The sequence below is a fragment of the Flavobacterium flavipigmentatum genome, from assembly GCF_020911905.1.
Taxonomy (GTDB): Bacteria; Bacteroidota; Bacteroidia; order Flavobacteriales; family Flavobacteriaceae; genus Flavobacterium; species Flavobacterium flavipigmentatum.
Genome location: NZ_CP087133.1, coordinates 346029 through 461371, shown reverse-complemented (window position 1 = coordinate 461371; position 115343 = coordinate 346029). Strand labels below are relative to the sequence as shown.

The 115343-nt window shown below is 32.7% G+C and carries 122 protein-coding genes (2 of these 122 cut by a window edge); 106 read left to right on the top strand and 16 right to left on the bottom strand.

The features are described from left to right. From rlmB to LNP22_RS02285, 4 genes are all read right to left on the bottom strand, one after another. Positions 1-358, bottom strand: the beginning of a protein-coding gene (gene rlmB, locus LNP22_RS02300; RefSeq protein ID WP_229975105.1) for a 23S rRNA (guanosine(2251)-2'-O)-methyltransferase RlmB. Its footprint begins 377 nt before the window's first position; the window shows 358 of its 735 coding nt (coding positions 1-358); its start codon is at positions 356-358; its stop codon lies off the left edge, out of view. Between the two features lie 85 nt (positions 359-443). After that, the gene (locus LNP22_RS02295; protein WP_229975104.1) at positions 444-1871 is read right to left on the bottom strand and encodes a SusD/RagB family nutrient-binding outer membrane lipoprotein; all 1428 of its coding nucleotides are present in this window, start codon (positions 1869-1871) and stop codon (positions 444-446) included. Positions 1872-1917: 46 nt separating this feature from the next. Continuing rightward, positions 1918-5163: a SusC/RagA family TonB-linked outer membrane protein gene (locus LNP22_RS02290; RefSeq protein ID WP_229975103.1), complete on the bottom strand. Its 3246-nt coding sequence runs from the start codon at positions 5161-5163 to the stop codon at positions 1918-1920. Positions 5164-5248: 85 nt separating this feature from the next. Beyond that, positions 5249-6799, bottom strand: a complete 1551-nt coding sequence (locus LNP22_RS02285) for an outer membrane protein assembly factor (RefSeq protein ID WP_229975102.1) — start codon at positions 6797-6799, stop codon at positions 5249-5251. A gap of 333 nt (positions 6800-7132) precedes the next feature. Here LNP22_RS02285 and rpsL point away from each other — a divergent pair, with 333 nt between their 5' ends. From rpsL to ctlX, 38 genes are all read left to right on the top strand, one after another. Beyond that, entirely contained in the window at positions 7133-7516 is a 384-nt protein-coding gene (gene rpsL, locus LNP22_RS02280; protein ID WP_007136570.1) for a 30S ribosomal protein S12, read from the top strand. Positions 7517-7538: 22 nt separating this feature from the next. Continuing rightward, a complete protein-coding gene (gene rpsG / locus LNP22_RS02275; RefSeq protein WP_007803600.1) occupies positions 7539-8015 on the top strand; it encodes a 30S ribosomal protein S7 in 477 nt (158 codons plus the stop codon). A gap of 10 nt (positions 8016-8025) precedes the next feature. Next, on the top strand, positions 8026-10182 hold the full coding sequence (gene fusA / locus LNP22_RS02270) for an elongation factor G (RefSeq protein WP_210665761.1): 2157 nt from the start codon (positions 8026-8028) through the stop codon (positions 10180-10182). Between the two features lie 11 nt (positions 10183-10193). Then, positions 10194-10499 (top strand): 30S ribosomal protein S10, encoded by a 306-nt coding sequence (gene rpsJ, locus LNP22_RS02265; protein WP_007803605.1) that lies wholly within the window; start codon positions 10194-10196, stop codon positions 10497-10499. Positions 10500-10902: 403 nt separating this feature from the next. Further along, positions 10903-11520 (top strand): 50S ribosomal protein L3, encoded by a 618-nt coding sequence (rplC, locus tag LNP22_RS02260; RefSeq protein ID WP_007803612.1) that lies wholly within the window; start codon positions 10903-10905, stop codon positions 11518-11520. Then, positions 11520-12149 (top strand): 50S ribosomal protein L4, encoded by a 630-nt coding sequence (gene rplD, locus LNP22_RS02255; RefSeq protein WP_229975101.1) that lies wholly within the window; start codon positions 11520-11522, stop codon positions 12147-12149. The genes rplC and rplD overlap by 1 nt, the downstream gene beginning before the upstream one ends. A gap of 7 nt (positions 12150-12156) precedes the next feature. After that, positions 12157-12447 (top strand): 50S ribosomal protein L23, encoded by a 291-nt coding sequence (gene rplW / locus LNP22_RS02250; protein ID WP_007803621.1) that lies wholly within the window; start codon positions 12157-12159, stop codon positions 12445-12447. Between the two features lie 9 nt (positions 12448-12456). Continuing rightward, entirely contained in the window at positions 12457-13281 is an 825-nt protein-coding gene (gene rplB, locus LNP22_RS02245) for a 50S ribosomal protein L2 (protein ID WP_229975100.1), read from the top strand. Positions 13282-13287: 6 nt separating this feature from the next. Further along, a complete protein-coding gene (rpsS, locus tag LNP22_RS02240; protein ID WP_012022488.1) occupies positions 13288-13566 on the top strand; it encodes a 30S ribosomal protein S19 in 279 nt (92 codons plus the stop codon). 6 nt (positions 13567-13572) lie between these two features. Continuing rightward, positions 13573-13986, top strand: a complete 414-nt coding sequence (rplV, locus tag LNP22_RS02235) for a 50S ribosomal protein L22 (RefSeq protein ID WP_007803631.1) — start codon at positions 13573-13575, stop codon at positions 13984-13986. A gap of 5 nt (positions 13987-13991) precedes the next feature. After that, positions 13992-14753 carry a 30S ribosomal protein S3 gene (gene rpsC, locus LNP22_RS02230; protein WP_056195277.1) on the top strand — a complete coding sequence of 254 codons (762 nt, stop codon included), beginning with the start codon at positions 13992-13994 and terminating at the stop codon, positions 14751-14753. Positions 14754-14772: 19 nt separating this feature from the next. Further along, positions 14773-15198, top strand: a complete 426-nt coding sequence (gene rplP / locus LNP22_RS02225) for a 50S ribosomal protein L16 (RefSeq protein WP_007803637.1) — start codon at positions 14773-14775, stop codon at positions 15196-15198. Positions 15199-15211: 13 nt separating this feature from the next. After that, positions 15212-15403 (top strand): 50S ribosomal protein L29, encoded by a 192-nt coding sequence (gene rpmC, locus LNP22_RS02220; RefSeq protein WP_007803639.1) that lies wholly within the window; start codon positions 15212-15214, stop codon positions 15401-15403. Positions 15404-15420: 17 nt separating this feature from the next. Next, entirely contained in the window at positions 15421-15681 is a 261-nt protein-coding gene (gene rpsQ, locus LNP22_RS02215; RefSeq protein WP_007803646.1) for a 30S ribosomal protein S17, read from the top strand. Positions 15682-15683: 2 nt separating this feature from the next. Beyond that, positions 15684-16052 carry a 50S ribosomal protein L14 gene (rplN, locus tag LNP22_RS02210; protein WP_007803649.1) on the top strand — a complete coding sequence of 123 codons (369 nt, stop codon included), beginning with the start codon at positions 15684-15686 and terminating at the stop codon, positions 16050-16052. 11 nt (positions 16053-16063) lie between these two features. Further along, a complete protein-coding gene (gene rplX / locus LNP22_RS02205) occupies positions 16064-16378 on the top strand; it encodes a 50S ribosomal protein L24 (RefSeq protein WP_007803650.1) in 315 nt (104 codons plus the stop codon). Positions 16379-16380: 2 nt separating this feature from the next. Next, positions 16381-16932, top strand: coding sequence for a 50S ribosomal protein L5 (gene rplE / locus LNP22_RS02200; RefSeq protein ID WP_017495015.1), 552 nt, complete (start codon positions 16381-16383; stop codon positions 16930-16932). 3 nt (positions 16933-16935) lie between these two features. After that, positions 16936-17205 (top strand): 30S ribosomal protein S14, encoded by a 270-nt coding sequence (gene rpsN / locus LNP22_RS02195; protein WP_007803655.1) that lies wholly within the window; start codon positions 16936-16938, stop codon positions 17203-17205. A gap of 104 nt (positions 17206-17309) precedes the next feature. Then, positions 17310-17708, top strand: coding sequence for a 30S ribosomal protein S8 (gene rpsH, locus LNP22_RS02190; protein WP_210665763.1), 399 nt, complete (start codon positions 17310-17312; stop codon positions 17706-17708). Between the two features lie 18 nt (positions 17709-17726). Continuing rightward, the gene (rplF, locus tag LNP22_RS02185) at positions 17727-18269 is read left to right on the top strand and encodes a 50S ribosomal protein L6 (protein WP_210665764.1); all 543 of its coding nucleotides are present in this window, start codon (positions 17727-17729) and stop codon (positions 18267-18269) included. A gap of 11 nt (positions 18270-18280) precedes the next feature. Then, positions 18281-18631 (top strand): 50S ribosomal protein L18, encoded by a 351-nt coding sequence (rplR, locus tag LNP22_RS02180; protein ID WP_072960630.1) that lies wholly within the window; start codon positions 18281-18283, stop codon positions 18629-18631. Between the two features lie 3 nt (positions 18632-18634). Continuing rightward, positions 18635-19159: a 30S ribosomal protein S5 gene (gene rpsE, locus LNP22_RS02175; RefSeq protein WP_085950271.1), complete on the top strand. Its 525-nt coding sequence runs from the start codon at positions 18635-18637 to the stop codon at positions 19157-19159. Between the two features lie 12 nt (positions 19160-19171). Continuing rightward, positions 19172-19354, top strand: a complete 183-nt coding sequence (gene rpmD, locus LNP22_RS02170; RefSeq protein WP_017495010.1) for a 50S ribosomal protein L30 — start codon at positions 19172-19174, stop codon at positions 19352-19354. 11 nt (positions 19355-19365) lie between these two features. Next, on the top strand, positions 19366-19818 hold the full coding sequence (rplO, locus tag LNP22_RS02165) for a 50S ribosomal protein L15 (protein WP_007803667.1): 453 nt from the start codon (positions 19366-19368) through the stop codon (positions 19816-19818). A 12-nt stretch (positions 19819-19830) separates the two neighbouring features. Next, the gene (gene secY / locus LNP22_RS02160) at positions 19831-21177 is read left to right on the top strand and encodes a preprotein translocase subunit SecY (protein ID WP_229975099.1); all 1347 of its coding nucleotides are present in this window, start codon (positions 19831-19833) and stop codon (positions 21175-21177) included. Between the two features lie 7 nt (positions 21178-21184). After that, complete coding sequence (gene infA / locus LNP22_RS02155; RefSeq protein WP_007136545.1) at positions 21185-21400, top strand: translation initiation factor IF-1; 216 nt, start codon at positions 21185-21187, stop codon at positions 21398-21400. A gap of 12 nt (positions 21401-21412) precedes the next feature. Then, positions 21413-21529, top strand: coding sequence for a type B 50S ribosomal protein L36 (gene ykgO / locus LNP22_RS02150; RefSeq protein WP_072945378.1), 117 nt, complete (start codon positions 21413-21415; stop codon positions 21527-21529). 2 nt (positions 21530-21531) lie between these two features. Next, complete coding sequence (gene rpsM, locus LNP22_RS02145; RefSeq protein WP_210665766.1) at positions 21532-21906, top strand: 30S ribosomal protein S13; 375 nt, start codon at positions 21532-21534, stop codon at positions 21904-21906. An 8-nt stretch (positions 21907-21914) separates the two neighbouring features. After that, on the top strand, positions 21915-22298 hold the full coding sequence (gene rpsK, locus LNP22_RS02140; protein WP_007803677.1) for a 30S ribosomal protein S11: 384 nt from the start codon (positions 21915-21917) through the stop codon (positions 22296-22298). A gap of 92 nt (positions 22299-22390) precedes the next feature. Next, the gene (rpsD, locus tag LNP22_RS02135; protein ID WP_229975098.1) at positions 22391-22996 is read left to right on the top strand and encodes a 30S ribosomal protein S4; all 606 of its coding nucleotides are present in this window, start codon (positions 22391-22393) and stop codon (positions 22994-22996) included. Positions 22997-23017: 21 nt separating this feature from the next. Beyond that, positions 23018-24010: a DNA-directed RNA polymerase subunit alpha gene (locus tag LNP22_RS02130; RefSeq protein ID WP_026109818.1), complete on the top strand. Its 993-nt coding sequence runs from the start codon at positions 23018-23020 to the stop codon at positions 24008-24010. Between the two features lie 36 nt (positions 24011-24046). Next, the gene (rplQ, locus tag LNP22_RS02125; RefSeq protein ID WP_029272056.1) at positions 24047-24538 is read left to right on the top strand and encodes a 50S ribosomal protein L17; all 492 of its coding nucleotides are present in this window, start codon (positions 24047-24049) and stop codon (positions 24536-24538) included. A gap of 252 nt (positions 24539-24790) precedes the next feature. Beyond that, complete coding sequence (gene carA / locus LNP22_RS02120) at positions 24791-25909, top strand: glutamine-hydrolyzing carbamoyl-phosphate synthase small subunit (RefSeq protein ID WP_229975097.1); 1119 nt, start codon at positions 24791-24793, stop codon at positions 25907-25909. 101 nt (positions 25910-26010) lie between these two features. After that, positions 26011-27303, top strand: coding sequence for a phosphopyruvate hydratase (gene eno / locus LNP22_RS02115; protein WP_229975096.1), 1293 nt, complete (start codon positions 26011-26013; stop codon positions 27301-27303). A 156-nt stretch (positions 27304-27459) separates the two neighbouring features. Continuing rightward, positions 27460-28737 carry a citrate synthase gene (locus LNP22_RS02110; RefSeq protein WP_229975095.1) on the top strand — a complete coding sequence of 426 codons (1278 nt, stop codon included), beginning with the start codon at positions 27460-27462 and terminating at the stop codon, positions 28735-28737. A 64-nt stretch (positions 28738-28801) separates the two neighbouring features. Further along, a complete protein-coding gene (locus tag LNP22_RS02105) occupies positions 28802-29716 on the top strand; it encodes a dimethylarginine dimethylaminohydrolase family protein (RefSeq protein ID WP_210665771.1) in 915 nt (304 codons plus the stop codon). Between the two features lie 61 nt (positions 29717-29777). Then, positions 29778-30146, top strand: a complete 369-nt coding sequence (locus tag LNP22_RS02100) for a four helix bundle protein (protein ID WP_229975094.1) — start codon at positions 29778-29780, stop codon at positions 30144-30146. Between the two features lie 66 nt (positions 30147-30212). Then, positions 30213-31148 carry a citrulline utilization hydrolase CtlX gene (gene ctlX / locus LNP22_RS02095; RefSeq protein ID WP_229975093.1) on the top strand — a complete coding sequence of 312 codons (936 nt, stop codon included), beginning with the start codon at positions 30213-30215 and terminating at the stop codon, positions 31146-31148. A 77-nt stretch (positions 31149-31225) separates the two neighbouring features. Here the strand turns inward: ctlX and LNP22_RS02090 are convergent, their stop codons facing one another. Then, complete coding sequence (locus LNP22_RS02090) at positions 31226-31855, bottom strand: MarC family NAAT transporter (protein WP_210665774.1); 630 nt, start codon at positions 31853-31855, stop codon at positions 31226-31228. 155 nt (positions 31856-32010) lie between these two features. On the opposite strand from LNP22_RS02090, the gene LNP22_RS02085 reads away from it, so the two are divergent. From LNP22_RS02085 to LNP22_RS01775, 63 genes are all read left to right on the top strand, one after another. Beyond that, entirely contained in the window at positions 32011-32376 is a 366-nt protein-coding gene (locus tag LNP22_RS02085) for a CoA-binding protein (RefSeq protein ID WP_229975092.1), read from the top strand. A gap of 182 nt (positions 32377-32558) precedes the next feature. After that, entirely contained in the window at positions 32559-33179 is a 621-nt protein-coding gene (gene recR, locus LNP22_RS02080) for a recombination mediator RecR (RefSeq protein WP_229975091.1), read from the top strand. 71 nt (positions 33180-33250) lie between these two features. Next, positions 33251-34045 carry a polysaccharide biosynthesis/export family protein gene (locus LNP22_RS02075; RefSeq protein WP_229976347.1) on the top strand — a complete coding sequence of 265 codons (795 nt, stop codon included), beginning with the start codon at positions 33251-33253 and terminating at the stop codon, positions 34043-34045. 15 nt (positions 34046-34060) lie between these two features. Then, positions 34061-36502 (top strand): polysaccharide biosynthesis tyrosine autokinase, encoded by a 2442-nt coding sequence (locus tag LNP22_RS02070; protein WP_229975090.1) that lies wholly within the window; start codon positions 34061-34063, stop codon positions 36500-36502. A 10-nt stretch (positions 36503-36512) separates the two neighbouring features. Beyond that, on the top strand, positions 36513-37496 hold the full coding sequence (locus LNP22_RS02065) for an SDR family oxidoreductase (RefSeq protein WP_229975089.1): 984 nt from the start codon (positions 36513-36515) through the stop codon (positions 37494-37496). A gap of 25 nt (positions 37497-37521) precedes the next feature. Continuing rightward, positions 37522-38913, top strand: coding sequence for a UDP-glucose 6-dehydrogenase (locus LNP22_RS02060; protein ID WP_229975088.1), 1392 nt, complete (start codon positions 37522-37524; stop codon positions 38911-38913). Positions 38914-38989: 76 nt separating this feature from the next. After that, on the top strand, positions 38990-39454 hold the full coding sequence (locus LNP22_RS02055; RefSeq protein ID WP_229975087.1) for a UpxY family transcription antiterminator: 465 nt from the start codon (positions 38990-38992) through the stop codon (positions 39452-39454). Between the two features lie 276 nt (positions 39455-39730). After that, a complete protein-coding gene (locus LNP22_RS02050) occupies positions 39731-41044 on the top strand; it encodes a nucleotide sugar dehydrogenase (protein ID WP_229975086.1) in 1314 nt (437 codons plus the stop codon). A gap of 16 nt (positions 41045-41060) precedes the next feature. Next, the gene (locus tag LNP22_RS02045; RefSeq protein ID WP_229975085.1) at positions 41061-42062 is read left to right on the top strand and encodes a mannose-1-phosphate guanylyltransferase; all 1002 of its coding nucleotides are present in this window, start codon (positions 41061-41063) and stop codon (positions 42060-42062) included. Positions 42063-42074: 12 nt separating this feature from the next. Further along, complete coding sequence (rfbB, locus tag LNP22_RS02040) at positions 42075-43121, top strand: dTDP-glucose 4,6-dehydratase (protein WP_229975084.1); 1047 nt, start codon at positions 42075-42077, stop codon at positions 43119-43121. A 49-nt stretch (positions 43122-43170) separates the two neighbouring features. After that, on the top strand, positions 43171-45672 hold the full coding sequence (locus LNP22_RS02035) for an SLBB domain-containing protein (RefSeq protein WP_229975083.1): 2502 nt from the start codon (positions 43171-43173) through the stop codon (positions 45670-45672). Between the two features lie 12 nt (positions 45673-45684). Further along, positions 45685-46764: a Wzz/FepE/Etk N-terminal domain-containing protein gene (locus tag LNP22_RS02030; protein WP_229975082.1), complete on the top strand. Its 1080-nt coding sequence runs from the start codon at positions 45685-45687 to the stop codon at positions 46762-46764. Positions 46765-47035: 271 nt separating this feature from the next. After that, the gene (locus tag LNP22_RS02025) at positions 47036-48331 is read left to right on the top strand and encodes a nucleotide sugar dehydrogenase (protein WP_229975081.1); all 1296 of its coding nucleotides are present in this window, start codon (positions 47036-47038) and stop codon (positions 48329-48331) included. 62 nt (positions 48332-48393) lie between these two features. Beyond that, positions 48394-49692 (top strand): oligosaccharide flippase family protein, encoded by a 1299-nt coding sequence (locus tag LNP22_RS02020; RefSeq protein ID WP_319616423.1) that lies wholly within the window; start codon positions 48394-48396, stop codon positions 49690-49692. Next, positions 49655-50296, top strand: coding sequence for a CatB-related O-acetyltransferase (locus LNP22_RS02015; RefSeq protein ID WP_229975079.1), 642 nt, complete (start codon positions 49655-49657; stop codon positions 50294-50296). The genes LNP22_RS02020 and LNP22_RS02015 overlap by 38 nt, the downstream gene beginning before the upstream one ends. A 46-nt stretch (positions 50297-50342) precedes the next feature. After that, entirely contained in the window at positions 50343-51473 is a 1131-nt protein-coding gene (locus LNP22_RS02010) for an EpsG family protein (RefSeq protein WP_229975078.1), read from the top strand. Between the two features lie 15 nt (positions 51474-51488). Then, on the top strand, positions 51489-52274 hold the full coding sequence (locus LNP22_RS02005) for a hypothetical protein (RefSeq protein WP_229975077.1): 786 nt from the start codon (positions 51489-51491) through the stop codon (positions 52272-52274). Between the two features lie 17 nt (positions 52275-52291). After that, on the top strand, positions 52292-53257 hold the full coding sequence (locus LNP22_RS02000; RefSeq protein ID WP_229975076.1) for a glycosyltransferase family 2 protein: 966 nt from the start codon (positions 52292-52294) through the stop codon (positions 53255-53257). 25 nt (positions 53258-53282) lie between these two features. Continuing rightward, a complete protein-coding gene (locus tag LNP22_RS01995) occupies positions 53283-54428 on the top strand; it encodes a glycosyltransferase (RefSeq protein WP_229975075.1) in 1146 nt (381 codons plus the stop codon). Further along, positions 54428-55666 (top strand): glycosyltransferase, encoded by a 1239-nt coding sequence (locus LNP22_RS01990; protein ID WP_229975074.1) that lies wholly within the window; start codon positions 54428-54430, stop codon positions 55664-55666. The genes LNP22_RS01995 and LNP22_RS01990 overlap by 1 nt, the downstream gene beginning before the upstream one ends. Next, positions 55653-56798: an N-acetyl sugar amidotransferase gene (locus tag LNP22_RS01985; RefSeq protein WP_229975073.1), complete on the top strand. Its 1146-nt coding sequence runs from the start codon at positions 55653-55655 to the stop codon at positions 56796-56798. The genes LNP22_RS01990 and LNP22_RS01985 overlap by 14 nt, the downstream gene beginning before the upstream one ends. Next, positions 56795-57409 (top strand): imidazole glycerol phosphate synthase subunit HisH, encoded by a 615-nt coding sequence (gene hisH, locus LNP22_RS01980; protein WP_229975072.1) that lies wholly within the window; start codon positions 56795-56797, stop codon positions 57407-57409. Before LNP22_RS01985 ends, hisH begins: the two co-directional genes overlap by 4 nt. 2 nt (positions 57410-57411) lie before the next feature. Continuing rightward, a complete protein-coding gene (locus LNP22_RS01975; RefSeq protein ID WP_229975071.1) occupies positions 57412-58182 on the top strand; it encodes an AglZ/HisF2 family acetamidino modification protein in 771 nt (256 codons plus the stop codon). Further along, positions 58182-59216: a polysaccharide biosynthesis protein gene (locus LNP22_RS01970; RefSeq protein WP_229975070.1), complete on the top strand. Its 1035-nt coding sequence runs from the start codon at positions 58182-58184 to the stop codon at positions 59214-59216. Before LNP22_RS01975 ends, LNP22_RS01970 begins: the two co-directional genes overlap by 1 nt. A 7-nt stretch (positions 59217-59223) precedes the next feature. Then, the gene (locus LNP22_RS01965) at positions 59224-59457 is read left to right on the top strand and encodes a cupin domain-containing protein (RefSeq protein WP_229975069.1); all 234 of its coding nucleotides are present in this window, start codon (positions 59224-59226) and stop codon (positions 59455-59457) included. Continuing rightward, positions 59439-59639 carry a hypothetical protein gene (locus tag LNP22_RS01960; protein WP_229975068.1) on the top strand — a complete coding sequence of 67 codons (201 nt, stop codon included), beginning with the start codon at positions 59439-59441 and terminating at the stop codon, positions 59637-59639. Before LNP22_RS01965 ends, LNP22_RS01960 begins: the two co-directional genes overlap by 19 nt. 9 nt (positions 59640-59648) lie before the next feature. Then, complete coding sequence (locus LNP22_RS01955; RefSeq protein ID WP_229975067.1) at positions 59649-60767, top strand: polysaccharide biosynthesis C-terminal domain-containing protein; 1119 nt, start codon at positions 59649-59651, stop codon at positions 60765-60767. Between the two features lie 29 nt (positions 60768-60796). Then, entirely contained in the window at positions 60797-61936 is a 1140-nt protein-coding gene (wecB, locus tag LNP22_RS01950; protein ID WP_229975066.1) for a non-hydrolyzing UDP-N-acetylglucosamine 2-epimerase, read from the top strand. Between the two features lies 1 nt (position 61937). Then, on the top strand, positions 61938-63143 hold the full coding sequence (locus LNP22_RS01945; RefSeq protein ID WP_229975065.1) for a glycosyltransferase family 4 protein: 1206 nt from the start codon (positions 61938-61940) through the stop codon (positions 63141-63143). Further along, positions 63143-64042, top strand: a complete 900-nt coding sequence (locus LNP22_RS01940; protein ID WP_229975064.1) for an NAD-dependent epimerase/dehydratase family protein — start codon at positions 63143-63145, stop codon at positions 64040-64042. Before LNP22_RS01945 ends, LNP22_RS01940 begins: the two co-directional genes overlap by 1 nt. Then, a complete protein-coding gene (locus LNP22_RS01935; RefSeq protein WP_229975063.1) occupies positions 64042-65007 on the top strand; it encodes an MraY family glycosyltransferase in 966 nt (321 codons plus the stop codon). The genes LNP22_RS01940 and LNP22_RS01935 overlap by 1 nt, the downstream gene beginning before the upstream one ends. Then, complete coding sequence (locus tag LNP22_RS01930) at positions 65004-65432, top strand: WxcM-like domain-containing protein (RefSeq protein ID WP_229975062.1); 429 nt, start codon at positions 65004-65006, stop codon at positions 65430-65432. Before LNP22_RS01935 ends, LNP22_RS01930 begins: the two co-directional genes overlap by 4 nt. Next, positions 65422-66561, top strand: coding sequence for a DegT/DnrJ/EryC1/StrS family aminotransferase (locus LNP22_RS01925; protein WP_229976346.1), 1140 nt, complete (start codon positions 65422-65424; stop codon positions 66559-66561). The genes LNP22_RS01930 and LNP22_RS01925 overlap by 11 nt, the downstream gene beginning before the upstream one ends. Positions 66562-66576: 15 nt before the next feature. Then, positions 66577-67125 carry a dTDP-4-dehydrorhamnose 3,5-epimerase gene (gene rfbC / locus LNP22_RS01920; RefSeq protein WP_229975061.1) on the top strand — a complete coding sequence of 183 codons (549 nt, stop codon included), beginning with the start codon at positions 66577-66579 and terminating at the stop codon, positions 67123-67125. Then, positions 67125-67970, top strand: a complete 846-nt coding sequence (gene rfbD / locus LNP22_RS01915) for a dTDP-4-dehydrorhamnose reductase (protein WP_229975060.1) — start codon at positions 67125-67127, stop codon at positions 67968-67970. The genes rfbC and rfbD overlap by 1 nt, the downstream gene beginning before the upstream one ends. 74 nt (positions 67971-68044) lie before the next feature. After that, complete coding sequence (gene rfbA / locus LNP22_RS01910; protein ID WP_229975059.1) at positions 68045-68929, top strand: glucose-1-phosphate thymidylyltransferase RfbA; 885 nt, start codon at positions 68045-68047, stop codon at positions 68927-68929. Between the two features lie 84 nt (positions 68930-69013). Beyond that, a complete protein-coding gene (locus tag LNP22_RS01905) occupies positions 69014-70981 on the top strand; it encodes a nucleoside-diphosphate sugar epimerase/dehydratase (protein WP_210665825.1) in 1968 nt (655 codons plus the stop codon). 239 nt (positions 70982-71220) lie between these two features. Next, positions 71221-72087, top strand: coding sequence for an ABC transporter permease (locus LNP22_RS01900; protein ID WP_229975058.1), 867 nt, complete (start codon positions 71221-71223; stop codon positions 72085-72087). Positions 72088-72108: 21 nt separating this feature from the next. Then, complete coding sequence (locus LNP22_RS01895; protein WP_229975057.1) at positions 72109-73380, top strand: ABC transporter ATP-binding protein; 1272 nt, start codon at positions 72109-72111, stop codon at positions 73378-73380. Then, complete coding sequence (locus tag LNP22_RS01890; RefSeq protein ID WP_210665828.1) at positions 73364-73888, top strand: methyltransferase domain-containing protein; 525 nt, start codon at positions 73364-73366, stop codon at positions 73886-73888. The genes LNP22_RS01895 and LNP22_RS01890 overlap by 17 nt, the downstream gene beginning before the upstream one ends. Before the next feature lie 5 nt (positions 73889-73893). After that, positions 73894-75375: a glycosyltransferase gene (locus tag LNP22_RS01885; RefSeq protein ID WP_229975056.1), complete on the top strand. Its 1482-nt coding sequence runs from the start codon at positions 73894-73896 to the stop codon at positions 75373-75375. 50 nt (positions 75376-75425) lie between these two features. Further along, positions 75426-76409 carry a glycosyltransferase family 2 protein gene (locus tag LNP22_RS01880; protein WP_229975055.1) on the top strand — a complete coding sequence of 328 codons (984 nt, stop codon included), beginning with the start codon at positions 75426-75428 and terminating at the stop codon, positions 76407-76409. Positions 76410-76428: 19 nt separating this feature from the next. Continuing rightward, on the top strand, positions 76429-77316 hold the full coding sequence (locus tag LNP22_RS01875) for a glycosyltransferase family 2 protein (RefSeq protein WP_319616424.1): 888 nt from the start codon (positions 76429-76431) through the stop codon (positions 77314-77316). 15 nt (positions 77317-77331) lie between these two features. Further along, on the top strand, positions 77332-78480 hold the full coding sequence (locus LNP22_RS01870) for a glycosyltransferase family 4 protein (protein ID WP_229975053.1): 1149 nt from the start codon (positions 77332-77334) through the stop codon (positions 78478-78480). Continuing rightward, positions 78477-79478, top strand: coding sequence for a glycosyltransferase family A protein (locus LNP22_RS01865; RefSeq protein WP_229975052.1), 1002 nt, complete (start codon positions 78477-78479; stop codon positions 79476-79478). The genes LNP22_RS01870 and LNP22_RS01865 overlap by 4 nt, the downstream gene beginning before the upstream one ends. Before the next feature lie 3 nt (positions 79479-79481). Then, on the top strand, positions 79482-80405 hold the full coding sequence (locus tag LNP22_RS01860; protein ID WP_229975051.1) for a glycosyltransferase family 2 protein: 924 nt from the start codon (positions 79482-79484) through the stop codon (positions 80403-80405). Between the two features lie 10 nt (positions 80406-80415). Further along, complete coding sequence (locus tag LNP22_RS01855; RefSeq protein ID WP_229975050.1) at positions 80416-81087, top strand: acylneuraminate cytidylyltransferase family protein; 672 nt, start codon at positions 80416-80418, stop codon at positions 81085-81087. A gap of 8 nt (positions 81088-81095) precedes the next feature. Next, on the top strand, positions 81096-82136 hold the full coding sequence (locus tag LNP22_RS01850) for an N-acetylneuraminate synthase family protein (RefSeq protein WP_229975049.1): 1041 nt from the start codon (positions 81096-81098) through the stop codon (positions 82134-82136). Between the two features lie 34 nt (positions 82137-82170). Next, positions 82171-83280 (top strand): acyltransferase family protein, encoded by a 1110-nt coding sequence (locus tag LNP22_RS01845; protein ID WP_229975048.1) that lies wholly within the window; start codon positions 82171-82173, stop codon positions 83278-83280. Positions 83281-83333: 53 nt separating this feature from the next. Next, the gene (gene neuC, locus LNP22_RS01840) at positions 83334-84455 is read left to right on the top strand and encodes a UDP-N-acetylglucosamine 2-epimerase (RefSeq protein WP_229975047.1); all 1122 of its coding nucleotides are present in this window, start codon (positions 83334-83336) and stop codon (positions 84453-84455) included. A gap of 20 nt (positions 84456-84475) precedes the next feature. After that, positions 84476-85381 carry an alpha-1,2-fucosyltransferase gene (locus LNP22_RS01835; protein WP_229975046.1) on the top strand — a complete coding sequence of 302 codons (906 nt, stop codon included), beginning with the start codon at positions 84476-84478 and terminating at the stop codon, positions 85379-85381. After that, positions 85378-86769, top strand: a complete 1392-nt coding sequence (locus LNP22_RS01830; RefSeq protein ID WP_229975045.1) for a CDP-glycerol glycerophosphotransferase family protein — start codon at positions 85378-85380, stop codon at positions 86767-86769. The genes LNP22_RS01835 and LNP22_RS01830 overlap by 4 nt, the downstream gene beginning before the upstream one ends. Beyond that, positions 86766-87845, top strand: a complete 1080-nt coding sequence (locus tag LNP22_RS01825) for an acyltransferase family protein (protein WP_229975044.1) — start codon at positions 86766-86768, stop codon at positions 87843-87845. The genes LNP22_RS01830 and LNP22_RS01825 overlap by 4 nt, the downstream gene beginning before the upstream one ends. Next, positions 87842-88909 (top strand): glycosyltransferase family 4 protein, encoded by a 1068-nt coding sequence (locus tag LNP22_RS01820; RefSeq protein ID WP_229975043.1) that lies wholly within the window; start codon positions 87842-87844, stop codon positions 88907-88909. Before LNP22_RS01825 ends, LNP22_RS01820 begins: the two co-directional genes overlap by 4 nt. Positions 88910-88977: 68 nt before the next feature. Continuing rightward, positions 88978-90411, top strand: a complete 1434-nt coding sequence (locus LNP22_RS01815) for an MBOAT family O-acyltransferase (RefSeq protein ID WP_229975042.1) — start codon at positions 88978-88980, stop codon at positions 90409-90411. After that, complete coding sequence (locus LNP22_RS01810; protein ID WP_229975041.1) at positions 90411-91292, top strand: hypothetical protein; 882 nt, start codon at positions 90411-90413, stop codon at positions 91290-91292. Before LNP22_RS01815 ends, LNP22_RS01810 begins: the two co-directional genes overlap by 1 nt. Next, positions 91293-92444 (top strand): glycosyltransferase family 4 protein, encoded by a 1152-nt coding sequence (locus tag LNP22_RS01805; protein WP_229975040.1) that lies wholly within the window; start codon positions 91293-91295, stop codon positions 92442-92444. Positions 92445-92449: 5 nt separating this feature from the next. Then, on the top strand, positions 92450-93991 hold the full coding sequence (locus LNP22_RS01800) for a glycosyltransferase family 2 protein (RefSeq protein WP_229975039.1): 1542 nt from the start codon (positions 92450-92452) through the stop codon (positions 93989-93991). A gap of 3 nt (positions 93992-93994) precedes the next feature. Beyond that, positions 93995-94987 carry a glycosyltransferase family 2 protein gene (locus tag LNP22_RS01795; RefSeq protein WP_229975038.1) on the top strand — a complete coding sequence of 331 codons (993 nt, stop codon included), beginning with the start codon at positions 93995-93997 and terminating at the stop codon, positions 94985-94987. A gap of 73 nt (positions 94988-95060) precedes the next feature. Further along, positions 95061-96137 (top strand): glycosyltransferase, encoded by a 1077-nt coding sequence (locus LNP22_RS01790; protein WP_319616425.1) that lies wholly within the window; start codon positions 95061-95063, stop codon positions 96135-96137. Further along, on the top strand, positions 96134-97219 hold the full coding sequence (locus LNP22_RS01785; RefSeq protein WP_229975037.1) for a glycosyltransferase family 4 protein: 1086 nt from the start codon (positions 96134-96136) through the stop codon (positions 97217-97219). Before LNP22_RS01790 ends, LNP22_RS01785 begins: the two co-directional genes overlap by 4 nt. A gap of 17 nt (positions 97220-97236) precedes the next feature. After that, positions 97237-98586, top strand: a complete 1350-nt coding sequence (locus LNP22_RS01780) for an O-antigen ligase family protein (protein WP_229975036.1) — start codon at positions 97237-97239, stop codon at positions 98584-98586. Between the two features lie 57 nt (positions 98587-98643). Continuing rightward, complete coding sequence (locus LNP22_RS01775) at positions 98644-100032, top strand: exopolysaccharide biosynthesis polyprenyl glycosylphosphotransferase (RefSeq protein WP_229975035.1); 1389 nt, start codon at positions 98644-98646, stop codon at positions 100030-100032. Between the two features lie 3 nt (positions 100033-100035). On the opposite strand, the gene LNP22_RS01770 is transcribed toward LNP22_RS01775, so the two are convergent. Together LNP22_RS01770 and LNP22_RS01765 are read right to left on the bottom strand one after the other, a co-directional pair. Further along, positions 100036-101175: a lipoprotein N-acyltransferase Lnb domain-containing protein gene (locus LNP22_RS01770; protein ID WP_229975034.1), complete on the bottom strand. Its 1140-nt coding sequence runs from the start codon at positions 101173-101175 to the stop codon at positions 100036-100038. 34 nt (positions 101176-101209) lie between these two features. Continuing rightward, positions 101210-102280 (bottom strand): putative type IX sorting system protein PorV2, encoded by a 1071-nt coding sequence (locus LNP22_RS01765; protein WP_229975033.1) that lies wholly within the window; start codon positions 102278-102280, stop codon positions 101210-101212. 189 nt (positions 102281-102469) lie between these two features. On the opposite strand from LNP22_RS01765, the gene LNP22_RS01760 reads away from it, so the two are divergent. Continuing rightward, positions 102470-103201 carry a CDP-alcohol phosphatidyltransferase family protein gene (locus LNP22_RS01760; RefSeq protein WP_229975032.1) on the top strand — a complete coding sequence of 244 codons (732 nt, stop codon included), beginning with the start codon at positions 102470-102472 and terminating at the stop codon, positions 103199-103201. A gap of 25 nt (positions 103202-103226) precedes the next feature. Next, positions 103227-104069: a glycoside hydrolase family 25 protein gene (locus tag LNP22_RS01755; RefSeq protein ID WP_229975031.1), complete on the top strand. Its 843-nt coding sequence runs from the start codon at positions 103227-103229 to the stop codon at positions 104067-104069. Positions 104070-104089: 20 nt separating this feature from the next. Here LNP22_RS01755 and LNP22_RS01750 read toward each other — a convergent pair whose 3' ends face one another. The 5 genes from LNP22_RS01750 to LNP22_RS01730 all read right to left on the bottom strand — a co-directional run bounded on the left by LNP22_RS01750 (position 104090) and on the right by LNP22_RS01730 (position 107316). After that, positions 104090-104311 (bottom strand): DUF5808 domain-containing protein, encoded by a 222-nt coding sequence (locus LNP22_RS01750; RefSeq protein ID WP_229975030.1) that lies wholly within the window; start codon positions 104309-104311, stop codon positions 104090-104092. A 50-nt stretch (positions 104312-104361) separates the two neighbouring features. Beyond that, entirely contained in the window at positions 104362-105102 is a 741-nt protein-coding gene (gene lptB, locus LNP22_RS01745; protein ID WP_007803831.1) for an LPS export ABC transporter ATP-binding protein, read from the bottom strand. An 87-nt stretch (positions 105103-105189) separates the two neighbouring features. Further along, complete coding sequence (locus LNP22_RS01740; RefSeq protein WP_210665854.1) at positions 105190-105543, bottom strand: carboxymuconolactone decarboxylase family protein; 354 nt, start codon at positions 105541-105543, stop codon at positions 105190-105192. Continuing rightward, positions 105536-106351 (bottom strand): twin-arginine translocase subunit TatC, encoded by an 816-nt coding sequence (tatC, locus tag LNP22_RS01735; RefSeq protein WP_229975029.1) that lies wholly within the window; start codon positions 106349-106351, stop codon positions 105536-105538. The genes LNP22_RS01740 and tatC overlap by 8 nt, the downstream gene beginning before the upstream one ends. Further along, positions 106351-107316: a KpsF/GutQ family sugar-phosphate isomerase gene (locus LNP22_RS01730; RefSeq protein WP_210665856.1), complete on the bottom strand. Its 966-nt coding sequence runs from the start codon at positions 107314-107316 to the stop codon at positions 106351-106353. The genes tatC and LNP22_RS01730 overlap by 1 nt, the downstream gene beginning before the upstream one ends. 86 nt (positions 107317-107402) lie before the next feature. Between LNP22_RS01730 and recQ the strand changes: the two genes are divergently transcribed. Next, positions 107403-109595: a DNA helicase RecQ gene (gene recQ, locus LNP22_RS01725; protein WP_229975028.1), complete on the top strand. Its 2193-nt coding sequence runs from the start codon at positions 107403-107405 to the stop codon at positions 109593-109595. Between the two features lie 61 nt (positions 109596-109656). Here the strand turns inward: recQ and LNP22_RS01720 are convergent, their stop codons facing one another. After that, the gene (locus tag LNP22_RS01720; RefSeq protein ID WP_229975027.1) at positions 109657-109902 is read right to left on the bottom strand and encodes a hypothetical protein; all 246 of its coding nucleotides are present in this window, start codon (positions 109900-109902) and stop codon (positions 109657-109659) included. 300 nt (positions 109903-110202) lie between these two features. Here LNP22_RS01720 and LNP22_RS01715 point away from each other — a divergent pair, with 300 nt between their 5' ends. Together LNP22_RS01715 and LNP22_RS01710 are read left to right on the top strand one after the other, a co-directional pair. Beyond that, positions 110203-111789 carry an NAD(P)/FAD-dependent oxidoreductase gene (locus tag LNP22_RS01715; protein ID WP_229975026.1) on the top strand — a complete coding sequence of 529 codons (1587 nt, stop codon included), beginning with the start codon at positions 110203-110205 and terminating at the stop codon, positions 111787-111789. Between the two features lie 9 nt (positions 111790-111798). Then, a complete protein-coding gene (locus LNP22_RS01710; RefSeq protein WP_229975025.1) occupies positions 111799-112881 on the top strand; it encodes a DUF6630 family protein in 1083 nt (360 codons plus the stop codon). A 58-nt stretch (positions 112882-112939) separates the two neighbouring features. Here the strand turns inward: LNP22_RS01710 and LNP22_RS01705 are convergent, their stop codons facing one another. The 3 genes from LNP22_RS01705 to msrB form a co-directional block, all read right to left on the bottom strand. Beyond that, the gene (locus LNP22_RS01705) at positions 112940-114358 is read right to left on the bottom strand and encodes an aminopeptidase P N-terminal domain-containing protein (protein ID WP_229975024.1); all 1419 of its coding nucleotides are present in this window, start codon (positions 114356-114358) and stop codon (positions 112940-112942) included. 132 nt (positions 114359-114490) lie between these two features. Then, the gene (gene msrA, locus LNP22_RS01700; RefSeq protein ID WP_229975023.1) at positions 114491-115108 is read right to left on the bottom strand and encodes a peptide-methionine (S)-S-oxide reductase MsrA; all 618 of its coding nucleotides are present in this window, start codon (positions 115106-115108) and stop codon (positions 114491-114493) included. A gap of 7 nt (positions 115109-115115) precedes the next feature. After that, a protein-coding gene (gene msrB, locus LNP22_RS01695) for a peptide-methionine (R)-S-oxide reductase MsrB (RefSeq protein WP_229975022.1) crosses the window boundary here: on the bottom strand, positions 115116-115343 show its final stretch. It continues 327 nt past the right edge of the window; only the last 228 of its 555 coding nucleotides appear in the window; its start codon lies beyond the right edge, outside the window; its stop codon occupies positions 115116-115118.

The following is a 115343-nucleotide window of genomic DNA, read 5'->3' as shown; positions in this document are numbered from 1 at the left end:
TACATTCTGCCGTTCTAATGATCGCGCCAAAGTTTCTAGCATCAGAAATTTGATCCAGTATTAAAAATAAAGGTTTCGATCCCGAAGCAATTGTCGATTCTACCAAATGTTCCAAGTCAATAAAACCAATAGGCGAGATTGTTGCCACAGCCCCTTGGTGATTGTTTGGTGTTAACCGATTTAGTTTTTCTAAAGGTACGTACGAAAAATTAATGTTGGCGCGTTTCATCACCTTCATCAAATCTTTCATTAATTCTCCAGAAATTTCTTTTTGTATAAATACTTTATCAACTTCTTTACCTGCTTGAATCGCTTCTATTATGGCTCTTATTCCAAATATTTGATGTTCTTTTTCCATGGTGCAAATATAGGGTAATGTTTTTATAAAAAAAAACCACCCTGAATTAACAGAGTGGCTTTGGTATGGTTGTATGAGAATAAAATTAGTTTTTATCCCAGAAGATACGTGTTTTTAATTTGTCTCCACCAATAGCAGCAGATCCAGCCGTATAGTTGTCACCATTAACTGTTTGCTCGTTAATTGGATAAGTTAATCTTTTTGGTACTTGACCTTCTGCTTCTGCATATGCGTTTGTAGGAGCAACTAAAACAGGGAAATTTAACCTACGGTATGATGTCCATGATTCAAATCCTCTATTATAAAAAGCAATCCATTCTTGATTAGCAATTTTTTCTTCAGCAGTTAGTCCTGATGCAGTAGCAAAATTAACACTTGGGTTTAATAAATAAGCCGCAGCTTGATCTTTTATACCCCAGTTTTCAAATGAAGATGTAATTGCTGCATTGTAATAAAATTCAGTATTGTTTCCAACTGAAAATCCATTTGCTGCTGCTTCTGCTAGATAGAAATTCACTTCAGTTGCTTCCATCAATAATGAAGGGAAGTCTGGAGCCGTAAGAATTGGATTCACATGGGAGAAATTTGTATATATATTAGTAAATCCATATTTTCCTCCTGCATAACTTCCATCCGCTAGTGGTGTAAAGTATTTAGCTCTTCTTGGGTCATTTAATGCGTTCATCGCATTAACGATTGTTGATGCAGCAACAAAATCATTTCTGTTTGATGCTACAAGATTCTCGTAAATCGGATTGTAATTTGGAGCTGATACAGCGTAATTAAATGAAGCGTTATTTTCATTTGTTAGTATTACTCCAGAATTATAAGCACTCTCTATTGTACTTTTTGCTAACGCTACATTCGAATCAATAAGATTAACTCCTAGTTTTACTTTTAATGAATTTGCTAAAAGTTTCCATTTTGTTGTATCACCGTTGTAAATTATGTCACCTGAGCTAAAAGATCCATTGCTGGTGTCTAATTTTGCTATAGCAGCATCTAAACGTACAATTAATTTTCCATAAATTGATGCTGCATCGTCATACCTAGGTAGTACTATTGTTTTCGGTTGTAGAGCATCTGTATACGGTACATCTCCAAATGAATCAACTATTATTTGGTATGTATAAACTTCAAATATTTCTATGATTGCAAGTTTATTTGCTTGCTCACTTTGAAATTGTGAAGCAGAAACTCCTGTAGGAGCAACTTCGGTAGGGATAATCTCTTTTGCAGATTCTAGACCACTAAGAACGGTAGCGTATAAGATTCTCCATTGACGATCAGCAATTGATCTGGAGCTTATCCTGTATCTCGATTCTGTAGTGTACTGAGTTGCTGCTAAGTATTGAGGAAAATATCTAAATATAGAACCTTCATTTACACTTGGGCTAGTCAATTGATCAGTTAATGCTTTTTGAGAGTTTGCAAATAAAGTAGCTGCAGGAACTTCATAAGCAGCGTCTTTATTTTCATTAAAAGATAGATCGTCACTTACGCAACTTGTCATCAATAATGACAAAATAGCTATTGAATATATTATTTTTTTCATTTTTTTAGAATTTTACTTTTACGTTAAAAGAATATACTTTAACTGTAGGCATAACTCCAGATTGAAATCCTTGAATGTTACCAGCAGATGTTCCAGCTTCTGGATCTGCATCTGGTAAATTTTTGTGGATAATCCAAACGTTATTTCCTATTAAACTAAAGGACATATCTTTAATAAAGGTTTGATCAAGATATTTTGAAGGAAGAGAATAAGTTAAAGCAACTTCTCTAAGTTTAACATAAGAAGCATCATAGACAAAATTACTGTTTGGATTTCCAGAAACTCCAAAACCTACTCCGCTTGCTTCACTAGAGTCTGATGCATCTACACGTGTTGTGTTTTGAACATAGTTACCATTGCCATCCAACACAACTCCCGGATTAATATACCCACCTCCGTTAGCTAAAGTATTTCTAACTGGATTGCCTAAGTCGTTGATATAGGCTGTTTGAACTCCAACTCCTGTGTCTTGTCCGTATGCTTGATCAAGAGAGAAAACACTTCCTCCTTTTTTAACATCAACTAAGAAATTGAAAGCAAGATTTTTATAGGTAATTCTATTGGATACACCACCGATCCAATCTGCTTGGATGTTACCAATTATCTGGTTTTCTACTGTAACATAATTTCCGTCGGCATCTACAATTTTATTTCCGTTAGGATCGCGTGCTATTCCTTGTCCTCTAATAGCGCCATATTGTTCTCCAACTGTTGCATTAAGAGTAACGTTTTGATTCCAGCTAGCCAATTGTAGATTTGTTCTTCCTTCGTTTAATGAAACTACTGTATTTTTGTTTTTTGACCAGTTTACCGCAACTTGCCATTGAAAGTCTTTAGTTTTAATTGGAGATCCTGATAAAACTACCTCGATACCTTTGTTTTCAAGTTCTCCAGCATTAATTTGTGAGAAGCTATATCCTGTTGAAGGAGATTGAGGTACGTTGAAAATTTGGTCTTCTGTATTGGTTTTGTAAACAGATAAATCTAAACTTAATCTATTATCGAAAAGTGTAGCTTCTAAACCGGCTTCCCAGCTTTTTTGTGTTTCAGGTTTTAAATTTTTGAAATCAACATATGTAGCGCTATTTTGGAATAATGGGTTTCCATTAAGTAAACCGTTATTAATTCTAGCACCCAATAACCCAGCAGCAGGATCATTTCCAACTTGGGCATAATTTAATCTTAGTTTTCCTAATGACAACCAGTCTGCTTTTACTATTTCTGAAAAGACAAAACTTGATCCTATTGAATAATAGCTGTAAGAGTTGTTATCAATATATAAACTTGTCGATTGATCTCTACGGTATGATCCTTCTAGATATACTGTTTTGTTGTAATCTAATGAAGCTTGAGCATATAGCCCTGATTTTTCAGAATTTATTTCACTTTCTACTGGTGCAACAAATGTGTTTGAATTTGCTAATGTGTAAAGTCCTGGTTTAACAAGGCCACCTGTAGTAGATCCATCAAATGAATCAGCATGCGATTTAATAAATGTCGCTCCACCTAATACTTTACCACTAATGATAGGGCTTAATTTAAAATCGTAAGTAGCTATGAAATCGTAAGTTTGTTGAAGAAAAGCTCTTGTGTATAATGAATATCCTGAAGATTCACTAATTTGGCTAACGCCAAATTCTTCTGCATGACTTCCTATTTGTTTTCTAAGTTCTTGTCTGTCATTAGAGTTGTCAATTGTTACTCTACCTAGTAAGTTTAAATTATCGGTAACATCATAGCTTACGTTAACGCCTGTTAAGATTCTGCGTCTAACATCACTTTCATAATTTTCGTATCTATCCCAGTATGGATTATTCCAATAGGCAGGGGTTAGGTTACCTGACAATGGATCATTCATATTCCATGTAATGTTTTCACGGTTTCTGAAATATTCTTGCTTTTGTTCTTTTATATCAACATTGGTTTGCCACCATTGTCTAAAACCTCCTATGAAATTGTCTCCATAACCTAAGCTGTTTCTACCGATAGTATTTTGATCTGTAAAGGTAAAGAAAGCTCTTGCAGTTAATTTGTCACTAAAGTCTTTTGAGAAACTACCACTAAGTATATTTCTTTTAAGGCTACTATTTGGTAAAACACCTTTGTCGGTATTGTTAGTGATGCTTAAGTTAAAAGTACTTGTTTCATCTCCTCCATTTAAGTTCAAATTGTTTACAGTGTTAAACGCTTTTTCAAAGAAAGTTGTAGGGTCATTTGCAGCAGCAACCCATGGAGTTGCTTTTCCGAAATTAGGATTTCCAGGAGCAAAAGCATTCCATTGATAAGCAGGTAAACCATCAAAAGCATTTCCATAAGAAATGTCGTAACCTGTAGGTACAACTCTGTCTTCGTTGCCATCTCCATCAACATCTGTGTAGGTGAAGTTATCACTACCGTCATAACCACCACCACCATATTGTTTTTGATATTTTACAAAGGTAGATTTGTCAATTGTTCCAACTGAGGCAGTTGAGCTAAAAGTAATTCCTAAACCAGCGTTTTTCTTTCCTTTTTTTGTAGTAATCATTATCGCTCCATTGGCAGCAGAACTACCATACAAAGCTGTGGCCGCTGCGCCTTTAAGTACGTTTACAGATTCAACATTATTTGGATCAATATCTGATGCTGAATTACCAAAGTCGAATCCATCTCTTCCGGTTTGAGCATCTGAACTATTTAAGTTAGCATTATTCAAAGGTACACCGTCTACAACAATTAATGCTTGATTATTTCCTGTAATACTTTTGGTTCCTCTTAAAACGATGTTTGTTGATCCACCGAAGTTTGAATTACTTCTTACTTCAAGACCAGCAACTTTTCCAGATAGGTTATTCAAGAAATTTGTTGTTGGTGCAGTGTTAATTGCAGCGGCTTCAAGTTTTTGAGATGAATATCCAAGAGATTTTTTTTCTCTTGAAACTCCTAAAGCGGTAACTACTACTCCTTCGAGTTCTTGAGCATCTCCTGATAACTTGATGTTAACATTTTCTGAACTTGCAGCTATCTCTTGGGTTTTCATTCCAATATAGCTAAATACCAAGATTTGGCTTGGTGATGCTTTGATAGTAAACTTACCATCAAAATCAGTTTGTGTTCCAGATTTAGTTCCTTTAACTAGTACACTCACACCTGGTAAAGGCATGCCTGTATTGTCGGAAACAGTTCCTGAAACCGCTCTTTCTTGCGCAAAAGTTAGTTGCGCTACTAGTACCAATAGCAGTACTAGGAATCCATTGAACTTTAGTTTCATTTTTAAATATTTTGAATTAGTATCGCAAAACTCATAATAATTTGTTAACAATCCTAATATTAATTTAATCTTTTTCGCTTTCTTATTAAAATTTAACATTATAACAGATGTTTATGATGGTATTATATAATTGTATGTTTTGTCTTTCAGGAACACTATTTGAAATATTTATTTTAATTATTCCATTCTGTGTTTGTAGTCCGAGACCCGCTCCAAGACCTATTAGTTTTTCTATTTTTTTCGGGTTGTTAGATCTTGTTAAGTCTTGATATATAGCATAGTCTGTAATGGAATGAAGATATAAATTTCTGGAAACGATATATCTATACTCGGTAATTAGTGCTGAAACATAATTAGCCTGAAGGCTGTTTTCGATAAATCCTCGAATTGAATTGCTTCCGCCAAAACGGAATAATTCGTTCGTAAGGTAGTTTTGGCTCTTCAAATAAAAATTCTGTAAATTTATGTTAATGTAATTTTTCTTGTTCAGTTCAAAATTATAACTAAATGTTAGGTTTGTGTAAACTTGCTTGCTGGATTCAAGAGTTTTTGGTTCTGCGTTCGTATTTCTTTTTCCGAATCCAATGCTTAAATTAGTACTTGTCTTTTTTGGAAACAGATCATTCAGGTTGTCCATTTTTACGTAATCAAAACTTGTAGTGAAAAATGAGTTTTTAAAATCACTTACAGAAATGCTATTGGCGTTCTGAATGTCGCTTGATTCTGTAGATTGATAGCCTAAATATATTTTTGAATTGTATTTTAGGTAATAACCTAAGTCGATTGCGTTTTTTGAATTTTGAAAGGTACTGTCTTGTTTGAAAATATTTAGTTGCGCTTTTATTCCTAATGAAGAATTAAAAATATAAGGAATTTCTAATTTGGTGTCAAAGGTGCGCTGCTGATTGCCATCGCTTTTCCAGTATAATGAAAATTGCTCGCCTGCGCGCAATATGTTTTGTAATGTTACATCTAGATAACCATTAATATTCAATTTTTTCTTTTCGTCATTGGTGAATCCGATGTAGCCGTCAAAATTATTTGCTTTTCTTTTTTCGATATAAAGGTAAATTTTTGTAGAGTCTGTAGTGAATAATATTTCAGGATATTTGCTTGGTAATACGAACGCATAATTGTTGATTTCAGAATTTAATTCTTTTACAATATCTTGGTTAAAAGTCTTGCTCATGTATTTTTTATTTAATTGCTTGAGATGGCTTTTCGGAAAATAATTTGTGCGATTGTCATCTGTGTAATTAACAATGATGGAATTTACTGTACGTTTTTTTTCGGAATTATAATTTAAATCAGCATACATTATCAAATTCTTCCTTTGGATATTTGTTAAGCTAAGTTTGTTTAAAGCGAAACCTTGCTTTTCTCTTTCAACAATTTTTTGATTAAGATGATTTTCGATTTCTTGATAAGGTATAATAATGGTGTCATTTTTTATTTCCGCAGCATCATAAAAGGGATTGTTTCTACCTATATATATATGTATCTTTTTTGTTCTTGCGCCTAAGTTAATTTTATGAATATAGGTTGTGTCGTTTAATTTGCTGTTTTCTATTAATTTAAGATCCAAATAGCCTTTTCGTATTAGCGCATCAGAAGTCTTTGCTTGTTCATCAGACAAAGATTTAAAATTTGAATGTATTTTTTTGTAATTTAAAGAGTCAATAATTTGGTTTTCAAAATCGTTTGAGCCTTCAATTTTTAATTGAATTTTTTGAGTATAACAACTAAATGTAATAAAGAAAAATAATATGTGTAGTAATTGTTTCAAGGGCAATTTGTTGTTTTATTAAAGATATTGCAAATATCTAGTGTTTGTTTCTAAAATCATAAGTTTAAATAATGTTATTGAAAATTAATGAATTAACGTTTGTATAGTGAAAAATATTTTATACATTTGCAACCCCGTAAAAAGCGGGAATTTAATATACATAATAAATTTTTAGTATTAATTATGCCAACAATTCAACAATTAGTAAGAACAGGAAGAACTCAGATCACTAAGAAGAGTAAATCGGTTGCTTTAGATTCTTGTCCTCAAAGAAGAGGGGTTTGTACGCGTGTTTACACTACTACACCAAAAAAACCAAACTCTGCAATGCGTAAAGTTGCGCGTGTACGTTTGACAAATGGTAATGAAGTGAATGCTTACATCCCTGGAGAAGGACACAATTTACAAGAGCACTCGATAGTATTAGTGCGAGGTGGAAGGGTAAAAGATTTACCAGGTGTTAGATATCATATCGTTCGTGGAGCGCTTGACACGTCAGGTGTTGCAGGAAGAACGCAAAGAAGATCTAAGTACGGTGCTAAACGCCCAAAAGAAGCAAAAAAGTAATTTAAACTTTTAAGAAAAAGACATGAGAAAAAGAGCGGCAAAGAAAAGACCACTTTTACCAGATCCGAGGTTTAACGACCAATTGGTAACGCGTTTTGTGAACAACTTAATGTGGGACGGTAAGAAATCTACAGCTTTCAAAGTATTTTATGATGCAATTGACATCATCGAATCTAAAAAGCAAGATTCAGAAAAATCTTCATTAGAAATTTGGAAAGATGCTTTAACAAACGTTATGCCTCACGTAGAAGTACGTAGTCGTAGAGTAGGTGGAGCTACATTTCAAATCCCAATGCAAATTAGACCAGATAGAAAAATTTCTATGGCGATGAAGTGGTTGATACTTTATTCTAGAAGAAGAAATGAAAAATCTATGGCACAACGTTTAGCGTCAGAATGTTTAGCTGCTGCTAAAGAAGAAGGTGCTGCAGTTAAGAAAAGAATGGATACTCACAAGATGGCAGAGGCTAACAAAGCTTTCTCTCACTTTAGATTTTAATTCGTAAGAAATGGCTAGAGATTTAAAATATACAAGAAATATTGGAATTGCTGCTCACATTGATGCTGGTAAAACAACAACAACAGAGCGTATCCTTTTTTATACTGGAAAATCACATAAAATTGGTGAAGTACACGATGGTGCTGCAACAATGGACTGGATGGCTCAGGAGCAAGAAAGAGGTATTACAATTACTTCGGCTGCAACTACTTGTGAGTGGAATTTTCCAACTGAGCAAGGTAAAATTTTGCCTGAATCATTGCCATACCACTTTAATATTATTGATACCCCGGGACACGTTGACTTTACTGTAGAGGTAAACCGTTCTTTACGTGTACTTGATGGTTTGGTTTTCTTGTTTAGTGCAGTTGATGGTGTTGAGCCACAGTCTGAAACTAACTGGAGACTTGCAGATCAATATAGAGTTCCTCGTATGGGATTCGTAAACAAAATGGACCGTCAAGGATCTAACTTTTTGGCAGTTTGTCAACAAGTTCGTGATATGTTAAAATCAAATGCTGTTGCGATCACTTTGCCAATTGGTGAAGAGAATGATTTTAAAGGTGTTGTAGATTTAGTAAAAAACCAAGCTATCATCTGGCATGATGCTACTCAAGGGGCAACTTTTGATATTGTGCCAATTCCTGAGGATATGATTGCAGAGGTTAAAGAATACAGATCTATTCTTATTGAAGCAGTTGCTGATTACGATGAAAATCTTTTAGAGAAATTCATGGAAGATGAAAACTCTATCACTGAGGAAGAAATCAACAACGCTTTAAGAGCTGCTACTATGGACATGGCTATCATTCCGATGATTGCTGGTTCTTCTTTCAAAAACAAAGGAGTTCAATTCATGTTAGATGCAGTTTGTAAATATTTGCCTTCTCCAATGGATAAAGAAGGTATCGAAGGAATTCATCCTGATGATGCTGAATTATTAGAAGAAGATCAAACAAAAATCTTGCGTAAGCCAGATGTAAAAGAGCCGTTCGCAGCTCTAGCATTTAAAATCGCTACTGACCCATTCGTAGGTCGTTTGGCTTTCTTCCGTGCTTACTCTGGACGTTTAGATGCTGGTTCTTATGTTTTGAACACTCGTTCAGGAAATAAAGAAAGAATTTCTCGTATCTACCAAATGCATGCTAACAAACAAAATCCAATCGATTATATCGAAGCTGGAGATATTGGAGCTGCTGTTGGATTTAAAGATATCAAAACTGGAGATACATTGTGTGATGAAAAACACCCAATTATTCTTGAGTCTATGAAATTCCCTGCGCCGGTAATTGGTATTGCAATTGAACCTAAAACTAAAGCTGACGTTGATAAAATGGGTATGGCTTTGGCTAAATTAGCTGAAGAGGATCCTACATTTACTGTTAGAACAGATGAGGCTTCAGGGCAAACGATTATTTCTGGTATGGGTGAGCTTCACTTAGATATCTTAGTAGATCGTATGAAACGTGAATTTAAAGTTGAAGTAAACCAAGGTGAGCCTCAAGTTGAATATAAAGAAGCGTTTACAAGAACTGCAACACACAGAGAGACTTACAAGAAACAATCAGGAGGTCGTGGTAAATTCGGTGATATCGTATTTACACTTGAGCCAGCTGACGAAGTTGATGGTAAAGTTCCTGTTGGATTACAGTTTATCAATGCAGTAAAAGGTGGTAACGTTCCTAAAGAATATATCCCATCTGTAGAAAAAGGTTTCCGTGAAGCTATGAAAACTGGTCCTTTGGCTGGTTATCAAGTGGATAGTTTGAAAGTAACTTTGACAGACGGATCTTTCCACCCTGTCGATTCTGATGCACTTTCTTTTGAGTTAGCAGCAAGAATGGGTTATAGAGAAGTGGCTAAAGCTGCTGGAGCAATTATTTTGGAGCCAATCATGAAAATGGAGGTTATTACTCCTGAAGAAAACATGGGAGATATCGTTGGTGATATCAACCGTCGTAGAGGTCAGGTGAATGACATGGGTGACAGAAATGGTGCTAAAACTATTAAAGCTGATGTGCCTTTATCAGAAATGTTTGGATATGTAACTACATTAAGAACATTGTCTTCTGGTAGAGCTACTTCAACAATGGAGTTTTCACATTATGCAGAAACACCTTCTAATATTTCAGAAGCTGTAATTAAAAAAGCAAAAGGTAACGCGTAATTCTTAAGAAAATGAGTCAAAAAATCAGAATAAAACTAAAATCTTACGATCACATGTTGGTAGACAAGTCTGCTGAAAAGATCGTAAAAACAGTAAAAACTACTGGAGCGGTTGTAACAGGTCCAATTCCGTTGCCAACTCACAAAAAACTTTTCACTGTTCTGCGTTCTCCGCACGTAAACAAAAAAGCGAGAGAACAATTTGAAGTAATGTCATACAAGAGATTGATTGATATTTATTCATCTTCATCTAAAACTATTGATGCTTTAATGAAACTTGAATTGCCAAGTGGAGTTGAAGTTGAAATAAAAGTATAATTTTTTTATTATATTTAATATAGAAAAAGCGAAACAGAAATGTTTCGCTTTTTTTTGTTTTTGGCGGTTTTGATTTTGATTTTAAAGGATTTGCTGTTTTAATTTAAAACAGTTCTTTTTATCGGAATGTCTTTTGTTTAGGCTCTTGCCGATGTTTTTCTATAGACTCTTTAAAGAATTGTTAAGCTTAATGTTGTGCTAGGTTAAAACTGGTAAATTCAATTTTTATAAGATGTAAAAATTTGTTTCGTGCAGATTTGATCCTTTAATTTTGATAATGAGCGATTTAATTTTTCTAACTGTTTGGTATATTCGATTTTAATATATACTTTTGCACTCCCTGTTTGGAAATTTCTGTTATTTTCAAATTGAAGGGAATTTTAGTAATTAATAATTAATATTTATGTCTGGGTTAATTGGTAAAAAAATCGGCATGACTAGCATTTTTGATGAAAACGGGAAAAACATTCCTTGTACAGTAATCGAAGCTGGGCCGTGTGTTGTTACCCAAGTCAGAACCAAAGGTGTTGACGGGTACGAAGCGTTGCAACTTGGTTTCGATGACAAAAACGAGAAACATTCCACTAAAGCGGCTCTAGGTCACTTTAAAAAAGCTGGAACTGTTGCTAAGAAAAAAGTCGTTGAATTTCAAGATTTTGCAACTGAACAAAAATTAGGAGATCTTATTGATGTTTCTATTTTTGCTGAAGGAGAATTTGTAGATGTACAAGGTGTATCTAAAGGTAAAGGTTTTCAAGGGGTTGTTAAACGTCACGGATTTGGTGGTGTTGGACAAGCAACTCACGGTCAACACAACCGTTTAAGAGCGCCAGGTTCTGTGGGAGCTTCTTCTTATCCATCTAGAGTATTCAAAGGAATGCGTATGGCTGGAAGAATGGGAGGAGACAATGTAAAAGTTCAAAACCTTAGAGTTTTAAAAGTAGTGGCAGAAAAGAACCTACTTGTTATTAAAGGATGTGTTCCTGGACATAAAAACTCTTATGTAATCATTCAGAAGTAATGGAAGTAAAAGTATTAGATTTCAACGGAAAAGATACTGGAAGAAAAGTTCAACTTTCTGATTCAGTATTCGCAATTGAACCAAACAATCACGCTGTATACCTTGATGTAAAGCAATATCTTGCTAATCAAAGACAAGGAACTCACAAAGCAAAAGAAAGAGCTGAAGTGACAGGAAGTACACGTAAGATTAAAAAACAAAAAGGAACTGGTACAGCTCGTGCGGGAAGTATCAAAAATCCATTGTTTAAAGGTGGTGGAACAGTTTTCGGACCAAGACCAAGAAGTTATTCATTCAAACTGAATAAAAGCTTGAAAAGATTGGCAAGAAAATCAGCTTTCTCAATCAAAGCAAAAGAGGCGAGTATTATCGTTCTTGAAGACTTTAATTTTGAAGCGCCAAACACTAAAAATTTCATTAACGTTTTGAAAGCTTTAGGGTTAGAAAATAAAAAATCTCTATTTGTGTTGGGAGAGTCAAATAAAAATGTATATTTGTCGTCACGCAATTTAAAGGCTTCTAATGTCGTAACTAGCTCAGAATTAAGCACTTACGCTATTTTAAACACTAATAATTTAGTGCTTTTAGAAGGTTCTTTGGAGTTAATCGAAGAAAATTTAAGCAAATAATAGGAATATGAGTATCATAATTAGACCTATAGTAACAGAAAAAGTAACCAAAGAAAGTGAAGTTTTAAACCGCTTCGGATTCGTTGTTGACAAAAAAGCAAACAAAGTTCAAATTAAGAAAGCTATTGAAGCTGCTTATGGAGTAACTATCGTTTCAGTTAACACGATGAACGTAAGACCGGATAGAACTACAAAATACACTAAAAGTGGTTTGATCAGTGGAAAGACAAATGCAATTAAAAAAGCGATTGTTCAAGTACAAGAAGGAGAAACAATTGATTTTTACAACAATATCTAAGATAGAAAAATGTCAGTAAGAAAATTAAAACCTATTACCCCAGGTCAGCGATTTAGAGTTGTGAATGGTTATGACGCCATTACAACTGATAAGCCGGAACGCTCTTTGATAGCGCCGATAAAAAACTCTGGAGGTAGAAATAGTCAAGGAAAGATGACCATGCGTTATACGGGTGGTGGTCACAAGCAGAGATATCGTATTATTGATTTTAAAAGAACTAAAGTCGGAATTCCAGCTACTGTGAAATCAATCGAATACGATCCAAATCGTACTGCATTTATCGCTTTGTTAGCTTATGCTGATGGAGAGAAAACTTATGTTATTGCTCAAAACGGATTGAAAGTTGGTCAGAAATTAGTTTCTGGTCCAGAATCTCAACCTGAAATTGGTAATACATTACCTTTAAGCAGAATTCCTTTAGGAACTGTAATCTCTTGTATTGAGTTACGTCCAGGTCAAGGAGCAGTAATTGCTCGTTCAGCTGGTACATTTGCTCAGTTAATGGCAAGAGACGGAAAATATGCTACAATCAAAATGCCTTCTGGTGAAACGAGATTGATCTTGTTAACTTGTTCGGCTACTATTGGAGCTGTTTCTAATTCAGACCACCAATTAGTTGTATCAGGAAAAGCTGGTAGAACAAGATGGTTAGGAAGAAGACCTAGAACAAGACCTGTTGCAATGAACCCTGTTGATCACCCGATGGGTGGTGGAGAAGGACGTTCTTCTGGTGGACATCCACGTTCAAGAAATGGAATACCAGCAAAAGGTTATAGAACTCGTTCTAAGAAAAACCCGAGTAACAAGTATATCGTAGAACGTAGAAAGAAATAATAAGATATGGCACGTTCATTAAAAAAAGGACCTTTCGTTCATTATAAGTTAGACAAGAAAGTTCAAGAAAACGTAGAAAGTGGTAAAAATAGTGTAGTGAAGACTTGGTCAAGAGCTTCTATGATTACTCCAGATTTCGTTGGGCAGACTATCGCAGTTCATAACGGTCGTCAATTTGTACCAGTTTACGTAACAGAAAACATGGTAGGTCACAAATTAGGAGAATTTTCACCAACTAGATCTTTTAGAGGTCATGCTGGAGCAAAAAATAAAGGTAAAAAATAAGAAGCAATGGGAGTTCGTAAAAGAGAAACAGCAGATGCGAGAAAAGAGGCTAATAAGTCTATTGCTTTCGCAAAATTGAATAACTGCCCTACTTCACCTAGAAAAATGCGCTTAGTAGCGGACTTGGTAAGAGGTCAGAAGGTAGAAAGAGCACTTAACATCTTAAGATTCAGTTCTAAAGAGGCTTCAAGAAAATTAGAGAAACTATTATTATCTGCAATCAACAACTGGGAGCAAAAAAATAGTGAAGGTAATTTGGAAGAAGCTGGATTATTTGTTAAAGAGATCAGAGTAGATGGTGGAATGATGTTGAAAAGACTTCGTCCAGCTCCACAAGGTCGTGCACACAGAATAAGAAAACGTTCTAACCACGTAACAATCGTGCTTGGAGCTATCAATAACACACAAAGCAATTCTTAAGCAGCATGGGACAAAAGACAAATCCAATTGGAAATAGACTTGGTATCATCAGAGGGTGGGACTCAAACTGGTATGGTGGAAATGATTACGGTGATAAACTTGCCGAAGATCACAAAATCAGAAAGTATATCCACGCTCGTTTATCAAAAGCTAGTGTATCTAAAGTAATTATCGAGAGAACTTTAAAACTTGTAACCGTTACTATCACTACTGCAAGACCTGGTATTATTATCGGAAAAGGCGGACAAGAGGTAGACAAGTTGAAAGAAGAACTTAAGAAAGTTACTGACAAAGAGGTTCAAATCAACATCTTTGAAATCAAAAGACCTGAATTAGATGCTTATCTTGTGGCGACAAGCATCGCTCGTCAAATCGAAAGCCGTATTTCTTACAGACGTGCAATCAAAATGGCTATTGCTGCTTCTATGCGTATGAACGCTGAAGGTATCAAAGTTTTGATTTCTGGTCGTTTGAATGGTGCTGAGATGGCGCGTTCAGAAGGTTTCAAAGAAGGTAGAATTCCTCTATCAACTTTCAGAGCTGATATTGATTATGCTTTGGCTGAAGCTCATACTACTTATGGTAGAATGGGTATCAAAGTATGGATCATGAAAGGTGAAGTTTATGGAAAGAGAGATCTTTCTCCGCTTGCAGGAATGGATAAAAAACAATCTGGAACTGGTGGTGGTAAAGGTGGAGATGCTCCAAGAGGAGACAGAAAACCTTTTAATAAAGGTGGTAAACCAGACGCTCGTAAACGAAAGTAAATTTTTAAACTAAAGAAAAATGTTACAGCCTAAAAGAACAAAATACCGTAAGGTACAAAAAGGTAAAATGAAAGGTAACTCTCAAAGAGGGCATGAACTTTCTAATGGAATGTTTGGTATTAAATCTGTACATGAAGATGGAATGTTCTTAACCTCTCGTCAAATCGAAGCTGCGCGTATTGCTGCAACTCGTTTCATGAAGAGAGAAGGACAATTATGGATCAAAATATTTCCAGACAAACCAATTACTAAGAAACCTCTTGAGGTACGTATGGGTAAAGGTAAAGGTGCCGTTGAATATTGGGCTGCCGTTGTTAAACCCGGAAGAATTATGTTTGAAGTTGGAGGAGTTCCTTTATCAGTTGCAAAAGAGGCGTTACGTCTTGCAGCTCAAAAGCTTCCAGTAAAAACTAAGTTCGTCGTTGCTAGAGATTTCGAAGCATAATTTATAATATATTATGAAACAATCAGAAATAAAAGATCTTTCTGCAGCGGAGTTGCAAGAAAAACTTAGTCAAACTAAGAAGATATATGCTGACCTAAAAATGGCCCACGCTATTTCTCCAATTGAGAATCCACTTCAAATTAGAAGTGTAAGAAGAACAGTTGCAAGATTGGCTACAGAGCTAACTAAAAGAGAGTTACAATAATTGTATTCTGCTGAAAGATGGAAGAAAAAAGAAATTTAAGAAAAGAAAGAATTGGTGTTGTTACTTCAAATAAAATGGATAAGTCTATTGTTATTGCTGAAGTAAGAAAAGTAAAACACCCATTATACGGTAAGTTCGTGTTGAAAACAAAAAAATACGTTGCACACGACGAAACAAACGACTGTAACATTGGAGATACTGTAAGAATTAGCGAAACGCGTCCTTTAAGTAAAACAAAATGTTGGAGATTAGTTGAAATCTTAGAAAGAGCTAAATAATTATGGTACAACAGGAATCAAGACTAAAAGTAGCAGATAACACGGGAGCAAAAGAAGTTTTAACTATCCGTGTTTTAGGAGGTACCAAAAGAAGGTATGCCTCTGTTGGTGACAAGATTGTAGTATCTATTAAAGATGCAACTCCTAACGGTAACGTTAAAAAAGGAGCTGTTTCAACTGCAGTTGTTGTACGTACCAAAAAAGAAGTGAGAAGAGCTGATGGTTCTTATATCCGTTTCGATGATAATGCATGTGTTCTTTTGAACGCTGCAGGGGAAATGAGAGGAACTCGTGTTTTTGGTCCGGTAGCAAGAGAACTTCGTGAAAAACAATTCATGAAAATTGTATCATTAGCACCAGAAGTGCTTTAATTCGTTTTAAGATGATAAAGCTAAAAATAAAATCAGGAGACATCGTAAGAGTAATTGCTGGAGACCATAAAGGTGCTGAAGGTAAAGTTTTACGTGTTTACCGTGAGAAAAATAAAGCGATAGTTGAAGGTGTAAACATGGTTTCGAAACATACAAAACCAAGTGCTAAAAACCCTCAAGGTGGTATCGTTAAGAAAGAAGCTTCTATACAAATATCTAACATTTCGCTAATTGATCCTAAAACTAAGGAAACAACTAGAGTTGGTATTAGAGTAGAAGGAGATAAGAAAGTAAGATTTTCAAAAAAATCTAATCAAGTACTATAGTAATGGCATATACACCTAGACTAAAAGAAGAATATAAGAGTAGAGTAATCTCTGCTCTTAAAGAGGAATTCGGATATACAAACGTAATGCAAGTTCCAAAATTGGAAAAAATCGTTTTGAGCCGTGGAGTTGGTGCAGCTGTATCTGATAAAAAACTTATTGACTATGCAGTTGATGAGTTAACAAAGATCACTGGACAAAAAGCAGTATCTACAATCTCTAAGAAAGACGTTGCGTCTTTCAAATTGAGAAAAGGGATGCCTATTGGAGCAAAAGTTACTTTACGTGGTGAAAGAATGTATGAGTTTTTAGATAGACTTATTACTTCTGCTTTACCGCGTGTTAGAGATTTTAGTGGTATCAAAGCTACTGGTTTCGACGGAAGAGGTAACTATAACCTTGGAGTTTTGGAGCAAATCATTTTCCCTGAAATTGATATTGATAAAGTAAACAAAATTTCAGGAATGGATATTACATTTGTTACTACTGCAAAAACAGACAAGGAAGCAAAGTCATTATTGGCTGAATTAGGATTACCTTTTAAAAAGAATTAAGACATGGCTAAAGAATCAATGAAAGCCCGCGAGGTTAAGAGAGAAAAAACGGTAGCGAAGTATGCTGAGAAAAGAAAAGCTTTGAAAGAAGCTGGAGATTTTGAAGGATTACAAAAATTACCTAAAAATGCTTCACCAGTTCGTTTACACAATCGTTGTAAATTAACAGGTAGACCTAGAGGGTATATCCGTCAATTCGGTATTTCACGTGTAACTTTCCGTGAGATGGCTAATAATGGATTAATTCCTGGTGTTAAAAAAGCATCTTGGTAATCTCGCAATAAGTTACTACTTTTGCAAACCAAAAAATAATTTTAATTGATTAAAGGTTCGGGAGGCGAGTGCCTCCCGAAAACCATAATCGCAATCAAATACATATGTATACAGATCCTATTGCAGATTATTTGACTAGAGTTCGTAACGCTGTGGCTGCAAACCACAAAGTTGTCGAAATTCCAGCATCTAATCTTAAAAAAGAAATAACTAAGATCTTATTTGATCAAGGTTATATCTTAAGTTACAAATTTGAAAGCAACACCGTTCAGGGTTCTATCAAAATCGCTTTGAAGTATGATAAAGATACTAAGGAGCCTGTAATTAAAGATATCCAAAGAATTAGTAAACCTGGTTTGCGTAAATATGCAGGTGCTGATAAATTACCTAGAATCCTTAACGGGTTAGGAATTGCTATTGTTTCTACATCTAAAGGTTTGATGACAGGAAAACAAGCTAAGCAATTACATGTAGGTGGTGAAGTAATTTGTTACGTATACTAATTATAAAGACTAGATAAGATGTCAAGAATAGGTAAAAATCCAATTGTAATTACTGCTGGCGTAACTGTTGAAGTTAAAGACGGTATAGTTACAGTAAAAGGAAAAAAAGGTCAACTAACTCAGGAGTTTTCGGACGTAACTGTAACTGTTGAAGGCGATCAAGTATTAGTAGAAAGATCGTCTGATCATAAAGACCAAAGAGCAAAACACGGATTATACAGATCATTAATCAATAACATGATTGTGGGTGTAAATGAAGGTTTTACTAAAGAACTTGAATTAGTTGGAGTTGGTTATAGAGCTTCAAACCAAGGACAAAAGCTAGATTTAGCTCTTGGATATTCTCACAATATTGTTTTAGAAGTTGCTCCAGAAGTAGTGGTAGAAACAATATCTGAAAAAGGTAAAAACCCTATCGTAAAATTAACATCATTTGACAAACAACTTTTAGGCCAAGTTGCTGCGAAAATCAGAGGTTTCCGTAAACCAGAGCCGTACAAAGGAAAAGGTGTTAAATTTGTGGGTGAAGTATTAAGAAGAAAAGCAGGTAAATCAGCTTAAAAAATAAGATTATGTCATTAACAAAATCTGATAGAAGACAGAGAATTAGATTCAGAATTAGAAAATCGATTAGTGGTACTGCTACTAATCCTAGACTATCTGTATTTAGAAGTAACAAAGAAATTTATGCGCAACTTATTGATGACGTAAACGGTGTTACTTTATTAGCTGCATCTTCAAGAGAAAAAGAAATAGGAAAAGGTACAAACGTTGAAGTAGCGGCTGCAGTTGGAAAACTAGTTGCTGAAAAAGCGTTAAAGGCTGGGATTGATACCATCACTTTTGATAGAGGTGGATATTTATATCACGGACGTATTAAATCATTAGCAGAAGGCGCAAGAGCGGCTGGACTTAAATTCTAATATATTATGTCTAAATACAAAAATGTAGAATTGGTAAAACCAAGTGGTCTTGAACTTAAAGATCGTCTGGTAAGTGTTAATCGTGTTACTAAGGTTACAAAAGGTGGTAGAGCTTTCGGTTTTTCTGCTATTGTAGTTGTAGGTGATGAAAACGGAGTAGTGGGTCACGGATTAGGAAAATCTAAAGACGTTTCTGAAGCAATTGCGAAAGCAGTAGAAGATGCTAAGAAAAATTTAGTAAAAATTCCTTTGAATGGACAATCTGTTCCTCACGAACAAAAAGGTAAATTTGGTGGTGCACGTGTATTCTTAATTCCGGCCTCTCATGGTACAGGAGTTATTGCTGGTGGAGCTGTTCGTTCAGTTCTTGAGTCAGTAGGTATACATGATGTATTATCTAAATCTCAAGGATCATCAAATCCTCATAACGTAGTGAAAGCAACTTTTGATGCTTTATTACAAATGAGAAGCGCTTACACTGTTGCAAAACAAAGAGGTGTTTCTTTAGAAAAAGTTTTTAAAGGTTAATTCAAGGAAATTATGGCTAAATTATTAGTAAAACAAGTACGAAGCAAAATCAACTGTCCTCTTTCTCAAAAGAGAGGTTTGGAAGCTTTGGGTCTACGTAAAATGGGACAAGTTGTAGAGCATGATTCAAACCCTGCTATCCTTGGGATGATAAACAAAGTTAAACACTTAGTTTCTGTTGAAGAAGCTAAATAACAAATACTGTTATGAATTTAAGTAACTTACAACCAGCTGAAGGGTCAACACACAATCAAAATAAAAGATTAGGTAGAGGAGAAGGTTCAGGAAAAGGTGGTACTTCTGCAAGAGGTCACAAAGGAGCAAAATCTCGTTCTGGTTATTCTAAAAAGATTGGTTTTGAAGGTGGACAAATGCCACTTCAAAGACGTGTGCCTAAGTTTGGTTTCACAAACATCAACCGTAAAGAATACGAAGGTGTTAATTTAGATACGCTTCAATTATTAGTAGACAATGGTGTAATTACTGACTCTGTTTCAATGACAGATTACGTAGCAAACCGTCTAGCTACCAAAAACGAAATCGTTAAGATTTTAGGTAGAGGAGAATTGAAAGCAAAATTAAAAGTAACTGCTCACAAATTTACTGCTACTGCAAAAGCCGCTATTGAAGCTGCTGGTGGAGAGGCTGTAACAATATAATTTTTCTATTGTATGAAGAAATTTATTGAATCAATAAGTAATGTTTGGAAAATCGAAGAACTGAAAAACAGAATCCTAATCACTTTAGGTTTATTGTTAGTATATCGTTTTGGAGCACACGTTACGCTTCCCGGAATTGACGCAACTCAATTGACTGGTTTAGCGGGACAAACAAAAAATGGTTTAGGATCTATTCTAGACATGTTCACCGGAGGTGCTTTTTCTAAAGCTTCAGTTTTTGCTTTAGGGATTATGCCTTACATTTCTGCGTCTATTGTTGTTCAGTTAATGGGAATTGCGATTCCATATTTGCAAAAGCTTCAAAATGATGGAGAGAGTGGTAGAAAAAAGATTAATCAAATTACACGTTGGTTAACTATTGCTATTACATTGGTTCAAGGTCCAACTTATATCTATAATTTATACAGAACATTACCTAGCAATGCATTTTTGCTAGGGTTTAACTCTCCGGAGTTCTTGTTTTCTTCTGTTATTATCTTAGTCTCAGGTACTATTTTTGCTATGTGGCTTGGAGAAAAAATTACAGATAAAGGAATTGGAAATGGAATTTCATTATTAATTATGGTTGGTATCTTAGCTCGTTTACCTCAGGCTTTTATACAAGAATTTACAACCAGAGTTACGAATAACAACGGTGGTCCGATGTTATTGGTTATTGAAATTATTGTATGGTTATTAGTGATCATTGCTTGTGTATTGCTTACAATGGCAGTACGTAGAATTCCTGTGCAATACGCTCGTCGTACAACAACAGGAGATTACGAGCAAGATTTGGCAGGTGGTAATAGACAATGGATACCATTAAAACTTAATGCTTCTGGAGTTATGCCTATCATTTTTGCGCAAGCAATTATGTTTATACCTGCAGCTGTAGCTGGGTTGTCTAAATCAGATGCATCACAATCTATTGTTGGTACATTTAGTAATATGTTTGGTTTTTGGTATAACTTTGTTTTTGCAACATTAATTATTGTATTTACATTCTTTTATACTGCAATCACAGTACCTACTAACAAAATGGCCGATGATTTAAAAAGAAGCGGTGGTTTTATTCCAGGTGTAAGACCGGGAGCTGAAACTTCAGACTTTCTTGATAAAGTGATGTCTTTAATAACTTTCCCAGGATCTTTATTCCTTGCTTTGATTGCTGTGTTCCCAGCCATTGTTGTAAGTGTTATGGATGTACAACAATCTTGGGCAATGTTTTTTGGAGGTACCTCTTTAATAATTATGGTTGGTGTTGCGATAGATACTATTCAACAGATCAATTCATACTTGTTAAATAAACATTATGATGGTTTAATGAAGACTGGTAAAAATAGAAAAGCAGTAGCTTAATATATTTATGGCAAAACAATCAGCAATAGAACAAGACGGTTCAATCATCGAAGCATTATCAAATGCGATGTTCCGTGTAGAGTTAGAAAATGGACATATTGTAATCGCTCATATTTCTGGAAAAATGCGTATGCATTACATCAAGTTATTACCTGGTGATAAAGTGAAATTAGAAATGAGCCCTTATGACTTGTCAAAAGCAAGAATTACTTATCGATATTAAAGGATATTCACTATGAAAGTTAGAGCATCAGTAAAAAAGAGAAGTCCCGAGTGCATCATTGTGCGTAGAAAAGGGAGATTGTACGTAATAAACAAAAAGAATCCTAGATTTAAACAAAGACAAGGATAATTATGGCAAGAATAGCAGGGGTAGATATCCCAAAAAATAAGAGAGGTGTTATAGCACTTACCTATATCTTCGGATTAGGAAGAAGTAGAGCAATTGAGATTTTAGAAAAAGCTCAAGTTAGCCAAGACAAAAAAGTTCAAGATTGGAATGATGACGAGATCGGAGCAATTCGTGAGGCTGTTGGAGTTTACAAAATTGAAGGAGAATTGCGTTCAGAAGTTTCTTTAAACATCAAACGTTTAATGGATATTGGATGTTACAGAGGTATCCGTCATAGATCTGGTCTTCCTTTAAGAGGACAAAGAACTAAAAACAACTCTAGAACAAGAAAAGGTAAAAGAAAAACTGTTGCTAACAAGAAAAAAGCAACTAAATAATAAGTAATATGGCTAAAGCAACTGCAAAAAAACGTAAAGTTATCGTTGAATCAACGGGTGAAGCTCATATTTCTGCCACTTTCAACAACATCATTATTTCTTTGACAAACAAGAAAGGTGAAGTTATTTCTTGGTCTTCAGCTGGTAAAATGGGTTTCAGAGGTTCTAAAAAGAACACTCCGTATGCAGCTCAAATGGCAGCAGAAGATTGTAGTAAAGTAGCTCTTGAGGCAGGACTTAAAAAAGTTAAAGTTTATGTAAAAGGACCAGGAAACGGGCGTGAGTCTGCTATCCGTTCTATACATAACGGTGGAATTGAAGTTACAGAGATTATCGATGTTACTCCAATGCCTCACAACGGATGTCGTCCTCCAAAGAGACGTAGAGTTTAATAAATTTATTTAAGTATAACAAGGTAGAATAAACGATTATCGAAGGATATGACCTGAATTCATAATCTCTACCTTAAATTTAATTTTTAGAAATGGCAAGATATACTGGTCCTAAAACTAGAATTGCTCGTAAATTTGGCGAAGCAATCTTCGGAGATGACAAATCTTTCGAAAAAAGAAATTACCCACCTGGACAACACGGGATGGCTAAAAAAAGAGGTAAAAAATCTGAGTACGCTGTTCAGTTAATGGAAAAGCAAAAAGCTAAATATTCTTATGGAATTTTAGAAAAACAATTCAGAGGCTTGTTCAAAAAAGCATCAGCTACTAAAGGTGTTACTGGTGAAGTTCTTTTACAATTATGTGAAGCAAGATTAGATAACGTTGTTTTTAGAATGGGTATCGCTCCTTCTAGAAGAGGTGCTAGACAATTAGTTTCTCACAGACACGTTACTGTAAATGGTGAAGTTGTAAATATTCCTTCTTACCACCTTAAGCCTGGTGATAAAGTTGCTGTTCGTGAAAAATCTAAATCTTTAGAAGCTATCGAACGTTCTTTGTCAAATTCAAGTCATGTTTATGAATGGATTACCTGGAACAATGATCTTAAAGAAGGAACTTTCGTTTCTGTACCTGCGAGACTTCAAATTCCAGAAAACATTAAAGAACAATTAATCGTAGAGTTGTACAACAAATAATAATTGACTTAGTCGAAATTTATGGCAATATTTAATTTTCAAAAGCCCGATAAAGTTATCATGATCGATTCAACCGATTTTGAAGGTAAATTCGAATTTAGACCTTTAGAACCTGGTTACGGATTGACAGTTGGTAATGCACTTAGAAGAGTTTTGCTTTCAGCATTAGAAGGTTATGCAATTACATCTGTTCGTATCGAAGGTGTAGATCATGAGTTTTCTACTATTTCAGGTGTTGTTGAAGATGTTACCGAAATTATCCTTAATCTAAAACAAGTACGTTTCAAACGTCAAATTGAAGATATCGATAACGAAGCAGTTACAATTTCTGTTTCAGGTAAAGATCAATTAACAGCAGGTGATTTTCAAAAATTTATCTCAGGTTTTCAAGTTCTGAATCCAGACTTAGTAATCTGTAACTTAGATTCAAAAATCAAATTGAACTTCGATTTAACAATCGAAAAAGGTAGAGGATATGTTCCTGCTGAGGAGAACAAAAAACAGAATGCGGCCATTGGTACTATTTTTACAGATTCTATTTTTACTCCGGTAAAAAACGTAAAATATGCAATAGAAAACTTCCGTGTAGAACAAAAAACAGATTACGAAAAATTAGTTTTTGAAATAAAAACTGATGGCTCTATTAATCCAAAAGATGCTCTTACTGAAGCTGCTAAAGTTTTAATTCACCACTTCATGTTGTTTTCTGACGAAAGAATTACACTCGAGGCTGACGAAATTGCACAAACAGAATCGTATGATGAAGAGTCATTGCATATGAGACAATTGCTTAAAACTAAGCTTGTTGATATGGATTTATCTGTGAGAGCATTAAATTGCTTGAAAGCGGCTGAAGTTGATACACTTGGTGATTTAGTATCGTTCAATAAAAATGACCTGATGAAATTCCGTAATTTTGGTAAAAAATCTTTAACTGAGCTTGACGAACTTGTTGCAGTTAAAAATTTAACCTTCGGAATGGATTTAGCTAAATACAAATTAGATAAAGAATAATTCAATCCCGCTTGCGGGATTAAATTTAAAATAGCAATGAGACACGGAAAAAAATTCAATCACTTAAGCAGACAGACTGGACATAGAAAAGCTATGTTGGCTAATATGGCTTGTTCTCTTATTGAGCACAAACGTATTAACACTACTGTTGCTAAGGCTAAAGCGCTTAAACAATTCGTTGAGCCTTTAATCACAAAATCAAAAGAAGATACGACTCACAATCGTCGTATTGTTTTTGCTTACTTACGTAGTAAATATGCGGTAACTGACTTGTTCAGAGACGTAGCTGCTAAAGTTGGAGACCGTCCAGGTGGATACACTCGTATCATTAAAGTTGGAAATCGTTTGGGAGATAATGCTGATATGGCAATGATCGAGCTTGTAGATTTTAACGAACTTTACAATGGAGGTAAAAAAGAAGTTAAAAAAGCAAAAAGCCGTCGTGGTGGTAAAGCTAAAAAAGCTGAGGAGACTACTCCGGAAGCTCCTGCCGCTGAATCAGAATCGACTACTGAAGCTTCTGAATAATTATGAAAGTAATGATTCTATAATAATCAAGGATAAACTAATTTTTAGTTTATCCTTTTTTTTTGATTTTTTTTAAAGGAAATCCCAGATTTAACTTATTTGTCATCTCACGTTTTATTTTTGTGAATGAAATTTTTAAAAAATCTTGGAAGCACTCTTTTAAAGAAGTAAATTTGCAAAATAGTTAAACTACAAATGAAATTGTCTCTTCAAGTTTCATAAGACGATAAAAAAAACAATACAAATTCAAGAATGAAATACACTACACGACAAAGCGCCATTTTATTACTAAGTGATGGAACAATTTTTCACGGAAAATCTATAGGTATCAGCGGTAAAACTTTTGGTGAGGTTTGTTTTAATACTGGGATGACAGGATATCAGGAGATTTTTACAGATCCTTCTTATTTTGGACAAATTATGGTAGCTACAAATCCTCACATTGGTAATTATGGTGTTAATGATTTAGAAATAGAATCAGATAGTATCAAAATTGCTGGTTTGGTTTGTAAAAACTTTAGTTTTAACTATTCCAGAGAAGATGCTTCCGGCAGTTTGGAAGATTATTTTATCAAACAAAACCTAATCTGTATTTCTGATGTTGACACTCGTGCTCTGGTAAGTTACATTCGCGACAACGGTGCAATGAATGCTGTTATCTGCACAGACGGAACTTCGATTGAAGATTTGAAAAAAGAATTGGCAAATGTGCCAAACATGGAAGGTTTAGAGTTGGCATCAAAAGTTTCAACTACTGAACCTTATTTTTTTGGTGACGAAAATGCAACTTACAAAATATCTGCATTAGACCTGGGAATTAAAAAGAATATCTTGAGAAACCTTGCTAAGAGAGATTGCTACATAAAAGTTTATCCCTACAATTCGACTTATAAGGATTTGACCGAATTTAATCCAGACGGGTATTTCCTGTCAAATGGGCCTGGTGATCCGGATCCGCTTTTTGGCGCTATTGAAGTGGCAAAAGAAATTTTGGAAAATGATAAGCCATTATTCGGAATTTGCCTCGGACACCAAGTAATTGCACTCGCAAATGGAGTACAAACTTACAAAATGTTTAATGGTCACAGAGGTATCAATCATCCCGTAAAAAACTTAATTACGGGTAAAGGAGAAATTACTTCTCAAAATCACGGTTTTGCGGTAAACAAAGAAGCTTTGGAGAGTCATCCTGATTTAGAGATTACACATTTGCATTTGAATGACGGAACCGTTGCCGGTATGCGTATGAAGAATAAGAACTGTTTTTCAGTACAATACCATCCGGAAGCAAGTCCTGGACCACATGATTCGTCTTATTTGTTTGATCAATTTGTAGAGAACATAAAAGAGACTTTATCTAAAACGATGTAGTTAATAAATAAAGGTATTTAATTGCTGAATAACGTATTTAGTATTAAATATTTTTATAATTTCGAAAAATAATTATAATTTATTAATAAAAAACAAATATAATGAGTATTATAATAAAAGTTCACGCGAGACAAATTTTTGATTCCAGAGGTAATCCTACTATAGAAGTTGATGTAGTTACAGAAAACGGAGTTTTAGGAAGAGCAGCTGTTCCATCTGGAGCTTCAACTGGAGAACATGAAGCTGTTGAATTACGTGATGGCGGAAAAGCATTCTTAGGAAAAGGAGTTTTGAATGCAGTGAATAATGTAAATACCGTTATTGCTGAAGAATTAGTTGGTACTTCGGTTTTCGAACAAAATACTATTGATCAATTGATGATTGATCTTGACGGTACTCCAAACAAATCAAAATTAGGTGCTAATGCTATCTTAGGTGTTTCTTTGGCTGCTGCAAAAGCTGCTGCTAACGAACTTGGATTGCCATTATACAGATATGTTGGCGGTGTTTCTGCTAACACGTTACCTGTGCCTATGATGAATATTATCAATGGTGGTTCGCACTCTGACGCTCCAATCGCTTTTCAAGAATTTATGATCTTCCCTGTAAAAGCGACTTCTTTTTCTCATTCTATGCAAATGGGTACTGAAATTTTTCATAGCTTAAAAAAAGTGTTACATGACAGAGGTTTAAGTACTGCTGTTGGTGATGAAGGTGGTTTTGCTCCAAATTTGGCTGGTGGAACTGAAGATGCTTTAGATACTATAAAATTAGCAGTTGAAAATGCAGGATATTCTTTCGGAGACGAAATTATGATTGCACTTGACTGTGCTTCGGCAGAATTTTATGTAAACGGTAAATACGATTACTCTAAATTTGAAGGGGAAACGGGTAAAGTAAGAACTTCTGCTGAGCAAGTTGAATATTTAGCTGAATTGGTTGCAAAATACCCAATTATTTCTATCGAAGATGGAATGGACGAAAATGACTGGGATGGTTGGAAATTGCTTACCGAAAAAATTGGTGATAAAGTACAATTAGTTGGGGATGATTTATTTGTTACTAATGTTGAGCGTTTGTCAACAGGAATTGAAAAAGGTATTGCCAATTCAATTTTAGTAAAAGTAAATCAAATTGGTACTTTGACAGAAACTATTGCAGCAGTAAATATGGCTAAAAATGCGGGTTATACTTCAGTAATGTCTCACCGATCTGGAGAAACAGAAGATAATACCATCGCAGATTTGGCTGTTGCTTTAAATTGTGGTCAAATAAAAACAGGTTCGGCTTCTCGTTCTGATCGTATGGCAAAATACAATCAGTTGTTGAGAATTGAGGAAGAGTTAGGAAGTACGGCTTATTTCCCTGGATTAAATGCTTTCAAAATCAAATAATTTGTAAGATTTATATTTATATTTAAAACCATTCGTTTTTACGGATGGTTTTTTTTTGGAGTTTTAACAAATTCATAGCAGTATTCTTTTTTTAATTAGTGTTAAATTCCTTAGATTTGATAAATTATTATTTTAAAGATTTATTTCCGATATATTATGTCAAAAATAGCTACATTAGAAGTAGATGGTCAAAAAATTGAACTTCCGGTTATCACAGGAAGCGAAAATGAATCAGCTATCGATATTAACAAATTACGTGATTTAACCGGTATCATTACAATTGATCCTGGCTATAAAAATTCTGGCTCTTGTAAAAGTGAAATCACTTTCTTGGATGGAGAATTAGGAATTTTACGTTACAGAGGGTATTCAATCGAAGATTTAGCTGAAAAAGCTAGTTTTCTAGAGGTTTCTTATCTTCTGGTTTTTGGTGAATTACCAACTGCTCAACAATTGGAGCAATTTGAAACTGATATTAAAAAACATACTTTGGTAAACGAAGAGATGAAAAATATCATTGATGGTTTTCCAAAAACAGCACATCCAATGGGTGTATTATCTGCATTAACAAGTGCTTTGACAGCATTTAATCCAAAAGCAGTAAATGTTGATAATGAAAAAGAAATGTACGAAGCCATTTGTAAAACAATGGGTAAATTTCTTGTAATTGCAACATGGACCTACAGAAAATCTATGGGTTATCCATTAAACTATTACGACAATACAAAAGGTTATGTAGAGAATTTTATGCACTTGATGTTTCAATTGCCTACAGGTCCTTACAAAGCCAATCCTATTATTGTCGATGCATTAGATAAATTATTTATTCTTCATGCAGATCATGAACAAAACTGCTCTACTTCTACGGTAAGAATGGTAGGTTCTTCTCATGCTGGCTTGTTTGCTTCAATCTCTGCTGGAGTTTCTGCTCTTTGGGGGCCACTTCACGGAGGAGCTAATCAAGCAGTTTTAGAAATGCTTGAAGAGATTAACAAAGATGGAGGCGATACAGAAAAGTTTTTAGCTAAAGCTAAAGATAAAAACGATCCTTTCCGTTTGATGGGTTTTGGTCACAGAGTCTACAAAAACTTTGATCCAAGAGCAAGAATCATCAAAAAAGCAGCTAAAGAAGTATTAGAAACTTTAGGTGTTGAAGATCCAATTTTAGAAATCGCTAAGAAATTAGAAGCTGCGGCTCTTGAGGATGAATATTTCAAATCAAGAAATTTATATCCTAATGTTGATTTCTACTCTGGAATCATTTACAGAGCACTAGGAATCCCAACCGATATGTTTACAGTAATGTTTGCTATCGGAAGATTGCCAGGTTGGATTGCACAATGGAAAGAAATGCGTGAAAACAAAGAGCCAATAGGTAGACCAAGACAAATTTACACTGGACATCCGCTCCGAGAATTTAAGTCAAACAAATAAAAAACTTTAAAGCTTCACTTAACTGTGAAGCTTTTTTTATATTTGTTCAAAATTTAATACTATTATGTTGCAATTAAATATAAAGAATGAAACGTCAAGATTGCGTGCTGTAGTTTTGGGTTCTGCCGTTCATAATGGGCCAACTCCATCTGTAGAGGAGGCTTATGATCCCAAATCTTTGGAACATATAAAAGCAGGGACGTATCCGATAGAACAAGATATGGTTGCTGAAATGGAAGCTTTTAATGCCGTTTTTAAAAAATATAATGTCACGGTTTATCGACCTGAAATGATTGAAAATTACAATCAGATTTTTGCTCGCGATATTGGTTTTGTAATTGATGATACGTTTGTAAAATCGAATATTTTACCAGATAGAGAACGCGAGTTAGACGCTATTCAATATATCATTGACCAAATGAATTCCGAAAAAGTAGTTCGACCACCAGAAGAAGTACATATTGAAGGCGGTGATGTCATGTTATGGAACGATCATATTTTTATAGGAACCTACAAAGGAAGCGATTACAAAGATTATATCACGGCAAGAACCAATATACAAGGTGTAAATTACATCAAACAATTGTTTCCCAATAAAATCGTCAAAGAATTTGACTTGGTAAAATCAAAAATTGAGGCTCGTGATAATGCCCTGCATTTAGACTGTTGCTTTCAGCCAGTAGGAAAAGACAAAGGCATTATTTACAAAAGAGGTTTTCGTGAAGAAGCAGATTATATGTACCTGGTCAATCTTTTCGGAAAAGAAAATTTATTTCATATCGAAAGAGAGGAAATGTACAATATGTGTTCAAACGTGTTTTCTATAGACGAAAATGTAGTAGTTTCTGAGAAAAATTTCACAAGATTAAACAATTGGCTGCGTGCCAATGGTTTTATCGTTGAGGAAATTCCTTATGCCGAAATCGCGAAACAAGAAGGATTGTTGAGATGCTCGACTTTACCGCTAATTAGAGATTAAGATCGGTTGTGAGTTTTGGGTTATGAGTTTTGAAATACTGATATAAAATGAAGTTGATTAGATGAAGAGTTATAAAGATTTAGATGTTTACAAAATTGGATTAGAATTATTTTACTTGGTTCATCCGTCATCATTAAAACTCCCAAAATATGAATTGTATGAACTTGGAAGTCAAATAAGAAGATCTTCTGATTCTGTTGTTTCTAATATAATTGAAGGCTACGGTAGAAGACGATATAAGGCTGATTTTTTAAAATTTTTAGTTTATTCACATTCTAGTTGTCTTGAAACAATTGGTCATTTAGAAAAAATAGGAAAACTTTATCCACATTGCTTCGATAGTATGGATGAGTTAATTAATAATTATGAAGGGTTAGGAGGTAAAATATTTAATTTTATTAAATACGTTGAAGAGCATTGGAAAAATTGATCTTGATTAATCGACTCTGTTATAAAACTCAAAACTCACAACTCAGACCCCAAAACAAAAAAGAAAATGAAACAAACTACAAACGCAATCGTCATGATTCGCCCGGTTGCTTTCAGAATGAATGAACAAACGGCTGTAAATAATTATTATCAGAAGGTATTAGACGGACTATTACCTAGTACGGTAAATGCCAAAGCACAACAAGAGTTTGATACTTTTGTAGAAAAACTGAGAGCAGTTGGAGTAGATGTTACCGTTATCGAGGACAGTTTAGAAACCGATACACCGGATAGTATTTTTCCAAACAATTGGGTTTCATTTCATGAAAATGGAGATGTTGCATTGTATCCTATGTTTGCCGAAAATCGCCGTCACGAGCGTCGCGAAGATATTTTAGACACGCTGGAAGACAAAGGTTTTCAAATTGCTAATATCATGGATTATACCTCGGCAGAAGAAGACGGTATTTTTCTGGAAGGGACTGGAAGCTTGCTTCTGGATCGAGCCAATGGAAAAGCCTACTGTGCTTTATCGCCTCGCGCTGATGAAGAATTGTTTATCGAATTCTGCGAAGATTTTGATTATGCACCAGTAATTTTTGAAGCTTATCAAACTGTTGATGGAGAACGTAAACTAATCTACCACACCAATGTAATGATGTGTTTAGGTGAAACTTTTGCTGTTATCTGTGCCGATTGTATCGACGATAAAAAAGAACGCAAAATGGTCCTGGAAAACCTAAAAGCAGATAAAAAAGAAGTTATTTTAATAACAGAAGCCCAAGTAAATAACTTTGCAGGAAATATGCTGGAAGTTCGTGGTACAAATGATAAAAAATACATTGTCATGAGTGCATCAGCGCATCAGAGTTTAACAGCAAAACAAATAGCACAATTAGAAAATCATGCAGAAATTTTAAGCTCAAGTCTAGATACAATAGAAGCTTGCGGTGGCGGAAGTGCCAGATGTATGATGGCCGAAGTGTTTTTGCCAAAAAGCTAAACTTGTTTATTCTAACCAAAAAAAGGGATAGAGCCAACGTGCTTTATCCCTTTTTTTGGTTATAAAAGAAAAACAATTTACATCAAATTTCCTTTTACAATATTAATGATAGAGCTTACGATGTATTGAATACCGATCGAGATTACAATAAAACCAACAATTCTAGAAATCGCTACAATTCCTGAAGCACCTAATATTCGGGCGAGATAATGAGCACTTTTTAAAATAGCAAAAATAGCAAAGGCAATTGCGGCAATAGCCAAGGTCGAAATGATAATTTCGTTCATTTCGTGATGTTCCTGATAAAAAGCAATTAGTAACGATATTGATCCTGGTCCCGCCAACATAGGTATGGCCAATGGCGTTAAAGCAATGTCATTACGCTGTTGTACTTCATTTTCAATTTTTTTATTGATTCCGCGTTTTTTATTAAATTTCCCCGAAAGCAATGAAAATCCCGAATTGACAATCACAATTCCGCCGGCAATCCTGAGAGCATCAATGCTAATTCCGAAAAAAGTCAATACATATTGACCAATAAAATACGAAACAATCAAAATAATAAAGACGTTTATAGCTGTCCATAAGGATATTCTGGAACGTTCTTTTTGCGAGTCATCGTGGGTGAGCCCAACAAATATTGGGATTGTTCCAATTGGATTCAATACAGAGAAAAGAGCGGCAAACAAATAAATAAATAAATCCATACAATCTTTTGGTTAATAAAGTAAAAATAGTCAAATTTTATCTTTTTGCTACAAATAGATGTTAGGATATTGTTTTTTATCGCGCACAATTCAAAATCAAATACCTGCAAACAACCTCATTCTTTTTGATTACTTTTGTAGCATATTTTAAAACAATGAAAAACAAAAAAACTTTAGTTCTGGGTGCCACAACAAAACCGGAACGTTATGCTTTTAGAGCAATAAATATGCTGGTAGAAAAAGGACATACTGTGCTGGCAATCGGTCAAAATACAGGCGAAGTTGCGGGTGTAAAAATTCATACAAAAGCCATTCCTGTAAAAAATATCGACACCGTAACCTTGTATCTCAATCCAGCGCGTCAGCGTGATTACTACAATTACATTGTCGAAGCACAGCCCAAAAGAGTTGTTTTTAATCCCGGAACCGAAAATCCCGAGCTGTATCAACTTTTAGAACTTAACAATATCAAAGCCGAGGTTGCTTGTACACTGGTTTTATTGGCTACCAATCAATATTAGTTTTTTCAGGAGCTATTTCCTGATGTACACTGTATCTTTTGTGCTGAACCCCAGCACAAAAGGATGCCGTTTCCATCAGGGCTAGAAAAGCTGGTTTACGAGGTTATTTAGAGCTTATCGGAAACAGTAATTTTACAGTTGTCTAAGTCAAGTAAACCATTAAAAGTGTTATTTTTGTCGTCATGGAATTTTCATCAAAATTAATAGAAAAAGCAGTCAACGAAATGTCGCAATTACCCGGAATTGGTAAACGCACCGCATTGCGATTGGTGCTGCATTTATTAAAACAACCCAAAGAACAAACGGGTTTTTTGTCTCAGGCACTTTTGAACATGCGTGAGGATATTAAATTTTGCGAAAATTGCCATAATATTTCAGACACAAAAATTTGCGAAATTTGTGCCAATCAAGTTAGAAACCACCAGACGATTTGTGTGGTCGAAGATATTCGCGATGTAATGGCCATCGAAAATACAGGTCAGTACAAAGGAATTTACCATGTTTTAGGCGGAAAAATTTCGCCAATAGAAGGCGTGGGGCCTAGTCAGTTGAATATTCCGACTTTGGTCGAAAAAGTAAAATCAGGAACTGTTGTCGAAATTATTTTTGCACTAAGCTCAACAATGGAAGGCGATACGACCAATTTTTATATTTATAAGCAAATTGCAGGATCAGAAATTGTAATTTCAACAATAGCGAGGGGAATCTCCGTAGGGGATGAACTGGAATATGCCGACGAAGTTACCCTTGGCAGAAGTATTTTGCACAGAGTACCATTCGAAAAAACATTTAAAAATAATTAATCCCAGATCAAATAATTATGCATTTTCAGATGTTTAATGTAAAAACGATATTTGTGAACAAATTTTTAGTAATGACCAGAAAAGCCTTTTATATAGTAGTATTCATAAGTTTGTTTTTTACTTCTTGTATCCCTGTAAAGGATTTGCATTATTTGCAGGATAAAAATTCTTCGGGCGAACAAAATAACATAACGGCTGTAGAATCTAAGCCTTACAGGTTGCAGGCAAACGATGTTTTGAGTATCGATATAAAAGCGATTGATCCCAAATTAGTGGCTATCTTTTCTACCAATGCTTCTGAGCAATCTGCCGCAGGAAAAAGCGAGTCGAGTTTGTATTTTAATGGTTTTACAGTAGACGATCATGGCAATATCAGAATGCCAATTTTAGGCGAAATTAATGTTATTGGTTATACTCTTGAAGAGGTTCGCCTTAATATTGAGAAAAAATTATTAGAAGAATATTTTAAAAGTGAAGCTAATATTTTTGTAACCGTAAAACTAGCAGGTTTTAGATATACTATAAACGGAGAAGTCGCCAGTACAGGAACCAAAACACTGTTTCAGGAACACGTAAATGTGATGGAGGCTATTGCAAATGCTGGAGATATTACTACCGTAGGAAATAGAAAAGCAGTTACGATAATTCGTCAGACACCAACAGGTGTACAGATGCATGATATCGATTTGACAGATGTGAATGTAATGAAATCTCCTTATTATTATTTGCAGCCTAATGATTATATTTATATAAAACCATTGAAGCAAAAAACTTGGGGAACGGGTCAGACAGGGATACAATCTATAGGTACAGTTATTACTTTATTATCGCTGGCAACCACTGTTTATTTGATCCTAAAAAATTAATACGAAGTTTAAAAGATGTTAGATATAAAAGATTTTTCGATTTTTGAGAATCAATCCAACTTTGATTTTAAAGGTTTTTTGTTCAAAATTGCCAGCTACTGGAAGTTGTTCTTGATAAGTTTGATAATTGCTTTTGCAGTTGCCTATCAGGTAAATATTCGTAAAGAAAAAATTTACTCGATGCAAACTTTAATTTCGATCAAAGAAGAGAGCAATCCATTTTTTACCTCCAATACAAGTTTGGTATTCAATTGGGGAGGTATTTCTGATCAGGTAAACGGAATTTCTACCATATTACAATCTCGATCTCATAACGAGTTGGTAGTAAGTAAGCTACAGTTTTATATTGATTATCTTGAAAAAGGGAAATACAATTTTATAGATTCTTACGGCGCTGTTCCTTTTTATGTAGATATCGATAAGTCAAAAGGGCAACTGGTTAATACGCTTATTAAAATTAAATTTTTAACTGAAAATCAATACGAAATTCAAATTCCTTTTGAGAATAATTCTGTTTCATTAATTAATTACGCTACAAATTCTTATAGCAATACTGCTGTTCAACCAGGCGAAATTACAAAGCGCTATAAAGTTGGAGAACAAGTTTCGTTGCCTTTTCTAAATTGGAAATTGCAGATTAATGAAGCTCCGGGAAATTACAAAGGCAACGAATATTTTGTAAAATTTAATGATTTTGATGGAACTGTTTCCCGTTACAAAGGTGTAAATGTAAACTCTGATGATAAGGGTGGGTCTATCCTTACTTTGAGTATGCAGGGAACCAACAAAGCCAGAATGGTAGCCTATTTGAATGCGACTGTAAAAATGCTGATCAAAATTCAGCTTGACGGGAAAAACCAGTTTGCAAACAATACCATCAGTTTTATTGACAGTACACTTGTGGCAATGGAATCTCAGCTGAAAGAAACTGGTAATGAGCTGAAATCTTTTAGACAAGGAAAAAACATTTATGATATAGAAGGTGGAGGGGTCAAATTTTCGGATAAAATAGGTGATTTTGATACCGAAAAAGATTTGATAAGCAGAAAAGTAGCGTATTACAATTCCTTAAAATCATATTTAAACAGTAGTGTTGATTACTCTAAATTACCGGCGCCATCTGTGGCGGGAATTGATGATCCTAATATTGTGGTTAATGTTGCAAAACTGATTAGCCTTTCGACACAACGATCAGAAATGGCGTATGCGGTAAAAAGTGATAAGATTTTTAAGGATTTTGATAATCAGATGATGGCTGTCAAGAATGTTTTATTAGAGAATATTTTATCAGCCAAATCCTCCCTGTTGTATGATTTGAACATGATTAATGCTAAAATAGGGCAGGCCGAAAACACGATTAGAAAACTTCCGGAAGAGCAACAGGAATTGCTAAAAATCAAAAGAAAATACGATTTAAATGATAATATTTACAGTGAATTTCTTCAGAAACGTAATGAAGCTGAAATTGTAAAAGCATCCAATTTATCAGATATTCATTTTATCGATCCTGCAAAAGATATTGGAGGAGGTTTAATTGGGCCTAAAACTTCTGTCAATTATGTGTTGGCGCTATTTTTGGGACTTTTGCTTCCGTTATTGTTTGTTTTGGGAATTTTCTTTGTAAATAATTCGATTCAGAATACAGATGATATTAGTAAATTGACTAAAATTCCTTTGTTGGGAGTTGTAGGTGTTAATAAAGGTTTTTTGAGTTTGGCAGTGTTTGATCAGCCAAAATCAGCGCTTTCAGAATCTTTTAGAACAATTCGCTCTTCGCTGCAATTTTTGTATAAAAAGCAGCAGCTCAGTGGCGCAAAAACTTTGATGATAACGTCCTCAATTAGTGGAGAAGGAAAAACTTTTTGTTCCATCAACATTGCTACTGTTTTTGCTTTAAGCGATAAAAAAACGGTTATTGTGGGTCTGGATTTGAGAAAACCAAGATTGGCGGACGAATTTAATCTTACGAACCATGTTGGTGTTGTAAATTATCTGATTAAGCAAAAAACATTAGAGGAAATCACGAGTAAAACTGAAGTCCCAAATCTTGATGTTATCCTTTCAGGGCCTATCCCGCCTAATCCTTCAGAGCTTATCTTGTCAGATGCTATGGGTGAATTGATAAATGAGCTGAAGCAGAAATACGATTATATCATTTTAGATACGCCTCCAGTAGGATTGGTTTCTGATGCTTTGGAGTTAGCTCAATATAGCGATGTAACACTTTATATTGTAAGACAGAATTATACCAAAAAAGACATGATCACGTTGTTGAATACACGTGTAAAGAGAGGAGAACTCAACAATATAAGTATTGTTTTGAATGGTTACGAGAATAAAGCAAAATATGGTGCTGCTTATGGCTACGGTTATGGGTATGGAGCCTACAGCTATCATGACGAACCCGAAAAAGAGAATTTTATAAAAGAATTTTTCTCAAAATTTAAAAGAAAATAAGCTGCGCCTAATGGAAAAAACTATTCAAAATACAGTTTTAATCACTGGCGGCGCTGGTTTTATTGGCTCAAATCTAACGGAATATTTTTTAGCATCTGGTTGGAAAGTGGTTGGTTTGGATAATTTTTCGACAGGGCATAAACATAACATTAACGACTTTTTAAGTAATCAAAATTATAAGTTGATTGAAGGAGATATTCGTAATATCGAAGATTGTAATTTGGCAGTACAAGGTGTCGATTATGTGTTACATCAAGCTGCTTTGGGATCTGTGCCAAGATCTATAAACGATCCAATCACCACAAATGATGTCAATGTTTCCGGGTTTTTGAATATGTTGGTGGCGGCTCGTGATGCCAGAATAAAACGTTTTGTGTATGCCGCTAGTTCATCAACTTACGGAGATTCTGAAGGATTGCCAAAAGTAGAAGAGGTTATAGGTAAACCTTTATCGCCTTACGCTATTACAAAATATGTAAACGAAATGTATGCTGAGATTTTCAGTAAAACGTATGGATTAGAAACGATTGGTTTGCGTTATTTTAATGTTTTTGGGAGGAAACAAGATCCAAAAGGAGCCTACGCTGCGGTAATTCCTAAGTTTGTTACTCAATTGATGCATTACGAAAGTCCCGTAATTAATGGAGACGGGAATTATTCACGCGATTTTACTTATATCGACAATGTTATTCAAATGAATTATTTGGCGCTTACAAGTCAAAATCCTGAAGCAATGAATACGGTTTATAATACAGCATTTGGAGATCGAAATACGCTAAATGATTTAGTGAAATATTTAAAACAATACTTATCAGAGCTGGATCCAAAAATTGCCGATGTCGAAGTTGTTTATGGAGCCAAAAGAGCTGGAGACATTCCGCATTCATTAGCAAGTATTCAAAAAGCAAAGACTTTGCTGGGGTATGATCCTAAATATTCATTACAAGAAGGTTTAAAAGAAGCGGTGACTTGGTATTGGAACAATTTGAAATAAACTACAAGAAGAAAATTTTAATTAAATGAAAATTACAAAAATTTGCTGCATTGGTGCAGGTTATGTTGGAGGTCCAACTATGGCTGTTATAGCTCAAAAATGCCCGCATATTCAGGTGACAGTTGTTGATTTGAATGTAGACAGAATCAATGCTTGGAATGATCCCAATACAGATAATATCCCGATATACGAGCCAGGCCTTTCTGAAATTGTCGCTGCGGCAAGAGGACGCAATCTTTTCTTTTCTACCAATGTCGAAAAAGCTATTGATGAAGCTCAAGTGATTTTTATCTCGGTAAATACACCAACAAAAACATACGGAAAAGGAAAGGGTATGGCCGCTGACTTAAAATATATTGAGTTATGTGCCAGACAAATTGCTAAAATTGCCAAAGAGAACAAAATTGTGGTCGAGAAATCGACTTTGCCGGTTCGTACAGCTGAAGCCATAAAAAGTATTTTAGACAATACAGGAAATGGTGTTCAGTTTCAGATTTTATCAAACCCGGAGTTTTTGGCAGAAGGTACCGCTGTAACAGATTTATTAGATCCGGATCGAATTTTAATAGGTGGCGATACCACACCGGAGGGAGAAAAAGCGATTAATGCTTTGGTAGAAGTATATTCAAGTTGGGTAGAGAAAGATAAAATCCTAACCACCAATGTTTGGTCATCAGAATTATCAAAGCTTACAGCAAATGCATTTTTGGCACAAAGAATTTCCTCTATAAATGCCATGTCTGAATTGTGTGAAAAAACTGGTGCAGATGTAAACGAAGTGGCCAGAGCTATCGGTATGGATAGTCGAATTGGTTCTAAATTCCTGAAATCATCTGTTGGATTTGGAGGTTCTTGTTTTCAAAAAGATATTTTAAATTTAGTGTATATCGCCAAATCCTATGGGCTGAGCGAAGTGGCAGATTATTGGGAACAAGTAATTATTATGAATGATCATCAAAAAAGAAGGTTTTCTAATAAAATTGTTCAGACATTGTACAATACTGTTGCCGATAAAAAAATTACTTTTTTAGGATGGGCTTTCAAAAAAGACACCAACGATACACGTGAGTCTGCGGCCATATATGTGGCAGATGATTTGATTAATGAACAGGCAAAAATTTCGGTGTATGATCCAAAGGTTTCCAGAAGCAAAATACTGTCTGATTTGGATTATTTAGCCACCCGATCTTCTACCGAAAACGAAAACTTGGTTCAGGCTTTTGATGATGCTTATGCTGCTTGCAATAATGCTCATGCGGTTGCCATACTTACAGAGTGGGACGAGTTTAAAACATACGACTGGAAAAAAATATATGATTCGATGCAAAAACCAGCTTTTGTTTTTGATGGAAGAAATATTTTAAATAAAAAAGAAATGGAAGCTATTGGTTTTGTATACCAAGGTATCGGTTCTTAAAATAGAAGTATATTGATTAAAATTTAATTGATAAGGAATAGGTATTAGTAGAAATTTTATTTCAATATTAAAGAATATGAGTTGGTATGTGGTTTATACAAAACCCAAATGGGAAAAAAAAGTTGCAGAAAAATTAAATCAAATAGGGATTGAGTGTTACTGCCCGATGATTACCCAGATAAAACAGTGGTCGGACAGAAAAAAGAAGGTCGAAGTTCCTCTTTTTAACTCCTATGTATTTGTAAAGTTAGAAGATGTTGATCGTAATGCTGTTTTTCAGATTGCGGGAGTAATTAGGTACTTGTTTTGGTTGGGTACGCCCGCTATTGTTCGTGATGATGAAATTGATATTATCAAAAAAAGTATCGCGGTTTCAGATGGCCATGATATTGTAGTTGAATCACATAAAGTGGGAGACAAAATCAAATTAGAATCAGGTGTTTTTAGTAATCAAGAAGCAACAATACAAGAGATTTCAAAAACACATTATATATTAGTTTTAGAGTCTTTGGGTTGTGTTTTAAAAATAAAACATAAATAAAGTTCTGTTTTTTTAAAGTCTTAGTAATTAGTTAAATAAAGTTTAAAATTCGCTAAATAGTGCGATTTTTAAACTTTATTCTTTTTTAAAGAAAAGCGCTACTGTCTGATTAGTAAAGACTTGGTGCTGTATAGGTATTTGCAATTTTATATCTTTTGAAGAAGTACGGAAAACCATATTGAATAAATTGAGTTAATATGTTATATTTGCCAAAAAGGAATTCGCGGTATCTGTGTCAAATAAATGTGACTCAGAGGGGCGAAGCCGTGAACTGTAATGAACAAAATAGATATAAAATCAAATAAAATAGACGAAAACATAAAGATAGCAGTCGTAGGACTTGGTTATGTTGGTTTGCCTTTGGCTCGACTATTTGCTACAAAATATAGTGTTATAGGATTTGATATTAATGAGTCAAGAGTTGCTTCTTTAAAATCGGGTACAGATACTACCTTAGAAGTAGATGATGAGACTTTACAAAAAGTTCTTGTTTTAGAGCCTTCTGAAAATATCGGATTGTATTGTTCTTCAAATATTCAAGATATTGCAGAGTGTAATTATTTTGTAATCACAGTTCCAACTCCAGTTGATAAAAATAATCGACCAGATTTGACTCCTTTGTATAAATCCAGCGAATCAGTAGGAAAAGTGCTGAAAAAAGGCGATATTGTCATCTATGAATCAACAGTTTATCCGGGTGTTACAGAAGAGGAGTGTGTTCCCGTTTTAGAAAGAGTTTCAGGATTAAAGTTTAACGAAGACTTTTTTGCAGGATATTCCCCAGAAAGAATAAATCCGGGCGACAAAGAGCATACTGTAGAGAAAATTTTAAAAGTTACATCGGGTTCAACTCCGGAGATCGGTCAAAAAGTAGATGCCCTTTATAAATCGGTTATCACAGCAGGGACGCATTTGGCACCAACTATTAAGGTGGCTGAGGCTGCAAAAGTCATTGAAAATTCTCAAAGAGATATCAATATTGCTTTTGTAAATGAATTGGCTAAAATATTTAATCTGATGGATATTGATACACATGATGTGTTGACAGCAGCTGCTACCAAATGGAACTTCTTACCCTTTAAGCCGGGTTTGGTTGGAGGACATTGTATAGGGGTTGATCCTTATTATTTGGCTCAAAGAGCACAAGAATTTGGGTATCATCCAGAAATAATACTCGCAGGAAGACGTTTGAATGATAGTATGGGCGAATATGTTGCTTCTCAAATTGTAAAATTGATGATCAAAAAAGGTATTTCTGTCAATGGTGCAAACCTTTTGATGTTGGGAATTACTTTTAAAGAAAATTGTCCAGATGTAAGAAATACTAAAATAGTAGATGTTGTAAAAGCATTATCTGAATATGGAATTTCGGTAACAGTTTACGATCCGCTCGCAAATGTTGATGAAGTTAAAAAAGAATACAAGTTGCAAACTATTCATGTATTAAGCGACACTAAATATGACGCCATTGTTTTAGGAGTTGCTCATAAGGAGTTTCTGGATTTGGATTTTTCAAGTTTGCAAAACGAAAAAAGCTTATTATATGATGTCAAAGGAGTTTTAGGCTCTCTGGCTGATAACAGATTATAATTAAAAAAAAATAAAAATGGATAACGCAATTATACATGTTATTTTAACAGGAGGTGTTGGTAGCAGATTATGGCCGCTTTCTAGAAAGAGTCAACCGAAGCAATATCTGGAAATATTTGAAGGGAAATCTTTATTTGAGATGACTGTAGATCGCAACAGAAGTCTTGCAGATAGGGTTATGGTTGTGGGTAATAATGATAACTGCCATTTAAGTGAAAGAGTATTCGATAAATCAAGTACTTCTTTTATCAATATTGTAGAATCAACGCCAAGAAATACAGCTGCTGCAATTGCTTTTGCTGCTTTTGCATCAAATCCTGATGATGTTTTAATTGTTACTCCATCTGATCATATTATTGAAAAAATGGATCAATATAATGAGGCAATCAGTGAAGCCATTTCTAAAGCAAATCAAGGTTTTATTGTAACTTTCGGAATTGTTCCAACCAAACCAGAAACAGGTTATGGCTACATAGAGGCAAAAGGTGATAATGTGGTTTCCTTTCGCGAAAAGCCAAATAAAGTGACTGCAAAAGAGTTTATTGCAAAAGGCAATTTTTTATGGAATAGTGGAATGTTTTGTTTTAAAGCTGGAGTACTTCTAGAAGAACTGAAGCAATTTCAGCTCGATGTATATGATAAATCTAAAAAAGCTTGGGAAAATAGTGCCAATGGTAAGTTAGATTTAGATTTATCTTTAGAAATTCCTTCTATCAGTATCGATTATGCTGTAATGGAGCGAAGTAAAAAAATTAAAGTAGTCCCAGCCTCATTTTCATGGTCAGATCTTGGGTCTTTCGAATCTGTTTATGATTATTTGGTTGCTAACGGTCATCCAGTAGATAAAAACGGAAATATGGTCATAGGATGTGATACACACACTTCTTTTTTAGGATTGAAAAACACAATTTTTGTTGCAACGGCCAATGCCAATTTAATTTTACAAAAAGAAAATTCGCAAGATGTAAAAGATTTATATTCGGAACTAGAACGTCAAAATTCTGAATTATTAAATTAATTTAAATTTAAAATGAAAAAAATTCTTATCACAGGTGGTGCAGGTTTTATAGGTTCTCACGTAGTAAGACGCTTTGTAAATCAGTATCCTGAGTGTCAAATATTCAATTTAGATGCCTTAACGTATGCAGGCAATCTGGAAAATATAAAAGATATCGAAAATCAACCTAATTATAATTTTATAAAAGGAGATATTGTAGATGAGCTTTTTATAAACGAATTGTTTGCAATTCATAACTTTGATGGTGTGTTGCATTTGGCAGCAGAATCTCATGTAGATCGTTCTATAGAAGACCCGTTAGCATTTGTAAAAACGAATGTTATTGGGACAATGAATTTATTGAATGCTGCAAAAAATCAATGGAAAGATAATTTTGAGGGTAAACGTTTTTATCACATTAGTACCGATGAAGTCTATGGTTCTTTGGGAGCAGAAGGTCTTTTTACAGAAACCACTTCTTACGATCCAAATTCTCCTTATTCTGCTTCAAAAGCAAGTTCAGATCATTTCGTAAGGGCGTACGGCGAGACCTACGGGTTGCCTTATGTATTGACAAACTGCTCCAACAATTACGGCTCTTATCATTTTCCTGAAAAATTAATTCCGCTTTTCATCAATAATATTATCAATAATAAACCTTTACCGGTTTATGGGGATGGTAATTACACTCGTGATTGGTTATTTGTTGAGGATCATGCTATTGCAATCGACTTGGTTTTTCATAAAGGAAAAAATCACGAAACGTACAATATTGGAGGTTTTAATGAATGGAAAAATATTGATTTGGTAAAATTATTATGCCAAATTATGGATCAAAAATTAGGCAGAGCCGAAGGAACTTCTCAAGAACTAATTACTTACGTGAAAGACAGACCGGGTCATGATTTACGTTACGCTATCGATGCCTCAAAAATTAATAAAGAACTGGGTTGGAAGCCTTCTGTAACTTTTGAAGAAGGCTTAGAGAAAACGATAAACTGGTATTTGACCAATGAAGAGTGGCTGAAAAACGTAACTTCTGGTTCTTACAAAGATTATTATCAAAAACAATATTCATAAATAAACAATTTTAATTCAACCAAAATTCCAGGTTTAAATTATAATTAACATGAAAAAATTATTTTACGTTCTTACGTTTCTTTTGTTACTGCTAGCATCTTCAAATGCTAATTCGCAAGATATTATTAAATCTAAAGATTTAAGTACTATTAAAGTAGATTATTTGTCAGATGATGAAATTTCTAAAGTAGTTGTTCAACTAAAAAGTAATAATGCTACAATTGATGATGTTGAATCTATGGCTTTATCGAAAGGCATGAGTCAGACAGAATTTGATAAATTAAGAACTCGAGTTAAAGAATATGAGAAAAAAAACTCAAAAGATATTGATAAGGATAAAAAAGATAAGGATAAAAAGAAAGACGATAAATCAAAAGATATAGATAAAGATTCTGAGTTTGGAAGAAGGCAAGAAAAAATTAAGAATGAAAAAGTAAAAGACTCCTTAAATGCTTTAATTTTTGGTTCTCAACTGTTTGATAACCCTACTTTAAATTTTGAGCCAGATTTAAAAATGGCAACTCCATTAAATTATGTTTTAGGGCCAGGTGATAAATTAGAGGTTAGTATTTATGGTATTCAGCAATTTGATGATACTGTAACAGTTAATTTTGAAGGTAAAATTGCCATTCAAAATGTTGGTCAAATCGCGGTTGCTGGAATGTCTATCGAAGCTGCCACACAAAAAATCAAAGCTGCTATTGCAAAAGTATACAGTACTGTGAGGTCGGGACAATCTCAGGTAAGCGTAAGTTTGAGTGAAATACGTACCATAAAAATAACGGTCGTTGGAGGAAAACAACCGGGCAATTATTCGATTTCATCTTTAGCGACTGTTTATAATGCTTTGCATTTAGCAGGTGGTCCAGGGAAAGACGGAAGTTATCGAAATATTGAATTGATAAGAAACAATCGTGTTTTCAAAAATATTGATGTTTACAGATTTTTAGTAAAAGGAGATCAGTCTGATAATGTTGGATTAAAAGACAATGATGTCATTAGAATTCCAGCTTATAATCAGCGAGTTACAGTTGAGGGTGAAGTGAAAAGACCTGGGATTTTTGAAATGAAAAAAGGTGAAACTTTTGCGGATTTACTAAATTTTGCTTCAGGATTTAATGAGTTCGCTTACACAGCGTCTGTAAACGTTTTACAAAAAACGGGTAAGGAGTTTAAAGTGCATGATATAAAAGAAAGTGAGTATGCTTCTTATTTGCCTCAATCCGGAGATGTTTTTAAAATCACAAAAATTTTGAATCGATTTGAGAATCGTATTAAAATTGAAGGAGCTGTCTTTAGGCCAGATTATTATTCTTTTACAGAAGGCATGCGAGTTTCTGAGTTAATCGCTAAAGCGGAAGGCCTCAAGGAAGATGCCTACAGTAAGAGAGCAAGAGTAATTCGTTTGCAATCTGATTTAACCACAGAAATTGTAAATGTAGATTTGAGTGCCGCTTTATCAGGAGATGTAACTGCAGATATTGAGTTGAAAAGAGAAGATATTGTTACCATCTATTCTATTTTAGATTTTAGAGAAGAATATAAAGTGACTATTGATGGAGAGGTCAAAAATCCTGGTGAATATGAATATTTTGAGAATTTGACATTGAATGACTTAGTAATTCAAGTGGGTGGATTAACTGGCTCTGCATCAAAAAGAGTTGAAGTAGCCAGAATGGTAAAGTCAGATCAAATCGATGATGCTGATCCTAAGCGCATTGAGTTGTTAGAACTTCAAATTACGTCAGATAATAACGAACAAATTAAAAATTTTGTATTACAGCCCTTTGATGTTATCAATATTCGTAAGATGGCGGTTTACGAAAAACCAGAAATGGTTAAAGTTAGCGGTGCCGTTACTTATCCGGGTAAGTACGCTATTGCTAATAAAAAAGAGACTGTTTACAATGTTGTAATGAGAGCCGGAGGTTTGACATCCATTGCTAACTTAGATGGTATGAAAATAAAAAGACCTATTAAAGAAGAGCAACTTAAGCAATTAGAAAGTATAGACCTTAATCTTGATAAAAAACAAATTGGAGAAGACGGAAAGGAATCTAACTTGAAGGATAAAGATTCACTTAACTCAAAATTGACTAAAAAACTTAGAGATGATCTAAAATTTGCTACAATTCCAGTTAACTGGGAAAAAATTGTTAAAGATAAAAATCATTATTCTAATGTTACGTTGTTTCCTGGTGATGAAATTGAAGTATCAGTGTATAACGAAGGAGTAAAAGTTACAGGAAATGTATTGTTGACCTCTGAAATCCCTTACAGAAGCGGAAAAGGATTTAAATATTACATCAATGCAGTTGGTGGTGTTGATAATAAAGGCTGGAAGAGAAAAGCCTATATTATTTACCCTAATGGGAAGGCCTCTGTTACAGGTTCATTTTTGTTTTTTAGGTCTTACCCAAAAGTTACACCTGATTCGCAGATTGTAGTTCCAGAAAAGCCCGAAGCGAAAAAGATGAGTGCCGGAGAATGGGTTAGTATTGGAAGTGTATTGGCAAGTCTGGCTTTATTAATAGTTACCGCTTTTAAATAAATTATTTTTTTGATGGAGAATAATAATATACCGATTGAAAACGATGAAATTTCGTTAAAAGAATTAATACTTAAGGCCAAAGAATGGTATCATTATTTGTTATCACAATGGAAAATTATTGTTTTAGCAGGAATAATAGGTGCTGTTTTAGGAGTAACATATTCGTTTTTTAAGAAGCCAGTTTACACAGCTACCTTATCTTTCGCAGTTGAAGATGAAAAAAGCGGAGGGGGAGGTTTAGGAAGTGCTTTGGGGTTGGCAAGTTCTTTCGGTCTGGATTTAGGAGTTAGTGGAGGCGGAATTTTTACTGGTGCTAACTTAACAGAATTGTTTAAATCTAGGTCTATGGTTGAGAAAACATTATTGTCCCCTGTTAACGTAAATGGTAAGGTTATTTCTTTAGCAGAGATGTATATTCAGAATAATGATTGGAGAAAAAAGTGGAAAGAAAATCCAAAATTTTCATCTATTCAATTTTTGCCAAATGCGAAGCGTGATGATTTTACTAGGATTCAAGATAGTATAATGGGTGTTATGTATGCTAATTTGTCTAAATCTGGTTTGGTAGTAGGTCAAAAGGATAAAAAAATAGCTATAATTAATATTGATGTTTCTTCTACAAATGAATTATTTGCAAAATACTTCTGTGAAGCATTAGCTAAAGAAGTTTCAGATTTTTATGTAGATACTAAAAGTAAAAAAGCAAGAATGAATATGGCTATTTTAGAACGTCAAGTTGATTCTATCAGAGGACAATTAAACGGTTCTATAACAAGAGTTGCTGTAGCGAATGATAATACTTTTAGTTTAAATCCGGCTCTTAATGTGCGTCGTACTCCAGCAGCTCGAAGTCAAGTCGATGTACAAGCAAATACTGCTATTTTAACAGAATTAGTTAAGCAGTCAGAGTTAGCAAAAGTAACATTAAGAAAGGAAACGCCTTTAATTCAGGTGATTGATCGTCCTATTTTACCATTGCCAAAAGAACGTTTTGGTAAAGCCAAAGGATTAGTTATGGGAGTGGTCATAGTAGTTTTTTTTACTATTTTGTTTTTGATCTTCAGGCGATTGTTGAAGGAGTTGATATGGTAAAATACTAGAAGTTTAGTCATTCTGTTTTCCTTTTAGAGTTTTCAATTAACCCTATGCGAAATTAGAATTAATTTTTTATGCGATCTAGCTTTAAATTTGAGTTAACACTAATACGAAATTATTAATAATAGATTGAACATAATATATAACCTAAAAATTTAATTGATTAAAAAAAAGCACAATCGAATAAAATAGAAACAGGAGTAACCTTTAGGGTTGAGTAGAGACGTAAAAAAGAAATGAATAAAAAATAAAATTTTATAAGATTAATATGTTAAAACTAATTGATTCATTTATAAATAAGGAAAAAATTATTTCCGTAACAGGTTTAGGGTATGTAGGATTACCGCTAGCATTAGAATTTGCGAAGTATTTCAAAGTGATAGGTTTTGATATAAATGTATCCCGTGTAGATTTAATGAAAAAAGGAATAGATCCTTCCAAAGAGTTAGGAGCTGATGCTTTTGATGGATGTGATATCATGTTTACTTCTGATGTAGAGGATTTGAAAAAAGCGCATTTTCATATAATAGGTGTGCCAACAGATATAGATGAGAATCAAGTGCCAAATTTAAATCCATTATTAAGTGCCTCCAGAAGTGTTGCTTCTTCACTTAAAAAAGGAGATTATGTAGTTTATGAATCTACAGTTTATCCAGGATGTACTGAAGAAGATTGTGTTCCCATATTGGAAGAAGTTTCAGGATTTAAAGGAGGGATAGATTTTAAATTTGGATATAGTCCAGAACGTATAGTTCCTGGTGATAAAGTGAAAACTTTAACTAATATATTAAAAATTGTTTCAGGGAATGATGATGAAGCTTTGAAAGTCATTTCAGAAGTATATGGTACTATCATTAAAGCTGGATTACATAAGGCAGAATCGATAAAAGTTGCGGAAGCTGCAAAAGTTATCGAAAATACACAACGAGATATCAATATTTCCTTGATGAATGAGTTGGCAATTATTTTTGATAAAATGGGAATTGACACCAAAGCTGTAATTGAAGCAGCAGGGACAAAATGGAATTTCCATAAATATCAACCAGGTTTGGTAGGAGGACATTGTATAAGTGTTGATCCATTTTATTTAATGCATAAAGCCAAACAATTAGGGATAGATCCACAAGTAATTGCAGCTGGTAGAAGAGTTAATGATTTTATACCAAGTTTTATAGCTAAAAGAATTGTTCAAGCTTTAATTGAACAAGATAAAAACCCCGGAAAATCTAAGGTTTTGGTAATGGGAATAACATTCAAAGAAGATGTAGCCGATATTCGGAATTCAAAAGTGGTAGATTTAGTGAAGGAATTGATGGATTATTCGATTCATGTTCATGTTATTGATCCACATGGAAGTGCAAATGAATTGGCTCATGAATACGCAATCACGTTGATCGAAGAGCCTGTGGGTTTATATGATATAATTGTATTGGCAGTAGGGCATAATGAATACATTAAAATGACCTCAGAAGACTTTCAAAAATTATCGAAAGATGAAATCTATATGTTCGATATAAAAGGAATAAAGAACCCAAAGGAATTTAAAAATTACTGGAGATTATAAGTAATCCTATTAAAATAAGAGAATATTTAAATTATTTTCTATATAAAACAAGAAGCATAAAAGTGATTTATCTTAAGACAAAACTTTTTTTTAATTCATTAAAGGTAAAGTTTCTTAATAATAAGAAAGTAATTGAGAATTATTTTTTTATGACAGTTTTGCAGATTCTAAATTCGTTGTTTTATCTTATTATTTACCCCTTTTTGATCCGAACCTTAGGTGCTGAGAGTTATGGACATTATGTTTTTGCATTTTCAATTTCCGTATATTTTGTAAGTTTAGTACAGTTTGGTTTTGATACACCAGCTTTAAAAAGTATATCTGAATTTCCAAATGATAAAAAAATACACTCAGAAGTTATTTCAGCTGTTTTTTTTTCTAAGCTAGTCCTTTTCTTTTTGTCACTGATTATTTTTTTGCCTTTGTTAGTTACAGTAAGTCTTTTTCGAGTAAACTATTTGCTGTTTATTGTTTGTTACCTCCAAGTTTTTTCAAATATTTTATTTCCTACTTGGTATTTTCAAGGTATTCAAAAAATGAAAGTCGTTACTTATATACAATTGTCATTAAAATTAATATCACTCCCAATATTGTTTGTATTTATAAGACATCCTAATGATATTGTTAAATTTGCTGCAATTACTATTTTAACAGCTCTAATAGGAGGGATTATAGCAATGGCGATTTTAAGATATAGTCATTCTATAAAGTTAATTTGGATTCCTGTACGAAAATTAAAGCAAGTTTTTAAAGATGCTGTGCCTTTCTTTTTGTCCTCAAGTATGAACACGATTAAACAGCAAACAGCAACTATTCTTATAGGGTCTTTTTTTTCAATGACAGATGTAGCTTTGTATGACTTGGCTATGAAAATTTATTCAGTTCCTACAACATTGATTTCGAGTATCAATAGTGCTTTATTTCCTAAAATGTTGAATTCAAAATGGGACACAATAAAGAAAGTAATAAATATTGAAAATCTTATTGGCGTATTTGTTATTTTGGCTTTAGTTATTTTTGGTAAATGGATTATATTGATTATGGGGGGTACGGAAATGATTGAGGCATATCCCATATTAATTATTTTAAGTTTTAGTGTTTTCACAGTTTTAACAGTGGGAGCTATTTTTAGTTTTGTTTTTATTCCAAAAGGATTGTATAAATACGTTGCGATGAATCAATTTTTGGCTTTATTTGGTTTTGTTTTGTTTTCATCAGTGGGACTTGTGTTTTTTTCTAATATGTTAATTCTTCCATTAGCATTCGCTTTTTCTGCTTTGGTTGAACTAGTATATAGTTATTTCTTATTAAACAAATTAAAGAATGATTTTAAAAAAAATAACTACAATTTTATTGTATAAGCTTAAATTAGCTTTTTTTAAAATAAATTGGAGGCATAATAACAAACACAATTTTACAACTGTAAATTGCTTGTTTTCAAAAGATTTAGTTAAAGTAGGTAATTATACTTATGGACCAATTCATGTCTATGATTATGGGGAACTTAATTCTGGGTTATTAATTGGAAATCTATGTTCAATAGCATTAGATGTTAAATTTATTTTAGGTGGTAATCATTTTACAAACAGATTATTTACTTATCCAATCACGCCTATGTTAACATCGTTTGGTAATGATGGCTCTTATTCTAAAGGTAAAATAATTATTGGCCACGATTGTTGGATTGGAATTGGGGTAACTATATTGTCTGGAGTAGAAATGGGTAACGGATGTGTTATTGCTGCTGGTTCAGTAGTAACAAAATCATTCCCTCCATATTCAATTTTGGGAGGTTCACCCGCAAAATTGATTCGTATGAGATTTTCGGATAAAGTAATTGATAAATTGCAAAATAGTAATTTTATTTATGATTTACCCAAAAGTAAATTTATTGAAAATATAATGATGATCGAAAAAGAGTTGATGGTTGAAGATGTTGAAACTATTTTATTAAAATTAAAGTAATATAAACTGAGAGTTTTTTAAACAAATCTTTCATTATAACCAATTAATGGACATACTTTTACTTTTATTTTTTTTTATAGGCTGTTTTTTGGTAACCTTTCTAGAGCGTAAAAGTTTAATCCCTTTTCTTAAATGGTTCTTTATTTTACCGTTTTGTTTTATACTTGCAAATAGGAGTTTAAAGGTTCCTGACACGGAGGCTTATTATGAGTATTTTTACGATTCTGATTATACTAGTATTGATGATTTTTCACATTCTTCATTTGAAATAGGATTTCAATTTTTTAGTAAAGTTATAAAGGTCATTGTGGGAGATAATTTTGTTTTTTATCTTGCTATAATTACATTATTGAATTTATTAATTATAGATTTTGCTACAAAACGGATAAGTTATTTATTTGAAATTGAACAGAAAAATAGCGGTTTACAAGATTGCTTTTATGGCAAGAATAGATTTTTAAGTAATTCCTATTTTTCAATTATTCCATTAACACTTTACGTGGCTTATTTTGGAATATATACAAACGCAATTGTATTAAGAGTAGGAATTGCAATATCATTACTTGTCTTAATAGTTTCCTATGCATTAAAAGAAAGAAAATCTGTTTTGGATATTTTTAAAATAGTTGGATTATTTGTTTTAGGCTATTTTTTTCATGCTACAATGTTACTTGGTATTTTTGTTGTTTTGATAATGTTTATAAATAAAAGTTTTCCCCAAAAAAGATATTTATGGATTTGTTTTATAATTGGCTTTGTTTATTTTTCAAATTTATCCACCTTACTTAGTATCTCTGTATTTTCTTTTATTACATCATTAAATGAGCTAACAGTGTTAGCGTCAAAGATGTCATCTTATGAAGGAAATGTTGTTCAGGAAGTAGGTGGTATTTCAAATAAATTTGTCTTTTATTGGGTTATGGCATTTGTCTTAATATTCTATAGCTCTTCAAGTAAAATTTATTTTAAATTATTAAATGTTTATTTAGTTGGATTGGCAATATTTGCTTTATTTCGATCTGTAATTTTGATTGAAAGGGTTACAGATTATTTTTTAACTTTCTCATTTATAATTTTTTATATTTTTTTAATTACGCAAAAGCCACACAAATTCTGGCTGTTTTTTATTCCAATTGTCATTGTGCAATTGGTCTTTGTTTTGCGAATAACAAATTAAATTTTACTCTCATATATGGACTTAAGTAAAATGAAAATTGCAATTTTCACTAGATCAATGAATTATTCATTGTATAAGATATCAAATAATACTCTAACATTACCTTTTAAGCATTATAGGTTAACATATACTACAGCTCAAGGCTATTTAGATAAAATTCTTGAATATGATATAGATTATGCTATTAATATTGACGAAGATGCTTTTGTTGTTGATAATCTTGCTATTTTAGATTTATTGGAATACTGTATTAAGGAAGAAATTGTAAATTGTGGTATTCGTGATGGTGGGGTTTTGCAAATTCGATATGGTAATCCTTTAGTAACCAATCCCTTTTTTAATATTTTCAATGTGAAAAAGATAAAAGAAAATTATTCAAAATCGCAAGTTGATGATTGTTTAAAAAAAGATATAGACTACGATAATTTGCTACCAAATAATTTACCTTATAAATATGAAATATCAAATAATTATGAACCTTTTTATCCTTTTTTTTTATGGTTAAATATAAATCATAAAGTCTTGTATTTAGAAGGTAAGCAACATAATGATAATTATTCAACTATTCTTTATAATCATAAAGGAGAACAAATGTTATTTCATTCCTGGTTTTCTCGTGAATATGGTGTAGATCAGTTTCATACAAATAGGATTAATGATCTTTATCGATCTTGTACTAATGTAGTTATTCATTTCTCAATTTTGGAGAAAGCAAAAATAGAGTCAGAAAAACTTATAAACCAAGTTTTGATACCTGTAGTCTTGCCTATTAGACGAATAGTCAAGAAAATGATTAAATAGATTTTAGGTAAATAAATATGAAATTTTCTATTATAATTCCAGTCTATAATGTTGAAAAATATGTTGAACGTTGTATTTTAAGTTGCGTTAACCAAAATTTAGCAAGTACTGAGTACGAAATTATTGTTATAAATGATGGATCACCAGACAACAGTTTAGAAATCATTAACGGCTTAGCAAAACTCTATGACAATATAAAAGTATTTACGCAAGAAAATCAAGGATTAAGTGTTGCAAGAAATAATGGATTGAAGTTTGCTATAGGAGAGTATATTTGGTTTGTAGATTCTGATGATTGGATAGAACCAAATTGTATTTTAGACTTATATAATAAATGTAAAAAGTTTAGCTTAGATGTGTTGTTGTTTGATGCAAATGATTACTTTGGAGAAGTTTGCACCAAACGTATGTCTTTAACATCTTATGATGAATTTCCAATTGACGGGAGAACTTATTTGTTATCTGATAAAATTGTTTTTCCGGTATGTTTTAAAATAATGAAGCGAGATTTTTTAATAGATAATCATCTTTTTTTCATGGAGAATATAATGCATGAGGATAATGAATTTATTCCTAGGATGTTTTTTTTCGCAACAAAAGTTTTGAGAGCAAATACAATTTTATACAACGTTTATAATAACCCAAAATCAATTACAAGGAGTATTAATCCTAAAAAGTCTTTTGATTTGATCAAAGTTGCAAAATCACATGCTACTTTTTTGATTGACAAAATTAGGGATGATCACTTAAAAATTGAGTTTTATGATTATTTAGGATTAGCTATAAATTCAGCACTTAATAACACTAAATTGATGGATAATACTAATAGAGCTTTTTTTTATTTGGAATTAAAAAAAAATAAAGACTTATTCTTTTTAATGAAAAAAAGTAGTTCATTGAAATATCGATTAGAGGCTCAATTTTACTTAATTTCTCCTAATTTATTTAGAGCAATATATTCGATTTATTTGAAATATAATTGATTAATTAATGATGAAGTTTATATAAATGATTGAGAGAGGTAAAATTAAGATTGCTATTGTTACAAATATAATTCCATCTTACAGAGAGCATTTTTATGATATTGTGCTGGATAATGATTCATATGAAATTGAAGTATTTTGCCAATCAAAGGTTGAGGGCTCCAATATTAAATCTTCTCATGAGAGATATGGTAAAAAAATCAATATTTTAAAAAGCTATTCACCATTTAAGAGCGAAAGGCTTGTAATCCAATTTTTACCAGTATTTAAACTCTTTAAAGATTTCGATATCTTGGTTGTCGATGGAAATTTAAGACACATAACACAAGCTCTTTTGAGCACCATTTTTAAAATATTTGGAAAAAAAATAGTCGTTTGGAGCAATGTTTATACTTTTGGTGGAAGTAAACAGAAACAAAGTTTTAGATTAAAATGGTGGCGAATATTTGATAATTTCTTGATGTACACTGAAAAAGATGTTGAGGAACTAATTAAAATGGATTTTAAAAATAAAAATATACTAGCCATAAATAATGGATTAAATCAAAATTTAATTGATAATCAAAGACAATTGTGGAATAATGATTTATTGTTGAAATTTAAAAAGCAACATAATATAAATTCAGAAAATATAATTATTTCTTCAGGTAGAGTAAATATAGTAAATGACCATGCTTTGACAATTGAAGCAATTAAAATTGTAAAAAAATCAATAACTGACATTCTTTGGATAGTGATTGGTAATGGATCAGAGTTAGAAAACTTAAAGGAAATAATCAAAAAGAATGATTTAGATAACAATATTTTATTACTAGGCGAAATATATGAAGAAGATAAAAAGTGTCCTTGGTTTTTAATTTCCAAAGCATTTGTGCATTCAGGACCAATTGGATTAAGTTTATTTAATGCTTTTGGTTATTCATTGCCAGTTATTACACATGATTATTTTAGTTATCATGGACCAGAATTTTGCTTATTTGAAGATGGTAAAACAGGATATCTATTTCAATATAAAAATGCTCATCACTTTGCTTCAAAAATACTAGAAGCGTTAGAGAAAGAAAACGAAATTAGTGAAATAAGAAAAAATGTTTATGATATAGTAAAATCAAAGAATAATACAAATATTATGGCATCACAATTCTTTAAAATGATTAAATCAGTTAGTTAATGCCGAAACTTTTACAAATAAGTATTGAAGTCAACAGTGGTTCTGTAGGAAAAATAGCCGAACAAATTGGCGAAACTGTTCTAGAAGAAGGATGGCTGAGCTATATTACGTATGCAAGAAATATTAATCCGAGTAAGTCTGAAGTAATAAAAATAGGTAATAAATTCGATTTGTATGAGCATGGTTTAGAAACTAGAATATTTGATAATCATTGTTTTAGTTCTAGATCTGCAACTAAAAACCTGATAAAAACAATTGATCAGATAGATCCCGATATTATACATTTACATCATTTACATGGTTATTTTATTAATGTAGAAATATTATTTATATATCTAAAAAAAAGAGCTACTCCAGTCGTCTGGACTTTTCATGATTGCTGGTCATTTACAGGTCATTGCGCTTATTTTGATTTTGTTGGTTGCGAGAAATGGAAAACGGAGTGTCATCATTGTGAACAAAAAAATGAATATCCTAAAAGTTTATTTTTTGATCGCTCAAGGAAAAATTATAGGGATAAAAAAAGAATATTTAATTCGCTGAATAATTTAACTATTGTGCCCGTTTCATATTGGCTGGCTGAAAAAGTTAAAGACTCATTTCTTATGGATTATACTTGTCAAGTTATACAAAATGGTATAGACTTAAATACCTTTTATATTAAAAATTCAAGAAATACTGTAAACAAAATGTATCCAATTAAGAATAAATTTGTTATCCTAGGAGTAGCAAGTACATGGGAAAAAAGAAAAGGATTAGACGAATTCGTTAAATTATCTGAGTTAATTAATAACGAGGTTTATACAATTATTTTGGTTGGTCTTTCGAGTATCCAAATTAGTAAACTACCAAAAACTATTATCGGAATAGAAAGAACTGAAAATTTGGGACAGCTTGTAGACCTGTATTCTGCCGCTGATGTGTTTGTTAATCCTACTTTTGAAGATACATATCCTACAACAAATTTAGAGTCTATGGCTTGTGGTACACCTGTTATTACCTATAGAACAGGTGGTAGTATAGAGTCTGTAAATGACAATACAGGCATTGTTATTGATAAAGGTGATGTTAGTGAATTAGTGAAAGCTATCGAAAAAATAAAAAATAATGGGAAAGGTTTTTATCAAAATAATTGTAGAGAACATTCAGTTAAAAACTTTGACAAAAAAATAAAGTTTATGGATTATTACAAACTTTATGAAGAAATATTAAAAAATAATTCGAATGAAAAACAATAGAGCCTACCAAATCTGTACTAAAACTATTATGGATACATCAGATCCAAACATAGTTTTTGATAAAAGTGGAATATCAGATTATTATAATAATTTTCAGAATATTATTCTTCCTAACTGGCATACAGACGAAAAAGGGCATTCACAATTAATGCAAGTTGCAGAAAAAATCAAAAAAGAAGGTAAAGGAAAAGATTTTGATTGTATTATTGGGTTAAGTGGAGGATTAGATAGTTCTTATGTAGCATATGTTGCAAAAGAAATTATGGGTTTAAGGCCACTTTTGTTTCATGTTGATGCAGGCTGGAATACTGATAAAGCTGTTGGTAACATAGAAAAGTTGTGTAATGGTCTAGGATTAGACTTATACACTGATGTTATAAATTGGGAAGAAATGAAGGATTTGCAAGTAGCATTTCTTAAATCTCAGATCGCTGATCAGGACTTACCTCAGGATTATGCGTTTTTTTCTGGATTATATAAGTTCGCTAAGAAGAATAAAATAAAACATGTTTTGACTGGTGGAAACTTTTCTACAGAATGTTGTAGAGAACCTGAGGAATGGGGGGGATTTCCAGGTATAGATACTATACTTGTAAAAGATATACATTCTAAGTTTGGCAAACGTCCTCTTAAAACCTTTCCTCTGGTGGATATCTTAAGCTATAAACTTTATTATAGATATGTATTGGGAATGAAAGTTTTTAAACCATTAAATTTAGTTCCTTATATTAAAGCCGATGCCGAAAAATTATTGATGGAGAAATATGGTTGGGAACCTTTTCAACATAAACATCATGAATCTCGATTTACACGTTTCTATGAAGATTATTGGCTTCCTAAAAAATTTGGCTTTCAAAAAAGAAGAGCTCACTTTTCTAGTTTAATCCTAACGGGACAAATGACTAGAGATGAAGCTTTGGATCGTGTTTCAAGACCTGAATTAAGTGAAGAATTTTTGAAAAAAGAATTCGAATATGTTGCAGACAAATTAGATTTGTCGGTTGAGGAACTTCAAGAATTATTCGAAGGAGAAAATAAAACTTTTCACGATTACAAGAATAAAATTAAATTAATTGGTTTTGGAGCAAAAATGATGCAAAAACTTGGACTAGAAAAGCGACTATTTAGATGATAACAATTATTGATTATGGTGTGGGTAATATTAATGCTTTTGTAAATGTTTATAAAAGAGTTAATGTATCAACTAAGATTGCCAAAACGACTGCTGATTTAGAAGATGCTCAAAAAATAATTCTACCAGGAGTTGGGCACTTTGATCATGCTATGTCAGAATTAATAAAATCTGGTATGCGTGAAAAATTAGATGAATTAGTGATGGAGAAAAAAATACCAGTTATTGGTATTTGTGTAGGTATGCAGATGATGGGCCATTCAAGTGATGAAGGTAAATTGGCAGGTTTAGGATGGATTGACGCCTCTATCAAAAAATTTGATGAAACCAAAATTAAGCAAGTTACCAGATTACCGCATATGGGCTGGAATGATGTAAATCCTGTAATTTTGAATCCATTGTTTCAGGGGTTAGAAAAAGATGCTTTGTTTTATTTTTTACATTCTTATTATTTTGAGTGTAATAATCCTGATGATATATTGGCAACCTCAGATTATGGCGGACAATTTGCTTGTGCAGCACATCATGAAAATATCTATGGAATTCAATTTCACCCAGAAAAAAGCCATCATTATGGTGAAACTTTATTACATAATTTTGCAAAACTCTAAACATGCTTAGACCTAGAATAATTCCAAGCCTTTTGGTTCATGATAATGGATTAGTGAAAACTGTAAATTTTAAGAATCCGAAATATGTTGGAGACCCTATTAATGCAGTTAAAATTTTTAATGAAAAAGCAGTTGATGAGTTATCCATTTTTGATATTGACGCAACAGTTTTAGGAAAAGAACCCAATTATAGTCTTATTGAGAGACTTGCTAGTCAGTCTATGATGCCATTATGTTATGGAGGTGGTGTAAAGACAGTAGAGCAAGCACAACGTATCTTTAGTTTGGGTATTGAAAAAATAGCACTAAGTTCGGCCGTCATTCAAAATCCAAATTTAATTACTGAAATTTCTGATCGTGTAGGAGCTCAAAGTGTCATTGTCGTGTTAGATGTTAAAAAGAAATTATTAGGAGGTTATGAAGTTTATACTCATAATGGAAAAAAAAGCACAGGAATCAATCCTTTTAAATTTGTAGAAGAGACTCAAAGATTAGGAGCAGGGGAAATAGTTATCAATTCTATTGATAAAGACGGGCAAATGAAGGGATATGATTTAGACTTAATAGATAAAGTGAGAGAAAAAATAACACTACCTATGACTGTTTTAGGTGGAGCAGGTTCTTTAAACGATATTGAAAAAATTATTGATAGACATGGTGTTATTGGAGTAGCAGCTGGAAGTTTATTTGTTTTTAAAGGACCTTATAAAGCCGTTTTAATTAATTATCCAACTCAATTAGAAAAAAACAAGATTTTCAAAATAAATCAATAATGAAAATACAAAATAAAATTCTTCTTATAACAGGAGGAACAGGCTCTTTCGGGCATGCAGTATTAAATCGTTTTTTGCATACGGATCATTTTAAAGAAATCAGAATTTTTTCTCGTGACGAGAAGAAGCAGGATGACATGCGAAATCAATTAAAAAATGATAAACTCAAATTTTATATAGGTGACGTAAGAGATTATAATAGTGTCGAAAGAGCAATGCGTGGTGTAGATTATGTGTTTCATGCAGCTGCATTAAAACAAGTTCCTTCATGTGAGTTTTTTCCATTAGAAGCTACTAAAACAAATGTTTTTGGCACGCAAAATGTTATCGATGCGGCTGGAACTAATAAAGTGAAAAAGGTAATTTGTCTGAGTACAGACAAAGCAGCTTATCCCATTAATGCGATGGGAATTTCAAAGGCTTTAATGGAAAAAGTTGCAGTAGCGGCTTCTAGAAATTTGACCGATACTACAGTTTGTTTGACTAGATATGGAAATGTAATGGCATCCAGAGGTTCCGTGATTCCTTTGTTTTTAAAACAAATAAAAGAGAATAACCCAATCACTATAACAGACCCTAATATGACACGTTTTTTGATGTCATTAGATGAGGCTGTAGAATTAGTATTGTTTGCTTTTGAAAATGGTAATCCTGGAGATTTATTCGTAAATAAAGCACCAGCGGGAACGATTGGAGATCTTGCACAAGCTTTAAAAGAGCTTTGTAAAGCAGATACTGAAATTAAGATTATTGGGACGCGCCATGGCGAAAAATTATATGAAACTTTATGCACTCGTGAAGAAATGGTAAAAGCTGAGGACATGGGTGATTTTTATCGTATTCCTGCCGATAATCGCGATTTAAATTATGCACAATATTTTTTTGAAGGAGAAGAAGATATTTCTTTAATTGAAGATTATCATTCGCATAATACAGAGCAGCAAGGTGTTGAAGGAATGAAAAAGCTTTTGTCGACTCTGCCACTTATTAGAAAAGAAGTTTTTGGCGAAGATGTTACTCAAATGCCTGGCTAGATAAAGAATGGAGCCAAGATTAATTAATGGGAATTACCATTCTGACCAACGCGGAACCTTATTATATAATAATGATTTTGATGCTTCATTAATCAAAAGAATTTATATTATAGAAAATGAGAGTCCGGAATTTATTAGAGGCTGGCAAGGACATCAAATCGAGCAAAGATGGTTTTCTGTTTTTAGTGGTAAATTTAAAATCCAGCTAATAAAAGTAGATAATTGGGAAAAACCTCTGTAAATTTAGAAATTCTTCCCTATTTAATTGATTCTGAAAAATTAAATGTATTGCATGTTCCTAAAGGATATGTAAGCAGTATTCAATCTTTAGAGTTAAATTCTAAATTACTGGTAATGGCTGATTATTTGCTGGGCGAAATTAAAGATGAATATCGATATGATATTGACTATTTTAAAAAATAAAATCAAAGAATGTTAAAAGTAGGTATTACAGGTCAGTTAGGTTTTATTGGCACACATTTATATAATACAATTGGACTTTTCCCGGAAGAGTTTATACGAATTGAGTTTCAAAAGGAATATTTTGAAGATCACAATAAATTAAACAACTTTGTTGCAGAATGTGATGTTATAGTGCATTTAGCAGCTATGAATCGTCATAATGATCCTCAGGTAATTTATGATACCAATCTAAGTTTGGTTCAGAAATTAGTAGAATCTCTTAAAACTACAAAAAGTAATTCTCATGTAATTTTTTCTTCATCAACGCAAGAGGAAAGAGATAATCTTTATGGGAAATCAAAAAAAGAAGGTAGAGAATTAATGATCAATTGGTCAAATAATTCGGAAGGAAAATTTACAGGAATGATAATTCCAAATGTTTTCGGGCCTTTTGGACATCCAAATTATAATTCAGTTGTTGCTACTTTTTGTCATAAGTTAGCACATAATGAAACACCCACTATTGATGTAGATGGTGATTTGAAATTGATATATGTTGGACAATTAGTTAACGCAATTATTGCTGAAATTAGAAGTAAAGAAGGAAAACCTGAAATTCTAGTACAGCATACTTCAGAATCTAAGGTTTCACAAATATTAACTTCGTTAGAAAAATACAAATCAGAATATCAGGATAAAGGTATCATTCCTAGCATCGAAAATTTATTTGAATTGAACTTATTCAACACATTTCGTTGCTATATGGATATTAAAAATCATTTCCCTGTCAAATTTGTTGAACATACAGATCCCAGAGGTTCATTTGTAGAAATTATTCGATTAGGAGTTGGAGGGCAAGTTTCATTTTCAACAACGGTGCCTGGTATTACTCGCGGAAATCATTATCATACGAGAAAAATTGAACGATTTGCTGTTATTAAAGGAAAAGCTCTAATTCAATTACGTAGAATTGGTACAGAAGAAGTTTTGGATTTTTATCTTGACGGAAACGAACCAGCCTACGTAGATATGCCAATTTGGTATACTCATAATATTAAAAACATTGGAGAAGAGGTATTGTATACTAATTTTTGGATTAATGAATTCTATGATCCAAATGACCCAGATACTTATTTTGAAAATGTATAATTAAAAATAATAATATCCTAAATAAGATAATGAAATCAAAATTAAAAGTGATGACTGTGGTCGGTACGAGACCAGAAATTATTCGTCTTTCAAGAGTTATGGCAGCTCTCGATAATTCAGAGGCTATTGAGCATGTAATAGTTCATACCGGACAAAACTATGATTATGAATTGAATCAAATATTTTTTGATGATTTAGGAATACGCAAACCAGATTTTTTTCTTAACGCTGCAGGAGCAACAGCAACCGAAACAGTTGGGCAAATATTGATTAAAATAGATCCCTTATTAGAAACAGAAAATCCTGATGCTTTTTTAGTTTTAGGTGATACAAATAGTTGTTTATGTGCTATTCCAGCTAAGAAAAGACATATTCCTATTTTTCATATGGAAGCAGGAAATCGTTGTTTTGACCAGCGTGTTCCCGAAGAAACGAACAGAAAAATCGTTGACCATATCTCAGATGTTAATCTTACTTATAGTGATATAGCAAGAGAATATTTATTGAGAGAAGGTTTGCCAGCTGATAGGATTATCAAAACTGGTTCACCTATGTTTGAAGTTTTAAATTATTATTTACCAGTGATTGAATCTTCTGATGTTTTAGAAAGATTGAAATTAAATGAAGGTGAGTTTTTTGTGGTTTCATCACATAGAGAAGAAAACATCAATAGTGAGAAAAATTTTCAAGGTTTAATGGATAGTTTAAATCTTATTGCTGAAAAATATAATTTCCCAATCATTGTTAGTACACATCCAAGGACTAGAAATATGATAGAGAAAAAAAACATTCAAATGCATAAAAATGTCCAGTTTTTAAAACCACTTGGGTTTAATGACTATAACGCTTTGCAAATGAAATCTTTTGCAGTCCTGTCAGACTCTGGAACAATTTCAGAGGAGTCATCCGTATTAAATTTTAGAGCGCTGAATATTAGGGATGCCCATGAAAGACCAGAAGCAATGGAAGAAACTTCTGTAATGATGGTTGGTTTGAGCCCAGAAAGAATCATGCAGGGATTAGTACAATTGCAATATCAGAAAATTGGACAGGAAAGAAATTTTAGACCAGTTGCTGATTATTCAATGCCAAACGTTTCCGAAAAAATGGTTCGTATTATTTTGAGTTATACGGATTATGTAAAACGTGTAGTATGGAGAAAGCTATAGAATGAAAATAGTATTAGTTACTCAATATTTTTTTCCTGAAAATTTTAAGAGCAATGATATTGCCTTTGAATTAGTTAGAAGAGGACATGATGTTACTGTTTTAACTGGACTGCCCAATTATCCTGAAGGAAAGATTTATAATGGTTATGGTTTTTTTAAGAAGCGCCGCGAGACTATTAACGGTGTAAAAGTTATCAGGGCTTCATTAATTCCGAGAGGAAAAGGTGGAGGAATAAGGCTTTTTTTAAATTATTTCAGCTGGGCATTCTTTGCTTCAATAAGAGCTTTTTTTTTAGCTTTTCAAGATAAATTTGATTTGGTTTTAGTGCATGAGCCGTCTCCAATAACTCAAGGTTTTCCTGCTATAATTATAAAGAAAATACAAAAAATACCATTATATTTTTGGGTATTGGATTTGTGGCCCGAAAGTCTTACTTCAGCAGGAGGGATCAAAGATAAAACGGTATTATCATTTTTTACAGGAATGGTAAAGTACATTTATAATAATTCAGATAAAATCTTAATTAGTTCGAAGGGATTTAAAGAATCAATTTTGACAAAGGGGAATTATGAAGATAAGCTGATTTATTTTCCCAATTGGGCTGAAGATTCTATTTTAAAAGGCGATTCTAATTACCCAATTCCTGAATTACCGCAAGGGTTTAAAATTCTTTTTGCTGGAAATATCGGAGTAGCGCAAGATGTTAACTCTATAATAAAAGCAGCCTTACTTCTTAAAGAAACATTAGATATTCATTTTGTTTTTGTTGGTGATGGAAGAAGCAAGCAGGAACTTGAAGATTTTGTAATGGCTAACAATTTAGAGCAGACAGTATATTTTATGGGCAGATTTCCAATAGATGCGATGAAAACTTTTTTTAGTCGGGCAGATGTATTGTTAGTCTCTCTTAAGGATGAGTTGATCTTTAATGTAACAGTACCAGCAAAATTGCAAGCCTATTTATGTACTCAAAAACCAATTTTAGGAATTCTTAATGGTGAAGGTGCTGAATTAATAAAGGAAGCCAACTGTGGCTTTTCTGTAAATGCTGGAAATTCTGAAGGATTAGCAAAAGAAATTCTCAAGTTGTATGATTTAAACGAAGAGGAACGAAATATTCTTGGGCAAAATGGATTCAGATATTTTGAAGAAAATTTTACAATGACGAAATGTATCAATAATTTAGAACTCATATTAAAAAGCTAATGCTAAAAATTGCAATTACGGGATTAACAGGATTCGTAGGAACGAATTTGAAAAAATATTTAAGTTCGTATGATATTGAACCCTTAGGTGTTCGTTATCTGCCGAATCAAAAAATCGAAATTAAATCAGATGTTATTATTCATCTTGCCGGAAAGGCTCATGATTTAAAAAAAGTTTCTAAACCAAACGATTATTACGATGCAAATTATGAATTAACGAAACAATTGTTTGATGCTTTTTTAGAGTCAGACGCAGCAGTATTTATTTTTATGAGTACTGTAAAAGCGGTTGCAGATAAAGTTGATGAGATTTTAACAGAAAAGACTATTTCAGACCCTAAAACTCACTATGGTATAGCTAAGCAGCAAGCAGAAGAATATATATTGGGAAAAGGATTACCTGAGGGAAAACGAGTTTATATACTAAGACCTTGTATGATTCATGGCCCTGAAAATAAAGGAAATCTAAATCTTCTATATAAATTAGTTGCAAAAGGACTGCCTTGGCCATTGGGTGCTTTCCAAAATCAACGTTCATTTTTAAGTGTTGAAAATCTTTGCTTTTTGATTCAGAAATTAATTGAAAATGAAAAAATAGTTTCGGGTGTATATAACTGTGCAGACGATGAAGTTCTGTCTACAAATGAAGTAGTGCAAATTATATCTTTGGTTTTAAACAAAAAAAACCGATCAGTCGCAATTCGAAAGTCTATTATTAATGGTATTGCTAAAATTGGAGATATTATTAGATTTCCTTTGAATACGGAAACAGTTCAGAAATTAACGGAAAATTACATGGTTTCAAATCACAAAATAAAAAAAGCTTTAGAAATTGAAAAACTTCCTTATACGGCACAAGAAGGTTTAGAAAAAACAATCAAAAGTTTCATAAATAAATAATGGAATACACAATACTAGGAATTCTTTTAATTATTTTAATGCTACTCTACTTCAAAGTAGCAGACAAGTTTAACATCATTGACAAACCCAATCAAAGAAGCTCACATACCGAAATAACTTTAAGAGGAGGTGGAATTATTTTTTGGTTTTCTGCCTTGCTTTACTTTGTGCAGCATATTCAAAGTAATTACTTTTTCTTTACCGGAATTACTTTGGTGAGTTTAGTAAGTTTTTGGGATGATATCCAGAGTTTATCAAATAAAATCAGAATGTCAGTTCAGTTTTTGGCTATAACATTGATTTTTTTTGAAATTGGTGTTTTTAATGCTGTTCCTCTTTTTGGGATAGTAGTAGCTTATATTTTAGCAGTAGGGCTAATAAATGCCTATAATTTCATGGATGGCATAAACGGAATAACGGGACTTTATACTTTGGTAGTTATGGGTTCGTTATTGTATATCAATCAAAAGATTCAACTTTTTACAGACAGTAGTTTTATAAAGTATGCGATGATTGCGAGCCTCGTTTTTCTTTTTTTTAATTATAGAAAAAGAGCAAAATGTTTTGCGGGAGATGTTGGGAGCATTGCTATTGCATTTTGGGTCATTTATTTGGTTTTGAAACTTATTTTAAGAACAGATTCTGTAATCTGGCTTTTGTTTTTAGCAGTTTACGGAGTTGATGCCATTTGTACAATCATACACAGACTGTATTTAAAACAGAATATATTTGAAGCACATCGTTTGCATTTATATCAGGTTTTGAGTAATGAATACAAAATCCAGCACAGGCTGGTGGCTGCGTACTATGCAATTGCTCAGCTTGTAGTTTCAGCTTTGATTATTTGTTTATACCAAAAAGTACAAGACATCATTTTATTTGTACTTGTACTTGCACCTTTACTGCTGATATATACTCTGAAATTTTATTTATTGAATAAAAGTAATTTGAAGCAAACGATATGAATCCTAAAATAATTCAAGGAGGAAGTTTTTCAGATCATCGCGGAACCATTTCCTATGTAAATGATTTTAGTTTTAAGGATATTGAAAGGTTTTATATCATTAGTAATTCTGATGAAAACCCTATTCGAGCTTGGCAAGGACATAAATTAGATGCAAAAAACTTTTATTGTTTAAATGGATCTTTCAAAATTCATTTTATAAAAATTGATAATTGGGATAATCCATCGAAAGATTTAAGGATCGAAACTATTTTTGTTTCCGCATCAGAAAGTAAAATTGTTCATATTCCAGCGGGTTATGCAAATGCCATTCAATCATTAGAAAAAGATTCAAAATTAATTTCATTTTCTACTTTACCACTTGCAAATGTTAAAGAAGACGATGTTAGATACGAGTCAGATTATTGGAAAATTGATGAGCAATAAAAGAATTTTTTTATCATTGTCTGAACAAAGTGGTTTTGAAGCAGATTATATTCAGAAAGCACTCAATTCGAGCTGGATTACTTCTGGAGGACCCAATGTAGATGAGTTTGAAAAAGAATTAGAAAGTTATATTGATGAAAAATGTTTTGTAACGGCATCAAATTCTGGAACTTCAGCCATTCATTTGGCATTAATTTTATTAGGAGTTCAATCTGGGGATGAAGTAATTTGTCAGAGCATGACTTTTTCGGCTTCTGCCAATCCTATTTTGTATCAGGGAGCCATTCCGGTTTTTATAGATAGCGAATGGGATACTTGGAATCTTTGTCCGGAAAATCTGGAAATAGCGATTAAGGACAGAATTGAAAAAGGTAAAAAACCTAAAGCTATTATTACGGTTCATCTTTACGGCAATCCCTATAAAATTGATGAAATTCATGCGATTGCCGACAAATATAACATTCCGATTATAGAAGATAGTGCCGAAGCTTTGGGAAGTTCTTACAAAGGAAAAAAGTGCGGAACTTTTGGTGAGTTTGGAGTTTTTTCATTTAATGGAAATAAAATTATTACGACCTCAAGCGGAGGAGCGTTAATTACAAATTCAAAAAAGTTAAAAGAAAAAGCTATTTTTTATGCTACTCAATCTAAAGATGAAGCAGTACATTACCAACATAGTAAAATTGGTTATAATTATAGAATGAGTAATATTTGCGCCGGAGTTGGATTAGGGCAAATGAAAATTCTCCAACACAATATAAATTCCAGAAGAGCAATACACAGTTTTTATAAAGAAATTTTTAAGAGTATTGAAGGAGTAACCCTTTTTGAAGTGCCAAGTTATAAATACTATTCAAATTATTGGTTGAGTACAATTTTGATAGAACCTGACACTGTAAAAAATAGAAGTCGTGAATATTTAAGGCTCGCTTTTGAAAACGCAAACATAGAAACTAGACCACTTTGGAAACCGATGCATTTACAATCAGTTTTTGAAAAATATCCTTATTATGGAGGAAAAATCGCTGAAGAATTATTCGAAAAAGGTTTGTGTTTGCCCTCAGGATCCAATATAACAGAAGAAGATAGAAATAGAATTAAAGAGGTGGTTAGTGTTTTTTTTAAATAAGAATTATAGTTTAATATGAAAATTGAAGAGACGTTTATAAAAGATTTAGTAGTTGTAGAACCAACGGTATTTGGCGACGAGAGAGGTTACTTTTTTGAGTCTTATAGTAAAACCAAATTTGAAGATTTGGGAATTGATATTGAGTTTGTTCAGGACAATCAGTCATTCTCTAAAAAAGGAACTTTAAGAGGTTTGCATTATCAAAATCCGCCTTTTGCACAAACAAAATTGGTTCGTGTTCTTGAAGGTGAGATTATAGATGTTGCAGTAGATTTAAGAAAAGATTCTCCAACTTACGGACAATCATTTAGTGTTTTATTGTCTGCCGAAAATAAAAAACAATTGTTAGTTCCTCAAGGTTTTGCACATGGTTTTTCGGTAATTAGTGAAACAGCTTCGGTAATGTATAAATGCGATCAGTTTTATAACAAAGCTTCTGAAGGAGGTATTAAATTTGATGATCCGTCTTTGAGTATTGATTGGGGAATGGATTTAAAAGAAGCAATCGTTTCAGAAAAAGATCAGATACTTCCGTTTATTGATAATTGTAATAGTTTGTTTTAATGAAAAAAATTCTTGTAACAGGAGCAAACGGTCAATTAGGTTCTGAACTTTCGGTTTTATCTTCAAAATATCCGGAATACAATTGGATTTTTGCAGATAGAACTCAAATTACGTTGGATAATTTAGAAGTTTTAAAATTACAATTAAATGAAATTAAACCTGATATAATTTTAAATTGTGGTGCTTATACGGCAGTTGATAAAGCTGAGACAGAAACAGAATTTGCTTTTACAATTAATGAGTTATCTGTAAAGTTAATAGCAGAATTTGCATTAGAGAATAGAGCGAAATTAATTCATATTTCTACTGATTATGTTTTTGACGGAACTTCTTCGGTTGCTTTAAATGAAGAGGAGAAGACGAATCCGATTAATGTGTACGGGGCTAGTAAAAGAGCGGGTGAAATTGCTTGTTTAGAAAAAAATCCAGACGCAATTATTATAAGAACTTCTTGGGTATATAGTAAATTTGGAAACAATTTTGTAAAAACCATGCAGCGATTAATGCAGGAAAGAGAATCCTTAAATGTGGTAAATGATCAAATTGGTTCGCCAACTTATGCTGCCGATCTTGCTCAGGCAATACTTGATATTTTGAAAGCTCCAAATTGGATACCAGGAATTTATAATTATTCAAATGAAGGAGAAATAAGTTGGTATGAATTTGCGTTGGATATAAAAGAATTTGGCGGTTATAATTGTAACGTTAGCGGAATTCCATCAGCAGTTTATCCAACACCTGCAAAACGTCCGGAATTTTCTTTATTAGATAAGAAAAAAATTAAAACCATTTATAATTTGGAAGTACCATATTATAAAGAAAGTTTGAAAAAAATATTCATGTAAAATAAGATGATTTGACTTTAGCATTTCAATAACGAAATCTAAAATCTAAAATCTAAAATCTAAAATCAAGATTTATGAAAGGAATTATTCTAGCGGGAGGTTCTGGCACAAGATTGCATCCGTTGACACTTGCCATGAGCAAACAAATGATGCCGGTTTACGATAAGCCGATGATTTATTATCCGTTATCGACTTTGATGATGTCAGGGATTAACGAAATTTTAATTATTTCTACCCCTCATGATCTCCCAAATTTTAAAAAACTTTTAGGAGATGGTTCCGCTTTAGGATGTAAATTTAGTTATGCAGAGCAGGCTGTTCCAAATGGTCTGGCTCAAGCTTTTGTAATTGGAGAAGAGTTTATCGGCGATGATGATGTTGCTTTAATATTAGGTGATAATATCTTTTTTGGTTCTAATATGCAGGAACTTTTAAAATCTAATACCAAACCAACGGGTGGTGTTGTTTTTGCTTACCATGTTTCGGATCCGGAGAGATACGGTGTAGTTGAGTTTGATGAAAATTTGAAAGCGATTTCTATCGAAGAAAAACCTGAAAATCCTAAATCAAGTTATGCTGTACCGGGATTGTATTTTTATGATAATTCTGTTGTCGAAATTGCCAAAAATATTAAACCGAGTGCTCGTGGAGAATATGAAATTACAGATGTAAATAAGGTATATCTCGAAAGAGGAGCTTTAAAAGTTGGCATATTAAGCAGAGGTACAGCCTGGCTTGATACTGGAACTTTTAATAGTTTGATGCAAGCAGGGCAATTTGTTCAGGTGCTTGAAGAGCGACAAGGACTTAAAGTTGGTTGTATTGAAGAAATAGCTTGGAGACAAGGTTTTATCAATGACGATCAATTAGAAACATTAGCTTTACCATTGGTCAAATCTGGTTATGGGGCGTACCTGATCGAATTTTTGAAACAGAAAAAAAGAGGCGTTAGATTTTAATTTCGATAGAAAATAATTTTTTGAAATCTTTAATTTGTATTTTTGTAATACAAATCGTGAATTTAATATTAAAACCAAACTCATTTGGATACCAATAAACAAAACAAAATAGGGGATTTGTTGCATAATTTATTGTCACCAAGAAATTTAAGACTCAGTATTCATAATCTTAGTTATCTGCCAAGATGGATTATTGTTGCGATAGATATTTTAGTTATTGCATTTGCATTTTCTTTCACTTACATGTTATTTGAGGGCACTGCTATGGGGTATATTATAACGTCGCATCATTATGTTTACATAAGTGGTATTATAGTAACAAATATTTTCTTTTTCTGGTTGTTCCGAACTTATTCAGGAATTATCAGGCACTCTTCTTACATAGACGCGATAAAATTGCTTTTTTCGCAAATGTCTGTTTTGGTATTCTTTTTATTTGTTAATCTACTTTATGAACTATATTCAGGACACAAAGCTTTTCTAAATACTGCTCTTTTTATAAATATTGTACTGTCATTTTGTGGCTTATTTTTATACAGAGTAGTCGTAAAGCAAACCTTTGAGCTTTATTTTTCTGAAAAAACGTCATCAAAATTAATTAGAACTGTAATTTACGGTACAGACGCTAATGCTATCTCCGTTGCCAATGCCTTAAAATTTGAAACGCCTTCTCGTTTTAAAATAGTTGGTTTTATTGATAAAAACAGTCAGAATGCATCTAAGCGAATGCTGGATCTGCCCATACTTATTCAGAGAAAAAGATTACCAGCCTTAATGCGATCTGTTGCCGCAGAAGGAGTAATTATAGCAGATAAAAGTTTGACCAAAGACGAACAATTGGTAATTGTAGATCAATGTTTAGAGTTCAATTATAGGGTTTATACGGTTCCATTAATTTCCGACTGGGAAAATCAAAAAGAAATTTCTCAAAAGGTAAAGAACATTCAAATTGAAGATTTATTAGAGAGAAAACCAATTGTTTTGGATAGCAAGTCTATTTCAAAACAATTAAAAGATAAAACGATTCTTATTACAGGTGCCGCTGGTTCTATTGGTAGCGAAATAGTACGCCAAGTAGCCGGTTTTAGTCCTAAAGCCATTATAATATTAGATCAGGCAGAAACGCCACTTCATAGTTTGCATTTGGAAATGCAGGCGGCAGGAACAAATGCTAAAATACATGCTGTTATTGCCGATGTAAAAAGCAAACAAGCTATCGAAAGAGTGTTTAAAAACTTACAACCTCAAGTTGTATTTCATGCAGCGGCCTATAAACACGTTCCTCTAATGGAAGAAAATCCATCACAGGCGATTCTAACCAATATAGAAGGAACAAAAAATTTGGCTGATCTTGCATGTAAATATGGTGTCAAGAAGTTTGTAATGGTTTCTACAGACAAAGCGGTGAATCCGAGTAATGTTATGGGAGCTAGTAAGCGTATTGCCGAAAAATACGTACAATCATTGTTTCTGAAAAATCAAAAAGAGGAGAATAATTATAAAACGAAGTTTATTACTACTCGATTTGGAAATGTATTAGGTTCCAACGGATCGGTTGTGCCTCTGTTTACAAAACAAATTGCCGAAGGTGGTCCTGTTACCATAACCCATCAAGATATTATTCGTTATTTTATGACGATTCCTGAGGCTTGTCAACTTGTGCTTGAAGCAGGAGCAATGGGTAATGGTGGTGAAATTTATATTTTTGATATGGGAAAACCTGTCAAAATTATAGACTTGGCCAAAAAAATGATAAAATTAGCAGGTTTTATTCCTGACAAAGAGATAAAAATAAAGATCGTTGGTTTGCGCCCAGGCGAAAAATTGTATGAAGAATTACTAAATGATAATTCGAAAACATTACCAACCTACCACAACAAAATTATGATTGCTCAGGAAATTCAGGATGAATACGAAAATTTGCATACTGAGATTGACGAGTTAATCGGGATAGCCAATTTTTTTGATAATGATGATATCGTTTCAAAAATGAAGAAAATTGTTCCGGAGTTCAAAAGTATGAATTCCAGTTTTGAAGTACTGGACAAATAATGGTATAGATTTCTAAATTTAAATAAGGTGTTTTTTTGCAAAAAGCACCTTTTTGCGTTTTAGAGCCGTAGTGTTTTACATAAAAATCTGGTTAATTGACAGAAACTTTATTGCGAATAGAATTTTAGTTTTTTCAATCTGTTATGGAATCAAAATAAAAGTATATTTGCTGTCAATTAGTTTTATCATTCTGGTGAGACTATTTAGAATTCTAGAGCATATATAACTATAATGTAGCAATGAATAATTCGGAAAATAATCCATCCTGGTTGTTTGAAATAACGCCAAAAAATAATTTTTTCTCCTTAAATTTTAAAGAAATTTGGCAATACAGAGATTTGTTATTTCTGTTTGTAAAAAGAGATGTAATTACAGTGTACAAACAGACTGTTTTGGGGCCGCTCTGGTACTTAATTCAGCCTTTGTTTACCTCAGTCACTTTTACTATCATTTTTAACAATGTTGCCGGAATTAAAACAGGTGGGATTCCGCCATTTTTATTCAATTTAGCAGGCATCACCGTTTGGAATTATTTTACAGCCTGTCTTACTGGAACTTCAGATACTTTTAAAGCTAACGCCAGTATTTTTGGAAAAGTTTATTTCCCTCGAATTATTACACCCCTTTCGATCGTGATTTCAAATTTGATAAAGTTTGGAATTCAATTTCTAATTTTTATCGCTTTTTACATTTACCACTATATTGTAGGATATGATTTGGTTTTGAATGGTTATCTGGTGTTTTTCCCCGTTCTAATTGCTATTATGGGTATTTTAGGACTTGGATTAGGAATGTTAATCTCTTCGATGGTAACAAAATATAGAGATTTTAGCCATTTGATTGGTTTTGGAATACAATTGCTAATGTACCTCTCGGCGGTGATGTACCCAATGCAATTATTAAAGCAAAAGTTGCCCAAACTAGGTTGGCTTGTCGAGTATAATCCGCTGGCTTATATTATCGAGACTTCACGCTATATGCTTTTGAACGTTGGCAATGTTTCGGTAATGGGGCTAATTTATACATTCATAGTCACTGTTATATTGTTTTTTATCGGACTTTTAATTTTTAATAAAACTGAAAAAAGCTTTATTGATACTGTTTAATTAGCTTTAGCGAAAGAAAAAATGAGTAAAGATATTATATTAAAAGCCGAAAATATTTCTAAACAATATCGTTTAGGACAGGTGGGTACCGGAACTTTAAGCCATGACATAAATCGCTGGTGGCATCAAATAAGAGGAAAAGAAAATCCGTATTTGAAAATTGGCGAGATCAATGACCGTTCGACAAAAGGTTCTTCAGATTATGTTTGGGCATTGCAGGATATTAATTTTGAAGTAGAAAGAGGGGAAGTTTTAGGTATTATTGGTAAAAATGGTGCTGGAAAATCTACTTTGCTAAAAATACTTTCAAAAGTAACAGCTCCAACGACCGGAAGTATTAAATCTCGTGGTAGAATTGCTTCACTTTTAGAGGTAGGTACCGGTTTTAACGGAGAAATGACAGGACGAGAAAATATTTTTCTTAACGGAGCCATTCTTGGTATGACCAAAAAAGAAATTACCTCTAAACTTGCTGAGATAATAGAGTTTTCAGGTTGCGAACGTTATATAGATACCCCCGTAAAAAGATATAGTTCCGGAATGACAGTTCGTTTGGCGTTTGCTGTAGCTGCTTTTTTAGAGCCTGAAATTTTGGTCATCGATGAGGTGCTTGCAGTGGGCGATGCAGAGTTTCAGAAAAAAGCGATCGGCAAAATGCAGGATATTTCAAAAGGCGAAGGAAGAACAGTTTTATTTGTCAGCCATAATATGGCAGCGGTAAAAAGCCTCTGTACAAGAGGAATTGTCATGGAACATGGTAAAGTTGTTTTTGATGGAGGTATTGATCAATCGATTCAGAGATATTTATCTACCAAAAATAATAATATTGGTCTCATTGATAGGAAGGACAGACTTGGAACTGGAAATGTAAAAATAATAGATGTAAAAATTCAAGACTACGAAAAAATAATGACTGGTTCAAATATGATAATTGAGCTCTTTTATAAAACGGTTGTTGAAAATTCTAGAATTAATGAATTTGGTTTGAGTATATGGGATTATAAAGAAAATAGGATAATTAGCCTGTCTTCAACGTTTAAAGATCAATTAAATGACATATCTGAGTCAGGTGTAATATTATGTGAAATTCCCAACATGCCTTTAGTGAAGGGTACTTATAAACTAAATTGTTTTGTAAGTTCTATATTTGGTTTAGAAGATTATATAGAAAATGTACAAGAGTTTGATGTTGAAGATAGTGATATATTTGGTACTGGAAAGACAATAAACCCTGAGTGGGGGATGATAATTGTAGAACATAACTGGAGTAAAAAAGATGTTACAAAAAATTGAAGATTTAGAAAAATGGAATGATATCGAAGATCCCTGGGGATATAATGATAATGTTCATGATGCATTAAGAAAAAGAATTCTATTGGACGAAATACCAAAAATGCAATACAAGAATGTTTTGGATATAGGTTGTGGACAGGGATTTGTTACAAAAGATTTACCAGGTGAAAAAGTTTACGGCGTTGATATTTCGGAAACAGCCATAAAATATGCACAAAATAATAATAAGAATGTTATTTATTCAACGGGTTCGATTTTCGAAATTGACAAATTGTTTGATATTAAATTTGATTTAATAATAATTACAGGAGTTTTATATCCGCAATATATTGGAAACTCGTCATCACTTATTTATTTATTAATAGATAAAATTTTAAAGTCTAATGGAATTTTAATTTCTGTACATATAAATGAATGGTATTCTTGTCAGTTTCCGTATTTAAAAATAAATCAAGTGTTTTATGATTACAGAGAATTTACACATAATTTAGAAATATATTCAAAATGATTTTAATGTATCACAAAATCCATCCTGATACACCAACAATGTGGTGGGTTTCTGTAAATGAGTTTTATAGACAGATGGTAGAATTATCAAATAAAAAGGTAGTTTATTTGAATGATTATGATTGTAAAAATGAAAATCATGTAGTAATAACTTTCGATGGTATTTATAAAAATATATATGAATATGCATTGCCTATTTTAAAGCATTTTAATTATCCTTTTGAACTTTTTCTAACTTCTGATTATGTGGGATATGATAATTCTTTTGACTCAGTCGAGCCATTAACCAAGTTTACAAATTCTTTTGAATTGTTAAAACTTGTTGAAGGAGGAGGTAGATTACAATGGCATACGAAGAGTCATCCCAACTTAAAAAATGTTAGTGATTTAGAAGTCATAATTGAAGAATTAACTGTCCCAGAAGAAATTAAAATTTTAGATATAAATGGATTCGACTGGTTTGCCTACCCACATGGAGAGTTTAATGATTTAGTTGTGAATGAAGTTAAATTAAGATTTAGAGGGGCATTATCATGTAACCAAGGGGATGAATTTGATAAATATCGATTTAATAGACTTACAGTAGAAAACCATACTTCCTTAAAGAAAAATACCATTGCATGTATAATTCCTTGCTATAATTATGGGCGGTTTTTAATTGAAGCAATTGAGTCAGTCATTAAACAAACAATTATTCCAGATGAAATATTAATCTCAGATGATTGCTCAACGGATGAAACTCAAATTATTGCGCAAGAATATGTAAAAAAATTTCCTGGATTGATAAAGTACAATAGGAATGAAACTAATCTTGGGATTGTTAAACATTTCAATGAAGCAATTAAATTAACAAAGGCAGATTTTATTTTTTTTCTAGGGGCAGATAACCGTTTATTAAGTAATTATGTTGAAGAATGTATCAAAATTCTAAATAAAAGTGAAGAAATAGGTATTGCTTATACGGATTATACTTTTTTTGGGCCAAGAGCAAAAATGGCTTATGAACTCTTACCAGATTTTAGACATTTTGGAATTATTAATAATAGTTTTTTTAAAGTTTTTTTCCCTGAAACAAATTCTCGATTTGAGTTACTGGATATTTTAAATCAGTCTAACATAATACATGGTTCTTCGATGTTTAAAAGAACAGCCTATGATAGTGTACAAGGTTACATTCAGAGTGAGATGCCAGAGGATTATAACCTCTTTAAAAGAATTGTTGAGAAAGGTTGGGATGCTAAAAAAGCCAAAAATACTAATCTGGAGTATAGACAACATAGTGATTCACAAGCTAATAATGTTCTTTCATTACAAAAACTGATGCTATTTTATAAAGATTCATATTTATCTTTAAAAAAAGAAAAGAACGATTATGAAAATAGTAAAGTTTTTCGAATTTCTTATAAGCTATATCGTTTTTATAGATTCATTAAGAGAAATTATAACAATCCAAGAAAAATTTTTAAAAGAATTTTAAAAATAAAGTAATTCGACACTACTTTAATACTCATTTTAATACTCATTTTAATAATATAAAATTGAATCAAGTTACTCCATTAATATCTGTGATTGTGCCAAATTATAATCACGAGAAATTTTTAATTCAACGTTTAGATAGTATATTTAGTCAAAACTATCCTAATTTTGAAGTTATATTAATTGATGATTGTAGCTCTGATAATAGCCGAGCAATAATTTTAGAGTATGCCAAAAGAAGAGAAGTTGTTCATTGTATTATGAATGAAGTAAATTCAGGAAATACTTTTGTTCAATGGAATAAAGGAATAAATTTGGCTAGCGGAGAATATATTTGGATTGCAGAATCTGACGATTTTTGTACGAGCGATTTTCTTTATAGATTAATACAACCATTACTAAAAGATCAAAATGTCGTGTTATCTTATTGCCAATCTAATCGAGTGGATGAAAGAGGAGAAGTTTATGGTAATTGGATTGAATATACGAAAAGATTTGATACGTCATTGTTCAATAAAGATTTCATCTTATCTGGTAATGATTTCATTAAACGATTTTTAGTTTACCGAAATGTTATTCCTAATGCAAGTGCAGTACTTTTTAGAAAATCTAGAGTGATGGAAATAGGCCCTTTAGATGAGGATCCATATTTGAAATGTAATGGTGATTGGTTGTTTTACACGAAGTTGATTTTAAATAAAAAAATAGCCTTCCTGTCAGATTCGAAGAATAATTTTAGATTCCATTCTCAAAGTGTAATAGCTAGATCAACAAAAACTCAGAAAAGACTTGTTACTATAGAAATACTAATAGCAATGAGAAAAACAATGATTAATTACTTTTTAAAACAAAATTCTCACGAGATTGCTTTAATAGAATTAAATAAAAAGCAAATTAGAGTTCTAAGATATGAGAAAGCGCTGTTTTTAATTAGAAATAAGGATCAAATTAAAGGCTGCTTGATTCTTTTATCTGTTTTTGATTTGTTTATCAAAGAGTACAAATTTTATAAAAATCTGAAGTTAAAAGTTAAAACTTTAATTTAATTCGACTACTGTGTTACAAATGTTGGTTTCGATAATAATTCCTGTACACAAAACAGCCAATTTTTTTAAAATGTGTTTAGAAAGTTGTTTGGCTCAGACCTATAAAGAAATTGAAATAATAATAGCATGTAACGGGGGGTTAAGCATCCGGGAGTGTAAAGATTTTTTAAATATTGATGACGCACGAATTATTTATTTAGAAACAAAAAATGGAAGACATAATGCAAGAAACGAAGCACTATTAGTTGCTGGGGGTACTTTTGTTCAGTTTTTAGACTACGATGATTTTTTGTTCGCTAATAAATTTTCAGCTCAGATAAATTTGATAAAAGAAAATTTTAATAATCAGGTTTTAATTTCAAAGTGGAAAAAATTTAGAACAAATGTAAATGAAGATTATACTTTTCCGTTTGATCTGATGTTTGAAGAGGGAAATCTTTCTGTTGGAAGATTAATTGAAAAACTTGGTCAAAGTGGAGGATTTATTGCTACAGCTTCATGGATTGTTTCAAGAGATCTGCTTACCGGGATTGAGTGGATAGACAGTCCTAATGATGATGCAGTTTTTTTCTCTGAGATATGCAAAAAAAATCCAAATGTGATGATGGTACCTCAGGTATTAGCGGGTTGCAGAATTCATGATGATAACACGAGTGCCATCCGATCTCAACAACAATTTGATCTTTTGTTAAAAGGCTGGAGCCATATTTCTAATAATTTAAAAGCAATAAGAGGTTTTCAAACAAATCTTTACTTATATAAATCATATTTGTATTTGATAAGTTACTCTAAGTCAATCAAAAGATATCGCCTTTTGGAAGTAATTTGTAAAAGTGTTTTTTACGGTCTGAAAAGTGGTTTGGGTTTTAATGTCATAAGAGATCTCAGAAAGAAAATTCTTAAATGATTTTGATTTAAAATAATGAAAAAAAAAATACTGTTATTTGGTCCAATTGGAGATTTTGGCGGGAGAGAATTAGAAGCAGGTTTTATAGCTTCAATTCTGTCTACAAAGTATGATGTTGATGTTTGTACTACCAGTGTAGTTTCTGATCAATCACAAGTATTTGGCTTTAATAAAAATCAAAAGGTATTTTCTTTAAATGACTTATTATGTAATGATGATTTTACTATAAAAACACTTTCTTTTTTAGCTTATTTGAAAAATCGTTTTAGAGGTAGTTTTAGAAATTATGCTAATAATGTAGTCGTTAAGCGTTATTTTAAATATGATAAAAAAGTAAATAACATTCTTGAAGAATTAGTAAAACAGTATAACGCTGTACTTATATGTGCAAATTTATCTTCCAATTATATTACTGATATTGTCTCTTTTTCAAAAAAATACAATGTTAAAGTGGTTTTTAGAACGACTGGGCAAATTAAGGATATAAAGTTTGACTACCTAGGCAATGTAGATTTGTTTATTCATCATTCTACTAGCAACGCTGGAAAACTCAAATTAGAAAATTATAAAATAATTGATCAATGTAGTTTCATCGAAGATAAATTACTTTCTTTAGTCAATAATAATAACAACACTAATTTTTTATTGCTAGGAAGATTATCTGCTGAAAAAGGTTTTGAAGAAGCAATAGATTTTTTTATGAGATGCAAAGGAGAAATGGATAATCTTACTATTGTAGGAGACGGCGAATTAAAGGAAAAATTACAATTAAAATACGCATCATTTCCTGAAATAAAGTTTACTGGTTTTATAAAATCTGAGGATTTAGACAAAATTTTTAGTGAAATAGATTGTTTAATTATTCCATCTTTGGAGGAGTCTGGACCGCTAGTTGGCATTGAAGCCATGGTAGCAGCAAAATCAATTATTTCGACAAAAGTGGGAGCTATGGAGGAAAGATTGCAAGATACTTTAAATGATTTTTGGTTTGATATTAATGATTATAATTCATTTGAAAGAGCATTTACCAGATTTAAAAATCTTGATTACCAATTTCTGAATGAAATAAGTCAGAGCCTTAGAAATAAGTATAAAAAAGTATATTCTATTGAATCTATTTCGATAAAATATTTAAAATCAATTGATAAAGTTTTAGAAGCATGAGATTAGGAATGAATCCTCAGAAAGAGGAAAAGAAAGTGATTTTGACAACCAATCATAGAATAGTAATAGTGGTGTATATTCCTAACGAAGAGGGTTTTTATAAAGATTCATTAAATGTTTTTAAACTATGTCTAGATTCATTAATAAGAACAATCAATTCTTCCGCGGCTATTACGGTAGTTAACAATGGGTCTTATGATAAGGTATCTGATATTTTACAGATCTATCTAAAAGAAAAAAAAATAGATACATTAATATCGCACAACGTAAATATTGGTAAAATCGATGCGCAAATAGGAGCAGCAAGAGGTGCAAGAGAAAAGTATATCACGCTTACAGATGCAGATATATTATTTGATTATGGATGGCAGGAAAAAGTCGAAGAAGTTTTTATGGCATTTCCTAATGCAGGATCTGTATCGCCCATACCTGTGCGAACAGGCTTATACGCAGGTACAAGTTCTGTTTTAAAGCAGATTTTATTGAGGAAAATAAAATTTAAATTTATTCCAATACCTGAAAACTTTGACAGCTATAATAAATTTTTAACAAGTATTAATTGGGATTTAGATGAGGATAAAAATATTAAATGGCCAGTAGTAGAAAACAGGGGAATAAGTGCAATCATTGGTAGTGCTCACCAAGTGCTTACTATAGATCGGGATATTTTGTTTACTACCTCACCATCAAATCCGTCTTTAACTCTTGTAGGAGGTAATTCTGAACACAATTATGTAGATGTACCAATTGATAAAGCAGGAAAGCTGAGGTTGTCTACTATTCATAATTTTGCTTATCACATAGGCAATACAGTAGAAGAATGGATGCTGGATGTTCAGTCAGAAAATAAAGATTACAAAAAGAACAAAATAATAGGAAAGACGGAAGTCTTATCAGATCTATTCAATTCAAGGTTTAGCAAAAAAAAATATGTTTTAAAAAAAATGATTGTAAAAAAAGCATTTGCATTGCTTTATGCTAAAGAACTTAAGAAGTAGATAATGCAAGCCAAAAAAAAGTTTTCTATCCTTATCACTACCAAAAATCGTAAAGACGATTTGGTTTTTACATTGCTGAAAATCAATTCTTTATTGAGTAGAGAAGATGTAGAATGCATTATTTGCGATGATGGCTCGGAGGATGGAACGACAGATTTTATTGAGGCAAATTATCCAAAGATTTTATTAATTAGAAATGAGAAAAGTAAAGGATTAATTTACAGCCGAAATCGGCTCTTATCGTTGGTGAGTTCTGAATATGCTATTTCTATTGATGACGACTTGCATTTTATTACTCAAAATCCTTTGGAGATTATCGAAGAAGCATTCGATAAAAATCCTAAAATAGCGCTTCTTGGTTTTAGAGTTTTTTGGAATTTGAAAGAACCGCAAATCACTTATTCTGAAGAGCACTCTCACCGAATGAAGAGCTTTGTTGGCTGCGGTCATGTATGGCGAATGAAGGCTTGGCGCGAAATACCTAATTATCCAGATTGGTTTGTTTTCTATGGAGAAGAAGATTTTGCTTCTTATCAGTTATTCAAAAGAAACTGGGAAATACATTATTTACCAGAAGTTTTGGTCAATCATAGAGTGGATATTAAAGGAAGAAAAAAAAACGCAGATTATACGATTCGCCTAAGACGCTCTTTGCGATCCGGCTGGTATTTGTATTTTTTGTTTTACCCAATTCGCCATATTCCGAGGAGACTATTTTATACTATTTGGATACAGCTTAAAACAAAAGTTTTTAAAGGAGATTTTAAAGCCCTAAAAGCATTAATTTTGGCTTTATTTGATGTAGTGATTTCAATTCCGAAAATTATCAAAAATGCCAACAGATTATCTTTGAAGGAATTCGAAAACTATCAAAATTTAGAAGAAACCAAACTGTACTGGAATCCAAAAGAAAAGGCAAAAACGTAATTCTTTTTAAATGAAAACCATCGCTATTATTCCTGCCCGAGGAGGTTCTAAAAGATTACCTCAAAAAAATATAAAACTGCTTGGCGGATTGCCGTTACTGGCACACAGTATTTTATTCGCTCAGGCGAATAGCGAAATAATAGACGAAATTTATGTTTCGACGGATGATGCAGCAATAAAAAAAATAGCATTAGAAATGGGTGTCAAAGTCATGGACAGACCGAAAGCACTTTCCGGAGATTTAGAGCCTACAGTTACTGCGCTTAAAAATGTATTAGAGCAAATTGACGATGTTGAAAATGTAGTATTATTGCAACCCACAAATCCGTTAAGGTCAGAAAATTTGCTAAGAGAAGCTTTCGATCATTATCTGGAAAAAAAATGTGATAGTTTGTTTACAGTTAGCCAGAATCATCAAAAATTCGGCAAAATTGAAGATAAAAAATTTGTTCCTTTTAATTATAAAGTCGGACAAAGAAGTCAGGATTTAGAGCCTCTTTTTTATGAAAACGGATTATTATATATCTGTAAAGCAAAATTGATTTTAGAGGATAAAATTATTTCAGAAAATGCTTTTCCATTCGTAATAGATACTATTTTTGCCAAAATTGATATTGATACCCAAGAGGATTTTGATTACGCCGAATATGTATTCGATAAACACATAAAAATTAATTCATAACCTACTTTATGAACCCATACATAGAAATTGCAGGAAGAAAAATAGGCCAGGATTTCCCTCCTTTGGTCATAGCAGAAATCGGAATTAATCATGAAGGCTCTTTGCAGGTGGCCAAAGAGATGGTAGATGCAGCTCATCGAGCAGGAGTTGAGGTAGTAAAACATCAGACTCATATTGTAGAAGATGAAATGAGCGGAGCTGCCAAAAAAGTAATTCCGGGCAATGCCGATGTTTCTATTTACGAAATCATGGAACGCTGCTCTCTTAACGAAGCAGACGAATTAGAACTTAAAAATTATGTAGAAAGCAAAGGCATGATTTTTATTTCTACACCGTTTTCCAGAGCTGCCGCAGAACGCTTAAAGAAATTTGATATTCCAGCTTATAAAATAGGTTCTGGAGAATGTAATAATTATCCGTTATTAGAACATATTGCTTCTTTTGGCAAACCTGTTATTTTAAGTACAGGTATGAATACAATAGAAAGTGTTCAGAAAGCAGTTGCTATTTTTGATAAATTCAATATTCCTGTAGCGCTTCTGCATACCACAAATTTGTACCCAACGCCAATACATTTGGTTCGTTTTGGTGCAATGGTAGAATTGCATCAGGCATTTCCGGACAAAGTTTTTGGGTTGAGCGATCATACCCTGAATAATAATGCTTGCTTAGGTGCAGTTGCCCTTGGCGGAAGCATTTTAGAAAGGCATTTTACAGATCACATGCAAAGAACAGGCCCGGATATCGTTTGTAGTATGGATGAAAAAGCGTGTCAGGAACTTATTGTATCTTCTGCAGAAATGGCTTTAATGCGTGGCGGAACAAAAAAACCGGCTATTGAAGAACAAGTAACAATTGATTTTGCATTTGCAACTGTTTGTGCAATAGCGCCTATTAAAAAAGGCGAAGTTTTATCGAAAGAAAATATTTGGGTAAAACGCCCAGGAACGGGTAAGATTTTAGCAGAACATTTTAATGATCTGATTGGAAAAACGGCTGCCAGAGATATTCAAAATGATGAACAATTAAATTGGAACGATATTCAATAAATCCCATTCCCATTTCTAACCTAGATTTATAATTTTGAAACAAAATACCCGATTAAGAGAACTTGATTTTTTAAGAGGAATCGCTATTATTCTCGTTTTAATGCGTCATCAGCAGTTATTCGACTTTACATCAAAAATGGGATGGATAGGTGTTGACTTATTTTTTGTTTTGAGTGGTTTTCTGGTTTCAGGTTTGTTATTTAAAGAATATTTGAAATTTGGCAATATTAAGCCGGGTTTGTTTTTAATAAGAAGAGCATTTAAAATTTATCCAATTTATTACTTAACTTATTTTTTATATCTCATACCCAAAATAATAAAACATCAATTTGAATGGTCTGGACTTTTGTCTGATCTTTTCTTTGTTCAGAATTATGTTTATGGATGGGGATATGCTAACGTACCTAGTTGGTCTTTGGCAGTAGAGGAACATTTTTATTTTGGTTTTGCTCTGCTATTATGGTCAGTGATTAAATATAAGTGGATTGATTTAAAACAAGATTTAGCAGAAAAAATCAGCAAATTTGAAATCGTAATTTTTGTAATTATGATTGCTTGTCTAGCTTTAAGATTGATCAGCAATGTTTATTTTCAGGTAAATGGAGATAAAAATTTCACAATGTCACATTTGAGGATGGATTCACTTTTGGCAGGAGTTCTTGTTTCTTATTTGTATTATTTCAAAAGAGAAAAACTAAGTGTTTTCTTTAACTCAAAGAAATATCTTTTGATGTTTTTGTCAATTAGTTTAATTTTATTTACGCCTTTTATAGATTTCGAAGAATCTTTTTTTGTAAGAACATTTGGTTTCTCTTTTCTTTATATTTCATTTGCTATTTTGCTTGTTCATTTTTTATTAGATAAAGACATAAATAAGAAACTTAACAGAGTTTTTTCACGGCAATTGGTAGATATAATAAGTAAAATTGGTTTTTCATCTTATAGTATTTATATTATTCATAGTTTTATAAATTTTCTTTTCAATTTAATAAATAATTTTGTTCTTAATAATTTATTAGGTCCAATGACATCTTTTTTTATAACATCAATTATGAGTGTTTTAGTCGGATTGTTTATGACATTTAAAATAGAAAAATTCTTTTTAAATTATAGAGAAAAATATTTTGCAAATCGAATAAATTAATTGTTACACTTATATTCCTTTCTGATAGATTCAGGATTGTAATTTTAAAAAAAATGAAAAAAATCCTATTCCTAACAGGTACTCGTGCCGATTTTGGAAAAATAAAATCATTAATTCAAACACTTGAGAAACAAGAAAATTTTGAAGTTTTTGTTTTTGTTACAGGCATGCATTTGCAGGAAGTTTACGGTTATACTTTGATCGAAATTGAGCGCTGTAGTTTCAAGAATGTTTTTACTTTCGAGAATCATACCCACGAAACCACAATGGATTTGACACTTGCAAAAACGATTGAAGGTCTGTCAAATTATTGTAAAACCATTAATCCTGATATGATTGTGGTGCATGGAGATCGTGTAGAAACCCTTGCAGGAGCTATCGTAGGATCGTTAAATAATATTTTGGTCGCTCATATCGAAGGCGGTGAGGTTTCAGGAACAGTTGATGAATTAATTCGTCACAGCGTGAGCAAATTGAGCCACGTTCATTTTGTTTCGAATGAGCAGGCAGCTAAAAGATTGCTGCAAATGGGAGAAATTAAAGACTCCATTTTTACGATTGGTTCTCCCGATATTGATATTATGTTTTCGGATCAATTGCCGGATTTAAGAACAGCAAAAGAATATTACAAAATTGATTTTGAGCAGTATGCTATAGTTATGTTTCATCCTGTTACGACCGAAATTAAGGAAATGCAAAAATATGCAGCAACCTTTGTAGATTCATTATTAGATGACAATCACAACTATGTAGTTATTTTTCCAAATAATGATTTGGGAAGTCAATTTATTCTTGAGGAATATCAAAGATTAAAAGAGAATTCAAGATTCAGAATTTTCCCATCGTTGCGATTTGAATATTTTTTGACTTTGTTAAAAAATAGTCAGTTCATTATTGGCAACAGCAGCGCCGGAATTCGCGAGGCTCCATATTACGGAATCCCTATTATAAATATTGGGACTCGCCAGCAAAACAGAGCAGTTCATGCCGAAATTATTCATGCCGATTATACGCAAAAAAAGATTAAAGAAGCTTTAGCAATAATCGATTCACATCAAATTCAAGCTGTAAACGATGATTTTGGTCATGGAAATAGTGCTGAATTATTTCTTCAATATCTTAAAAAAGCCGAGATTTGGGAGCTTAATCATCAAAAACAATTTAGAGAGAATTAATTCTATAACAGCAATATAAAATGATTACATTCTCTAAACTTGGGAAAAAAGGAAATCTTGGAAATCAACTTTTTCAGATAGCATCTACAATTGGTTTTGCTGAAAAATTTGGACATGAGTATTTTTTTCCAGATTGGAATTATTCAAAATATTTTAAAAATTGGCCACCTGCTTTTTATAAAGATGAATCTTTTGAAATAGTAAATGAAAAAGAGTTTAACTATTATGAATGGAACCTGAAAAAAGGTAATTATGATATTGATGGATGGCTTCAGTCTGAAAAGTATTTTAATGTTGAAAAAACTAAAAAACTTTTTCAGTTTGAAAGTTTTAGCCAGGATTTATATGCTAAATACAGTTTTCTTTTTTCAAAAAAAACAATATTGGTATCTGTTAGAAGAGGCGATTTTGTAAGACACCCTCATTATTATCAATTATCATATTTGTTTTATTTTAAATCAATTATAGAAAATTTTCCTGACTGGAGAGATAGAAATATAGTGTTTACAAGTGATGATATATCGTATTGCAAATATCATTTTTCATTTTTAAAAAATGTATTCTTCTTAGAAGATTTAACACCAATTAATCAATTAGTTTTAGGAGCAAAATGTGATGATTTTATTATTAGTAATTCAACTTTTTCTTGGTGGATCGCTTGGCTAGGAGAAAAGGAAAAATCTAAAATTATTCGGCCAATTAAAATTTTCCAAGGTGAATTCGCAGAGAGAAATAATGATTCAGATTATTTTCCAGATAGATGGTTTAGTTTTGATGACTCTAGTTTTGGAATAGAAAAAAAATATTTTACTCTTTATATAAGAGGCTTTTTATATGAGTTTTTAATTGATATTAGGTTTTTTTATCATAAAAGTAAAAAACGAATTAAAGTACTAATAAAACAATTATTTAGAGGGCTAAAATGAAAAAATTAGGGATAGTAATAACCGATGGTGTAGGATTTCGAAATTTTGTTATGAGTAATTTTATAATAGAAGCTTCTCAACAATTTGACAAAATTGTTATTTATTCTGGTCTACCAGCAAGCTGTTATCGAGATGTAGAAAATTGTAAAATTGAGATAAAGGAACTTACTGTTTTTAATGAAGGGAAAGTAACTTGGGCTTTCAGAAAATGGAAAGAGTTAGCCCATTTACAAAAATATAAAATCTTTTATGGGATGAATGATAATCTCGTTTCAGGTTATCCTAAAAATAATTCTATTAGGTCAATATTTATAAAAATTATTTATTTTTTTACTAAATATATTAATTCAGATTCGAGTATTTTATTTGCAGAAAAGATGCAGTTTTTATCGTTTTCTAAAAATAATGTAACAAAAGAATATCTTGAATTACTTAAAAAAGATACACCATCTCATTTGTTTTTTACACATCAAAGACCTCCTTATTTGGCGCCGTTTTTGTATGCCGCAATCCAATTGAAAATTCCTGCTGGGACTTTTATTTTTAGTTGGGACAATTTGGCATCTAAAGGGAGAATGTTGGGTAATTTTGATTATTTTTTGGTTTGGAGCCAGTTGATGAAAGAAGAGTTGTTCTACTTCTATCCAAATGTAAAAAATGAAAATGTAAAGATTGTGGGAACACCGCAATTTGAGCCTTATGTTCTAAGTAAATACGAATCGACAAGCGAAAGCTTTTTTGCTAAATTTGGTTTAGATAACGCTAAAAAAATAATTTGTTATAGTTGTGCAGATGCTTCAATCGGTCAAAATGATCCTCTAGTAATCAAAGCAATAGCTGAGGGTATTAGAAATAATGAAATAAAGCATCAGGTGCAGCTTCTCGTTAGAACATCTCCAGCTGAAGATGATAGTAGATTTCGATCTATTCGAGATGAATTTCCCGGGATAATATGGAATGTACCAAAATGGATTTTAACCAGAGAAAATCATAGTGAAAATTGGTCCCAAAGAATACCAAGTCAGGAAGATATATCAGACTTGAGATCAATACTCGAAAACTCCGATCTTAGTATTAACATGTGCTCAACTATGAGTCTGGATTTTATGCTATTTGATAAACCAGTAATAAATGCTGTATTTGGAAATTTAGAAAATGGTCTTTACAACGACCAAAGATTTTTAAACTACGATCACTATAAAAAAGTTGTTGATAGTAATGCAGTAATGATTGCTAAGAATACAAAAGTATTAATTGATCAAATTAATACAACTCTTAATAATCCATCAGAAAGAATGAAGTACAGAAAAGCTATGATTGATTTGCAAGTTGGCAAAGAATTAGTGGGAACCAGTAAAAGAATTATTAAAGTTTTGTCAGAGCTATGAGTGAAACCAATTTAAAGTCTTTAAATCTCAATAACAGAATTGCCATTCTAGATGGTTTTAGAGCTCTTGCAATTCTTTCCGTTATATTTTATCATTATTTCTACAGATGGAATAATCCAGTAACACCTTATGACGGAGCTGAGTTTTTTCATTACGGATTTAGAGGTGTTCCTTTTTTCTTTATGATTAGCGGGTTTGTAATTTGCTACTCATTAGAAGGAACTGAAAGTCGTATCGTTTTCTGGAAAAAAAGGTTTATAAGATTATTTCCTTCAATGTTTATAGCCTCAGTTCTAACGTTTGTTTTTTTATCTCTATTCGACAAAACTAAAATGTTTGAAGATAGTAATCAAATTCATAACTTGATTACCAGCATCACTTTCCTGCCTCCAAATGTTTACGATTTACTATTCGGAACCCGAAATTACTTTAGTTATATTAATTTTTCATACTGGAGTCTATGGCCAGAAATTCAATTTTATTTTTTAGCCAGTACAATTTATTTTTTAGATAAAATCAGTTTCAAAAGAAATTTTATAATAGTTTGTATTGCGCTAATGTTGTTGTATAACACCATACTTTTTTTTAATTTAAGTCAAATTAAGTTTCTCGAAAAAGCAATAAATCTGTTTAATCTTATCAAACATTTATCTTTTTTTCTTTCTGGCGCTCTATTCTACATGTTGTATAGAAAAAGTAACCATTATGTATATTTACTTTTTCTCTTGTTTGCTTATTTAAGTGCAAATCTTTCTTTGTCGATTCCCGAATTGATTGCAACTGCAATTATGTTTGGTTTATTTCTCTGTTTTATATACTGTCCGTGGATTTTGACAATTTTTAAAAATAAGATTCTAGCTGCGATTGGTTTTTCTTCTTATTTTTTATATCTAATTCATGAAAATATTGGGGTAGTATGGATTTTAAAAATAGTTCCTTTTTTCCGTTCCAATAGTTTTATCGCTCCGGTTTTAATTATAATTTTCATGACTCTTTTTAGTGTTTTTTATACTAATACAATTGAATATAAGATTATTAAGTATCTTAATAAAACCTTATTAAAAAAGAAAATATGACCAAAATAGCCATACTTTGCAATTACAAATTACATCCTGAAAGAGTTGGCGGAATGGATTATTTTTTCTGGGAATTTGATAAAAAATGCAAAGAAAATAATATAGAAGTCGATTGGTTTTTTCCGAACGAAATTGACAATACAAATTATAAAGGAATGACAATTATTAGTTTTGAGAATTATCAATTAGAAACTTTTTTTATTGATTACATAAATAAAAATAATTCAAAATACGATGTTATCATTACTCATTTTGTTGAGTTATGTAGTTCTTTTTTTAAGGATGTAAAAAAGTATTATCCTTCAAAAATTATTTGTGTTGATCATAATCCAAGACCTCTTGAAGGGTTTACTTTTAAGAAAAAACTAATAAAGAAATTAAAGGGTATTTTGTATTCTAAATACACCGATACATTTATTGGAGTTTCAGATTATACTACTAAAAATATTCTGAAAGATTATGGTTCGTTTTTAAGAAAAAAAACAAAAACAGTTTATAATGGCGTAAAAGAAGAATTGTTTTTGAAGAGAGAAAACAATGAAAGAGATTTTAAAAAATTTATTCTGACTTCAAATTTGAGATACGTAAAGGGAATACAAGATCTCATCGAGGCAGTTTCTCTTTTGCCTGAAACAATAATTGCTAACAGTGTTTTTCATCTTTACGGAGAAGGAGACTATGAAATAAAGTTGAAAGAGATGGTAAAAAAGTATCATTTAGAAAAAAACATTCTTTTTTTCGGAAGTTCTTCTGTTTTAAATGAGATTTATTGCGAGTACGACTACATGATTCAACCTACCTATATGGAATGTTTTAGTTTGTCAATTCTGGAAAGCCTTAGTGCAAATGTTCCAGTAATCACAACTACAGTTGGAGGAAATGCTGAGGTTGTCATTCACAATGAAAATGGCTATTTGATTGAGCCACATCAACCAAAACAGTTAGCGAAACTTTTACAACAGATTTGTCAAGGAGAGAAAAAAATTGATAATGAAACTTTTGCAAATATTCGCCAAAATTTTAATTTACAATTAATGGTCAATAATCATTTTAAAGAATTATGATTTTATTATTAATTAAGGTTTTTAAAATTTATAAGTATATTTTTGCCTTTTAAAACCAGTTTAATTTTATGTTTTTTAATTCCCTCGCATTTGCTGTTTTTCTGCCAATCGTTTTTCTCTTATATTGGTTTGTATTCAATAAAAACAAAAGCACACAAAATGCATTATTGATTATTGCCAGCTATTATTTTTATTCTTGTTGGGATTGGAGATTTTTATTTTTACTCGTTTTCTCTACTTTTCTTGATTATTACACAGGAATTCAAATCGAAAAAGGAAAATCAGAAAAAAGTAGGAAGTTTTGGTTTTGGCTGAGTATTATAGTCAATTTAGGGTTTCTTGGAATCTTTAAATATTATAATTTTTTTGCGGCGTCATTTTCAGAATTGCTAAATTCAGCGGGTATAAAGGTAAGTCCGCTTTTGCTGGATGTAATTCTCCCGGTTGGAATTTCATTTTACACTTTTCATGGTTTGTCGTATGTTATCGATATTTATTTGAAAAGAATAAAAGCAGAATACAATTTTATAGATTATTCTTTATTTGTTAGTTATTTTCCGCTATTAGTGGCGGGACCAATAGAGAGAGCCACCCATTTATTACCTCAGTTAAAAGTAAAAAGAGAATTCGATTTTGAAAAAGCCCAAGAGGGTGTATGCCAAATTATTTGGGGATTGGTCAAAAAAGTGGTTATCGCAGATACCTGCGCAACGTATGCCAATGCTATTTTTGATCATTATCCTTCAATGAATTCTTTTTCTCTTATTTTAGGGGCTATTTATTTTGCTTTTCAGATTTATGGAGATTTCTCAGGATATTCGGATATCGCTTTGGGGGTTTCAAAATTATTTGGTTTAGACCTGTTGCGAAACTTTAATTATCCTTATTTTTCAAGAGATATTGCCGAATTCTGGCGTCGTTGGCACATTTCGCTTTCGTCTTGGTTTCGCGATTATTTATACATTCCGCTTGGTGGAAGCAAAGGCGGAATCTGGATAAAAATTAGAAATACATTCATCATTTTCTTAGTCAGCGGATTTTGGCATGGCGCCAATTGGACATACATTGCCTGGGGTTTCATAAATGCACTGTACTTTTTCCCTTTGCTTTTAAGTAATAGCAATCGGAATAATATGGATGACATTCAGTTAAAATTCGATTTTAGTTCTGTAAAGGTCATCATAAGTATTGTATTTACTTTTGCTTTAACTTGTATTGCATGGGTTTTCTTTAGAGCAAAAACCATAACAGATGCAGTTTTGTATCTAAAACAAATTATTTCTAATAGAGAATTTAAAATTGAATATTTAGCAAACGATAGAAGTAATTACGAACTTATTGTTATGATTGCTTTATTTACTTTGGTTGAATGGAATATTCGCAATAAGATAGAGCCTATTTCAGGAAAAAGGACGACACTGAAATTAGCGTTGGCAATTGCAGCAATTATGGCTTTTGGGACTTTTTCAGATTATAAAGAATTTATATATTTTCAGTTCTAATGAAGAATTTTTTAGTTTACATGACCAAAATTTTGATTGTAATATTTTTGGTTGCAATGATTTTAGATTGTATTTATACTGCTGTTTTTTTGCAATCTAAGAATAGAGGAAAAATAGAAACCGTATTTAATTCTAAAGCGCAAAAACTTGATGTTTTAATTTTAGGAACATCACGCGCTCATAATCATTTTGTTGCACAAATGTTTGAAGACAGAGGTTTGAAAACGTTTAATTATGGAATTAGTGGCGGACATTTGTTTGAGACATCATTGCTTTTGAAATTGATGATAGAAAGAAAGTATACTATTAAAAATATAATTCTTGAAGCTGATTTAAGTCTGGCTAGTGATAAGGAATCTGAAGGTATTACAGCTAAATTTTTGCCATATATTCATAATTCAGCAATTATTAAAGAACATTTTAAATCAGATGCCAATTTTAATAAGTTCTATTATATTCCATTTTATAGATATATCAAATATGATAGTAAAATTGGTTTTAGAGAAGTCTTTTATGCTGCAGTTCATAAAAAGACAAATGTTCTAGATAATTTAGGATATTATCCTTTGATAAAACATAAAAATGGTAATATGAAAAATAATATTGTCAATCTTAACCCACTACCTCATAATAAATATTACCAAGAAATAAAGAATATTTGCAAAGCCAATAATATTAATTTGATAGCAGTTATGACTCCTATGTGCGAAAATGTTGTCGGTATGAATTATTTTGAAAAGGTAAAAAAAGTTTATCCGGAAATTCATAATTACGAAAATGTAGTGGTAGAAAATAAATATTTTTCCTCTTGCGGACACATGAATGACACAGGAGCTAGGATGTTTACAGCCAGAATATTAAAAGACTTTTTTAAGAAATAAATGCATATAGCTTTTTTAACTCCTGAATTTCCTCACAGTAAAGTTGCGTATGCAGCGGGGATTGGTACCAGTATAAATAATCTTGTTACAGCTCTGATCAAGCAAGGAACAAAAGTTTCTGTATTTGTTTATGGGCAAAAAACGCAGGAAATTATTAGGGAGAACGGAATCACGATTCATTTGATTAAAAACAAAAAGTATCCAATTTTGGGTTGGTTTTTCTATCGAAAATATATTCAGAATTATTGTGAATCAATTATAAAAAGAGATAATATTTCTGTAATTGAAGCGCCAGATTGGACTGGTATTACTGCCTTTATGAATTTTAAGATCCCTTTGGTGATTCGTTTTCACGGAAGTGATACTTATTTTTGTCACTTAGAAAAGCGAAAACAAAAACTTAAAAATTATTGGTTCGAAAAATTAGCTTTACAAAAGGCTAAAGCTTTTATTGCACCGACTGAATTTGCCGGAAAACTGACGAATTTACTTTTTAAAGCGAAAAATAAAGAAATTAAAGTTATTCATTATGGTTTAGAACTTCACAAATTTCAGAATGATTTTCCTGAAAAATATGAAAAAAATCTCATCTTATATATTGGAACTTTGATTAGAAAAAAAGGCGTTTTAGAATTGCCTGAAATTTTTAATAGAGTTCGAAGAGAGTTTCCTAATGCAAAATTAGTGCTGATAGGGAATGACTCTTATGATGTGAAAACTAACTCAGATTCAACTTGGCAACTGATGCAAAATCAATTTGATAAAAGAGATTTAGAAAATGTGGATTATATAGGCAAAATTCCGTATTCAGAAGTACAAAATTTTATAAAAAAAGCAAATGTTTGTGTGTTTCCTACTTTTGCAGAAACATTAGGTATGGTGACCATAGAGTCTATGGCCATGCAAAAGGCAGTGGTAAACAGTAACATTGGATGGGCAAATGAATTAATAGAGGACGGTGTAAATGGTTTCTTGGTTCATCCTGAGAATCACGATTTATTTGCAGAAAAAATAAAAAATGTTTTAAGAGATGAAGATTTCGCTCTGAGTATTGGTAAAGCAGCAAGAGAGAAAACCGAAATTTCTTTTGATATAACAATAATCGCAAAGCAGAATATCGAATTTTATAAAAGAATTATTAATCCAGTATAAGGCAAATGAAACTAAAAAAATTTATAACAAAAACTGGAGAAATTATTTTATACAACGGAACGCCAGATCTAGATCAATTAGAAATTTTAACCTCTGGTGCGGGAGATATTTGGCACAGTTCGTTTGAGCAAGGTTACAAAAATGCTTTTCCAGAATTGGTCTATCAAACGGCAGTTTTTTTCTGGTACATTAATGATTTTGATCATCTTGACGAATGCGTGAGTTGGAGAATAAACCCACATCAATTTGCAATACGTAAGTCTGTTTGGGAAACTTTGGGAGGTTTTGATTCTGAGTACGGAAATCTGCAAATGCAAGCACTCGATTTCGGCTATAATGCTTTGAGGATTTCAGCTGCAATTCCGCTCTATATAAAAGGTCTTTTTAAAGAGAAAGAAATAGCAGAAATCAATATTTCAATAAATGATCGATATGTCTTTTTTCGAAAAAACTTCAAGATTGATCACTCAATATTTATGTTGTATCGAGAGGGTTTTTGGAAATGGAAAGAATGGAGTGCTTTTTTTTATGCCAGAAAAAATTTTAAACAAAGAATTGAAAAAAGACCTCTTGTAAAACCTCGCCCATTGAATGTTATTGAAGGCAATCCAAAGGTTAGTTACATCATTCCAACAATGATGCGTCAACAGTTTGCTTTACAGCTTATAAACGATTTAGCACACCAAACGTATCCTGTTTCTCAGGTAGTGGTCATAGATGCAACTCCAGAAAATCAAAGAAATGAAAGTTTGTATGATGAAAAAAAATATCCTTTTGAGTTAATTATAAAATGGCAGGAAACAAAAGGGAGCTGCAGGGCAAGGAACGAAGCCATAGAATTATGTAAGGGCGACTATATTGTTTTTGGAGATGATGATATAAGGATTCAGCCAAATTTTATCGAAAATCATATTAGAATACTGCAAACGTACAAGGCGCATGCATCAGACGGTTTAGATGTTAGGGCGGATAATCAGGAACAAGACTTGACAGATCTGGAAAATAAACTGACACAGTTAGGTGATAAAAGATGGAAAGTAGGAATATCACATACTTTTAATAACGCCAATACTTGTGTCAAAGCAGAGTATGTTCGAAAATTGATAGGAAATGATGTCAATTTTGATGGAGGTTATGGCGAAGATACAGATTTTGGTTTGTCTTTGGCAAAATTAGGAGTAGCACTGATTTCAAATCCATTTTCGGTCAATTTACACTTAAAGCCAGCAACGGGAGGATATCGTTTTTGGGGGACTCAGGCTAAAATTTTAGGTAAAAAGAGAAAAGCCCAACCTTGGGAGCTTGATGTTCCTGTAAAAAGAATAAAGCCAGTTCCGAGTCCAACAATTATGTACGGAATTGTAAAACACTTTACACCGCAACAAGTCAGGGAGTACAAATACAAACATTTTTTCCTGTACCTTTTCAAAGGTTCTAAAACAGGGCTTTTATATCGTTTTCTGCGTTTGCCGTATAAAAATTTACAGTTTAAACGATCTTTATTTTATGCTCGAAAATTAAACCAGTTAGGAATTAGACACAAATAGAGCATGAAATTTTCTTTAATTATTTGTACCTATATGCGTCCTGAACCGTTGCTGAAATTACTGCAATCGGTTCACAAACAGTCCTTGTATCCTGATGAGATACTCATTATTGATGGTTCGATCAACGATGAAACTAAAGAAGTAATAGCGCAAAATAATTTTGAAAATTTACACTATTTTTTAGTTGCGAAAGAAAATCGAGGACTAACAAAACAGCGAAATTTCGGAATTTCGAAAGTAAATTCAGTAATTGAAATCGTTTGTTTTTTGGATGATGATACAGTTTTAGAAACTGATTATTTTGAAATTTTACTAGGTACATATAAAAAAAATCCAGAAGCTCTCGGAGTTGGCGGTTACATTACAAATGAAGTAAAGTGGGATAAAGTAGTAAGGAATTATATTTCTAAAAGTAACGAATTTTGTTTTGACGAATGGAAGCGTAAAGATGGAAGTCGTTTTGTGTTGCGAAAGAAAATTGGTTTAGATACTGATTGTCCACCAGGTTTTTCTCCTAATTTTTCTCATGGAAGGAGTATAGGTTTTTTACCTCCCAGCAATAAAATATATGAAGTGGAACAATTAATGGGTGGTGTTTCGTCTTTTAGGAAAGTAATTTTTGAAACATTTTCATTTTCTACTTATTTTGAAGGTTACGGTTTGTATGAAGATGCAGATTTTTCGCTAAGAGTATCAAAAACGGGGAAATTATATGTAAATACAGATGCAAAATTAAGTCATTTTCATGCAGAGTCAGGAAGGCCTAACCAATATAAGTATGGTAAAATGGTAGTAAGAAATGGTTGGTATGTATGGAGAGTTAAAAATCCAAGACCAATTCTAAAAGACCGCTTAAAATGGAATGCGATTACAATTTTACTCATAATTATAAGGTTGACAAATGTCATTACAGATAAAAATAAAAAAGCTGCATTTACAGAGTCTTTGGGCAGAATAATAGGGTGGTGGAGTCTGATTTTTAATAAACCAATATAAAGGAAATTAACGAATGAGTTCTTCAATTATTAAATTTGCAATAATCACTCATGTAAATCATATTCAAAATGAAATGAAATTTTTTGGCTATGCACCTTATACGCGCGAAATGAATATTTGGTTAAAATATGTTGATGAACTAATTGTTGTTGCACCCTTAAAACATAATAATCCTTCAGTAATCGATCATTTTTATCAGCACCATATCATCGATTTTAGAAAGGTTCCCGATTTTAATGTAACGAGTCTAAAAAACATTTTTTTTTCGGTATTCAAATTGCCAATTATTTTTTGGCAGATTTTTAAGGCTATGAAAAATGCAAATCACATTCATTTGCGATGCCCCGGAAATATTGGATTGATTGGTTGCGTGGTACAAATGTTTTTTCCTCATAAAATAAAAACGGCTAAATATGCCGGAAATTGGGATCCAGGGAGCAAACAACCTTGGACATACAAATTGCAAAAGTATATTTTGAGCAATACTTTTTTGACTCGAAATATGCAGGTTTTGGTTTACGGAGAATGGGAAAATCAAACAAGTAATATAAAACCATTTTTTACAGCCACTTATTCAGAGAATGAAAAAAAAGTCGTAATAAAAGAAAATTTTAAAACTAAAATACAGTTTGTTTTTGTTGGAAGTTTGGTATCCGGTAAAAACCCTATGTATGCAATTCAATTAATTGAGAAGTTAAAAAATAAAGGAAAAAATGTTGTTTTAAATGTGTACGGAAATGGTACTGAAAGTACAGTTCTGGAAGGATATATTAAAACACATCAATTAGAAAATACTATTTTTTTGCACGGTAATCAAAACCAGGAAATTGTTAAAAAGGCCTATCAAAAAAGCCATTTTGTCTTATTGCCGTCAAAAAGCGAAGGTTGGCCCAAGGCCATTGCAGAGGGAATGTTTTGGGGTTGTGTTCCTGTTGCAACCAAGGTTTCTTGTGTACCATACATGCTTGATTTTGGTAATCGCGGCATTTTATTAGAGATGAATCTGGATAAAGATGTTCTTCAACTAGAAAAAATAGTTGAAGATGAGAAAATTTTTATGATCCTGAGCGAACTAGCAAAAGATTGGTCGCAAATATATACTACAGATGTTTTTGAAACTGAAATCAAAAAGCTTTTAGAAAAAAGATGAGAATAGTACAAATCATAGACTCACTAGAAGCAGGAGGAGCAGAACGAATGGCAGTAAATTATGCCAATGCTTTGGTCGGTAGAATTGCATTTTCGGGATTAGTGGTTACCCGAAAAGAAGGAATCTTAAAAAAACAATTAGATGCAAAGGTTTCGTATTTATTTCTTCAAAAAACAAAAAGTATTGACTTTGGAGCAGTTTTTAGGCTTAGGAAATTTATAAAAGACAACAAAATCGGTTTTATTCATGCTCATAGTTCTTCTTTTTTTATTGCTGTTTTGGTAAAACTAACTTTTCCAAAAGTAAAAATCATTTGGCATGATCATTATGGTATTTCACAGGATTTGAACGCAAGAAAAAATATAAGTTTAAAAATTGGTTCACTATTTTTTGCAGGAAGTATTGCAGTTAATCTAGCACTAAAAAAATGGGCAGAATCTTATCTCTGGTCATCAAATATCGTTTATTTTTCTAATTTTATAATTAGTTCTTTTTCCTCAGACGAAGAGTTACCTTTACAAGGTGTTGATCATAAAAGAATTATATGTGTAGCAAATCTTCGGGAGCAAAAAAATCATAAATTATTAATTAGCGCCGCTAATATAATCTGTAAAAAATATCCCGACTGGACTTTTCACTTGTTTGGAAAAGATTTTGAAGATGATTATTCTAAAGAGATTATGAATCTAATTCTAAATTTAAGATTAAATAATAATGTCTTTTTTTACGGAACAACAGAGCATGTTGTTTCGGCATTAAAACAATGCAATATTGCAGTTTTACCTTCATTATCAGAGGGACTTCCTTTGGCTATTTTAGAATATGGTAGGTGTAAAATGCCTGTGGTTGCAACAAATGTTGGGGAAGTATCGAGTGTAATCAATTCTGGAAAAGAAGGTTTGGTGGTTGAATCAGATAATTTGGAACAATTTTCAAATTCGATTATTAAATTCATAGAAAATGAAGAGTATAGAAATAAAATGGGAAAAGCTTTGTTTAGAAAAATCGAATTAAGTTTTAGTGAGCAATCTATTATTAAAGAATACCTATATTGGCTGAATTCTTTGAGTAATTTTAGATAAAATATTTAAAAAAATAAATGAAAAACACTCCATTATCTTATGGCTATCTACTTATAATTCATGCCGCAATTGCTTTGACAGTTTTTGCAATACCTTTTTTGTCTAAAATCTACGCTCTTTTAATACCTATTATTGGCTTTTTTATTGTTTTTAAAACCAAAAACAGAAATAACGAAGTTCTTCTGATTGCTGGTTATCTGGTAGGAGTTGAAGTTTTTCTCCGCATGACAGGTGGAAATTTTAACAATGAGTATATAAAGGTCGCTGTGATTATTTTTATGCTAATCGGCATGATGTACAGCAACTTCTCTGTCAATGGGATGATTTATGCCGTCTTTATACTTCTTTTGGTGCCAGGAATTTTAATAACTACAATAACGGCCGATTTTAGTACAGATATTAAGAAAGCGTTAGTTTTTAATTTGTCGGGAGCAGTTTGTTTGGGGATTTCCTCCATATATATGTATAATAGGAGGATTGGATTTTCTGATTTACAAAATATTCTGGTAGCGATTGGACTTCCCGTAATCACTACAACTATTTATTTGTTTTTATACAATCCAAGTGTTCAGGGTGTTGTGACGGGTACGCAGTCTAACTTTGAAACTTCTGGGGGGTTTGGTCCTAATCAGGTCTCTACTATTTTAGGTTTAGGGATTTTTGTTTTTTTTACACAATTAGTGCTGTTTTCAAAAACTAAAAAAGAAATTTTCTTAAATATTATATTATTTGTTTTGGTGAGTTACAGAGGAATTGTGACTTTCTCCAGAGGCGGTATTATTACCGGAGTGGTGATGATTTGCGCTCTTTTAGCAATCTTGTATTTGTTTTCTTCGTCAAAAAGTAAAGGGAAGTTGGGTTTTGTAATTCTCTTGACATTTATAATGGGTCTTGGTATTTGGGTATATAGTTCGGTGCAGACTTCGGGATTAATTAATAAACGATACGCCAATGAAGATTCGAGAGGTAGAACGAAGAAAGATCGTCTGGGAGGTCGCGAATTAATCATGCAGGACGAGTTCAAACTTTTTATTGATAACCCTGTCATGGGTATTGGAGCAGGTATGGGAAAGCAATTTAGGAAAGAAACATTTGGTGGAGAAGTTGCCTCACATAACGAGATATCAAGGATGTTAAGTGAGCATGGAATATTTGGTATCTTAGGACTTTTATTGCTTTTTATAATACCTTTTGCTGTTTATATCAATAATCGACAACATTTGTATTTTTTGTCGTTTTATTTTTTTTGGTTATTGACAATAAATCATGCTTCAATGCGTACCGCAGCACCAGCGTTTATTTATGCTCTAACACTTCTTTGGGTAGAAATTAGAGTTCCGAAAAAAGCTGAAAATTCGCTAAACTAATTTCTATTTTTATAATACATTTGCCTTAATTAGTGACTCGGAATAAATTTAAAAAAGATGTTTACAAACAATAAAATGCATTTCGAAATTTCAGAAAGAAAAGTATTACTTCATATTTTTGATGCTTTTTTTGTTCTGGGCAGTTTGCATTTATTGAGTTTAATAGTAGAGTTTCATTATTTCAAATTTTCTTTAGAAAATTATTACTGGGAAGCTGTTTTAGTGCTTTATTTATTCCTGTTCGGGACCATTTTTGAAATGTACAATCTGCAAGTAGCAAGCAATCAATTTCAGATTCTCAAAAGCACTATTTTTACCACCACATCAACAGTTATTGTCTATTTACTTACACCGGTTTTGTCTCCAGAACTTCCAAAACACAGGATTGCCATCCTGACATTTTATCTTACGGTGCTTTTTGCGTTATTAATTTGGAGAAGTATTTATGTCTATTTTTTAGCTTCCTATCGGTTTTTACAAAACGTAGTTTTAATTTGTGATCAAAATCAGGTAGAAGAGTTGGTGTTAGGTCTGGAAAGTGTTGATCCGCATTATAAAATAATAGGATTTGTGAATTCAGATTCTTCCGTAGATAAAAAAAATCATTACATAAAAGAAGTCAATAAAACAGATTTAAAGGTTTTTGTGAAAAAGAATAATGTTTCAGAAATTATTATAGCCTCACAAAAAACGGACGGAATTACTCCAGATTTATACCAGCAATTATTACATCTTTTAGAATCTGGAAGTGTAATACGCGAGTACACGCAAGTGTACGAAAGCAAAACCCAACGCATTCCCGTGCAATACATAGCACGAGATTTTTATCGCTTTTTCCCTTTTAGCCGAAATAATCATAATAAATTATATTTATTATTAGTGCTTCTTATCGGATACATTTTTTCTTTGATTGGTATGTCGCTCTGTTTGGTTTTTATTCCTATTATTTTTGTTGGAAATTTAATAGGAAACAAAGGGCCTTTGTTCTATACGCAAGAGCGTGTTGGCAAAGACGGAGTAGTTTTCGAGATTTATAAATTCCGGACAATGATAGCAAACTCTGAGCAAAACGGAGTTGTTTTTGCAACTTCAAATGATAAAAGAATTACTCCTTTTGGAAAGTTTTTGCGCAAAACCCGACTTGACGAATTTCCGCAATTCATCAACATTCTAAAAGGAGATATGGCTGTTATTGGCCCCAGACCAGAGCGTCCATTTTTTGTAAAAGAAATTGCCGAAATTATGCCTTTTTATGAGACGAGACATGTTATCAAACCCGGTCTTACAGGCTGGGCGCAGGTAAATTATTCTTATGGAGAATCTATAGAAGAGAGTTTGATAAAGTTGCAATACGATTTGTATTATATCAAACACAGAAGTATTTTTCTCGATCTGAGCATTACTTTAAAAACATTTACAACCATACTTTTTTATCGCGGACAATAATCTCTAAATAATAATCGGAATTGGTTTTTTGTTCCGAAGAGCTACTCTAACCAAAACGATCCCGCTGGTAATAATCATAGGGAGTACTATCAAAAGATGTGCTTTGTTGATCATAAACAAGAAATAAACGACCAAAAATAATAAGTGCAAAACTGCAAATCGATAGGTCCATTTTTTGTTTTTAATGAGAGATAGCAAAATTAAAATCAGTAAAAAAGGACTAAATAAAAGCACATTATAATTCATTGCCAACTCCTGATGAAGTGAGTAAAATCCAACGATTATAAAAAAGATCCCCATTAGAGATAAAACAAAAAGATAGCTTTTGTCGACAATTTTGTTTTTTGCTACCGCTACAAAGGCAAGGATAAAAAGATAAGTATAAAGGTTATTCCACCATGAAAAAGGTGTTTCTTTTTCGAAATTTAAAATTGTCTTGCTTTTACTGGTTAACGGATGATTTTGAAAATTGATTTGCTCTAAGCTATTTTTTAATTCAAAAGGCAAAAATATTTTAGTTCCCGGTTGGTCTACTTTAGTTCCGAAAATAATACTTGTTCCTAGTTTTTCATAAAAATGTCCATCAAAATAAGGAAATAAAATACTTCTATAAGTAATAGTAGTGTCTCCTTTTTTTACAATTGCATTGCTTTTTAAAGTTTTATTGATGATGTCGACCACCATTGAAGTACAATTTTTGTCGATAAATTTATAAGTATAATAACGATCTTCTGAAAGTAAAGTGCGATTAAGATTAGAAAATAATTCTTGTTTCAGATTAATAGGAATTAGTAATTCTTGCTCGTAAACGCTTCTTTTTTCATTATTATAATCGTTAATAAAATCTACGTAGGCATGCGCCGTAACAAAATATTGTAAATCTCCTTTTGCAAATTTGGCTATAAAATTTGGCGTTCTAAAATCAAAGGCACCATAATTATAAACGATATCGATATGGTTTGTTGTATCGGTAACCCGAATAGCGGTATGACCAAAATAAGAATAGGTCTCGTTACCCAGTCCGCATGTTAAAATGCTTACTTTTAAATCTTTAGAAACAGGTATGTCTTGGCCAAAACCAACGCAACAACTTAGTACTAATAGTATGCTAAAAAGTGTTTTTTGAAGGAAGACTTTTTTCATGATTTAAAATGTTAAGAAGTTTGTGGTTTTTAAATTATTTTCTAAAGATACCTAAATCTACTTTCAAGGAAAAAATATTCGAATACAAAGCGGTACTTTGATTGCCTAAATCGGTCAAAGCGTAATCAATTTGTATGCCTTTATATTTAAAACCAAGACCAATATTGGGCTGAAAACTAAGTTTTTCGGTGCTGTCTAATTGCGTTACATTCTGAAAATTTCCAGCTCCGGCTCTTAAAAAAACGAGATCTGTATAACCAAATTCAAAGCCCACTGCCGGATCAATACTTACTATTTGAGATGAAATAACATCATTGGTTTGTTCAAAACGCATATTTAGATTGGTTGCCACCAAAAGGCTGTAATCATTATGGAAGTCAATTTTTTTGGCGACTCCTAATTGTGCTTTGGGCAAAGTAATTTCGGTACTTTCTGGCAATTCCTGATTTTCTCCCGGAATAGCATCAGAGATTTTCTTGTATTCTTTTTCGTCAATATTCCAAATATTATATGTCGTGGTAATGTCGCGAAGCATTAGGCCAAACTGCCAATCATTTTTTTCGAATTGTATTCCAAAATCAAAACCAAAACCCCAGGAATTGGCAAATTTACCAATGATTCTTCGAATGATTTTAGCATTTACCCCGTATTGAAAACCCTCTACAGGCAATTTTCTCGCATACGAAAAGGTAAAACCATAATCGGCAGTTGAAAATAAGCTAATTCGGTTGTAATCTATATTGCCTTGGTTGTCAATTAATTCTGTAGTGTCTAAGATGTCGTCAACTCCAAAACGAATCATCGAAATTCCCCAAGCACTTCTGTCATCAATAGGGATTGCATAACCAATGTAGTCGTACTGCGCAATGTTGGCAAAATAATTTGCGTGCATCAATGATATTTGATGATCTTCGAGATGCAATAAACCTGCTGGATTCCAGTAGCCCGAATTAACATCGCTGGTCGAAGCAACAACGGCATTCGACATCCCTAAGGCTGCGGCATCAACACCAATATTCATAAATTCATTCGAATATTTACGAGTTGTTTGGCTATATTGGGCGGTACAATAGCTAAGTAATAATAAGACTAAAAATTTTTTCAACGTTTATTTTTTTGAAAACAGAGGCTTGTTTAAATTTTTATCAAAAATATAATAATTTACTGAGCTTATTTACTCCTTTTAGTAAATATTGCTGATGGGTATGATTTAATAAAAATCTATTTTAAAAACACGTGCAACATTAACATATTATGCTAAATTTGTTCCTCAAGACTATCAAATTTATAAAACATGAATATCAAAAAACACATTCCGAATTTAATTACGTTAATCAATCTTTTTTGTGGTTGTATCGCAGTTGTTTTTGTATCGCAAGCTAATTGTTGGCAAGATTCTTTTTACTTTCTTATGGCTTTTTACATGGTGTGTTTGGGGATATTTTTTGATTTTTTTGATGGTTTTTTTGCGAGATTATTCAAAGTCTCAAGTCCACTTGGATTGCAATTAGATTCTTTGGCAGATATGGTGACGAGCGGCGTTGTTCCAGGTTATGTAATGTATAGTATGTTCGAAAGAAGCGGTCATCAATTAGGAAATCAGGCTATCATTCCTTTTTTAGGATTTATTATCACTTTAGGTGCGTGTTACAGATTAGCCAATTTTAATATTGACACTCGTCAGACAGATTCATTTATTGGTTTGCCAACTCCTGCCAATGCATTGTTTATTTTAAGCCTTCCATTGGTTGTAGAATTTTCAAATTCTATCATCATTCTTGAAGTTTTAACAAATGAATGGGTTTTACTACTTATTACATTATGTAGTGCTTATGTTATGAATGCTGAAATTCCATTGTTTTCATTAAAAATCAAGAAATTCAATTTGAAAGACAATGCACTTCAAATACTATTTTTATTGATTTCTGGCGTATTGCTCGTTTTACTTCGTTACATCGCAATTCCTTTGATTATTATTTTTTATGTGTTATTGTCGATTACAAACAATATCTTTTCTAAAAAGTAGTTTTTTGGTTTGAATAAAAAACAAAATGGCGCAACGAAGAACTTCTTATACCAAAAAATCAAAACCTGCAAAATCGATCTTTAATCAGGTCTTACGATGGATAGTGGGAACTTTTTTTACGATGCTTTTTTTAGGTGCCGTTTATCATTATCGTCATGGACTGGCGTATTATTTGGGTTTTAAATCCAATAGAACAGAAGATAGTGTTGAAAAACGCCTTTCGGATGTTCGAAATATTCAGGTTTTAGAAAATCATAAAGGAAAAGTTGTAGGGATTGATGTTTCTGAATTTCAAGGAGTTATTGAGTGGGATGATGTCGAAATGCTGGAGGAAAAATATCCTGTGCAGTTTGTTTTTGTTCGCGCTACAGCCGGTAACGATAGGGTTGACAGACAATTTAAAAATAACTGGTTAGAAGCCAAAAAGCATAAAATTATTCGTGGGGCTTATCATTATTACCGTCCGAACGAAAATTCTATCGAGCAGGCTAATCTTTTTATAAAAACGGTCAAGCTAAAAAAAGGTGATTTGCCTCCGGTTTTGGATATTGAAAAGTTGCCTAAAAATCAGCCTTTGGATTCATTAAAAAAAGGCTTGAAAAGATGGTTAAATAAAGTAGAATCACATTATGGTGTGCGCCCAATCATCTATACGGGAGAACGCTATTATAGTGATTTTTTGCAAGATGGTTTTGGAGAATACTTATTCTGGATTGCCAATTATAATTTTTACAGAGAAAAAATGGACGAAGAATGGCTTTTCTGGCAATTTACAGAAAAAGCGACTGTGCCGGGAATAGAACGGAGTGTCGACGTAAATATTTACAATGGCGACTTAGAACAATTGCAATTTATAACTGTGGAGTAGTTTTTTCTGTTTGATAAAAATTATTTCGACAAAAGTGCCAAAGGTATTAATGAGAGCAATGCAATAGCTATCACAACCGAATAAGGATTTGCAAAATTTAAGGTGTAGCCCATCCAAGCGACCCTTTTAGGAGGCAATAAACGATTGTCTTTTGGGTTGTAATAAATAAAACCACAGATCCAATTATTTGGGTCTTTGTGCCAATTGTCGTAATCTTCTTGTGTTGGTTCTTGCTGACTCATTTTCTTTATTTTTAAAGTAAAAAAAAGGTTAATCTCGAAAAAAGCTATTTTTAGAACTCTAATTTCTTTTTACGCAATTCAAAATTTTGACCCAAATAAACACGGCGTACCATTTCGTCTTCTACCAATTCTTCCGGAATTCCTGCTTTTAAAATTCCACCTTCAAACATCAAATAAGTTTTGTCTGTAATGGCCAAAGTTTCCTGAACGTTGTGATCGGTAATTAGGATTCCGATGTTTTTGTTTTTTAATTGTGCAACAATTCGCTGAATATCTTCAACGGCAACGGGGTCAACACCTGCAAAAGGTTCGTCTAATAAAATAAATTTCGGATCGGTTGCCAAAGCACGAGCGATTTCGGTACGACGACGCTCACCTCCCGAAAGTAAATCACCTCGGTTGGTGCGAATATGTTCTAAGCTAAATTCTTCAATTAAACTTTCCATCTTTGCAATTTGCTCTTCTTTAGAAAGTTTGGTCAATTGCAAAACGCTAAGAATATTGTCTTCGATACTTAATTTTCTAAAAACAGAAGCTTCCTGAGCCAGATAGCCAATACCTTGCTGTGCGCGCTTGTACATTGGATAGTCGGTAATATTCAGATCATCAAGATAGATATTTCCTGAGTTTGGTTTTACCAATCCTACGATCATGTAAAATGAAGTTGTTTTTCCGGCACCATTTGGTCCTAAAAGTCCAACGATTTCCCCTTGGTTTACTTCAACAGAAATTCCTTTTACAACGCTTCGACCTTTGTAGGTTTTGATTAAATTATCGGCTCGTAGTTTCATTTTTTTAGTTTAAGCGTTTAAGCGTTTGAATCGTTTATTCGCTGCAAATTAACGAATAAACGATTCAACAAATAAACCTGTTAACATTTATTTAGTTTCGGCTTCTTCCAAAGCTTCCCAGAATTCGTATGCTCTGCGCAAATGCGGGATTACGATTGTTCCTCCAACAAGAGTTGCAATTCCCATTGCTTCCATCATTTCTTCTTTGGTTACTCCTTCTTTATGGCTGGTTTCTAAGTGGTATTTTACACAATCATCGCAGCGTAAAACGGCAGATGCAACAAGCCCTAAAAGTTCTTTTGTTTTTACATCAAGGGCACCGGGTGCGTAGGCATTGGTGTCAAGATTAAAGATTCGCTTAACAATTTTGTTGTTATCTGCGAGCAATTTTTCGTTCATTTTAGAACGATAGTCGTTAAATTCTTGAATTAATTCAGACATTTTCTTTGATTTTATTTTTATAAACAATTCTCGAAATAAGGATACTCACCTCGTAAATTAATAACATTGGTATAGCAACGATGGTTTGACTCACAACGTCTGGAGGTGTTACGATTGCTGCTACAATTAAGATGATGATAACAGCATATTTCCAATATTTCCTCAAAAAAGTAGGTGTTACCAGTCCTAATTTGGTTAAGAAATAAATGATGATGGGCAATTCAAAAAATAATCCGCTGGCGAGAATACTTGTTTTTACCATTCCCATATACGAGTCTAATGTAAATTGATTTTTTACTACATCACTCACTGAGAAAGTAGCAACAAAATTTACAGACATCGGAATGACTACATAATAGCCAAAAAGCACTCCCAAGAAAAATAATAAAGAAGAAGTGAAAATAAATGTCTTAGCATTTTTCTTTTCTTTTTCATACAAAGCGGGACTGATAAATTTCCAAACTTCCCATAGAATATAAGGAAAACTCATAACAAATCCTGCCAAAATACACATCCATACAAAGATGTTGACTTGACCTTCCATCTCGGTATTTTGTATAATAAAATTCAGTTCGGTGATGCAAATGCTATCTGCAAAGCCTAACTGATGAGATAAATCACAAAACCATTGATAGGTAAAAAACGTTGGCCGAGTTGGTCCCAAAAGAATTACATCAAAAAGATAATCACTAACAAAATAAGTAATAAAAGCCATGATGACTACTGCAATTGTACTTCTAACTAAAAGCCATCTTAGTTCTTCAAGATGGTCTAAGAACGACATTTCGCTCAGGTTTTTTTTTGCCATTATACGATTCCTTCTTTTAAAATATCATGTAAATGTAAAACTCCTTTGTATGTCCCTTCGTCTGAGACAATCAATTGGGTTATTGAAAAATCTTCAAGAATATTCAGGGCATCTACCGCCATAGTTTCTGAAGAAACCAGTTTCGGATTTTTAGTCATAATATCTTTGGCGGTTAAATCTGCGATGGAATCTCTGTCATTGAGCATTCTTCTAATGTCTCCATCGGTGATGATACCAATTATTTTGTCGTTTTCTATCACTGCGGTAACGCCCAATCGCTTTTCTGAAATTTCAAAAATTACTTTTTTAACAGAAGTTTCTGGAGTTACCATTGGTTTTAAAGAATGCTCTATCATATCTTTTACACGAAGCAAAAGTTTTTTACCTAATGCGCCACCAGGATGATAAACGGCAAAATCTTCGGGTTTAAAATCTCGCATTTCCATTAAACAAACGGCTAAGGCATCCCCCATGACAAGCTGTGCTGTAGTGCTGTTTGTTGGTGCTAAATTTATTGGACAGGCTTCCATATCAACCGTAGTGTTCAAAATGTAATCTGAACCTTTGGCCAAAAAAGAGGTAATATTTCCTGTTATTGCAATCAAAGTATTTCCAAAACGTTTTAATAATGGAACTAGAACTTTTATTTCAGGACTGTTTCCGCTTTTCGAAATACAAATAATAATATCTTCTTTTTGTATCATGCCTAAGTCGCCATGTATGGCTTCTGAAGCATGTAAAAACATAGAAGGTGTTCCTGTTGAATTGAAAGTAGCGACCATTTTTTGAGCAATTATGGCACTTTTCCCGATGCCTGTAACGATCAAACGGCCTTTGGTTTCGTAAATGCGTTGGGTAGCTTCGTAGAAATTTTCGTCAAGAAAATCAATTAGTTTTGTAATTGCTTCACTTTCAGAGAGTATTGTTTTTTTGGCGATAGCCAATATATTTTCTTTTGTTATCAAAACAGAATATTTAAAAATTTGTATGTATAAAAGAAAGTTGTATCTTTATGTGTTGCAAATTTATACAAAATACCATAATATAAAGAATGAATTCAAACGAAATTGAAATACACAAAGAATTAAAGAAGTATTTCGGCTTTAGCCAATTTAAGGGATTGCAGGAGCAGGTCATAACAAGTATCTTAGGTAAAAAGAATACGTTTGTGATTATGCCAACTGGTGGTGGAAAATCTCTTTGTTATCAATTGCCCGCTTTAATTCAAGATGGAACAGCAATAGTTGTTTCTCCTTTGATTGCTTTGATGAAAAATCAGGTAGATGCTATTCGAAGTCTTTCTTCAGAAAATGGCATTGCCCATGTTTTAAATTCTTCTCTTACCAAAACCGAAATTACTCAGGTAAAAAAAGATATTACTTCTGGTTTGACAAAGCTTTTGTATGTTGCTCCAGAATCTTTAACTAAAGAAGAATACGTGGCTTTCTTGCAAAGTGTTCCTATTTCTTTTGTAGCCATCGACGAAGCGCATTGTATTTCAGAATGGGGTCATGATTTTAGACCGGAGTACAGAAATCTGAAAAATATTATCAAGCAATTAGGAAGTGTACCCATTATTGGCCTTACCGCAACTGCAACGCCAAAAGTTCAGGAAGATATTCTTAAAAATCTTGAAATGTCGGATGCAACCACTTTTAAAGCATCCTTTAACAGACCTAATTTATATTACGAAGTTCGTACTAAAACTAAAAATATAGAATCGGATATTATTCGATTTATCAAACAACACAAAGGCAAATCTGGGATTATTTATTGCCTGAGCCGCAAAAAAGTCGAGTCAATTGCTGAGGTTTTACAGGTAAACGGTATTAGCGCGGTTCCTTATCACGCAGGTTTAGATGCCAAAACAAGAGCCAAACATCAAGACATGTTTTTGATGGAAGATGTAGACGTTGTAGTCGCTACAATAGCGTTTGGGATGGGAATTGATAAGCCAGACGTTCGATTCGTGATTCATCATGATATTCCAAAATCACTGGAAAGTTATTATCAAGAAACTGGTCGTGCAGGTCGTGATGGAGGAGAGGGACATTGCTTGGCATATTACTCGTATAAAGATGTCGAAAAACTAGAAAAATTCATGTCTGGAAAACCCGTTGCAGAGCAAGAAATAGGTTTTGCTTTATTGCAGGAAGTGGTGGCTTACGCCGAAACTTCGATGTCACGCCGTAAATTTCTGTTGCATTATTTTGGTGAAGAATTTCCGGATGACGGAGATGGTGCCGACATGGATGATAACGTTCGCAATCCTAAAAGCCGAATCGAAGCTCAGGATCAAGTGGTTAAATTGTTAGAAATTGTTCGCGATACCAAACATATTTATAAATCTAAAGAACTTGTTTATACCTTAATTGGACGCGTGAATGCAGTGATTAAAGCTCATAAAACAGATACGCAATCTTTTTTTGGGTCTGGTGCCGATCATGACGAAAAATATTGGATGGCTTTGCTTCGCCAAGTTTTGGTGACTGGTTATTTATCTAAGGATATCGAAACTTATGGGATTGTAAAAATCACCCAAAACGGATTGGACTTTATCAAAAAACCAGTTTCGTTTATGATGTCTGAAGACCACGAATATAACGAATCTGAAGATGATGCAATAGTAACAGCCGCAAAATCATCCGGAACAGCCGATGAAGTGTTGATGGGAATGTTGCGAGAATTACGAAAAAAAGTAGCCAAAAAACTCGGAGTACCACCATTTGTGGTCTTTCAGGATCCTTCGCTTGAAGATATGGCTTTAAAATATCCGATTAGCTTAACCGAGTTGTACAACATTCACGGTGTTGGAGAAGGAAAAGCTAAAAAATACGGAGGCGATTTTATAACTTTAATTAATCGCTATGTAGAGGATAACGATATTATTCGCCCAGACGATTTGGTCGTAAAATCTACCGGAGTAAATTCTGCCAACAAATTATACATCATCCAAAATATTGATAGAAAATTATCGCTTAACGATATTGCTTCTGCCAAAGGTCTTACAATGGATGCTTTGATTAAAGAAATGGAGCAAATTGTCTATGCGGGTACTAAGCTCAATATAAAATATTGGGTTGATGACATGCTCGATGATGATCAGCAAGAAGAAATTCATGATTATTTTATGGAATCAGAATCCGATAAAATCGAAGATGCTTTAAAAGAATTTGATGGGGATTATGATATTGATGAATTACGCTTAATGCGAATAAAATTTATTAGCGAAGTAGCGAATTAGATAAAAGTTAAATGTGAGATGTAAAATGTATTTTCGATACTTTCATCTCACATTTTTCATTTTACAGATTATCAGAATATACTTCCCCGCGATGTGGTTTCAAAGCATCACGAACCACGATCATATTTTCGTCAGTGACAACCATAAAAGCAATTGCATGCATGTCGTTGATGATTTTAAAGCCCGTAATATTTAGCGGAAGCTTTTCCATAGTGATATATTCTTTCAAATGAATTTCGTGGTGTTCTGCTGTTTTTGCAGCGGCTGGACCTCGAAAATCCCAAATCAATTTTATTTTTCTAGACATTATTTTTTGAGGTACAAAGGTTTTGAGGTACAAAGGTACAAAGTCTTTTTTAGCAAGATTAAAAATTTACTGTAGAATTAACCGTAAAGTGTGCTAAGATTTAATTTTACTTTGCGCATAGAAAATACCAAGTTCGCAAAGCTTTGTGTTTATCTAGCTTTGCAAACTTGGTCTTTTTGTAAAACAATACCTTTAAAATCTTATCGTACTTTGTGGTTAATTATATAAAGTCAGTTCAAAATACTATTTTTGCATCTTCTTTTCATAAATAGAAAAGCTAATTGAATAAATAAAAAAACAATGCCAAGAGAACTTTTACTTCAGGTGACACCCGAAATAGCCGCAAACGAATTGTTGCTGAAAGACTATTTATCCAAACAAATAAAAGTTTCCCCAAAAGAAATTCAACATGTTGCTATTTTAAAACGATCCATTGATGCACGTCAGAAAGCGATAAAAATCAATCTGAAAGTTAGTATTTTTCTGCAAGGAGAGCCTTTTCAGGAAAATAAAATAGAGTTACCTATATATAAGGATGTTTCTTCGGCTCAGGAAGTAATCGTCGTAGGAGCAGGTCCAGCCGGCCTTTTTGCTGCTTTGCAATTAATAGAATTAGGCTTAAAGCCGATTGTAATCGAACGTGGAAAAGATGTTCGTGGCCGTCGCCGAGACTTAAAAGCAATAAATGTAGATCATATCGTCAACGAAGATTCTAATTACTGTTTTGGCGAAGGTGGGGCAGGAACTTATTCTGACGGGAAATTGTACACACGCTCTAAAAAACGGGGCGATGTTACCCGAATTTTAGAACTTTTAGTAGCTTTTGGTGCTTCAGAAGATATTTTAATCGAAGCGCATCCGCATATTGGGACCAATAAATTACCAAAAATTATCGAAGACATTCGAAATAAAATCATCGAGTTTGGTGGTCAGGTTTTATTTGATACCCGAGTGACTGATATTTTGATAAAAAATAATGAAGTAGCAGGGATTGTGACTCAAAAGGGTGATCAAATTCTTGCTCAAAAATTAATCTTGGCCACAGGACATTCGGCACGAGATATTTTTGAATTATTAGACAGAAAGAAAATTTTTATCGAAGCAAAACCTTTTGCGTTAGGCGTTCGTGCAGAGCATTCGCAAACCTTAATTGATAGTATTCAGTATAGTTGTGATTATCGCGGAGAACATTTGCCACCGGCACCATATTCGATAGTAAAACAAGTAGGAGGTCGCGGAATGTATTCTTTTTGTATGTGTCCCGGTGGTGTAATTGCTGCTTGTGCCACAAGCCCTGGCGAAGTAGTTACCAACGGTTGGTCGCCATCAAAAAGAGATCAGATTACTGCAAATTCTGGAATTGTAATCGAATTAAAATTAGAAGATTTTAAACCTTTTGCCAAATTTGGCGCTTTGGCAGGAATGGAGTTTCAGAAAAGTATCGAGCAAAAAGCATGGCATTTAGCGGGACACTCGAGCGTTAGCGAACAGGCAAAGCAAACTCAAAAAGTACCCGCGCAACGAATGGTCGATTTTACGCAAAATAAAGTGTCTTCAGATATCCCGAAGACCTCTTATGTGCCAGGGACAACTTCCGTAGAAATGGGGCAGGTTTTTCCCGGGTTTCTTTCTCAGATATTGCGTGAAGGTTTTCAGGAATTCGGAAAATCGATGCGTGGTTATTTAACTAATGAAGCCATCCTGCATGCGCCGGAAAGTAGAACTTCATCACCAGTTCGTATTCCTAGAAATCCCGAAACTTACGAGCATTTGCAAATAAAAGGTTTGTATCCGTGCGGAGAGGGCGCTGGTTACGCAGGCGGAATAATATCGGCGGCTATTGATGGCGAAAAATGCGCTTTGATGATTGCTGCAACTTTAAAATAAAATAATTTTATGAAAAACTTCTTTTCAAATTTTTTCGGAAGAAATCATAATCCAGAATCAATAGTTTCGTTTGATGTTCTAAATTCGATTTACACTTATTTATATGAAGAAGTAAATCAGTTTGAATTTAAAATGAAAGGGATTCACGATACGGTTGCTGTGAATTTGTATTCTTTTCCAACGGCTTTTGATTATGAAGAGGCCCGAAATGAAATGGAGAAAAGTGGTTTTAAAAATGCTTATGAAGTTTTAAACGAATTATATAAAAAGATAAACATAGGGCCACTTTCTGCTGATCAAATCGAGCAGGGATTAGAATATGATTACATTCACATTCAATTTTATTCGGCTCCAACTCCAGAAATGAAGCAATATGTAAAACATGTTTTGCATAATTTTATCATTTTCTTTTGTTGTACCAATAGTTTAGAAACCAATGATTTTAGGGTTTTGTACAGCAATAGTTATTTTCTTAACTACACCAGAGCATTATTAGAAACAGAACCTATTACTGTCAATGAGCCGAAAAACGATATTCAGAAAATAGGTTTTAAAGAATTGGAGCGAGTGTTGCAAGGAATGTCTCAGTACTTAGAAATTGAATTACCGGAGGGCATTGTACTTTCTTCTCAGGAAAATTTATTGCCAGAAATTATCGAAGTTACTCAGGAAACTTTTCAGGAGTTTATCAGATTGGTTTCGAGAGGAAATATTGAAGAAAAGCTTCTCAAAAAACTATCAAAAAAGCTTTTAAAAAATTCTACAAAAGAATATTACGAAATGGTTGAGGGACATTTTGATTTTTTTGAAAGTATTGATTGCTGGAATAGTGACTGGAAATTTGATCCTGAAGATGCCGAATATTTCATTTCTGAAATGATTGGCAAAGCGCTTAATTTCGAGTATCCCGAAGAAACATATAGCCATGATTTATTTCCTTATATTCAGTCGGCATTAGGAAAATATGATCTCGAATTAATGACTTACGATACGCACGGCGATAATTACTTGTTTTTTGTAGCCAATAAAAAAGACGTTAACAGAATCTTAGAATTGTCTGAACTAACCAAGATTGAAGTCAATCAGTTGTAAAACAAAAAATAGTCTCATTTACAATTCAAATAAGACTATTTTTATATTTTGTTAAAACTTATATTTTAGGTAATTTCAATTCATTGAAAGTGCTTTTTTCTGAAGCTAATTTTTCAATTTCTTCCCATTTCCTTGGTGATTCAGCAGAGAGGTTTTCGTAAGAATCTTTTTTTATCAAAATATCATCTTCGATGCGAACACCAATATTCCACCATTTTTTATCACAATTGCTATTGGCTGGGATATAAATTCCTGGTTCGACGGTAATGATCATATTTTCTTTTAGCGCAGTTTTCGTACTCTTAAAATTTCCTTTGTCATGCACGTCTAAACCAAGGAAATGTGAGCACCCATGCGGATAATAAATTTTTACCTCTTCACGGTTTTTAATGATTCCTAATTTTAGTAATCCATTGGCTAAAAATTCTTTGGCAGTACTATTCAAATCGATAAGCGGAGTTCCTTCTTTACAGATTTTAAAAACAGCTTCCTGAGCATCGTATACCAACTGGTAGATGGCTTTTTGCTCTTCTGTAAATTTTCCGTTGGCCGGAATTGTTCTCGTGACATCTGCGGAGTAGCCGTGATATTCAGACCCAACATCCATCAATAATAGCTGATTATTCATTTTTGTGCTGTTGTTTTCGCCATAATGCAAAATACAACCGTTGGCACCAACACCCACAATTGGAGGATAGCCTTCGCCTTCTGCGCCATATTTTCTATGGATGTAGGCATGAATACCATCCGCTTCATTTTCGCTCATTTCGGTGTTTATCGCTTTCATCACTTCATTGTGAGCCACGCACGATAATCGAACAGATTTACGCATTAAATCGACCTCTTCGGGAGTTTTTATTTCGCGCAACGTACTGGTGATGTCATAAAAAGTTGCCAGTGATGCCGGGTCTTCTTGATTAATGCTCGCTTTTGCTTTGAAAGTTTGAAGTAACCCAAAAAGATCAAAGCCTGAAGTGTCGTTTGTTATGTCGGTTGGAATTTTGTCGTAGATAATTTTGCTGAATTTTTTAAAATCAATAGTAAAATCTTTAAAATCGCCTCCATTATAAACTGTCGAAACTCCTAGTTTTGCTTTCGTTCCCTCCACTCCAAGTCGTCTTCCGGTCCAGATTTCACGAGCGGCATTTCTTTCTCTGACAAAAAACACTTCGTTGTAAGAATCTGCTCCGACATTTTGTATTTCTTTAAATATAAATAAAACAGCATCTGGTTCTTTATAGCCCGTTAGGTAATATAAGTCTGGATTTTGATGAAAATTATAATTGATATCTCTTGAAAAAACTCTTTCGGGATACGAAAAAATAACGGCTACCGAATTTGCCGGCATCAAATTTCTAAATGCTTCACGTCTGCCTTTATGAAATTCTTTTGATAAATAGTCAGTCGGTAAATTTTCTTGCGAATGTATCAGATTTGTGCAAATTAAGAAAGTGAAAAATAGAAATAACTGCTTCATTTTTAGGTTTATTTGATGATTTTTTTGAGTTGCTCTTGACTGCAAATTACAAAAAAATACGAAAAGTAGTTCTAAATAAAAAACCGCCCATGAAAATGAGCGGTTATCTGAATCAATAATGTATAAAAAATATTATTTCTTTTTGAGTTTGTCTTTAAAAACCTTCTCGAACTTTTCTATTTTAGGTTGAATGACCATTTTACAGTAAGGCTGACTCTTGTTGTTGGCATAGTAGTTCTGATGATAATCTTCGGCTTTGTAAAAAGCTTTAAAAGGTTCAATCTTGGTCACAATTGGACTGTCATACACTTTTGCTTTGTTAAGCTCTGCAATGATACTTTCTGCTGCTTTTTTTTGCTCTGCATTTTTATAAAAAATTACAGAACGGTACTGAGTACCAACATCGGCACCTTGTCTGTTGAGTGTCGTTGGATCGTGAACGGTAAAAAAGACTTTAAAAATTTCATTAAGATCAGTGGTATTTTTATCAAAGGTTATTTGAACAACTTCCGCAGCTCCTGTTGTACCAGTACAAACCTCTTCGTAGCTGGGATTGGCAACGTGTCCTCCGGAAAAACCTGAAACTACAGATTTTACACCGTTCAAATTTTCATAAACAGCTTCAACGCACCAATAACAGCCTCCTCCAATGGTAATGGTTTCTATATTGATTGTTTTTTTTGTTTTGTCATTTTGTGCAAATCCGCTTAAAGAAAGCACAAAAAAACAAACTGCAATTATATTTTTCATAGTCAATTTATTTAGTATCAGGAATAAAATCAAGTGCAATCGAGTTCATGCAGTAACGTTTACCGGTTGGTTCTGGACCGTCATCAAATAAATGTCCCAGATGACCGTTACATCTTCCGCAAAGGGCTTCAATTCTTTCCATTCCCAGTGAGTTATCATTTTTATAAACAACGCTTTTTTTATTGTCTTGCTCAAAAAAACTTGGCCATCCGCAACTGCTTGCAAATTTGGCTCC

What these genes read in the sequence shown, in the direction of transcription:
- infA (WP_007136545.1), top strand. Translation starts at nt 21,185, where the DNA reads ATGGCAAAACAATCAGCAATAGAACAAGACGGTTCAATCATCGAAGCA.
- rplP (WP_007803637.1), top strand. Translation starts at nt 14,773, where the DNA reads ATGTTACAGCCTAAAAGAACAAAATACCGTAAGGTACAAAAAGGTAAA.
- LNP22_RS01715 (WP_229975026.1), top strand. Translation starts at nt 110,203, where the DNA reads ATGCCAAGAGAACTTTTACTTCAGGTGACACCCGAAATAGCCGCAAAC.
- LNP22_RS01755 (WP_229975031.1), top strand. Translation starts at nt 103,227, where the DNA reads ATGGCGCAACGAAGAACTTCTTATACCAAAAAATCAAAACCTGCAAAA.
- LNP22_RS02105 (WP_210665771.1), top strand. Translation starts at nt 28,802, where the DNA reads ATGTTGCAATTAAATATAAAGAATGAAACGTCAAGATTGCGTGCTGTA.
- rpsM (WP_210665766.1), top strand. Translation starts at nt 21,532, where the DNA reads ATGGCAAGAATAGCAGGGGTAGATATCCCAAAAAATAAGAGAGGTGTT.
- neuC (WP_229975047.1), top strand. Translation starts at nt 83,334, where the DNA reads ATGAAAAAAATCCTATTCCTAACAGGTACTCGTGCCGATTTTGGAAAA.
- rplO (WP_007803667.1), top strand. Translation starts at nt 19,366, where the DNA reads ATGAATTTAAGTAACTTACAACCAGCTGAAGGGTCAACACACAATCAA.
- recQ (WP_229975028.1), top strand. Translation starts at nt 107,403, where the DNA reads ATGAATTCAAACGAAATTGAAATACACAAAGAATTAAAGAAGTATTTC.
- LNP22_RS02055 (WP_229975087.1), top strand. Translation starts at nt 38,990, where the DNA reads ATGAGTTGGTATGTGGTTTATACAAAACCCAAATGGGAAAAAAAAGTT.
- rpsQ (WP_007803646.1), top strand. Translation starts at nt 15,421, where the DNA reads ATGGAAGAAAAAAGAAATTTAAGAAAAGAAAGAATTGGTGTTGTTACT.
- LNP22_RS01775 (WP_229975035.1), top strand. Translation starts at nt 98,644, where the DNA reads ATGTTTACAAACAATAAAATGCATTTCGAAATTTCAGAAAGAAAAGTA.
- LNP22_RS01890 (WP_210665828.1), top strand. Translation starts at nt 73,364, where the DNA reads ATGTTACAAAAAATTGAAGATTTAGAAAAATGGAATGATATCGAAGAT.
- rplW (WP_007803621.1), top strand. Translation starts at nt 12,157, where the DNA reads ATGAGTATCATAATTAGACCTATAGTAACAGAAAAAGTAACCAAAGAA.
- ykgO (WP_072945378.1), top strand. Translation starts at nt 21,413, where the DNA reads ATGAAAGTTAGAGCATCAGTAAAAAAGAGAAGTCCCGAGTGCATCATT.
- rpmC (WP_007803639.1), top strand. Translation starts at nt 15,212, where the DNA reads ATGAAACAATCAGAAATAAAAGATCTTTCTGCAGCGGAGTTGCAAGAA.
- LNP22_RS01930 (WP_229975062.1), top strand. Translation starts at nt 65,004, where the DNA reads ATGAATCCTAAAATAATTCAAGGAGGAAGTTTTTCAGATCATCGCGGA.
- rplD (WP_229975101.1), top strand. Translation starts at nt 11,520, where the DNA reads ATGGAAGTAAAAGTATTAGATTTCAACGGAAAAGATACTGGAAGAAAA.
- tatC (WP_229975029.1), bottom strand. Translation starts at nt 106,351, where the DNA reads ATGGCAAAAAAAAACCTGAGCGAAATGTCGTTCTTAGACCATCTTGAA.
- LNP22_RS01750 (WP_229975030.1), bottom strand. Translation starts at nt 104,311, where the DNA reads ATGAGTCAGCAAGAACCAACACAAGAAGATTACGACAATTGGCACAAA.
- LNP22_RS01825 (WP_229975044.1), top strand. Translation starts at nt 86,766, where the DNA reads ATGAGTGAAACCAATTTAAAGTCTTTAAATCTCAATAACAGAATTGCC.
- LNP22_RS01860 (WP_229975051.1), top strand. Translation starts at nt 79,482, where the DNA reads ATGCAAGCCAAAAAAAAGTTTTCTATCCTTATCACTACCAAAAATCGT.
- LNP22_RS01900 (WP_229975058.1), top strand. Translation starts at nt 71,221, where the DNA reads ATGAATAATTCGGAAAATAATCCATCCTGGTTGTTTGAAATAACGCCA.
- LNP22_RS01970 (WP_229975070.1), top strand. Translation starts at nt 58,182, where the DNA reads ATGAAAATACAAAATAAAATTCTTCTTATAACAGGAGGAACAGGCTCT.
- rpsK (WP_007803677.1), top strand. Translation starts at nt 21,915, where the DNA reads ATGGCTAAAGCAACTGCAAAAAAACGTAAAGTTATCGTTGAATCAACG.
- rpsD (WP_229975098.1), top strand. Translation starts at nt 22,391, where the DNA reads ATGGCAAGATATACTGGTCCTAAAACTAGAATTGCTCGTAAATTTGGC.
- wecB (WP_229975066.1), top strand. Translation starts at nt 60,797, where the DNA reads ATGAAATCAAAATTAAAAGTGATGACTGTGGTCGGTACGAGACCAGAA.
- LNP22_RS01945 (WP_229975065.1), top strand. Translation starts at nt 61,938, where the DNA reads ATGAAAATAGTATTAGTTACTCAATATTTTTTTCCTGAAAATTTTAAG.
- LNP22_RS01740 (WP_210665854.1), bottom strand. Translation starts at nt 105,543, where the DNA reads ATGTCTGAATTAATTCAAGAATTTAACGACTATCGTTCTAAAATGAAC.
- hisH (WP_229975072.1), top strand. Translation starts at nt 56,795, where the DNA reads ATGATAACAATTATTGATTATGGTGTGGGTAATATTAATGCTTTTGTA.
- LNP22_RS02130 (WP_026109818.1), top strand. Translation starts at nt 23,018, where the DNA reads ATGGCAATATTTAATTTTCAAAAGCCCGATAAAGTTATCATGATCGAT.
- LNP22_RS01710 (WP_229975025.1), top strand. Translation starts at nt 111,799, where the DNA reads ATGAAAAACTTCTTTTCAAATTTTTTCGGAAGAAATCATAATCCAGAA.
- fusA (WP_210665761.1), top strand. Translation starts at nt 8,026, where the DNA reads ATGGCTAGAGATTTAAAATATACAAGAAATATTGGAATTGCTGCTCAC.
- LNP22_RS01995 (WP_229975075.1), top strand. Translation starts at nt 53,283, where the DNA reads ATGATTGAGAGAGGTAAAATTAAGATTGCTATTGTTACAAATATAATT.
- ctlX (WP_229975093.1), top strand. Translation starts at nt 30,213, where the DNA reads ATGAAACAAACTACAAACGCAATCGTCATGATTCGCCCGGTTGCTTTC.
- LNP22_RS01790 (WP_319616425.1), top strand. Translation starts at nt 95,061, where the DNA reads ATGAAATTTTTTGGCTATGCACCTTATACGCGCGAAATGAATATTTGG.
- LNP22_RS02100 (WP_229975094.1), top strand. Translation starts at nt 29,778, where the DNA reads ATGAAGAGTTATAAAGATTTAGATGTTTACAAAATTGGATTAGAATTA.
- rpmD (WP_017495010.1), top strand. Translation starts at nt 19,172, where the DNA reads ATGGCTAAATTATTAGTAAAACAAGTACGAAGCAAAATCAACTGTCCT.
- rpsC (WP_056195277.1), top strand. Translation starts at nt 13,992, where the DNA reads ATGGGACAAAAGACAAATCCAATTGGAAATAGACTTGGTATCATCAGA.
- LNP22_RS01885 (WP_229975056.1), top strand. Translation starts at nt 73,894, where the DNA reads ATGTATCACAAAATCCATCCTGATACACCAACAATGTGGTGGGTTTCT.
- LNP22_RS01785 (WP_229975037.1), top strand. Translation starts at nt 96,134, where the DNA reads ATGAGAATAGTACAAATCATAGACTCACTAGAAGCAGGAGGAGCAGAA.
- LNP22_RS01800 (WP_229975039.1), top strand. Translation starts at nt 92,450, where the DNA reads ATGAAACTAAAAAAATTTATAACAAAAACTGGAGAAATTATTTTATAC.
- rplV (WP_007803631.1), top strand. Translation starts at nt 13,573, where the DNA reads ATGGGAGTTCGTAAAAGAGAAACAGCAGATGCGAGAAAAGAGGCTAAT.
- secY (WP_229975099.1), top strand. Translation starts at nt 19,831, where the DNA reads ATGAAGAAATTTATTGAATCAATAAGTAATGTTTGGAAAATCGAAGAA.
- LNP22_RS02085 (WP_229975092.1), top strand. Translation starts at nt 32,011, where the DNA reads ATGAAAAACAAAAAAACTTTAGTTCTGGGTGCCACAACAAAACCGGAA.
- LNP22_RS02090 (WP_210665774.1), bottom strand. Translation starts at nt 31,855, where the DNA reads ATGGATTTATTTATTTATTTGTTTGCCGCTCTTTTCTCTGTATTGAAT.
- rpsS (WP_012022488.1), top strand. Translation starts at nt 13,288, where the DNA reads ATGGCACGTTCATTAAAAAAAGGACCTTTCGTTCATTATAAGTTAGAC.
- rfbB (WP_229975084.1), top strand. Translation starts at nt 42,075, where the DNA reads ATGAAAAAAATTCTTATCACAGGTGGTGCAGGTTTTATAGGTTCTCAC.
- rplQ (WP_029272056.1), top strand. Translation starts at nt 24,047, where the DNA reads ATGAGACACGGAAAAAAATTCAATCACTTAAGCAGACAGACTGGACAT.
- LNP22_RS02025 (WP_229975081.1), top strand. Translation starts at nt 47,036, where the DNA reads ATGTTAAAACTAATTGATTCATTTATAAATAAGGAAAAAATTATTTCC.
- rplN (WP_007803649.1), top strand. Translation starts at nt 15,684, where the DNA reads ATGGTACAACAGGAATCAAGACTAAAAGTAGCAGATAACACGGGAGCA.
- LNP22_RS01940 (WP_229975064.1), top strand. Translation starts at nt 63,143, where the DNA reads ATGCTAAAAATTGCAATTACGGGATTAACAGGATTCGTAGGAACGAAT.
- rfbA (WP_229975059.1), top strand. Translation starts at nt 68,045, where the DNA reads ATGAAAGGAATTATTCTAGCGGGAGGTTCTGGCACAAGATTGCATCCG.
- rplF (WP_210665764.1), top strand. Translation starts at nt 17,727, where the DNA reads ATGTCAAGAATAGGTAAAAATCCAATTGTAATTACTGCTGGCGTAACT.
- LNP22_RS02045 (WP_229975085.1), top strand. Translation starts at nt 41,061, where the DNA reads ATGGATAACGCAATTATACATGTTATTTTAACAGGAGGTGTTGGTAGC.
- LNP22_RS01850 (WP_229975049.1), top strand. Translation starts at nt 81,096, where the DNA reads ATGAACCCATACATAGAAATTGCAGGAAGAAAAATAGGCCAGGATTTC.
- LNP22_RS02075 (WP_229976347.1), top strand. Translation starts at nt 33,251, where the DNA reads ATGACCAGAAAAGCCTTTTATATAGTAGTATTCATAAGTTTGTTTTTT.
- rfbC (WP_229975061.1), top strand. Translation starts at nt 66,577, where the DNA reads ATGAAAATTGAAGAGACGTTTATAAAAGATTTAGTAGTTGTAGAACCA.
- LNP22_RS01925 (WP_229976346.1), top strand. Translation starts at nt 65,422, where the DNA reads ATGAGCAATAAAAGAATTTTTTTATCATTGTCTGAACAAAGTGGTTTT.
- LNP22_RS01955 (WP_229975067.1), top strand. Translation starts at nt 59,649, where the DNA reads ATGTTAAAAGTAGGTATTACAGGTCAGTTAGGTTTTATTGGCACACAT.
- rplE (WP_017495015.1), top strand. Translation starts at nt 16,381, where the DNA reads ATGGCATATACACCTAGACTAAAAGAAGAATATAAGAGTAGAGTAATC.
- rplX (WP_007803650.1), top strand. Translation starts at nt 16,064, where the DNA reads ATGATAAAGCTAAAAATAAAATCAGGAGACATCGTAAGAGTAATTGCT.
- LNP22_RS02295 (WP_229975104.1), bottom strand. Translation starts at nt 1,871, where the DNA reads ATGACAAGTTGCGTAAGTGACGATCTATCTTTTAATGAAAATAAAGAC.
- LNP22_RS01990 (WP_229975074.1), top strand. Translation starts at nt 54,428, where the DNA reads ATGCCGAAACTTTTACAAATAAGTATTGAAGTCAACAGTGGTTCTGTA.
- LNP22_RS01810 (WP_229975041.1), top strand. Translation starts at nt 90,411, where the DNA reads ATGAAGAATTTTTTAGTTTACATGACCAAAATTTTGATTGTAATATTT.
- LNP22_RS02000 (WP_229975076.1), top strand. Translation starts at nt 52,292, where the DNA reads ATGAAATTTTCTATTATAATTCCAGTCTATAATGTTGAAAAATATGTT.
- rpsG (WP_007803600.1), top strand. Translation starts at nt 7,539, where the DNA reads ATGAGAAAAAGAGCGGCAAAGAAAAGACCACTTTTACCAGATCCGAGG.
- LNP22_RS01875 (WP_319616424.1), top strand. Translation starts at nt 76,429, where the DNA reads ATGTTGGTTTCGATAATAATTCCTGTACACAAAACAGCCAATTTTTTT.
- LNP22_RS02010 (WP_229975078.1), top strand. Translation starts at nt 50,343, where the DNA reads ATGGACATACTTTTACTTTTATTTTTTTTTATAGGCTGTTTTTTGGTA.
- LNP22_RS02290 (WP_229975103.1), bottom strand. Translation starts at nt 5,163, where the DNA reads ATGAAACTAAAGTTCAATGGATTCCTAGTACTGCTATTGGTACTAGTA.
- LNP22_RS02110 (WP_229975095.1), top strand. Translation starts at nt 27,460, where the DNA reads ATGTCAAAAATAGCTACATTAGAAGTAGATGGTCAAAAAATTGAACTT.
- LNP22_RS01805 (WP_229975040.1), top strand. Translation starts at nt 91,293, where the DNA reads ATGCATATAGCTTTTTTAACTCCTGAATTTCCTCACAGTAAAGTTGCG.
- rpsN (WP_007803655.1), top strand. Translation starts at nt 16,936, where the DNA reads ATGGCTAAAGAATCAATGAAAGCCCGCGAGGTTAAGAGAGAAAAAACG.
- rplB (WP_229975100.1), top strand. Translation starts at nt 12,457, where the DNA reads ATGTCAGTAAGAAAATTAAAACCTATTACCCCAGGTCAGCGATTTAGA.
- LNP22_RS01865 (WP_229975052.1), top strand. Translation starts at nt 78,477, where the DNA reads ATGAGATTAGGAATGAATCCTCAGAAAGAGGAAAAGAAAGTGATTTTG.
- LNP22_RS02030 (WP_229975082.1), top strand. Translation starts at nt 45,685, where the DNA reads ATGGAGAATAATAATATACCGATTGAAAACGATGAAATTTCGTTAAAA.
- rpsJ (WP_007803605.1), top strand. Translation starts at nt 10,194, where the DNA reads ATGAGTCAAAAAATCAGAATAAAACTAAAATCTTACGATCACATGTTG.
- rplC (WP_007803612.1), top strand. Translation starts at nt 10,903, where the DNA reads ATGTCTGGGTTAATTGGTAAAAAAATCGGCATGACTAGCATTTTTGAT.
- LNP22_RS01830 (WP_229975045.1), top strand. Translation starts at nt 85,378, where the DNA reads ATGAAAAAATTAGGGATAGTAATAACCGATGGTGTAGGATTTCGAAAT.
- LNP22_RS02015 (WP_229975079.1), top strand. Translation starts at nt 49,655, where the DNA reads ATGATTTTAAAAAAAATAACTACAATTTTATTGTATAAGCTTAAATTA.
- LNP22_RS01770 (WP_229975034.1), bottom strand. Translation starts at nt 101,175, where the DNA reads ATGAAAAAAGTCTTCCTTCAAAAAACACTTTTTAGCATACTATTAGTA.
- rpsH (WP_210665763.1), top strand. Translation starts at nt 17,310, where the DNA reads ATGTATACAGATCCTATTGCAGATTATTTGACTAGAGTTCGTAACGCT.
- LNP22_RS01895 (WP_229975057.1), top strand. Translation starts at nt 72,109, where the DNA reads ATGAGTAAAGATATTATATTAAAAGCCGAAAATATTTCTAAACAATAT.
- LNP22_RS02005 (WP_229975077.1), top strand. Translation starts at nt 51,489, where the DNA reads ATGGACTTAAGTAAAATGAAAATTGCAATTTTCACTAGATCAATGAAT.
- recR (WP_229975091.1), top strand. Translation starts at nt 32,559, where the DNA reads ATGGAATTTTCATCAAAATTAATAGAAAAAGCAGTCAACGAAATGTCG.
- rpsL (WP_007136570.1), top strand. Translation starts at nt 7,133, where the DNA reads ATGCCAACAATTCAACAATTAGTAAGAACAGGAAGAACTCAGATCACT.
- LNP22_RS01720 (WP_229975027.1), bottom strand. Translation starts at nt 109,902, where the DNA reads ATGTCTAGAAAAATAAAATTGATTTGGGATTTTCGAGGTCCAGCCGCT.
- LNP22_RS01975 (WP_229975071.1), top strand. Translation starts at nt 57,412, where the DNA reads ATGCTTAGACCTAGAATAATTCCAAGCCTTTTGGTTCATGATAATGGA.
- LNP22_RS01855 (WP_229975050.1), top strand. Translation starts at nt 80,416, where the DNA reads ATGAAAACCATCGCTATTATTCCTGCCCGAGGAGGTTCTAAAAGATTA.
- LNP22_RS01820 (WP_229975043.1), top strand. Translation starts at nt 87,842, where the DNA reads ATGACCAAAATAGCCATACTTTGCAATTACAAATTACATCCTGAAAGA.
- LNP22_RS02060 (WP_229975088.1), top strand. Translation starts at nt 37,522, where the DNA reads ATGAAAATTACAAAAATTTGCTGCATTGGTGCAGGTTATGTTGGAGGT.
- eno (WP_229975096.1), top strand. Translation starts at nt 26,011, where the DNA reads ATGAGTATTATAATAAAAGTTCACGCGAGACAAATTTTTGATTCCAGA.
- LNP22_RS01780 (WP_229975036.1), top strand. Translation starts at nt 97,237, where the DNA reads ATGAAAAACACTCCATTATCTTATGGCTATCTACTTATAATTCATGCC.
- carA (WP_229975097.1), top strand. Translation starts at nt 24,791, where the DNA reads ATGAAATACACTACACGACAAAGCGCCATTTTATTACTAAGTGATGGA.
- LNP22_RS01965 (WP_229975069.1), top strand. Translation starts at nt 59,224, where the DNA reads ATGGAGCCAAGATTAATTAATGGGAATTACCATTCTGACCAACGCGGA.
- LNP22_RS01705 (WP_229975024.1), bottom strand. Translation starts at nt 114,358, where the DNA reads ATGAAGCAGTTATTTCTATTTTTCACTTTCTTAATTTGCACAAATCTG.
- LNP22_RS02070 (WP_229975090.1), top strand. Translation starts at nt 34,061, where the DNA reads ATGTTAGATATAAAAGATTTTTCGATTTTTGAGAATCAATCCAACTTT.
- LNP22_RS01760 (WP_229975032.1), top strand. Translation starts at nt 102,470, where the DNA reads ATGAATATCAAAAAACACATTCCGAATTTAATTACGTTAATCAATCTT.
- LNP22_RS01870 (WP_229975053.1), top strand. Translation starts at nt 77,332, where the DNA reads ATGAAAAAAAAAATACTGTTATTTGGTCCAATTGGAGATTTTGGCGGG.
- LNP22_RS01815 (WP_229975042.1), top strand. Translation starts at nt 88,978, where the DNA reads ATGTTTTTTAATTCCCTCGCATTTGCTGTTTTTCTGCCAATCGTTTTT.
- rplR (WP_072960630.1), top strand. Translation starts at nt 18,281, where the DNA reads ATGTCATTAACAAAATCTGATAGAAGACAGAGAATTAGATTCAGAATT.
- LNP22_RS01935 (WP_229975063.1), top strand. Translation starts at nt 64,042, where the DNA reads ATGGAATACACAATACTAGGAATTCTTTTAATTATTTTAATGCTACTC.
- LNP22_RS02035 (WP_229975083.1), top strand. Translation starts at nt 43,171, where the DNA reads ATGAAAAAATTATTTTACGTTCTTACGTTTCTTTTGTTACTGCTAGCA.
- msrA (WP_229975023.1), bottom strand. Translation starts at nt 115,108, where the DNA reads ATGAAAAATATAATTGCAGTTTGTTTTTTTGTGCTTTCTTTAAGCGGA.
- LNP22_RS01985 (WP_229975073.1), top strand. Translation starts at nt 55,653, where the DNA reads ATGAAAAACAATAGAGCCTACCAAATCTGTACTAAAACTATTATGGAT.
- rfbD (WP_229975060.1), top strand. Translation starts at nt 67,125, where the DNA reads ATGAAAAAAATTCTTGTAACAGGAGCAAACGGTCAATTAGGTTCTGAA.
- LNP22_RS02065 (WP_229975089.1), top strand. Translation starts at nt 36,513, where the DNA reads ATGGAAAAAACTATTCAAAATACAGTTTTAATCACTGGCGGCGCTGGT.
- LNP22_RS02050 (WP_229975086.1), top strand. Translation starts at nt 39,731, where the DNA reads ATGAACAAAATAGATATAAAATCAAATAAAATAGACGAAAACATAAAG.
- lptB (WP_007803831.1), bottom strand. Translation starts at nt 105,102, where the DNA reads ATGAAACTACGAGCCGATAATTTAATCAAAACCTACAAAGGTCGAAGC.
- LNP22_RS01795 (WP_229975038.1), top strand. Translation starts at nt 93,995, where the DNA reads ATGAAATTTTCTTTAATTATTTGTACCTATATGCGTCCTGAACCGTTG.
- LNP22_RS01835 (WP_229975046.1), top strand. Translation starts at nt 84,476, where the DNA reads ATGATTACATTCTCTAAACTTGGGAAAAAAGGAAATCTTGGAAATCAA.